This window comes from Paenibacillus allorhizoplanae (assembly GCF_927798215.1).
Classification (GTDB): domain Bacteria; phylum Bacillota; class Bacilli; order Paenibacillales; family NBRC-103111; genus Paenibacillus_E; species Paenibacillus_E allorhizoplanae.
In genome coordinates, this window is record NZ_CAKMMW010000013.1 from 66,215 (window position 1) to 181,557 (window position 115,343).

A 115,343-nucleotide genomic window follows, 5' to 3' on the forward strand; every position below is an offset into this window, starting at 1 on the left:
CAGCTACTTCTCCACCAACAAGCAAAGCGAAAATGATAAATAGCGGATGCATGTGCAGCGTTTTACCTACGATTTGTGGCGATATCACATTCCCCTCGAGAATTTGCACCGTCAAATTGACAAGTGCGACGAACAGCACCATTTTCAACGATACGGTTGAAGCCATAATAATAGCCGGTGTCGCACCCAAAAAAGGCCCCATATACGGGATAATATTGAAGATCGCGACAACGCTGGCGAGCAATAACGGGTACGGCATTCCGATTAACCAGTAGCCCACATAAGCTAGCACACCAATAATCAAGCACACGAGGAGCTGCCCGCGTATATAGTTGCCAAGCGCCGTATCAATGTCCATGAGCAGGGAGACGGTTTTTTTGCGATGCTTCGTCGGTACAATGGCTAGCGCGGTTTTCTCGATAATCTGAAAATCCTTCAAGATATAGAAAGCCAGGAACGGCACAATGAAAGCTATAAACAGCATATTGATCGTCGTCCCAATTTGATTCATGTAATTCGCAACCGCCATGGAAATCTTCGTCTCCAGCTTCCCTATGGAATGATTAAAGCCATTTCGAACACTGTCAGGCAGCAGTTGATTTTGATTAAAGCCATCAACAAGGGACTGTGCTTTCATCGCCATTTGTGGCATATGTTCATTTAATTCAGCCGCTTGCTCCACAAACATTGGTGTCATATTCATAATAATAACCGTCACTGATGTAATAAACACACTATAAATCAATAATACGGCAATTGTTCTCGGCATTTTGCGTTTGTTCAGAATCGTGACAACTGGATTTAAAATATACGAGATGATTATCGCTATAAAAAACGGCATCACGATGGCTTTAATGAATGTGAAAAAGTGAAACAAGATAGGTTTAATCAGCAAAAGCAAATATAACCCGACTAAGATTAATAAGGCATAAATCAACCCCACAAACCATTTATTACTCCAAAATCGTTCCATGCTGCCTCCACCTCTGTCATTTGAATTCAATGTAACGTTCATACAGTATGTGTACTAGCTGTCCAATTTAATCCTGACTTGGCACCTCATGACAAAAAAAGCGTTATTGTTCAAGCGATTCCTCGCCTGACCAATAACGCTTCAACTGTTAACTTTAGTTCACGTGCTCGTGGATATGAGAAACTTCTTCCTCAAAAAACAAATCATCCAGAGAACTTAACGTTCCATCTTCCTCAACTTGATAAACGGACATCTTATCTCCGTTTACGCTGAGTTCAATGAAACAACCCCAACAGTAAAATTGATGGGAACCGATCTTTCCAATATCTTTGGAATTACAGTTTGGACAACGCATCATGCTCACCCTATTCTTCTTTGGATACGAAGAGTTCTTCTACTTCCTGAGCACAATGTCCAGGCACGATGATTGCGTCTTCCCCCATGGTTGCCGATTCTGGCATGGGAAGCCACTTTCGCCCTTCTTTTAAATCAGAAATAAACCCTTCGGACAATTCATAACCTACTATTTGTTTACCCCAATTCTGGTTTAAATAAACATCTTCTACCACGCCTAATTCGTGCCCTCCCACTGTGATGACCGGGAGTCCCTTAATCTTGTCGCTTCCCTCAAGAAAAGCATGGCACTCATTCTTCTGTCCAAATTCACAAATGACACTATCGTTCGGTATGGTTATAGCATCCTCTCCGGCAGCAACGATTCCCTCCCATGAAATGTATCGTAAGGACGAGAACCACGTCTTCGCTTCGAGTATAATGCCGCTTATGTTCCACGTTGGGTCAATCAATAAATCCTTTACTTCACCAACTTGCTTACCCGACTCAACGGTTAACACGGGAAGTCCTATTAATTCATGCGCTCTGCGCAAAGCGTAACGCCTCCTAGAACCACCCAGTACTACTTATTACGCAACCGCTCTATAATGGTTGCAACTTTCTGGGCAGCCGTTTCGATTTGTTCTTTAGAATTCCCCATTCCAAAGCTAAATCGCACAGCGGAGTGTGTCACATTTTCTGGAAGTTTCATGGCCTGTAAGACATGTGAAACTTCAAGTGAGCCAGACGTGCATGCGGAGCCGCTTGCAGCAGCTACCCCTTCTAAATCAAGATTCATTAAAAGTGTTTCTGTAGAAACACCTGGAAAAGAAATGTTTAGAATGTGCGGGACATGCCAAGCCTTATGCCCATTAATCACAAACCCCTCACAGCCCAATTGCTGTTCTAAGATGGAAATCATGTGTTCGCGAAGCCTACTAGCTTGTGTGTAGTTGCGTTCTTGGAGCGGAAGAATGGTTTCAACTGCTTTGGCGAAGCCGGCAATGGCGGGGATATTTTCAGTTCCAGCCCTTCGCTTGCGTTCTTGTGAACCACCGAATACGTGAGGAAGCAGCTTCGTATGCTTGGAAACGTAGAGGGCACCTGCGCCTTTGGGGCCATAAATTTTATGGGCAGACAGGCTCACGAGATCGACCGGCAGTTCGGCAAGATTCAGGGAAATCTTCCCTAAAGCTTGCACCGCATCGACATGAAAGGTAATGCCAAGTTTTTGTGCTAGCCGACCAATTTGCTCAATGGGTTGGATAGTCCCTACTTCATTGTTTACATACATCATAGAAATTAAAGCGGTATCGGGACGAATAGCTGCTTCCACATCTTCTATTTGAATAAGTCCATCTGAACCTACTGGGACGTATGTAACTTCAAATCCAAGGCTTTCCAATCGTTCACAGGGATGAAGCACGGCGTGATGCTCGATCGCACTCGTTACGATATGCTTTCTGCCAGCTTGATCCCCATGCATGATCCCAAAGATCGCCATATTATTGCTTTCAGTTCCGCCGCTTGTAAAGATAAGCTCACCAGGCAAACAGCCTAAGGATTTCGCCATACTATCACGGAAGCGATTCAACGCGGTTCTTGCCGCACGGCCGAAGCTATGCGTACTGGAAGGATTACCATAATTTGTTGTATAGAAAGGCAACATAGCCTCCCATACATCAGCATGTACGGGCGTTGTTGCAGCATGATCAAGATAAATAGGTTCCATATGTCACCTTAAATGTAAAACATGTAATTATCGTTTTTACCTTTATCCTCAAAAGAAATCAGATTCGCCAATGTTGTGGAGTCCAGCACATCTGCAATGCTATCACGAATACGAATCCACAAGTCCCGTTTGGCGGGATCATCTTCTTCCGTAAAATCTACGGGGCTAATCGGTCCTTCAAGTACGCGAATTACTTCACCTGCAGTTACCTGTTCGGCAGATTTAGAAAGAATATAACCGCCGTAAGCTCCGCGGATACTTTTGACTAAACCCGCATTCCGTAAAGGAGCTACAAGCTGCTCAAGATAATGTTCAGAAAGCTGATGTCTCTCAGCAATGCTCTTCAGTGAAGTCGGTCCTTCACCCACTCGGTTGGCCAATTCCATCATGATCGTTAGTCCATAACGACCTTTTGTGGAAATCTTCAAAATTAACACCTCATTCAACATGATATGCCATCAAGGAGTCTGTATATATCGCTAAAACTTGAGATGCTTACCCATTCTGCTACCCCACGCTTTAACACCAGGGTCGTCCCTATCTAGGTAAACAGCGTTTCCATTTTTCGCAAAAACATTCCAAAACATCCGTATATCGTATCTATGTTATCACAAAACCCTTGTATTGTGGGGGAAAAACAATGACATTCTCATGAAATATTTTAAATTTGAGCAATTGGCATGTATAATAGTAGTGTTCAAATTGAACAGCTCAATCAAAGTCAAGCAAGATGGAAAAGAGGTTTACGCTATGCAAACAAAAAAACGTGTCATCTTAGGTATGTCTGGAGGTGTCGATTCTTCGGTTGCCGCGCTGCTGCTCAAAGAGCAAGGTTATGAAGTTATTGGCATTTTCATGAAAAACTGGGACGATACTGACGAATTTGGTCATTGTACCGCAGAAGAAGACGCAGAGGATGTCAGACGGGTCTGTGACCAGCTCGACATTCCTTTCTATACAGTAAATTTTGAGAAGCAGTATTACGACAAAGTTTTCGCCTACTTTTTGGACGAATACACCAAGGGCCGCACGCCAAACCCAGATGTCATGTGTAACCGTGAAATTAAATTCGGGGAATTGCTGCAAAAGGTACTCGATTTAGGCGGCGACTACATCGCGACTGGACATTACGCACAAGTGAAGGAACAGGAAGGCGAATTCGTGTTGCTGCGTGGAAATGATTCGAATAAGGATCAGACTTATTTCCTTAACGTCCTTAATCAAAGTCAGCTTGCCAAAGCGATGTTCCCAATCGGTCACTTGCCCAAGTCCAAGGTACGTGAAATTGCTGAAGCAGCTGGTCTTGCAACGGCGAAGAAGAAAGATAGTACCGGGATTTGTTTCATTGGAGAGCGCGACTTCAAGACGTTCCTCAGCCAATACCTCCCTGCTCGCCCAGGCAATATGGTCGATATTCGCAATGGTGAAATCAAAGGGCGTCATGACGGGTTAATGTATTACACATTAGGCCAAAGACAAGGTCTTGGGATTGGTGGATCCGGCTCTGGTGAGCCATGGTTCGTTGTGGACAAAAATTTGGAGACAAACGAATTGCTCGTCGTGCAAGGGGAACAGCATCCTGGACTTTACTCCAAGGGTCTGACGGCAACTGATGTGAACTGGATCTCTTCGAAAAAGCCAGAAGGTGCCTACACCTGTACAGCCAAATTCCGCTATCGCCAAGCGGATCAAGGTGTCGTAATTACGTTGCAACCCGACGGCAGCTGTGAAGTTGTCTTCGATAAGCCGCAAAAAGCGGTTACGCCGGGCCAATCCGTTGTCTTTTATGATGGAGAGATATGTCTAGGTGGCGGTGTGATTGATAAGGTTCATAAGTAAGAGCATAAAGTAGGGCAAAAGCAAGAAATTAGTTTAAAGATTAGTGTGGAGGAGAATGTGTATGGCTATGAATGAGGTAACGATTAAAGCTGATACGTATGAAGATGTGAAAAGGCTCGTTAAGGAAATTGGCATTCTGCCCCTCTCTTCGTTTATCCCTGAGCATCCTTCTCTTGAATCCTTAACGGTCCATGAGCAATGGCATACTGGACTCGAAACAGATCCATGGTTATGGCGCGATCGCCTTCCGGGTGATGGTCTTGCGGCTTATGGACGTTTTTTCGCCAAGAAACCCTTATTAATTTCTTCTGAGTTATTTCCGTTGATCAAAAACTTACTGGAAGATCCCTACACGGTGGACGAACGTTATTCGGATGGTGAGCTCTCCAAAGCCGCAGTAGATGTGTATCACGCCATTGCTGGGAATGAAGGCATCGATGTGAAAGCTCTACGCGCTGCGACCGATTTGAAATCGAAAGAATCCAAGAATGAATTTGATCGTGCCTTGATTGACTTGCAGAGCAAAGCTGATATCGTAATTGCGGGGATTAGTGAGCGTCTGAACGCCAATGGTACGAAAAACGGCTGGAACAGCACCTGTTATATGACCGCTTCGCATTGGATGGAGCTGCATGGCCTTGCGAAGAATACACTGCCAACACCTGAAGCGAAAGCTCAGCTGCGAACACTGCTGCAAGAAAAGTACAGCGAGGCTGCTGGCAAGTATTTAACGAAAATCTTTAAGCTGTAATGGGGGAGGAGCACTTAGGTGCTCCTTTATTGTTGATTGCACATCCCCTACTATTGCTGTTATTTACCGTTCACGAAGACGCATGCAAGCTCCCACGGTCGCACACGCTATGCTCGAAAGGTGTGAGCGATACTGAGCAAAATCATAGCTATTTTACTCATGTTTGGCTTGAGCTGGGTTGGATCTTCACATGCACTTGCAGTAGACACTAACCAACATGGCAACGGCGGCCATACCGTAAAGGCGCCCATACAGGACCCCTCTTATGCCAAGTGGAGCCGTCTTGCCTTTCAAGAAGCTGGTAAGGTGTATACGTTGCTGGACTACAGATATATCGGAAAATCCAACGTAGCACCAGGTGTCGTACAACAGCAGTTCCGCTTCTGGGTCAAAAAGGATGGCGCTGAATTCCCACTCATCGTCTCCATTCGGTATGATCCTGTTACAGAAAAGGTATTTACCATTCTTATGGAGCAAGAAAATAGAGGGACACTACGGATTCTATGAATCTGTAGGTGTCCCTCTTCTTTTATGCTGATTCAACTTCATCTTCTCTTCTGTGCCTTGATTGGTTGCCGCGAAAATCACTTCATGCTGAATCTCATCCGGCAAGTATTGTTGTCGTACGAAATGCCCTGGATAATTATGCGGATACATATAGCCTTTATGACCAAGTTTCTCTGCACCTTTGTAGTGTGTATCACGCAGATGCAGCGGAACTTCCGCTGATTTCACCCGCTCCATCAACTCCTGTGCACGCATGATGGCTAGTGGAATCGAATTGGACTTCGGACTTTCAACCGCGAATAAAATTGCCTGGGAAATGATGTACTTCGATTCCGGCCAGCCGATCTTATGGTACGCGTCCATCGCCGTAACCGACTGGACCATCGCCTGCGGATTGGCGAGTCCGATATCTTCGCTGCAAGCGACGATCAGACGCCGCAGGAAGGTCATAGGATCCATGCCGAGCTTCTCGACGGCATAGAGGAACCAGAACAGCGCGGCGTCGCTAGAGCCGCGCACGCTCTTGTGAAAGGCGGACAAGACGTCATACTGCGTCGACTCGTCCGCTTTCACGATCGGGCGGCGGATCGACTCCTCCGCCACCTCGCGCGTGATATGAACCGTGCCGTCCGGTTCAGGTGAGGTCGTCAGCGCTGCGAGCTCCAGCGCGTTCAGGGATCGGCGGATGTCGCCATTGGCCATCTGCCCGATGTGCTGCAGCGCCTCCTCGTCCACTTGGAGGCGCATGAAGCCGAGCCCCTTCACGGGATCGGCGATGGCTCTTCGCATGGCGATGAGCGCATGCTCCGCCGTGAGTGGCTCGAGCTGAAACAGCGTCGAGCGCGACAAGAGGGCCCCGTTCACATGGTGAAAGGGGTTCTCGGTGGTCGCCCCGATGAAGATGAGGATGCCCTGCTCCACAGCAGGAAGCAGCGCGTCCTGCCGCGAGGTGTTGAAGCGATGGACTTCGTCCAGAAACAGGGTCGTTTTACGACCGTACATCGCTTTGGTGCTTTTGGCCAGCTCAATGATTTCACGGACGTCCTTCACAGAAGCATCAACTGCGTTGAGCTTCATAAATTCACCTTGGGTCCGGTTCGCAATAATATTCGCTAACGTCGTCTTCCCTGTCCCCGGAGGTCCATAGAGAAGAATCGACGTCACTTGATCAGCCTCAATCGCCCGTCGGAGGAGCTTGCCTTTGCCAACGATTTGTTCTTGGCCGATATATTCATCCAATGTCGTTGGTCGCATTCGGTCGGCAAGCAGCTTGCCCACTGGATCCTGGGATGACGCATATGTAAACAAATCCATGATTAGTTTCCTTTACTTGGTGCTAAAAGTTGGTCTGTCCATTATACCTTGCCTCCACTGACCTGTCATGTCTAGTCAAACAAAAGCTCCTCCAATGCGCTTGGATTACGCATGGAGGAGCTATATTTAATGCGAAACAACAGGCTCACTTTTCGCATCCTGACGAGGTGCTGGGGCTGCGAAACGCAGTGGGCCTGCAATAAAGGCAGCACCTAAACCCACAACACCAAAGGCAATACTTAGAATAAAGCCATGATTAATTGCTGTTCCTAGCGAGTCGCGCAGGAAGTTCAATGTCGCTGGAGACAGCTCAGAACCTGCACGTATCAATTGCTCGGGGTTCCCCAACGTAGCAAGTTTATCAAGCGGCATTTGATGCGCAGCAGCACCATCCTGGATGAGGCTACTATAGTTATTGTTCACGATAGTCGCCATAATCGACGCACCTAGAACCCCGCCAATATTCCGCCAAAACCCAACGATCGAGGAGCTGACACCGATATATTTGCGGTCTACACTTTGCGCAACGGCATTTTGAGCCACACTCATTAAGGGTCCGATCGCACCAACGCCAAGAAGGACCATAAGCACGATCATGTAGAACTTACTTGCTTCATGACTGACTACGCTAAGCAGGTAACTGACAACAATCCCCGCTGTCATACTGAATGCGAACACAGCACGGAAGCTGAAGTAACGCTGCAAGAACCCAAAGCCAACAGCACCAACCATTAAGGAAAACATCATAGGAGTCAGCAAACTATTCGAATTCGCATTTCCCAGAACCGCTGTTGAGAAAATAGGCAAGTACGCAATAGCCGAAAACATAATCGCACCTTGACATAGACAAGCTAAGACAGTGGCCAGAACCATCCGATTTTTGAATAAAGGTAACGGAAGAATGGGTTCATGCGCTCGGCGCTCAACTTGAATAAACAAGAAGCCAATGACAACTGCGACAGCTAACAAACTAATGATTTGCCATGAACCCCAGGCGTAATCCTTACCCCCGAACTCCAGCGCCAGCATAAGTGAAACCGTTGTGATAATGAGAAACAGCGTGCCCAGATAATCGATTTTCGGACGACGATCGGAACGGGATTCTTTTAATGCAAAGAACAAGACAAGGAACGACAATACGCCAAGCGGCAAATTCACGTAGAAACACCAGCGCCAGCCCCATGATTCAGCCAAGAGCGTACCAATTTGCGGGCCAGCAACAGAAGATAGTCCAAATATCCCTGCAAACACGCCTGACAGCTTCGCCGCCTGCTTAGGGTCTGCAAATATCGTGTAAATGATTGTAAAAGAAATCGGGAAGATCGCTCCAGAACCAATACCCTGAATGGCACGGAACACAATAAGTTGATTCATATCTTGTGCCATACCGCATAAGGCCGACCCAATCAGGAAGATTGAAATCCCAATCATGTAAAACAACTTTCTACCGAACATATCCGACAGCTTTCCAAATACAAGCATTGTGCTTGTGGAGGCAAGCATATAGGCGGTGAATACCCAGCTTATTTTATCAAACCCATTAATATCGCTAATGATGTGCGAAATCGCCGCAGATGTCACAGTGTTATCCAGTGCGGACATGAGAAGTCCAAGGGCCATCGCCAAAATAATCAAACCTGTTTTCTTATTCGCCATTTCTGCATCTACCTCACTTCTGTTCTACATTTTTCAAACGTGTTATCCCTTGTGTCAGGGTAAGGATCTGACTTTCTGAATTGTTGATACCGATTTGAATGCAAATTTCCTGTGTAGGCGACATCTCGGGCTGGCAATCTACGTACAGCTGGCGTAACCGCTCCAAATTTACTTTCGTTCGCTTCAGATACTCTTCTAACACACCAACCATGATATCCGCTTCTACAAACTCGCCAAAAAACAACCGCGTCATCGCATCCGATTTGAACTCATTGTCTTCAACTGGACTATACATGTACTTTTTAAATTGATGCTGCCCCTCCTCCGTGATGGAATAGAGATTCTTGTTCGGCCTGCCTTCTTGGATTACACTTTCCTTGGTAATCAAGCCATCCTTCTCCATTTTGCTAAGCGTTGGATAAATCGTGCCGAAGCTCGCGTTATTAAAGTAGGATAGAACCGTCTCCATCTTGTGCTTGATGTCATAGCCAGATAAGCTATGGTGCATTAATAAACCCAAAATCACATCTTGACTATTCATGCTGTGAAGCCTCCATTTGGTGGTAACTGTCTCGATCTAAATTCAATTTATCAGATTACATATATCGAGTCAACATATACTTTTCCGATATATAATAATATAAAAAAAGGACGCCCATTTTCACGGGCATCCCTCATTTCTATGATTACTTCTTCGCACCAATCGCAAGCAGATCCTTCACAGCTGCACTCACCATGATAAGTCCCGCTACAGGAGGTACAAAAGAATTACTCGCAGGCGGCTGCTGCGCCTTACGTCTATCAGGTGCATCCGCAGGTACGATTTGCTCTGTAACGTCTTCCCGTGGCTTCATCGGCTCTTCCATCGAGAATACAACCTTCACGCCCTTCTTGATGCCTTCTTTGCGCAAACGTTGACGAATCACGCGTGCGATTGGGTCCATGCTCGTTTTGGAAATGTCCGCAATTCGGAATTGCGTCGGATCCATTTTATTCGCAGCACCCATGCAAGAAATCATCGGAATTTTGCGTTCGAGACATTGCTTAATTAGATGAATTTTGTAGGAGATCGTATCGCTCGCATCCAACACGTAATCGATTGGGTAAGCGAAGACTTGCTCATACGTTTCCTCTGTGTAGAACATTCGCAGGGAAATGACATCGCACTCCGGATTGATCAACTTGATGCGATCGCGCATCAGATCAGCCTTCGGCTGACCCACCGTTGTCGTAAGGGCATGGATCTGACGGTTGATATTCGTGATATCGACAACATCCTTGTCGATCAGAATTAAGCGTCCAACGCCAGATCTTGCTAAAGCTTCAGCCGCGATGGAGCCGACACCGCCAATACCGAGTACAACAACAGTACTATTTTTCATGATTTCAAGACCCTCAGGGCCTATCGATAATTCTGTTCTCGAAAATTGGTGAAGCATGGGAACACTTCCTCTTCAAAGTTCTTAGGCTTTCGCAGCAGGCTGCTTAAGCGCTAAGCGAATCGATAGTTGTTCTAGTTGTTTATCATCAACAGTTCCCGGAGCGTCCATCAACAAGTCTGTTGCGCTAGCTGTTTTCGGGAATGCGATCGTTTCTCTTAAGTTCGTACGGCCTGTGATTAACATCACCAAGCGGTCAAATCCGAAGGCAAAGCCACCGTGTGGAGGCGTACCGTATTCAAATGCTTCTAGCAAGAAGCCGAATTGTTCATACGCTTCTTCTTTGGAGAAACCTAGCGCTGTGAACATTTTCTCCTGCACATCACGTTGGTAAATCCGCATGGATCCGCCGCCTACTTCATAGCCATTCAAGACTAAATCGTATGCTTGCGCGCGAATTTGACCTGGATCTGTATCGAAGAAATGAATGTCCTCTTCGTTCGGACGAGTGAACGGGTGATGTTCAGCTACATAGCGTTTCGCGTCTTCATCATACCCAAGAAGTGGGAAGTCTACAACCCAAGCGTATTTGAATACGGAATCATCGATAAGACCTAGTTGACGACCGATTTTCAGACGAAGGTTACCTAATACATCCGCAACGACTTTCTTCTTGTCCGCTGAGAACAATAGAAGATCTCCTTCTTCCGCGCCTAAACGCTCTGTCAATGCAGCGATTTCAGCTTCGTTGAAGAATTTCACGATAGGCCCTTTGAATTCGCCGTCTTTCACTTGAATCCAAGCAAGACCTTTCGCGCCATAACGTGCTGCGAATGGAAGAAGATCGTCGATTTCTTTACGACTCCATGTGCCACAGCCTTTGGCATTAAGTGCTTTAACTTGACCACCGCCGTTTACAACGCTAGCAAATACTTGAACGCCTGAAGTGGAAACGATATCGGATACATCCTTCAGCTCAAGGTCAAAACGAAGATCTGGTTTATCTGAGCCGTATTTCGCCATCGCGTCAGCATGTGTAATCCGTTGGAACGGACGAGGAATATCAACATTCGCTGTTTCCTTCATCAGTTTCACAACAAGCTCTTCGAGAATCTCAAGCAGCTGATCCTGGGATAAGAAGGACGTCTCGATGTCGACTTGCGTAAACTCAGGTTGACGGTCTGCACGAAGATCTTCGTCGCGGAAACAACGAGCAATTTGGTAGTAACGCTCAAGACCACTAACCATCAACAATTGCTTAAAGATTTGTGGCGACTGTGGAAGTGCGAAGAACTCACCAGGATGCACGCGGCTTGGTACCAAGTAATCACGTGCGCCTTCTGGTGTACTTTTCGTCAAGATCGGTGTTTCTACATCAATGAAACCTTGGGAATCCAAGAAATTACGGAAAACGTTGGATGCTTTGGAGCGCAGCATCAAGGTACGTTGCATTTCTGGACGACGCAGATCAAGGTAACGATATTTCAAACGAACCGCTTCATCCACTTCCACGCCATCTTCAATGAAGAACGGAGGTGTTTTTGCTGCGTTCATGATTTCGATTTCTGTAACTTGAACCTCGATTTCACCTGTCGGGATGTTTTTGTTCACTGTTTCAGCATCACGTTCTACGACTTTCCCTTTAACTGCAAGCACGTATTCGTTACGTGCACGGTCTGCAATCGCCAATGCGTCGCCAGAGAAATTCGGGCTAAACACCGTTTGTATTAAGCCACTGCGATCACGTAGATCGATGAAAAGAAGGCCGCCAAAGTCACGTCTTACTTGCACCCACCCGTTAAGTATTACTGTTTCGCCTACATGGGCTTTTGTTAGCTGCCCACAATGATGTGTTTTGAGCATCATGATTGTTATTCCTCCTCGTAGTGTCCATATTGGTGTAGTTGTCTATTCGAATAGTGTTTTTGCAGCGTTTGAAGCAAGATCCACTAAACTTAGCGTGATTTGATTTCCTGTTTCCATCTTCTTCAGCGTAATTTCGCCGCGTGCCAACTCATCGTCACCAAGAATCGCCACATAGGTTGCTTGGAAACGATCAGCTGACTTCATTTGAGCCTTCATCTTGCGGCCCTGATAGTCCTTCTCTGCTTTTAAGCCTTGAACTCTAAGCTGGTGCAGAAGTTTTGTAACTTCTTTCTCCGCGGCTTCGCCTAGACCAATCAAGTACACATCAAGCGGCTCAGGTTTCGGAATTTCAACCCCTTGCGCTTGCAGTACAAGCAGAATACGCTCTAGACCAAGACCTAAGCCTACACCTGGTTGATCTGTACCATGGCCACCGATTTGTTCGACTAGACCATTGTAGCGTCCGCCCCCACCAATCGTGTCTATTGCACCGATACCTGCTGCTTTATATTCAAACGCAGTGTGCGTGTAGTAATCCAGACCGCGCACAAGACGAGGGTTAATACGATACGGAATCTCCATCGCTGTTAAGTGCTCTTGCACTTGTGCAAAGTGAGTGCGGCACTCTTCATCCAAGAACTCAAGGATGTCAGGTGCGCCTACACCATACTTTTGATCGATTTTGCAATCGAGAATGCGCATTGGATTACGGTCGTAGCGCGACTGACAATCCTTACATAGTTGATCCTTCACTGGGGCAAAGAAAGCCTGCAGCTGCTCACGATAAGCCGTTCTAACCGCAGGTGTACCTACGGAGTTAACCTCCACAGTTACCTCTTTGAGTCCAATCTCTTTATAGAACGTGTAGCCAAGCGCGATGACTTCGGCATCAATGCTTGGATCCACGGATCCAAATGCTTCAATACCGAACTGATGAAACTGGCGGTATCTCCCCGCTTGCGGCTGTTCATAGCGGAACATAGGTCCCACATAAAACAACTTTGTCAGATCAGGGATACCATAGAGTTTATTTTCCACATACGCTCTAACGACTCCCGCCGTACCTTCAGGGCGAAGCGTCATGCTGCGGTCACCTTTATCAAGAAAGGTATACATTTCTTTTTCAACAATATCTGTCGTTTCTCCAACCCCGCGCGAAAAAAGCTCAGTACTCTCGAAAATTGGCGAACGGATTTCTTTGTAATTAAAACGTTGACACAAGTCTCTCGCTTTGGATTCTAGGTACTGCCATTTCTCCACCTCGCCAGGAAGCAGATCTTGTGTACCTTTCGGCTTCTGAATACTCATCGAAGTAACCTCCCTTTTTCTCTACTTACACGCCTTTCTAAAAGCAAAAAATCCCCCATCCCCGACTTACGTCAGGGACGAGAGATTTGATTAACAAATTCACCCGTGGTACCACCCACATTCAGCATGCTATGTTTCCTGCTTACGCAATCAAACACATCTTGCTCTTTGCGGTTAACGCCCGCTATTCGCACAACTACTACTTAGCACATGAGCTCATGGCTGTTCCCAGTTGGTCCTCGGGGAGGTCTGTTCATTCGCTCATCATGGGAAGCTTGCAGCCTTGGCTTCCTTCTCTGTACATGTGGGGGCAAATTACTGTGTCCCTTCAATGGATCACATTCTTATGGAATTACATTATGGTTATTGTAAACATTGGTAAGGGCAAAGTCAAGAGACAACCATACTTACTATGCATTCTCAACCTATATTTAGTTAAAAGAGTCCGCCCATTTCTGTACTTCATCCATAACTGGCTGAAGTCCCTTCCCTTTAGGCGTTAATTCATACTCAATCCGTACTGGCGTCTCTGGATAAACATGTCGAATAATAATCTCCGCAGCTTCGAGCTCCTTGAATCTTTCCGATAGCATGCGATCACTCATACTTGGGATTAATACAGAGATATCTTTAAACCGCTTAGGCCCAGATAGCAACACATTCACGATAAGTCCTGTCCAACGTTTTCCCAGAAGTTCGAATGCATGCTCGAATTTGGGACATAGTTGATCATTTTCCATCTTAATCATCTCCTTCGAGTTCTTGCCGATTACGGCATCAAACACTTCTGTAAGAACTATTTTATCATAGTCGCTTGACAAAAGTAAGTGCTTCGTAATAATATACTAACATAAAGTAAGTTGTTAAACAAAATATATTAAAAGAGGAGATGTTAGTATGGCATTAGGACTTCTTATTATTCGTTTGGTGATTGGGTTAACGATGGCGGCACATGGTACACAGAAATTGTTTGGTTGGTTTGGTGGTTACGGACCTAAAGGCACAGGCGGATTCTTCGAATCCATCGGTATCAAACCAGGTGTCATGATGGCGGTCGTTGCTGGTTTAATCGAATTAGGTGGCGGTCTGCTCTTCGCCGCTGGATTGTGGACAGAAGTTGGCGCTGCTCTTATTATTATTACAATGATTATGGCTATTATTAAAGTTCATGGCAAAAACGGCTATTGGGTAACTTCCAATGGATTTGAATATAATCTAGCCTTACTAGTCATCGCGCTTGGCGTTGCGTTAATCGGTGCTGGTGACTATTCCATAGATGCCCTTATGTAAGAATTGAATTCGCAAACCGTCCAGCTTAGGCTGTGGCGGTTTTTCTTTGTATACAAAGAAAATAGCCTGCAGCACGTGGCAGCAGGCTTTCAAAAGTTTATATTTTAAAGGGGGTCGACTATTAGTATATCCCTCCTAGATTAAAGGAACATGAAGCTCTTATTACAATTTGATTACACCAAAATCCCGTTAATTTTCAAGCATTTTCATTTCGTTTCATCCGTATATTCATCCTATTTTCACATATACATGTACAACAAGGCGGATGGCCTTGAATATAACATCTGGAGGCTGTAACAATGACACTACAAAACGAGTTTCAAGAGGAACGTCAAGATCTCGTGGTGCTTTTCTCTGAGGAATCCGAAACCGAAGCCGAAACTGCTGACGATCAATCTGCTGACGAAGAAGCAGCCGAAGAAGAGGCCATTGAAGAGTCAGATACGGATGCTGAAGAAACGGAAGAAGAAGCGGCTGATGAGGAAGAAGCAGAAGCTGAGGAATCAGAGGAAGCTGAAAGCGAAGAATCCCCAGACGAGGAGGCAGAAGCTGCCGACGACGAAGAAGCAGAGGAATCCGCTGAAGCAGAAGCGGACGAAGAAGCTGCCGACGAAGACTGAGAAATGTAACCGCAACCATCCTTCTGTCATAGCCAACTACAAACTAAGAGCCTTACAGCCACATCTACTGCGGCAATAAGGCTCTTTATTGATGTATCTAAGGCTTACCTGTCAAACCAATCTTAACGTCACGAATCATCATGTACGTATCTGCATTGGTCAGTTTTTGCTTATCTGCAATGCCATTAATCGTAGCTTCTGTTAGCAGTTTCCCCTCTACGAGCTTCGCTTGCGCTTCAGCAGCCGTGCCCTTAATACCAAGCGCTTGCGTGAAGGTATAGCTTGCTTGCTCAAGAGTCAACGGAATTTTGTCCGCATTGTCCACCTTAGCGATGGCTAGGTTAACGTCTCCTGCAAATGCATCCGGCTTCATCTTCCTTGCGCCACCAACCACATTGACCATTCGTTTCGGATTAGCCGCGTCGTCAAGGCGGAAGTTATTATCATAAGCACCAGATGCTAGTCCGAGCATCATCGCCGTTTTCAAGCCCTCGAATGACTTATGTTCCATAAATGGCTGCGGCTTAATGGTCATCGGCTGAACTTCCATGCCTTGCTTATTCAGCTGAGCCTGCAGCTTCGCAATCATGTCCTTGGATGCTGAAATCTGACGGAACGTCATGTTCTCCGCTTTCGCCAAACTCACCGCAGCTCCAGCTGCCTCACCCTCTGCCATGCCCGTCGGCATAACACGAGCACTCCCATGTGGCAGTGTATCGTAACTTGCCGCTCTGCCTACCACAAGTAACCCATCAATCTTCTGTGGAACGATGCTGCGGAAAGGAATCGCGTATTGTTTCGGCTTACACACGACATTACCTGAGTCTGTAGGTGCTATACGCTGTATATCGACAGGATAAGATCCGAAGCCGATGCGATCCCACTGATCTGCATTTGTACAAACATCGACGATACTCAATCGGTACTCGCCCTGCATATGTCGAGTCTCTCTCACATAAAGCTCTGGTGCTGAACCATCGAGCTCAACGGATGAGAATTCCGGGAACGTTTTCTGCATATAAGCAACAATATTCGGCAGTTCCTTCTTCCCAATATCGAATGCTTCTTGAACCGATTTCGGATCAAAGGTATCTACGCCAAAAATCTGCAAGGCATTAATAAGCACCGTATTGTTATTTTGCCTTCCCATATTGAGGCCTCTCATTTTGGCTCTTTCCTTGTTAAGTGCAGGATAATTGCTCATTTCACTGTATCCAAATACACTCACATCGGTAACACCCGTACCCGAATTGTCATCCCCATTCAATCGATTGGCCATCAATTTCCATACTTCAGGTGTGACATTCTTCAAACGAAACGCCAGCGTGACGGCCATTTTCGATTTTGGATCTCCGATATCCTCATGTCCAATTGTAAAAGGAACCCCTGCTGCTGCTGCGAAGTCACCATCTTGTGTCGCATCAATGACTGAAGCGGCTTTGACAACTTGTGTGCTGCCATTTTCAAGTGTTATCGTCGCACCCTGCACCGCATTTTTATTTTGCGAAAGCAGTGGATCTATCTTCTTCGTTTTCATCAAGACATCGATATTCTTTTCATTCTTTACAGCATCGTAAAAGGCATTGGCCGCTGTATTCACATCGAAGGAATCGCCTTCCGTTTTGGCATACCATTCCGAGAAATACCCTTTATTCCATACATCATCCTTGCCGAGCAAGGTTTTGCTTGTGGAATAATTCATATCCAAGGAATTAATCCAGCCGAGTGTCATTAATCCGCCAAAAATCTCACGATCCCGGCCATCGACTAACAGTGTGCTCAATCCATTTCGAGCTGATGAAACCGCAGCGGCTACGCCCTCCGGGTCTGTTCCAATTACAATGACATCATAGGCTTCTTTCGCCTTTTTTACCGATTTCACTTCTTCAAGGGCTTGTTGCTGATCACTATGTCCTTTGGCGTTCTTATGGTGATTATATTGATAGTACATGGCGGCCGTTGCAGCAACCAGCGTAAGTACAATCAAAACTACCATTAACCATAGCCAACCTCTGGATGTGGATTTGTTGCGATTCGAATTTGCCATTACGACTTTAAGCACCCACCTTATCTCCTGCATGTCTTACAATAATTCCATAGGCTAGTTTACCACAATTTGATGGAGGAGAGAAATTCTGCCTTCGGCACAAATAAAACCACGCAAGGCTGACGAACAGCGCACACGTGGTTTTATGAATTACCGGAACGATTTCTTTGGGATACTCTTCATTTTTTCTTGATCAGAAGTGAATTCTGCACTAATTTCAACATCCGCAAAAGCATTTCCTTGACTCATCCGCTCAGCCATAGAGGAATGGAAAAGTTGCTGTATCGGGGCAGTCATCATCTTTTCTTTTATGGATTGACGCATCTGTAGGCTCCTAACCGCTAATTTATACATGTATAGTATAACCAGTGACTAGGCTGCCTATCCTGAATCCTTCTCCCAAATAGCTTATTTACTATCGATCATCAAGGTAACAGGTCCCCAATTCGTTAGGGAAACATCCATCATTTCACCAAATGCACCCGTTTCAACTTGTAAACCCTGCTCTCTGAGCAACCTGTTGAATTCCTGATACAAAGGTTCTGCTTGTTCAGGCCTTGCTGCTAACATGAAATTTGGCCGCTTGCCTTTGCTGCAATCTCCATAAAGCGTAAATTGTGACACAGACAAGATAGCTCCGCCTGTCTCAAGGACAGACAAATTCATTTTACCTGTTTCATCTTCAAAAATTCGAAGCCCGGCCACTTTATCTGCAAGATACTTCGCATCGTGTTCGGTATCTTCATGGGTTATGCCAACCAATAGCATGAGCCCCTGCTCAATGCGACCGATCGTTTGATTATTGACGGTGACTTCCGCATTCTTACAACGTTGAACAACAACTCTCATCGTTCCTAAATCCCCTTACTAACTAGGTCTGCATAATCCGTTGAACCGAATAAATATCTTTGACGCGTTTTATTTTTTCAACAACGGACTGTAGATGATCGATATTTTTAATCAAAATCGTCATATGAATGGTCGCCATTTTGTTCTTATCGGAACGCCCAGAAACAGCTGAAATCATCGTCTTGCTCTCCGAAACAGCTTGTAGCACTTCGTTTAGGAAGCCGCGGCGATCATGGCCTGTAATCTCAATTTCCACATTAAAATTAGACTCAACAGCCTCTGCCCAATCCACTTCAATAACCCGTTCTTCCTCGCCCATACTCGTTGGAATGTTCGTGCAATCCGAGCGATGGACTGAAACGCCGCGTCCGCGAGTAATATAGCCAATAATGAAATCCCCTGGAACCGGATTACAACAACGAGCAAACCGGACAAGCAGGTTATCTACGCCTTTGACGCGTACACCGTTTGTAGGACGGCTTTTGCGCTCCGTAGATGCAGGTGCTTTAACCTCTTTCACTTCGCTGCTCAGCTTAATAATCTGGGCTTCTTCCGCTTCCTTACGCAGCTTCTCTGTTAGCTTGGTACATATTTGTGCTGCCGTTATGCCACCAAAGCCAACTGCCGAGAGCATGTCTTCAATATCGCTAAAATTAAACTTCTTCGCCGCTTCCAGCATTTTATCATCGCTCATTAAGGTTGGAGGATCGATGGCTAAGCGTTTCAGCTCGCGCTCAATCATATCCTTACCTTTTTCAACGTTCTCTTCACGCTTCTCTTTCTTAAACCACTGCTTAATTTTACTGCGTGCGTGGGAGGATTGCGCGATTTTAATCCAATCTTGACTTGGCCCATAGGAATGCTTAGAAGTTAGGATTTCAATAATATCACCGGTTTTGAGCTTATGATCGAGCGGAACGATCCGTGAATTGACTTTGGCACCAATAGTACGGTTGCCGATTTCTGTATGAATCCGATATGCAAAATCCAACGGAACTGCACCTGCAGGAAGCTCGATGACTTCCCCTTTTGGCGTAAAGACGAACACAAGATCCGAGAAGAAATCCATCTTCATGGATTCCATGAATTCAGACGCATCGTTCGTTTCATGCTGAAGTTCCAGAATTTCGCGGAACCAGCTCATTTTATCCTCGAAGGTACCCGATGGAACAACAGTGCCGCCTTCTTTGTAAGCCCAATGTGCGGCGATCCCGAACTCGGAGGTACGATGCATTTCCCAGGTCCGGATCTGAACCTCTAGCGGCTCACCCTTCGGCCCAATAACCGTCGTGTGCAAGGATTGATACATATTCGGCTTCGGCATCGCAATATAATCCTTGAAGCGGCCAGGCATTGGTTTCCACAACGTATGAATGATACCCAAAGAAGCATAGCAATCTTTAATGCCGTCAACAATGACGCGTAAAGCCATGAGATCGTAGATCTCGTTAAATTGCTTGCCGCGGGAGCTCATTTTTTTGTAAATGCTGTAGAGATGCTTCGGTCTTCCCGAAATATCCCCCTGAATCCCCATCTCATCTAACTTCTCTTTGATGCTGTGAATGACATCTTCAATGTATTGCTCACGCTCTGTCCGTTTCTTCTGCATGAGATTCACAATCCGATAGTATTGCTGCGGATTCAAATAACGGAGGGCAATGTCCTCCATCTCCCATTTGATTGTGGAAATACCGAGTCGATGGGCAATCGGGCAGAAAATCTCCAGCGTTTCTTCCGCAATGCGGCGCTGGCTTTCTTCCGATTGATACTTGAGTGTCCGCATGTTATGCAGACGATCCGCAAGCTTAATCAGAATTACCCGAATATCCTGCGCCATCGCAACGAACATTTTGCGGTAATTCTCATTTTGCTGCTCTTCTTTGGATTTGAACTTAATGCGCTCCAGCTTCGTCAAACCATCAACGAGCATCGCACAGGTTTTCCCGAATTTATCTAAAACAGTTTCGAGTGAAACTGTCGTGTCTTCAACCACATCATGCAGAAGTGCGGCGATCACCGAAGTGACATCCATCTGCATATTCACCAATATATCTGCAACAGCGAGTGGATGCAGAATATAGGGCTCACCCGATTTGCGTACTTGGCCATGATGGGCTTCATCCGCGAATTCATAGGCCTCCCGAATCCTCTGCAAATCATTCTCTTTCAGATAGGTGGCGGCCTTTTCCAGCAGCTGCTCTATACCCATGCATTACCCATTCCCTTTAGTCGATTTTTATTCATTATGCCTGCTAGTCAGGCCCCTCGTCAACTATTCACGTACAGGCTTCGACAAAAAGCATCATAGCTGCCGCAAACACATCACATTTACTCTTTAGAATGCTATGAAAAAGAGAATCGAATAACGAACATTCGATTCTCCAAACCTGTCTTAATATTGAACAAGTGAAACGACATCAAAACCTTCGAATTTGCTGCGGCCATCCAAGTACGTAAGCTCGATTAAGAAAGCAGCTCCGACGATTTCACCACCAAGCTGTTTGATCAAATCAACGGACGTTTGAATCGTTCCGCCTGTTGCAAGCAAGTCATCCGCAATAAGCACTTTCTGTCCAGGCTTAATGGCATCCTTGTGCATAGCCAACTTATCTTTGCCGTACTCAAGCGCATAATCAGCTTCGATCGTTTCGCCGGGCAATTTGCCACTTTTGCGAATTGGAATAAAGCCCACGCCGAGTGCTGTAGCCAGAGGGGCACCAATGACAAATCCACGCGCTTCCGGACCTGCAATTACGTCAATTTCCTTGTCTTGTATGAGTTGTTTTAATTGCTCGATGGCTTCTTTATACACAGGGCCATTCTGCAGCAGCGTCGTAATATCTTTAAAACGAATGCCTGGCTGTGGAAAATCCGGGATAACTCGGATATAATCTTTGAAATTCATATGATTTCCTCCAATGTAAACTCTGTTTATTTTATGTGATCAGCGATCCATTGCTCCAGCTCTTTCGCTGAAGAATACATAACAATGGCTTCAACTTCTTGACGATGCAATCGATGCTGGTACAATCGTGATGTTGTTAAATCTCTTTTGGCAGGTGTGGCACTTAATGTAACCATATTATCATGTTTTACGACAAATTCTAATTCCTCAAAAACAGATAAAATAAAATGAATCATTCCGAGTGATAATCCTGACCGTTTACTGAAAGATGTCATCATCCTGGTATCTTGCAGTTGAAGTGATTTCTCCTTTTGCAAGGTACCATACAGCATCTTGAACATATCCCTTGAAGGCAAAGTATTGCCGCTGTCCTGCCCTAGCTCGGCAAATACAGGGTAGCACCGCATCATCCCTGTCGCCTGCTGAAGTACTGATTTCAAGCTGTCAATACGACGAGGCAACGTGTACAGAATGACATCTTGCAGCTCATCGAACGCAACCCCGTTCGCTGCCTCATTGGCTGGCCTTACTTGGCCAGTATCTTGCACGATCCAATACGGCACTTGATGCCCAACTTGTGCAGCTATTGTTTGATACAACGGTGCATCCGCTTCATCAAACAGCACGATTCCAGGTGAGCGCAGTGGTGCCGCTGGTCCTGCTGAGAGATTGCTCGCAAGCGCTGCAAGCTTCAGGTGTAATTGTCCCGTGCCACGCCAATCAAATACCTGCGTGTGCGGGATTCGCAGATCCTGCATGATGATCTGTGGCTTTCTAACACCATTCCACTCATTAATCGAAAGTTCTCCTAAGATATCTATCTTGGCCGAGGGGGCAATTAATGCTGCTAAACTACCTTTGCCAAAGCCCACGGCTTCTACCGAACAGCTAACTTCATCCTTAGCTTGAGATAGTCCCAGCTTCAAATGCTGTTTTTCTTTGCCCATGGTCCGAATATCTTCAAGACCTAAATCCGTGAACATGAACTTAGGCGATGGATTCCCCATTCCGAAAGGTGCCAGTAATTCTAGCCCCTCAATGCTTGCAATCGGGACATCAGCTAGGTTGCACGCATTATCTACCCGTAATACAGGTACGAAGTCCTGATCCGTTAACGTTGCTGCTGCAAGCTCATTTAGTCGAATTGCGAAAGCTTCCAGATGGCTGCTATCCAAGCTCATCCCTGCCGCTGCTTGATGACCACCGTAGTGGTCCAGCAGGTCCTTACAAGCTGTCAATGCTTTGTGCAAATCAAAGCCTGCAATCGAACGTGCAGAGCCTTTGGCCATGCCCTTCTGCGGATCAATGCTCAACACAAGCGTAGGTCGATAGAATTTCTCCACAATCTTGGAGGCTACAATCCCAACGACACCAACATTCCAGTTCTCTTTAGCTACGACAATGACTTTATCCAAGCCCTTCGCTCGCTGCTCCTCAGCCATCGCAAATGCTTCTTGGACCATATCCTCAACAATTTGTTGACGCTCTTTATTCAGCATATCCAATTCGAAGGCAATTTGCTCCGCTACTTTTTCATCTGTTGTGGTCAACAGCTTGACGGCAATGTCAGCCGCTTCTAAGCGACCACTCGCATTAATTTTCGGAGCGAGCGAGAAACCGATGTGTCCAGCAGTAATCTCTTTCCGTTCAATGCCCGATACACCGATCAGCGAACGAAATCCAACATAGCTGGAATCCTGCATACGTGCGAGGCCCATCTTCACTAGCAACCGATTCTCACCTGTGAGCGGCATAAGGTCGGCAACGGTTCCAAGCGCAGCGAACTCAAGAAGTTCCTCTGGAAATCGCTCTAGCAGCGCATGCGCAAGTTTAAACGCCACACCTACACCTGCTAAAAGCTTGTAGGGATACGGACAGCCAGGCTTCTTAGGATTAATCACAGCTAAGGCGTCAGGCAGCACTTCTGGTGGTTCATGATGATCAGTCACAATCACATCTAAACCAATTTCATGGCAATACGCTATTTCTTCAACAGCACTTATTCCCGTATCCACAGTGATAAGCAACTGGACACCTTGTTCCTTGGCCAAGTCCATTGCAGCACGATTCAATCCATAGCCTTCACGAATCCGATGTGGAATGTAAGTATCGAAATGTGCCCCTAACCCTTTTAACAAATGCGCCATTAAGGATGTACTGCTTACTCCATCTGCATCATAATCACCGTAAATACGAATGAATTCCTTATTGTGTAAGGCTTTGCGAATACGCTCTACAGCCGGGAGCATCCCATCTAACAAATAGGGATCATGGTAATCACCGACGCCACCTTGCATAAATTGTTTGGCCTCAGACACGCTGCGAATATCTCGAAGAACTAGAATACGGGCTACCAAGGGATCCAATTGCAGCTCACGAACAAATTCTTCAACAAGCGCCTCATCCGCATTTCCAATGTTCCATCTTGCCTTCGGTGCTAGCACTTGGTGGCTCCTCCTTGGTGTTTTCCTATGAAAATTTCACGGTACGTAATCTTCGAAAACAATGATTTAGTGTAAAACAGACGGCAGCTCACTTGCTTCCACATCTGCCTGCTTATAAGGGTAACCTGCATCGTAAGGATTTACATGTATGTATACATGCGATACATGATGGTATTGCTTCATCAGCTGTTGTTTAATCTTCTTTGACACCTCATGCCCTTCCCAAACTGAGAGCCTAGGATTCACACTGATCGTCATGTCGATGACAACATAATGCCCGTGTTCTCTCGCGTTCAAATCATCAACCGTAATCACACCATGAATCTTTTGAACAGCTTTAACAAAATCAGCTGCCTCTTCTTGGTGAAGAACTTTTGCTGTTGGTGTAGATATGGTTTTGCTGACTAACGAGAAACCCATTCTACCTATAAAAAGTGCAACGATGAGTCCTGCAAAGGTGTCTACATAAGAAAATGCAGTAAAACCAATTGCTTGAGTCAGCATCGTGTAGAGAACACTAACAGTGACCACAAAAGAAGAGTATATATCGGAACGGCGTCTTCGTGCATTGGCAATAAATTCCTCAGTCCCTAACTGTTTACCAAGCTTACTTAAGAATTGGAACATCGCTTCCTTCGCAAGCAGCGAAATAACGAGAACAGCGAAGGTCATTACGGTAGCATCATATTCGACCTGGTTGATCAACGATTTAACCGTAATAACGCCTAATTCAGCACCAATTACTAAGATCAAGACAATGAATAGGATAGAACTTACTGAAATTTGTGGATCCAATCCACGTAAAGAAGCTCCAGCAAGTTGCACTCTCATCATCCTTACTCTGTTGATGGCAGCAGCAACTACACAAATTCCTGCTCCCGACTGCGCGGCAGCTGCGATCAGAGAATTACTATGTACTTGAAAGCCAACAATCCCTATCAGACAAGCTAACACGGTAAGTACAAGTATTGCTGACCAAAGCGCGTATTCTGTCTTATGAAATCCCTCATCATTCACGTGGACATTCCCCCTGAACGGATACAAAGGCCGCGCAACAATCACGCGGCCGGTTATTATGGTTATTACGCTGCAGCTTTCTTTTTAGAACGTGATAAGGAATTTCTTTTGAACAAATACCATAAGGAACATGCAATGAATACGGAAGAGTAGGCACCGCTCGTTAAACCAATTAACTTGGCCAAAGCGAACAACTTAATGGACTCGCTTCCGAATAGATACAAACAACCTGCTGCGATTAACACGACGAGTACGGTATTGATGTTACGTGCCATCGTTTGCCAGATACTGTCGTTAACGAGCGCAACTAGATCTGCATCAGTCTTCAGTTTAGCGAAACGCAGATTCTCACGAATCCGGTCAAAAATAACGATCTTATCATTAATAGAATAACCGATTGTGGTCAATACAGCCGCAAGGAACGGAAGGTTTACCTCGAAGCGGAAAATGGCAAACATTGCGATAACGATGAAAGCATCGTGCAGAATCGCGATAATCGCAGCCAAGGCAAAACGCCATTCAAAACGGATACTAACGTACAGACAAATCAACACACTTGAAATCGCAACAGCATAGACAGCTTTCATCAATAATTCTTTTGCCAGCTGTGGATCCACAGTATTAACTTCCTTCGAAACTTCTGCGCTATAGGCAGTTGCAAAAGCGGTTTGAATTTTGTTAACCGTCGCATCATCCAGGACATCATCGAAACGGATAGACACACGATCACTGTTATTACCACCAATTGTAGGATCTGCGTATTTCGACTTCACATCACCGCTGGTGTTCAAGCCATGCATGATTTCCTCAACCTTCGCACTATCCATCTGCTTACCGACAACAAGATCGATATTCGTTCCTGCTTTGAAATCGACACCGAAATTCATGCCTGAGGTTAACATAACAACTAACCCGATGATAAGAACTGCAGCCGAAATGATGAAAAATTTATTGCGATTCTTTACAAAATCAAACTTTTGCTTAGAGTCCACGGATGTCTGCCTCCTTCACACCGAAATAACTTGGCTTTTTCAGCAAATTACCCCGGATAATAAGATGTAGCAGCCATCTGGAGAACAACACGTTCGTTAAGATACTGATAATAATACTCATCATCGTAATAACTGCGAATCCGCGAATGGCACCGTTACCTACGTAATAAAGTACGATACCCGCGATTAAATTCGTTACGTTCGCGTCCATAATCGTACGGAAGGAATGCTTCGTCCCTGCTTTCAAGGAGGAAAGGATACTCTTGCCTGCACGGATTTCTTCGCGAATTCTTTCGTATGTGATAATGTTCGCATCAACGGCCATTCCCGCACCTAATACAAGGGCAGCAATACCAGGCAACGTCAACGTGGCATTCATAAAGTCGAAGATCGCGAGTAGAACCCAAACATACGTAATCAAAGTGAATGCCGCTACTAATCCAGGAACACGGTAGTAAATCACCATGAACAAGAAGATTAAGATCGAAGCGATTAACCCTGCTCTTGCTGTCTCGTGCAAGGAAGCTTTACCTAATGTAGCATCAACACGCTGTATGTATTTCTCTGTTAATTTCAGTGGCATAGCACCCAAATTAATCATTTTGGCTACATTCGTTGCCTCAGCAACGCTAGTTTGTGTAATGATGGCTGAGTCACTATCGATTGGAAAATTGACAGATGCCGTCGATTGAACTACATCATCCAAATAAATGGACAACGTGCTGCCAACCAGCTTTGTTGTTACTTCTTTGAATTTCTCTCTGCTCTTCATTTTGATCTCTACGATCGGTTGCTTCGTATTCGGATCATAGCTTAATTTCGCTGCGTTCTCGACGAAGTCAGTTCCATTCATGTACACCGTTCCATCAGGACCTCTGAATGTAAGTACAGAAGGTTTGGACATCAGGGTACGAACTTCTTCTTCGTTCTCTACACCAGCGAGACGGACACGGATACGATCGGATCCTTCTGGGTAAACCTCAGGTTCCGCCACACCAAGTCTGTCGGCACGTTTTGCAAGACTTTCCGCTGCTTCCGAAAGCGTTTGCTTCGTTAGCGGTTGTCCCGCTGTCAAAGGCTCTGCTGTGTACAGAATTTCAAAACCGCCTTTTAAATCCAATCCAAGTTTAATTCGGTCTACAAGACTTGGGCTTGTTACTCCTACTGCCGCAAGAACAATGACAACCGTTAGAAAAAAGAACGAAATTCTTTTCCAATCCAGCATCTGTTGCTAGTCTCCCTTCAATACTCAATATGCCTATTATACTCAGGTCTGAAAAACGAGTCAATTTAAGTCGTTTCACGCAAAAAATAAGCCCATTCTTAGAATTGGGCTCCTCTATACATGCTAATCGTCATCCAGTTCATAAACGCCGTAGATTTGAGGGACAAAATGTCATTTACGATTTGATGGAGAGAGGGCAACCCTGTCTTGCGGTATTTATCGCTTACACAATCCCATATATCCTTGCCAGTAACGTGCTCGTACCCAAGCAGATTAAATTCCTCAACCTTGCTCAAACATAAGCTTTCAATGATTTCATTCAGTTCTTGATCCGACATACCTGGATTCTCTTCTTCACTTCCGTTATCCTGTGCGTCATTCATGGGGGATCCTCCTAAAAGTTTTGCTGGAGCAAAACTAACTTTCGTAAGCATGAGCTAGGGCATTCGTTTTACCTGTATGATATATAGTTCGATAGCCACCTCGGAATTTCCTGCCAAATGCGCACTTGTCCATAAAATCTTAGCATGAGCTTGGACAGCTCGCGCATAGTCATAGGTATGACATTATCGGAAGAGGGTATGGCAGTGACCAAGCAGTCGTTTATTAGAGGTACAATGATCCTGCTCGCCGCAGGCATTTTGAATCGCATACTTGGCTTCATACCCCGAATGACTTTACCGCGCGTGATCGGGGCTGAAGGAATTGGTATTTATCAAATGGGCTGGCCATTCCTGTCCGTTATTTTAACTATCATTACCGGAGGTATTCCCGTTGCCATTGCCAAGCTGATCGCAGAAGCGGAAGCTGAGAAGAATGAGACCCGGATTCGCAGCATATTACGCATATCTCTAGCGATCACGATATCACTTAGCTTTATTTTTACAGTTGTCTGCCTACTAGGAGCTTCATGGATCACATCTCATTTATTGACGGATTCCCGTGTTTACTATACTTTCCTATGTATGAGCCCCATGATACCCATTATTGGCGTTTCTGCTGTTTATCGCGGCTACTTTCAAGGCAGACAAAATATGATTCCTACCGCGACCTCACAAATTATGGAAACATTAATTCGAATTGTCATGGTTCTCGTCTGTTCCTATATGATGGTCCCTTATGGTATCGAATATGCGGCAGCAGGTGCGATGATTGGCGTTTTGGCAGGTGAAATTGGCGGACTAGCCGTATTGGCTATTCATTTTAGATGGGATAAAAAATCTTTAGCTAAACCTCCACTTGCTCAAATAGGAACGAAGAAAACAACGGGTCGACTCTCTAATCTGCGCAGAATCTTACGTATCTCAATCCCGATCACAGGAAGCAAACTCATCGGTGCTAGCTCCTACTTGTTGGAGTCGATCTTAATTGCTCAAAGCTTAGCGATCGCCGGCATTACCACATCACTTGCAACCGCCCAGTACGGAGCCTTACAAGGTATGATCATTCCCATCATCCTTCTACCAAGTGCACTAACCATGTCATTATCCGTTTCTCTGATTCCCTCATTAAGTGAAGCTGCCGCCCGCAAAGACCTCAAGACGATCCACATGCGTTTGCATCAATCGTTAAAACTCGCTTTAGTGACAGGTGCCCCTTTCTCTGTATTGATGTTTGTACTCGCTGAACCGATTTGCAAGTATCTGTACAACCAGCCTGATGTCAGTGTCATGCTTAAAATGATGGCGCCGATCGCGATATTTATTTATTTTCAAGCTCCGCTGCAATCTACCTTACAAGCATTAAACAAGCCTGGAGCTGCTCTAATCAACACGTTAATTGGGTCGACAGTCAAGTTAATCTTAATCTATTGGTTGGCCAGCAAGCCCGAAATGGGCATACACGGCGCTGTATTCGCCATTAATGTGAATATCGTTTTGGTTACACTGCTACACTGGAATAGTGTCGTTCGTCTGCTCAAATTCCGTATGGAAGGCAGTAGTTTCGGGAAAATTGGCGCGGCCATGCTTCTCTCAGGAGTTGTTTGTTATTTCATCATGTACACGCCTTGGGTGTCCGCGACCTGGATACGATTTGTGTCCTCCTTATTGTTAGGGCTCTTTTCCTATATCTTTTTCATCACGGTATTTGGACTCATCAGTCTTAAAGATATCGGTCGACTGCTGAATATGGGCAAAAAAATAATACGTTGAATTCCAGCGACTCACCTCTTGCGATCAAGAAACATTCTGCCGCGATGATCAATTGAACAATAGAAGATTTCTTTAAAATCCCTAGCTCCTTGTTCTTGCAGCTGATTTTTCAACCAAAATCTCGTTTGACCAATTTTCTCTAAGTTTTCGTCTTGTACTTTACCATCCATAATAAGAGGCAGCGGCAAGCCTTCGTAACGAATCTTGTTATTTAATTTCGTTACCTCCGGCCCTGTCTCTTTTTCATTTTTATCTTTCTCTACCACACTTAACTTCCCCGAAGGTTCCAAGATCGCAAATTCTACATCGGCCACGTTCATAATTTTATTTTGTCTCAATTGCAGCATCAGATCATCTAAATTATAACGATGTTTCTTCATTTCGTTTCGATTAATCATTCCTTTATTGATAAGCACACTCGGTTTCCCGTCGAAAAGCACACGAATGGTGCGACTTTTCAACGTAATATAGGCAATGACAACTTGAATAAGCACCAGAGTCCCCATCGGTAAAATACCAGACACAAGAGGCTTCTTCACGTCCTCAAGCACGAACACAGCAATTTCCGCAATCATGATCGAAATGACTAGATCGAAAAGCGAAAGCTTACCAATTTCACGTTTCCCCATAATACGAAGCATGAGAAAAACAACAAAATAGATAAGCACCGTACGCAAAAAAATGGTCAGAATCTCCATCGCAACCTCCCTGATCTAAGCTCTAGCTCGTTCTCGGAGTTCACTGGTATTCTGACCGCGTACGCACCTCATCATGCAGATATTACGTATTCAATTGTTGGCAATTACAACAAGAATAATTTGAAATATAACGTAGAAATCAAGAGCAGCACGAAACAAATCGGGGCAGCAACCACCACATACTCACTTTGTTTTAACTTTACACCATCATGATAGGTAAAAGATGCCGCGTATAAGCTCGCGATTGAGCTCACTAGTGTCACACCGCTTCCGATCCCGCTTCCGACGATCAATGCCCACCACATCGGCTGAGTTGACGTCTCTACAAGCTGCTCCATTTGATCCACAATCGGAATCATAGCAGCAATGAATGGGATATTATCCATCATCGCTGTACCAAAACTATTCAACCATAACAATAGAATGGATAGGAACGGGATGCTCCCTTGGCTTAGCTCTAGCCCTCGATTTGCAATAAATCCTGAAAAACCTGCATACGTTAAGCCCCCAACCATGATGAAAAGTCCCAAGAAAAAGAGCCATTGTGTTTCTCTCAGGTGATGCCATACCGCGCCAAAATCCTTATTTCTAATTACCTCAAAAATATCTTTGTAATTCATAGCTAGTAAAGCAATAGCCCCGGAGGCTGTAATGTAGGCTGGACTCCATGCTAATAAACCATGAAGACATAGGATAACTAGGGTCACTCCTGTAATTATACTGCTTCCCAAGACGAATTCTCTATGGGGAGATAAATAGGAGCTAGGCTTAATGCTTAACAGCTCACGCATGTGTGCTTCAGCCGCTACTAAGCGCTTTCGATAGATCAACCACATAATGAGATAAACAACGGCTAACAGCAAGCAAATCAGAGGAAATAATTTAATGAACATTTCCCCCGCCGAAATATGCCCTGACGCCCCTAGCATTCGGCTAGGTATATTCCCCATAATCGTTGCTGCACCGCCAATATGTACGGATAATAACATCGAGATTAGAAATGGGGCCGGCAGTAACCTCATTTTTCTGGACGCAATTATGATGAAAGGAACGATGACAACAACAGCCATTAAACTATCCAAGAGCGCAGAGATCAGCGCCGCTAGCAGCGAGAGACTAATGATAACGGTAAGTGCCCGCATGCGGTATTTTCGAACAATTGAACTTACGATATACGAAATAATGCCGGTTTTCTGGAAAAGGCTCGATATGATGAAAAGACTCACGAGATAGATTAAAATCGGCCAACTCGCGTAGGTTGTTAGTGCTTTTTGGAGCGGTACAATGCCTAAAATCAGCATCAAACAAGCCCCACCAAGCGCGGTATACATACGATCCCATTTTTCAATCAATATACAAATGTAAGCAGCTGCAAAAATAAGCAGAGCCGCTACAGCTTGCCACATCACCGGTCCATGAGAGAATTCAGTCATAAATAATCACACTCCTTGATCTATAGTTTGTACTAATTCTATGTGCTTGGCCATACAATGATGATAATGAAGCGCTCGAATATAGGAAAGGAATGATGCCTGTGAACCCTATGAAAACGGTCAGTCAGGTTCGAATAACATCGCCATTATTTTCAGGACTTGTCTACTCATTTAGTATGATGACCATTGGAACCATTGTGACCTCCTTGTTTTTGCTTTTAACTAGCACACAAGAAAGCTCCTTACACACATTAACAACCATCATCCACGCGGTCTCCTTATTTATTGGAGGATGGGTTTCAGGTAAACGGGCCGGTAACCGCGGCTGGTATCACGGGGGCATGGTCGGCGTCTTCTATTTCATTCTCATTTTCTTAGTCGGTTTTCTGGCATTCGATGCAGGGTTGAATCTTCAGTCCCTCCAATTGCTTGGCATTTTATTCGCATCTGGGGCGCTCGGTGGCATACTTGGTGTAAATACTCAAAAATAAGTCTTTTCCGTGAAGATTGCACTTCCCCCCCGTTGAATGTGGTATAATGTCATAGTTATTGCCGCACAAAACTTCCAATATATAGGGGGATACAACTTGAGCCCTTTTCAATCTATGACGCATGCGACAGTTTATATTGTACTAACAATTTTCGCTTTTGTAATTATCGCAACGCGAAAGAGCCCATACACGATTGCCAGTAGCTTAGTTCATGAAATATTTACTTCACGCAAGTTCCTTTTTTCATTTCATCGCGTTGCTAATGATCCTCATGTTTAACAAGATGGAGATGGCAATTGAGAAAGGCATGCAATACAAAGCCGATTTCACGAAGTCCATCTATGGCATTGAGGGTGACTTTGTAGCAACGATCCAGAACCTTTTTCATAATGATATCCTTACGATCGTATGTAGTTATTTCTATGTCATTATATTCCCATCGATTATGATTACTTCCATTGCTATTTACACGTATCAGAAGAATCATAAACTTTTCTATGCAGTCTGTTATGCACTCATGTTCAATTATATGATTGCCATCCCTTTTTATCTTTTTTTCCCAGTTAACGAAGTATGGTTTTTCCACCCTAAAGTAGATCTTCTAATCTTAGATGTGTTCCCAACTTTCGAGCAAGATTACAGACCATTATCTGGACTCGATAATTGCTTCCCAAGTTTGCATACATCCATATCCATTTCAATGGCCGTCATTGCGGTAAAAAGCCGAAACACATTTTGGAAAATTTTCGTACCCTGTTCAGCAGCCTTTATTATTTTCACAATCTTCTATCTAGGCATTCATTGGTTATCCGATATGTGTGCTGGAGTCGTACTCGGTGTCGTTGCTGCTCGAATGGGTCTGCGCATTGCCGAAGGTCGTCTTATCCTTGGTGAGCGTGCACTCCTTAAACGCCCTGTAAAGAATAACGAATATTAAATATATGCAAATAAAAAGCGAGAGCCTGTTATAGGACCTCGCTTTTTGTTAACTTATTCCTTAGTAGCAGGGGTTTGTGCAACTGCATTAACGGCAGAGCGATCAAAAGTCATTTTCGTTGCATCGTTGACACGAAGTACGCAAATATCATCTGTGATTTCTACAATCGTGCCATGAAGACCGCCAATCGTAACAACCTTATCCCCTTTTTTCAATCCTCCGAGCATTTGACTACGTGTTTTCTGTCTTTTTTGCTGTGGACGAATAAGTAAGAAGTACAGAACTACGAACATAAGCACTAAAGGCCCGTATGTATACAAATATCCTACTGCACCAGTGGTACCTTCTTCAGCTAGAAACATAGGTATCCTCCTCTCTTAGAATCCTCTTTCATTATCATTCAGCCCGTAAGCGGCAAAGAAGGTATCGCGGAAATCAAGTAATCGATCTTCCTTAATGGCTTCTCTTACTTCACGCATAAGCTGTAGTAGAAAGTGAAGGTTATGAATCGTCGTCAAGCGAATCCCGAATGTTTCATCTGCTTTGATGAGATGTCGAATATAGGCTCGACTGTAATTCGTACATGTATAACAAGAACATTTGGCATCCAGCGGGCCGAAGTCCGTTGCATATTTCGCATTACGAATAACTAGACGACCTGAGCTTGTCATACAAGTCCCGTTTCTAGCAATCCGCGTCGGTAATACACAATCAAACATATCAATGCCTCGGATAGCGCCTTCAATCAATGCGTCCGGCGAGCCAACCCCCATCAAGTAACGGGGCTTATTCGCAGGCATAAGTGGTGTTGTGTAATCTAGCACTTCATACATCAAGTGCTTAGGCTCACCTACACTCAGTCCACCAATAGCATACCCCGGGAAATCCATGGAAGTCAACTGCTCTGCGCTCAGCTTGCGTAGATCCTCATGCATACCACCTTGGATGATTGCAAACAAGCCTTGATCCTGAGGTCTTGCATGGCTTTGCAAGCAGCGCTCCGCCCACCGCGTCGTACGCTCCAGTGATTTCTTCACGTATTCGTATTCCGCTGGAAACGGCGGACACTCGTCGAAGGCCATCATAATGTCAGAACCAAGAGCGTTCTGAATTTCCATCGCCTTCTCTGGAGATAGGAATAACTTATCACCATTCAAATGCGATTTGAATGTGACGCCTTCCTCCGTAATTTTACGCATATTGCTCAAGCTAAAAACTTGAAATCCACCACTGTCCGTCAGGATCGGTCGATCCCAATTCATGAACTTGTGCAACCCGCCAGCTTCTTTCACTATCTCGTGTCCAGGGCGAATGAATAAGTGGTACGTGTTGCTTAAAATAATTTGAGCGTCCATCGTTTTCAATTCTTCCGGACTCATTGTTTTCACAGTTGCCTGTGTACCTACCGGCATGAACGCTGGCGTTTCGATAACACCATGCGGGGTGTGAACGCGGCCTAAACGAGCGCCAGATTGTTTACAGGTTTTAATCGATTCATACGTTACTGCTGCTGTCATGAAATCCACTTCCTATTCTAAGCTTGCTTATTCTTGTTCAATCGGATGAATTAATAAATCAACATGGCATCGCCGAAGCTAAAAAATCGGTACTCTTCCTTCACAGCTTCTTCGTAGGCTCGCATAACATTGGACTTACCAGCCAGTGCACTAATGAGCATAAGCAATGTTGACTTTGGCAGATGAAAATTCGTTAACAACACATCTACGACACCAAACGTGTAGCCAGGATAAATGAAAATGGACGTCCAACCTTGGGAGGCCTGAATGAGTAAAGGTTGGCCTTCTTGGTAACCTGACTGCTCGCGGCTTAATCCAGCTGCTGTCTCCAACGTTCGTGCAGATGTTGTCCCTACCGCAATAACACGTTTCCCCGCTGATTTCGTCTCATTAATTAATGCAGCTGTTTCTTCGGATAAAATGTAATATTCAGCATGCATCTGGTGATCTTCGATCTTATCCACGGACACAGGGCGGAAAGTACCTAGACCTACGTGCAGTGTCACGAAGGCTAGTCGGACACCTTTGTCCTTCAGTCTCTCCAAATAATCTGCCGTAAAGTGCAAGCCTGCCGTTGGCGCGGCAGATGACCCTTCATGCTTCGCATAAACGGTTTGATATCGTTCCCGCTCTGACAGCTGCTCCTTGATATAAGGCGGAAGCGGCATCTCGCCTAATCGATCCAAAATTTCATTGAAAATCCCGGTGTACCGGAATTGCAGAATACGAGCTCCCATGTCGCCAACTTCAACGACTTCTGCAGTAAGTAGTGGCTCGCCACCATCGTCTGCCGCAGTACCGAATACCGCAACAGCGCCAAGCTGCATGCGTTTCCCAGGCTTGACCAGTGCCTCCCAACGATCCTCGCCTAGCGGCTTAAGCAGCAATAACTCCACTTTAGCGCCTGTGTCTTTCTTCATACCAAAAAGCCGTGCTGGAATGACTCGTGTATCATTCATCACGAGTAAATCCCCGGCTTCTAAATAGGATATCAGATCTTCAAACGTGCGATGAGCGGTTTCGCCAGTTTCTTTATTCAGTGTAAGCAGTCTAGACGCCGTGCGTTCTAGCAGCGGCGTCTGGGCAATCAAAGATTCAGGTAATTCAAAATCGAATGCTTGTACTTCCATGTTAGTTATTCATTCCTTCGTTATGTTGACCCCAGTAAAGTACGTCTGAAGTATTTTTTTGTAATCGTAGCCCTTCTCTGCAAAGCCTTTTGCACCCCATTGCGACATGCCCACGCCATGGCCAAAACCTTTTCCACGGAAAATAATTTGATTTCCTTGTAGGGCAGTTGAGCCCTTAGGTGGGATGCTAGATGACACTGTGCCTGTCGACACGGGCTTACTTATGCCCGTACTGCTTAGCGTCATTAAATCCGTTTTCTTCACAGCTGTTGGCTGCGTTTGTTTCCCGGATAGCACATAGACGCTGTCTGATGATGAACTGCTCGAAACCACACCTGAGCCGCTCAAAATCGCAATGCTGGTTCCGCTTGAAACAGATGAGCTAGTATCAGTATAACTGCCTGCTCCTTCTATTTCAAACAGCGTACTCGGTAAACCACCCAGTACACCTCGAATAGCATCCGGATTGTCCACCTTCACGACAACACCGTTAGCCTTCAACTCGATTGCTCGGCCTGACGGGCCTCTCTTGGAAACTTCCAGTGAAGTCAACTCACCGTTGATGGGAATCTTAGCAGCTTCAAGTTTACTCTTGATTTCACTTAAGCTATAAGGACCTCTTATCCAAGAGTAAGCATTCGATTCTCTTTCTTGACCAAGAATGACAACTTTTTCTTTAGTTTCCAGTTTAGCTATGGCAGGATTCGCAACATTATCCACATAAGGTGCTAACCGTACGTTAACATCTGCCTCTGTAGCTTCGTAAATAGCTTTTCCTGCCTTGTCCTTCTGCCCACTATCCTTCACATACATGCTATGTACAAAACCGATTCTGCCGTCTGTCAGCTGAATCTGATACCAAATGGCTTTGCCCTGCTCAGCACCTTCATCCGGGCTAGCAACGCTTCGCAAATAATCAACCGAATTGCCCCAAGCCTCCGTAGAATCTGCTGTGATTCCCCCCGCATTCGAAGCAAATACAGGTGAAATCAAGCCTCGCTTATTCGAAATCACTTCATCCTTCGTTGCATCAACCGCTAGATTGCCAGCAGTAAATTCTTTATCCAAGCCATAGTAAGCCTGTTCAAGAGTTGTATCCGTAACTTGAGCAATCTCATACTTATTTCCTTGAACGATCGCATAAGTACGCGCAGCTACAGCTTGAGCCTTCAGCGCTTCTGCTGGCCATTGTGAATTAAGCTCTGCACCAATAACGCCATATAAATATTGCTCCATAGGAACTTCATTGACCAACGCTAATCGATCGTGATACGTGCTTATCTCCATGTCGCCACGGAAACTGCGGTCCATGCGTTCTTTCACAGCGATGCCCTGTTTCTTAGGATGAATTACTGTTTTCTGCTCACCAACAGCAGTCACATAATGAGCCACAGCAGCTGCGGGATTGCTTGAGGTGGTTACATCCGACCTGCGGATCAAGTAGGCAGCCTTCGTATTCGCTGGTTGGAGAGGCGTATTGGGTGCAGCTTTCAGTGCAGCTTGCTTCACCAGCTCAAGCTTGGCATCCGTTGCCTCGTTTCCTAACCAAACACTATAGCCCACTTTACCGGCCCCATCCGCCTGTAAAACAAGATCAGCTGCAACACCCGCCCCCGTGTACACGGCGATTTGCTGCTGTGCTGCGGCCTCTGATCCATACATCCCCGCACTCCAATGGAGCGGACCACTGACCACAGGTGCAACCGATTTCGTTAAAGTAGCAACCGTAGGGTCCTTCAAAGCTTGGGCTGCTGCATTTTCGGCTTCAGCCTGCGTGGGCAAATTCCCGTAATACACTTGATACACCATTTTACCAAGCTTTGTACGACTTAACACGAAGCTTTCCTCTGCCATTACTGCCAGTTTGCCGTTCAAGGTCCTAGCTGTAGTGAAGTCTGACGTTTCCAGCATCATCATACTATACTGATCTAATGACATTCGAATCGTTGTATCCGAAATGGAAGCCCATGGCTTCGCCTCCGTATTCGCTGAGCTCCGCACGCCAATATCAAATCCACCTGGGGATGAAAGTGAAACTAGCGGTTCTATCTTTTTATATTTGGCAGCATTAATGACAAGGGCAACACGAATCTGATCCAAATGCTTAATCCCATCGGCATTCGCTTCGGATCCTCCGTATAAAGTGGCTGTAAACGTTAGTGCTGCTGCCGTTATGATGGCAATTCGCTTTGGGTTAACTAGCTGATGTCTTCCAAACATAAAGGTATCGTATCCTTTCTTACGCTATCATCTAGTAATGTAGACTCTAGCAAGAGACAGAAGTTTTGTTTATTCGTTGAAAAAAGACAAAAAAAGCTCTTGCCCGCCCTTCTAGCAGCGGCAAAAGCTTACAATTGTCATTTCATGATGGCTGATCTTTAACTAATTTAACGTTGCTCCGGTACAGGTAACCCGAGGTGGTGGTAAGCTTGCGGCGTCACAGTCCGTCCTCTAGGCGTACGCTGCATAAAACCAATTTGAAGCAAATACGGTTCATAGACGTCTTCAATGGTTTGGCTTTCTTCACCGATCGTTGCAGCAATCGTTTCAAGCCCCACAGGCCCCCCTTGGAAGCTCTGAATAATCGCACGCAGCATCTTATGGTCAATTTCATCCAATCCCAGATCATCCACTTGCAGGAGTCTTAGCGACTCCTTAGCAAGCTCCATGGTAATGATGCCGTCGCCTCTCACCTGTGCAAAATCGCGCACCCGCTTCAGTAATCGGTTCGCGATACGCGGAGTCCCGCGCGAACGCATGCCGATCTCGCGCGCAGCATCACCAACGATGCCGACCTGCAAGATGTCGGCTGTCCGACTGACGATGTAGCTGAGCTCATCGACCGTGTAGAACTCCAACCGACTGACGACACCAAATCGGTCGCGTAGAGGCGCAGAGAGCAGCCCAACGCGTGTCGTGGCGCCGATCAAGGTAAATGGCGGCAAGTCGAGACGCACAGAGCGTGCGCTTGGCCCCTTGCCGATGATAATATCAAGGGCAAAATCCTCCATCGCTGGGTACAGCACCTCTTCCACCGTCCGGTGGAGTCGGTGGATCTCATCGATGAAGAGCACATCCCCCTCCTGCAAATTTGTCAGGATGGCAGCAAGATCTCCAGGCCGCTCGATAGCAGGCCCGGAGGTTGTACGAATATTCACGCCAAGTTCATTGGCGATAATGTTGGAGAGCGTTGTTTTACCGAGTCCAGGGGGCCCGTACAGAAGTACATGATCCAGGGCTTCTTTCCTCATTTTCGCAGCTTCAATATAGATCTTGAGGTTCTCCTTCGCCTGTTTCTGGCCGATATATTCAGCCAAAAAACGTGGACGCAGACTATATTCGACCACATTGTCTTCCATCATAAAATTAGCCGATATGATCCGCTCATTGTCCATGGTGCCCCTCCTTTCTTTGCACGTTCAGTTGCTTACATGGTGAATAAAGCTTGCAAAGCAAGCTTCACCAGCACATCAACAGAATCCGATGGCCCAACTTTAGGCTTCACTTGCATCCATGCACGATCAACTTCTGCTTCCGTATAGCCAAGTGTCATCAAGGCTTCCTTCGCTTCACTCCAAGGCAGTCCGCCTTCCGTTAATTGTGCTGATCCGACAACACTTAATGCGACAGCAGCCTCCGGACTAGAGAAGCTCACAGAGCCTAGCTTATCTTTCAAGTCTAGAATAATCCGTTGGGCTGTTTTCTTCCCGATCCCAGGAAGCTTGGTCAGAAACGCCAAATTTTCTTGACTTATCGCTAGTATGACCGCTTCAGGTCTTCCACCTGCTGCTAGAATGCCGAGAGCTACTTTGGGACCAATTCCACTAACATCCAGCAATAAGCGGAATAAGGACTGTTCATCTCGCGTAATAAAGCCAAACAGGAGATGAGCATCTTCCCTTACATGATAATGGATGAACATCGTGACATCTTCATTCTCTTTATGCGAAAGCGCATAAGGGTTCGGGCAAAAAACACGATAGCCCACACCATTCACATCGAGAACCGCATAGTCACTTTCACGCAGAGCTACTTTACCTCGTAAGAAATCTATCATCGTTTGACCTCGTTTATTCTAGATTGAAGTGCGGAGGAATGCGCATGACAAATAGCGATAGCGAGCGCATCAGCGACGTCATCTGGTTTCGGTATTTGGGACAACTTTAACAAAATCTTAACCATCTCCTGCACTTGCTTCTTTTCTGCATTTCCATAACCTACAACGGCTTGCTTGACTTGAAGTGGCGTATATTCAGCAATCGGCAGCCCAGCCTGCACGCCCGCAAGAATCATTACACCTCGCGCCTGGCCTACGGTGAATGCCGTTGTTACATTTCGATTAAAAAATAGTTTCTCAATGGACATCACATCTGGTTTATATTTCTCTATCAATTGTACTGTAGCGTCATAGACATCCTTCAATCGGATACCTGGATCCGTGTGTGCTTCCGTTTGAATCGAACCATATTGTACCGGAACTAGTTTACTGCCGATTTTATCAATAAAGCCAAAGCCTACGATCGCGATCCCTGGATCAATCCCTAGAATACGCAAAGTATTTCTCTCCCATCTTTAAAAAAAGCGAACGTATGTAGTCATTTCCATTATAGCAGATAACAAAAAAAAGAGATAGACTCGGGAGTTACCGAAACTATCTCTTGAGCTTTATCTATGCTATTGTGTGAACTAAGGACGTGACATTGCACCTTCCGTAACTTCTATGGCATAATCGCTGAACGTTGATAATACGCTATTATACTCCTCTATATCCGTTACTCGAATTCCTTTATGAAGTTGTGCCACTGTATCTCTTGGTAAACTGCTTTCTAGCTGCTGAATATTGAGTTGGAAAAAGGTGCGAATGATGTGATTGTTTGCAGGAGTCCCATTGAATAACGACAAATTGCTGCTACCGTCTATTCCGAATACTGCTTTTTCTTTGCAGTCTGGAGATAAGTCTTCAATGTTTTCCGTAAAAACAACCTCGCCTGTCTCTTGAATGCTTAACTGCCAATTAGGGTGTTGTTTCTGCAGTGAGAGTAGTTCTTGTGACGTATGCGAACCCAATTGACTGCGTTCTTCTCCACAAACATAGGACTTGAGCAAATAGCTTTCTCTGCGATCGGAAATGGCTTGCAACAATTTCGTTGCTTCCTGAATACGTACATCTTCTTCTGGTGTTAAATCAGCGATGGTCGCGCGAGTGGCAACTTTCGGGTTGTAGGGGGAATCATCACCAAATACGGACCAGGTAACCATAGCAACCAGAACGAATATCCCTAAGGTCAACCAACTTCGCTTCCAGCGTAATCTCTTTTTCAATTGCTTCAAGAACCGATGTACAATCACGTTATCCCCTTCTTCTTGTTTTTTCGTATTGTTTCCATTTGCAAGAAGCACTATACATCATTTACCATAGAAGAGAATGAAACCAATCAAGACGGATGGTGAATTTACCATGAACGGAAGAAAGCCAATTAAACGCACAACTCTCCTCATTATCGGCGTCGTTATATTGTGGGGAAGTGTAGCTTTATGGAACGAAATCCATAAAATTGGAACAAGCAACTCGAATACGAATACAACCTCTGTCTCGCATTCCAATCCAAGTCCTCGTAGCTAGCAAAGAGACTTTGACTTCGTCAAAGATCCCTATAAATTGTCACGAAACTTACAAGATTTCGGTAACAATTGGTTATAATCGTGCTCTCGCACTCATTTGAATTTGACTGTAGCCACAGAAATGATATAGTCAAAGATAGATAAAAACTCTCATAGGCATACAGGAATGACGATATATATGATATAAGCAAATGAGACTGGTCTAAACCTTTTTCTAAACGACAACTCTAAGGAGGGAAACATCATGAATGTGGCAGAACTTCAATTAATTCAATTATCCAGACGAGGCGATCGCAACGCTTTCGTGGAGTTAGTCGAGCTCTATCGTAGCAAAATACAAAAGCTTGCGTTTAAGATGCTGCATAACCGTCCTGATTCTGAGGATATTGTGCAAGAAACCTTTATCCGCGTCTATTTGAATTTAAACCACTTTGATGAAAGCCAGAATTTCTCAACCTGGATTTATCGGATCGGAAAAAACGTTGCCATCGATTTGCTGCGTAAAAAAAGGCCTGTTCAATACCTCGACGCGGAGCTAAATGATTTTGATGATGATTACAGCTATTACAGTAAGCTTGCCAGCCAAGATCAATCACCAGAACATGCGGTACTTCAAACCGAAATTCAAGAGCATATGCACGCATCCATCAACAAATTAGCGGACAAATATAAAGGTATTATTACGCTGTACTATCTAGAGGAGCTTTCTCTTCAAGAAATTAGTGAGCGTCTGAACCTGCCGATTACGACTGTGAAAACTCGTTTGCATCGGGGACGTGAGCTTCTTCGCAAAAAATGGGGAATGAATTTCGTTATTGGTTTAATGACCTTCTTCACATTAGGCATGATCGCTTAATTTCCCTGCAGAATAGGAATAAGCCACAAACCACGATATCAATCGTGATTTGTGGCTTATTTTTTTGAAACTTAGAAATTCATCCACGGGCCGTTCGGTTTGCTTGGTTCCCGCTTCTCTATGCCCCGTTCTTGCTGCTGTAAGAACGCACTCAACGCTGAGGCTCCAGATAATTTCACTTTTCGTGTTGAGCGACTTCCGCTAGTTTTGGGTTTAACTGATTTCTGCTTGTCGCGAATGTCAATGTCAAGTTCCGCTACCGTATCCGTAACCTGTTTCAGTTCATGGGTATGAACTTGCGGCAACAAAGATGATTCTTCATATGGAGCGTGCTGACCTGCACCCGCATAAGGAATACCATAGGGATCATGTTGGAACGCATATTGTTGCGCCATAAGATGATCATACGGCATCGGAGGCGGATAAAAGGCAGGCATCGCAGTCATCTCCTGTGACGCATTATCCCAAGGGTTCCCCATTGGAACATTCGTGAAATGGGTTGGATAGTTCATCCAAGGCTGCTCATTCAAGGAAGATCCACCACACCCGCAGCCCTCATCGACGACAGTGACTGGAGCGACCATCGACGGAAGCTGCTCACACGGCTCTTCCTGATACGGAGGATACGCCGGAAGCGTCATTGCCTCATGGTGCTGCTCAGGGTAAGCAAAGACTTCTGTGGCTGTAATATGAAATTGCTGGAACGGATGAACCGCTTGCCCATAGGGTTGATGGAGTCCTTGGTCTTCCATGACTGGAGCTGGAATAAACGGCGCCGGCTGCGTTATTTGTGGTACGGCAGGAACCGTTTCCCCCGTAGATAACGGAGGTGCTTCTACGACAGGTTGTTGTGGGCTAGCGATAATTGGCTGTTGATAAGCATCTGTTGGCGGCATTGGCTGAACCATTGGCACGGGAGCAAACGGCTCTGTGCTAAGTTTTGATGTATTGTGGTGCGTGTGGTGCGTTCCATGCTGATTACTTTGCGTATGTCCATGCTGCATTTTGGGGACAAAAACAACATCCCCCGTCATAAGTACATTTGGATTCTTTAGATGTGCATTCGCTTTAATCATCGCTTGCAATGGCACATCCCACGCCTTTCCAAGCTTCCATAAACTGTCACCTTGCTGTACAACATGCTTATAAACAAAATCAGATGCAGGTGGTTCAACAGGTTTAACTGTAGATGGAATCTTCACTTTCATCCCAATCTCAATCTGATTTGGATCAGCTATTTGCGGATTAAGTGCAATTATCTGGTCTAGGGTGGTGTTGTATTTTTTTGCGAGCTCGTACAGGGTATCGCCTTTTTTGACAATATGGATTTTCAAAACCCTACCTCCTTAAAGTTTTCTACAGAAAACTGGCTTGTAAGCATCTCCTTCGCGTTTCTCTTCCAATCGCCATAAACTTGGCCGCGTCAGCATCGCTTATTCACAATAATGATATTACAGTTTATGCACGTTCCTAGGCTTTTGCCCCTGTCGCACAAAAAAAATCCCTCGCGTCATAAACGCAAGGGATTTTCCTTAGGATCCTATATACGGATAGCTTGGATAACAGCCCAAAATTCGAACCTGACATCCAATTGCTTCGATCTCTTGTATAGCTGAAGGCAGAAGAACAGAGTCCAACGTACCCGCAATATCGATATAGAAATAATAATTGCCAAGCTTCTTTTTCGTCGGTTTCGATTCAATCTTGGAAAGATTAATTCTACGCCAAGCAAAAGCCGATAGAACTTGGTGCAATGCACCTGGATAATCCTCGGGAAGAGTAACTAAAATCGTCGTCTTCATATCCTCCGACGGCAACAACTCCGACGCTTCTTTACCTACAAGCAAGAAGCGAGTCATGTTATCCTTGTGATCTTGAATCTCACGTTGCAACATCGGCACACCATAGTTCGCCGAGGCAATGGCTGTCCCAATCGCAGCAACAGTCGGGTCCTGAAGCGTAGACACGATGCGTACTCCCTCAGCCGTAGAGCTTACTTGTTCAAACTCGGCCTCACGCAAATATTGCTTCATAAATTGATTGCATTGTGCAGGTACAACTTGATGAGAGAGTACCTTGCGAATATGACGATAGGGATTCAATGCGTCAACTTCTGCATCGGGATTGGGGTAACCAATCAGATTCATATCGATCGGAAATACCCATTCTGCTCGAATCGGAAGATCAACTTCATGAACGAGCCAATCCACGTGGAGATGTACAGAGCCTTCTAGCGTATTTTCAATGGGTATCACACTTAAATCGGTTTCACCCGATGCCGTTGCGTTGAAAACCTCAGAGATCAGCTTGTACGAGACATACGTAAAATTCTCACCTAGAAAGTGACGTGTAGCTTCTTCCGAGAACGTACTGGGTCCAAGAATCGCAACTCGCTTCATGCCAGCACCTCATTTTCCACCAAGGATAGAAGACTCTCATCTCCACTTTGAAGGGCTGTCGTCGTCACACCTTCTTGGCTCGGTTTCAGCCATAGAAGCTGGGCTTCAATGCCTTCCTTCGCCAACGTATCTTGAAGAAACATCTCTAGCTCCGTCTTCTTCTCACTGCGTGCATCGACCAGTGCTAACATGGTTGGTCCTGCCCCGCTCAATGCAACACCAAGCGCGCCATGATCTTCACATTCATTCAATAGTGTCTTCATGCCAGGGATAAGTGCCGCGCGATAGGGCTGATGCAATCTGTCCTTCATCGCAAGACGAATCATCTCTAGGTTCCCTGTACTTAAAGCAGCAACAAGTAACGAGGAGTGACTAAGATTGAACACCGCATCCTTCATGGTTACATGTTGAGGCATAACACCCCTCGCCTTTTCGGTCGATAACTGGAAGGCAGGTATCGCCACCAGCACCTCCAAATTATGATCAGGCTCAATACGTATCGACTCTGCTCTTACTTCGTCCCAGAAAGCTACGACAATTCCGCCGTATAAGCTTGCGCCCACATTATCAGGGTGCTTCTCCAGACGCGAAGCAATTTGGAAAAGTTCATAGGTTGAGAATCGATTCCCAATAAGTGCGTTAGCACCTGCAAGCGCCCCTACGATAGCCGAAGCACTGCTTCCTAAACCACGCGTAAGTGGAATTTCGCTATACATGGAAATCTCAAGTTCTGGATGCGAAACGCCAGCTTTATCAAACACCATTTGAGCTACTTTATAGATTAAATTCGATTTATCCGTAGGAATCCCGCTCATCTGATCGCCGATCAATTGAATTCTTGTCTGATCAGAGATCGCCATATCAATCCAAGCATATAAGTTCAAGGCCATCCCCAAGGAGTCAAAGCCGGGACCTAGATTCGCAGTGCTTGCCGGTACTTTCACCCTTACCTTTTGTTCTGTCTTGTAGCTCATTTCGAAATTGCGCCTCTCTTCACTTAAAATAAACGTCTAACGCACTCCTCCTAGGATGAGTGCGTTACCGATTTCTAACCTTCTACACGATATACACTCTTAATCGCATGGATAACATCCATGGATTCGAATTGGTTCAATACATTTTTCATGCTCGCTTGATTAGCATCATGTGTAATAATGATGATCTCAGCTTTCGGGTTCGATTTATTCGGATGTTGGAAAACCGATTCCAAGCTAACCTCATGCTCTGCGAAAATTTGTGTGATTTGGGCAAGCACGCCTGCTTTGTCTTCAACATGAAGTAGAATGAAGTTTTTGGAAGCGATTTGTTCGTCCGTTTTAAGCTTCTTCTCTTTGTAAGGAGCTTGTACCGTACGTCCATTAATCCCTAATTTCAAGTTGCGTACAACAGCCACTAGATCAGCTACAACGGATGTTGCTGTAGGAAGTTCACCTGCACCCGCACCGTAGAACATCGTTTCACCAACTGCTTCACCAGTCACATAAACGGCATTGAATACACCATTTACGGAAGCTAGCGGATGCGAGTTTTTGACCATCGTCGGTTGAACGCTTACGGAGATATGGCCATCATGGTTCTCAGCAATACCAAGCAATTTTACTTCATAGCCTAACTTTTTACCGTATTGGATATCTTCCTTCGTTACTTTGGAAATACCTTTCGCTTCCACATCGCTTAAAGCGACATTGGCATGAAAACCAAGCGTCGATAGGATCGTCATTTTGCGAGCCGCATCTAAGCCCTCAACATCCGAAGTAGGGTCCGCTTCTGCATAGCCTAATTCTTGTGCTTCTTTCAACACATCGGCATATGCAGCGCCTTCTTGACTCATTTTAGTTAAAATGTAGTTTGTCGTGCCGTTCACAATCCCCATAATCTTCGTGATGCGATCCGAGGAGAAGCCTTCAACAAGTGCACGAATGATCGGAATCCCGCCCGCAACACTCGCCTCATAAAAAACATCACAATTATTTTCAGCGGCTTTGGCCAAAATTTCAGCACCATGCATCGCCATTAGATCCTTATTCGCTGTAATGATGTGTTTGCCGTTCCCAAGTGCTGTTAGAATGTGGGCTTTCGTCGCTTCAACACCACCCATTACTTCTACAACGATATCGATCTCACTATCCCCAATGACGTCCCAGACGTTCTCTGTAAGCTTATCTACATCAACAGAAATGTTACGAAGTTTGGATTTATCTTGTACAAGAATTTTGGCAATTTCAATAGCTGAACCTGTTTGACGTTGCAAATCTTCTTGATGGCCTTCAACAATACGTACGACACCTGTTCCTACAGTTCCTAATCCTAGTAAACCAACCTTGATGGGTTTCATTTCATTACCTCCTGAATTGTATGCTAATCTTAACTGCCTTGACCGATGACCATGGCACGCTTGACTCCGTCTTGCGCTCCTAAGCGATCCACAATTTCGCGGATCTCCTCGCCCATGGATGAAATTTCTAAGGATATAACGACATTCGCCATACCTTGTAATGGAATCGTTTGGTGGATGGTCAACACATTGCCATCCAAATTGGCGATGAGTGCGAGTACGCGGGACAATATTCCGGACCTATGCTCCAAATCCATTGAAATTGTAATTATTCGTTCGCGCTCTAGCTTGCTAAGTGGATGAATGCCATCTTTATACTTATAGAAGGCGCTTCTGCTCAGCCCAACTTGTTCGACAGCGTCGTGAATCGTCTTCACTTCACCCCGTGCAAGTAACTCCTTGGCCTGTGCTGTCTTCAGAACACCTTCTGGAAGAATGTCCTCACGGACTAAGTAGTACCTCTCAGGTCCGATGTGCTTCATGGTTGGAAGAAACTCTTTGCTCTCCGGCACCTAACTACCGTCCTCTCCAAAAAGACTAATGTTTCCCTATAGAGGACATTATATCGAAACATGCCTCGTGAAGCAATAGGCAAAATGCATCCAAGCATTCGCCTTTGCAGCCCCTTCCTTTTCTATGATAAGCTGAAACGGAACTAACGAAGGGAGGGGATCTCTCCATGATTACATTACGAATGATGTCTACCGCACTTTTATGGAACAAGCATGACGAGCTCCTCATGATGAAACGCGCATTAAACCGCACGCTCTCTCCCGGCTTATGGGCGGCTATTGGCGGTCATCTCGAACCGCATGAAATTAGCCAACCAAGAACGGCTTGCTTTCGTGAGGTTTGGGAAGAAACCGGCATCGAGCAAGACGAAATTCAAGATTTACATCTGCAATATGTCTTACTTCGGCTCAATGGCCAAGAAATACGCCAACAGTTTTTCTATGTCGGTAAAACGGATGTGAATCCACGAATCGTTACATCGGAAGGTGATTTGCATTGGATTCACAAAGCAGAGGTCCTAGATCGCCCGATGCCCTATATTTTTCGCTGCTTACTCGAACATTATTTCAGCGTGGGCCCGACTTCTCATCCATGGATAGGCTCTGCAGGGATTCAATCAGGGACAGACACACCTACAATACATTGGAACCCCTTATTGGACCCGATGCAAATTTAATCCAACCCCTGACTTGGAAAAGAGCAGACAACGATTTCTCGTTGCCTGCTCTTTTTGTAGCATTCTTATAACGCACTGCCTCCGAATAGAAAGCGATATTCCCAATGCCGATTTGCGATGGAATCAATTCGCACACCGCCACTTTCTTTGGAATACGTCGAGAGTATTTGACCATTGCCTAAATAAATAGCCACATGAGTAATCGTTTGTGCAGACTTATTAATTCCTGCATAGTTGGATTGCGCCGTCCCTTTATAAGACATAAAGAACATCAGATCGCCAACCTTGAGGTTATGCCAGTCCGTTACATTGTGTCCGAGCGACTTTACATACGCACCTTGACCTCTTGAATCAGATGGTAATTTCAGTCCAATTCCGTCCAAGAATGCTTGACGTACAAAATCAGAACAATCAAACGTTGAGGTATTATCACGATTGGACCCATATTCATATGGCGTTCCTATGTATTTCTTGCCTGCTGCTATCACCTTTTGAATCTTTTCGCTTGTTGTCCCACCCGTGTTCGTACCAGGAGATGTGCTTACACCTGAGGTTGATATGTAGGTAGGACTTGTGCTTATGTATCCTTCACGACCATCTGATGCTTTGACTTTATACCAGTAAGCATTTACTTTCTCGAGGATTTGAACGGTTTCTCCTGCCTTCAGATAACGGATTCTCGTAGCATTCTCATTAGCCGCTGTACGGAAGCTCACGCTTGCGACGATACGTCCTGTACCCGTTGCAGGTGACGTTGTTTGACCGTTTGCTTTTATGTACTTTGAACTTGTTGAGACATAACCGATTTGACCGTTCGTCACTTGAACTCTATACCAGTAGGCATTCACTTTCTCGATTATAGAGACTGGCTCTCCGGCTTTTAAATAGCGAATACGAGGTGAATTCTCGTCTGGGCTTTGGCGAAAACTCACACTGCTAACGACTTCACCAGTAGTTGCAGCAGAAGCTGCTTTAGGGAATGGGACTGTGACAGCACCAAATAGTAATGATGGGATAAGGGCAAAAGCAAGTAGTTGTTTCTTCATGAAGTAAGCCTCCTAGCGTTTTGTACTTACGAATCCTAATGACACTAGTAAATGGTAACATATCCATTGATTAAGTTTTACCTGTAACATCTACCAATTCGCCTACCCCCACAAAAAAAGCCCTCCATTTTGCTGTCTACTCACAGCTTTTTGGAAGGCCTTTAACCTATTTTCGAAGAAGAATCATCACTGTCGGCAAGATCTTGCAGTTTCAAATACTGACTCTGATCAATCCATCGCTGCATAGTTTTATGCGCTTCTTTCCGCTGTAGTAAAGCGTCGGCAAGCTGAAAGCCCTCTTCATAGCTATCTACCTTATCAAACCATTTCAATCTTAGCCCCGTATTGAAAATGACGTGATCACGTTCACGTTTGACTTCTGTCCCATCCTCGCCTGCAATAATGCGTTTCACCATCGTAATCTGATCTTCTTTGGCCAAATTTGGTAGAGGTGTACTCGTAAAGCCAAATTTCTGCGGTTCAACACTTCGTGACTCATCTCCCCAAGGGGTCACAATCCGAATCGTGCTGTTCTCATAGAGGGGTAAATCCTCAGATCCATCAATGCCGCTGATAATATACGCTTGTTGAAACCCCGAACGCATTGAAATCGGAATCAGGGATTCCATTACTTTGCGCTGTTGCACACCGATAATTAAGTTCGTCGAAAGCACAGGATTCAATACTTTCTCTATCGTATCGATGACTGTTCGTATACCTAATTGTTCCCTGACCTGCTTCAACCGTCCAATTGGCGGACACAACTGCTCTGTAGGTAGAAATCCGATATGCAAATGAAATAACATAGATTGCCAAGCTTTCACAGAAAGATGCAAGGAAACACCTAAGCTTTCTACGATCTCTTTCAGTGCTGTCCCTTGGCGGGCGGGGAGCGCATCACCACCTTGCATCACCTGGGTGAACCCCACTGACGCAAGCAGCAGGCTGACGGGCAACGTAACAGGAAATCGCTTTCTCCCTTCTGTTGGCCCGATTGAATTAAGTGAGTTAGGCTGAGTATGATAATTCAAAGAATAGCCGCGATAGACATCGATAAAGGCCATTAACTCGTCATCTGCTTCCCCTTTCATACATAACGCCATTAAAAAGGCTGCGCATTGCGCATCTGTTGAATCTCCTTTCGCCATTTCACCAGCGGCTTCTACAGCTTCATCGTAGGTTAAATTCCGCATTCGCGTCTGATCCGACCCCATCGCTTGAATCCATCTCTTCATCATACTCCTCCTTTCTTGGGTCCACCTAATGTTATATTAACTCACATAGTTTTCATGTTATATCTAAAATGGTAATGCTTTTAATTACACATGTCAAGTATTATGACATTAAGTGGGCCGAAATGAAAAAAAACACCTATCCCGTTGGGATAAGTGCTCTTGTATTATAAATTATTTTCATCAAACTCGAAGTCAAAGTCACCAATTTGAATAGTTTGTCCATGTACAGCGCCACGTTTACGCAACTCATCATCAATGCCCATGTTACGCAAAATACGAGCAAAACGCGCGATTCCATCTTGTGTCGTAAAATTCGTCCGCTTGATCAATTTCTCAATCGATGGGCTCTCGATAACGAATACATCATTATCACGACGAATCGTGAAGTCATTCTCTTCGCGTTTCTCAAAGCGATATACTTTACGCTCTTCTCTCCCAGCAACTCCCTCGACCTCAGGGGCATTCGGGATGCTTTCCACGATGTCAGAAATCTTATACAGCAACTCTTGAACGCCACCGCGTGTCAATGCCGAAATTGGGTAAACGGCATAATCCTTACCATCAGCAGCCAACTGCTCTTTGAACAAGGCCAAGTTATCTTCCGACTCTGGCATGTCCATTTTGTTGGCTACAACGATTTGAGGACGTTGCTCTAACTTCGCATTATAGAGCTTGATTTCTTCATTGATTTTGATGAAATCCTCATAAGGATCACGTCCGTCCGCAGCCGACATGTCCACGACATGTACAATTACCCGCGTCCGCTCTACGTGACGTAGGAACTCATGACCCAAACCTACACCTTCGTGAGCACCTTCAATTAATCCTGGCAAATCTGCCATCACGAAGCTTCTGCCATCCCCAACATCAACTACGCCTAGGTTAGGGGTTAACGTTGTGAAGTGATACGCTGCAATCTTAGGCTTCGCGGCAGAAACGACAGACAATAAAGTTGATTTACCCACGCTCGGGAAACCTACAAGCCCTACGTCAGCCATTACTTTCATTTCTAAGATAACCCAACGTTCTACGCCTTCTTCACCGTTCTCCGCAATCTCAGGAGCTGTCACGCGAGCAGTTGCAAAGCGCGTATTACCTCTTCCGCCTCTACCACCCTTCGCAACGACGACTTCTTGCCCATGACGCGTTAAGTCAGCGATCACTTCTTGCGTGTCATCATCAATAATGGTCGTCCCAGGGGGAATACGAACGATCATATCCTCTGAGTTTGCTCCATGCATCGATTTGTTGCGGCCTTTCTCACCGCGCTCTGCTTTAAAGTGCTTCTGATAACGGAAATCCATCAATGTCCGTAAGCCTTCGTCTACGCGGAAAACAACATCACCACCGTTGCCACCATCACCACCGGCAGGACCACCTTCCGGTACATACTTCTCCCGACGGAAAGCAACTAAACCGTCACCACCGTCGCCGCCTTTTACAAAAATCTTCGCCTTATCAACAAACATTTCTACACCTCAACTTTATATATGAAACGGCAATCGTAGCGTGACACTTACTTCTTCTTCATGCCAATCATCATTCTCAAGCAAATACTGTGAACCTTTCGATGAAAAACGCGCTAAAACCGATTGCTCAAGTTGTTCCCGATTATAGGGGCCTTGATATACAAAATCAAGCAGTAAGCCATCTTCTTGAACATCAAACTCCAAGCTGAGAGTGCCACTTTCCCCATCTTCGAATGCCGTTTGTTCCTGAATGCATGCCACCATTTGCCGAACCAATCGTTCAATCAATCCGTGCTGGATCGGGAGTTGTCCGAGATTAATTTCTTGCTCAACTTCCACATTCAACTCTAACGTCTTTGACTGCACACGGAATTGAAGCAAGTAAGCAATAAAAGAGGGGAGTCCCAGCTTGGAGAGATTGCTTTCCTGCTGCATAGTCATTTTTATTTTTTCCATATAGGGTCGTAAATTATCAAACTTCTTCATTTGAATGTAACCAAATAAAATCTGGGTATCATTCATCCAATCATGCCGCAAGCGATTTACAACGGCAATCAGCTTCAGATGTTCCTCTTGCTCTTGCTGCTTCAGCGTAGAACGCCACTTTTCTTCCATTCTACTTACTTCTAGTCTCCAAGCTGTATACCCACTTATGAGAATGATTAGTAGAAATGCCACTCGAATAATCCACGGTTCTGTAACCAACAAGCCAGTCAATCCTATGAGCACAAGTGCTAATACATAGACCTGTGCGCTGCCCAATTGCTTCATTATCCGCTCGCCCCGTTCTCTGCTTTGTAACCGTTCATCCAGTATATCATGCTGCCTGGAAAACTTCACCAAACAAACGAGAAAACCCCCGCCCCGGGCCATCCGAAATGAGTGATCACGGTTAGAGGTTTTTCCATACATATTGAGAAAAAATCCCTGGATGAACTCTCGCTCACCAGGGATTCTAATTACGCTTCTAGAGCTGCAGCTACTGGAGCTACATCAACTGGGTATACGCTCACTTTTTTGCGATCGCGGCCCAAACGTTCGAATTTCACTACGCCTTGTACCAAAGCGAAAAGTGTATCATCCGAACCGATGCCTACGTTCGTTCCTGGGTGAATTTTCGTACCGCGTTGACGGTAGAGAATGCTTCCAGCAGTAACAGTTTGACCGTCAGCACGTTTAGCGCCAAGGCGCTTAGAGTGTGAGTCACGACCGTTCTTTGTGGAACCTACCCCTTTTTTGGAAGCGAATAATTGGAGATCCAATTTCAAAAACATGGTGTTATCCTCCTTTGTGATAGATTGTTTCAATCGTTATATAGTCACCGTAAGTTTGTTCAATCGTTTGTAACATAACGACCATCGATTCTATAATTAACTGCACTTGACCCCAAGTCTCAGGCATGGCACGCGCACTATCCGGGATGGTTACATCCAACAGTCCAGGTTCCATTTCGTGAATGGGAATCACACCGGTTAAGGATTCTATCGAGTTACATGTACCAACGGAAATCGCTGATACCGCGGCGCAGACCAAGTCTTTGCCAGGCACGTCATATTCAGCATGGCCTTCCACTACAAAAGAAAGAATTTGAGGCGAATCCGGTGCAAGACGTTCTATGGTCACGTAGATCATAGGGCTTGTCTCTTACGCTTGGATTTTCTCAACTACTACTCTTGTGTACGGTTGACGATGACCTTGCTTTTTGTGATAGTTCTTTTTCGGTTTGTACTTATAAACGATGACTTTTGCGCCTTTGCCGTGTTTCTCCACTTTCGCGGAAACTGAAGCACCTGCAACCAATGGAGCACCTACTACTAGGCCATCTTCTTTGGAAACCAAGAACACACGATCAAAAGAAACAACCTCACCCTCAGCAGCGTTCAATTTCTCGATGTAAAGAACATCGCCCTCTTGAACTTTGTACTGTTTACCACCTGTTTCAATAATTGCGTACATTTTCATTACCTCCTCATGTCTCAGACTCGCCTTGTGCAGGTGACGGAACAGAATTAATTCCATTCGCGTACTTCGACCTGTTTCGTGCGGTTACAGCATGCCTAAACAACACACTCCGAGTATTATATCACAGTTATATTTTCATATGCAAACCTTTTATTTGCGTTTCCGAGTCATTTCCAACAATCCTAACTTGGTCCAACCTACAATTGTCGTCTTAGAACGATCCTTGCGTACAGCTTCCGCCATATTCGCCATGACCTTCGCACGATTGTCTTCTGCATGCATGTCAATAAAATCGACAATAATAATACCTCTCAGATTTCGAAGCCGCAAAAGCCTAGGGATCTCGATAGCTGCTTCCCGATTAATATCTGTAACCGTTTGCTCTAAATCAATTGACCCCGTATATCGTCCCGTATTGACATCAATTACTGTCAGTGCCTCGGTTTGATCGATAATTAGATACCCTCCGCTAGGGAGCCAGATTTTGCGGCGAAAGCTCTGGTTCAGCTCTTCCGTGACGCCGAAATGATCAAACATAGGTGTTCTACGGTCGTAGAAAGCGATGCGGCCACGCCAACCCGGTTGTTGCTTGCGTAATAAGGTTCTCATTTCCTCAAAAACCTTGTTATTGCTCATCCACACTTCTTGAACTTCATCCGATATCACATCTCGCGCTAGTTTGGGCAGTAAATCCAGATCTTGATAAAGCTGTGCGGGAACATGTGTTTCTTCTCGCTTCGCTTGAATGGTACTCCACACATCGCGTAAATTTTGCAAATCATCTCGAATAGCTTCTTCACTTTGACCTATTGCACCTGTTCGAATAATCACGCCTTCACCAGGCATAAGATTACCCTCTGCTAGCTGCTTTAGTCGCTGTCGCTCAGCTTCTAGATCAATTTTACGAGATATGGCAATATAATCCGCATCTGGCATATAAACAATCCAACGGCCCGGAATGGAAACGTGCGTAGTCACTCTTGCCCCTTTGGTCCCCTGTGGATCCTTGCTCACTTGAACCATTAGCATTTGCCCTACTTCAGCAATATCCGTAATGGATGGCTTAATCTTAGGTTGCTTGTCCACATGAACGGGGAGGAGATCGTCTATATAAAGAAAGGCATTCTTCGCAAGTCCAATATCGACGAATGCCGCTTGCATGCCGGGAAGTACGTTTACGATGCGGCCCATGTAGATGCTGCCTGCCCGTTGAGATTCAAGCGGATACTGCGTATCATACTCCACAAGACGTCCATCCTCTAGCAATGCCGCTTGTGTAAGCTCTGGTGCGCAGTGAATTATCAGTTGCTTCATACATGTTCACCTCACCAGTTATTTTACATGAAAAGATCGGAAACTGCACTCCCCGGTTTTTTCCCATCTAAATAACCGCCGACGATTTGCTGTTCGGGCAGCACAGCTTGGATGCGCCCTGCTTCATTCACGACATAAATTAAGTGGTATCGTTCTCGCATAAAAAGCTTCAACGTCTCTGCCATCGTAAGCTGCTTCGTAATTACAATCGGCTGCGCTCTAGTACCCCGGCTCAGCAACTGCCCTACTCGCAATCCGCGCCCCATTAGGAAACGTAGAAAGTGATAGGGAATCTGTCGGTAAGCATACCAATTGGATACAAGTAGAAACAAACCTATCACTAGAATATTAATTGGCAGTTGCCCTTGTAAGAGCTGCACAACCGCCATAACAATGATTGAAAAGCTTATGATCATACTGATCCAAACTGAATACACAATCGTGTTATGAAACGACATGATATAGCCTAACAGGCCTTGCATGATTTTCCCGCCATCGAGCGGCATCACTGGTATCAGATTGAATAATCCGATCATGAGATTTGCTTCAATGAAGTAATCCCACCAGTTACCACTTCCAATATCCAGTGACTTCAGTATCAACGCCAGTCCTATCATCCATATGTGTTGAAGCGGTCCTGCTATGGCGACGATCAACTCCTCACGAGTAGACGTACTCCCAAGCTCATCAACAATTAAGACACCACCAAAGGGAAGTAGCTGCACTTCTTGGACCCTCCAACCGAACCCTTTTGCCGCGGTTAAATGCCCTAGTTCATGGATGAATACGATGCCGAATAACGTGATTGCCTCCAAGAAATACCCCGTTATCGCACAGCCAATCATAATTAAGGTGAATAATGGATGAAATCGATATTTCGTCCCTGCCCATTTAATCAAAGGTGATCACATCCACCGGATTGATCGTTACGCCTTCTTTCATGACTGAGAAATACAGGTTCCCCTTTGTTGGATTTTTGGCAGAAGCTTTACCTATGGGCTCCCCTACCTTCATCCAATCGCCAACAGCTACTGTAACCTCACTTAGTCCACCGTATAAAGATTCAAGTCCACCAGGATGTCGAATCATAATCGTTAATCCCGTATCCGTAGTTGTACCTGCGAAAATAACCTGCCCCGTATCCATCGCATACACCGGAGCAAACTCAGCCGTGTTCAATTTGACTCCCTTATGGTTTGTCCCATCGTAGCTGATCAACACGCTTCCTTTGGCCGGTGCGAACAACGTACGCTTCGAGGTACTTACAATCACAGCTTCATTGCCTGCGCGGTTAAAGCTTGGAATAAAGGAAGGGGCCCCTCCGAACTTATCGGCATACCAAGCGGACAAAGCCGTAAAGTCATAGGACTGCGTTAGTGCTGCCGTTATATATAGCTTCCCTTGAATAGCCCATGGCTTGTCTATTTGAAACATCCCGTAAACAGATGCAAATAGGGCACCACTGATGAGCAGCTTCAAGGCAATTCTCCGCGCAGATGGCGGGGTAAGAATTCCTCTTTCTGCATCATCAATCGCCGTATCCATCATAAGCTTCTGTCTCCAGGCAAACTCGGGGTCCTCCATTCGTCTTCTCCAGTCAGGATCAGCATATAACGGCATTTCCTCTTTTTGTCGTATTGGCATTAGGAAATCAACCGACGGAGAGGATCTGTGTGAGCTTCCATTCCCTAATGTTGATTCTGACGATTCTCGCAAATGGCGAAGTCGCTCTAGTCGGCGTTGCTTTACTTTATCTTTTATAACCATAGAATCCCCTCCTCATAGACTTTCATTAGTACAGCCTATGAGCAGATGGACAAGATTATGTGAAAAGTGCAGCCCTCATTCTGCTTGCAGGAATAGAAAAAGCCCGCGGCCTCGATAAGGTCACGGACTTAACATAGTTATAGCCTTTAAAACAATTCAGGCGCACGCTCTTGATGCAGCTTCACACTCATGACAAGGCCTAGTGAAAGCATATTGATGAGAAGTGAGGTCCCTCCATAACTGACGAAAGGAAGTGTAATACCGGTTAATGGCATAATGCCAATCATCATTCCAACGTTCTCAAAAATTTGGAATACGAACATAGATACAACACCAACAACGATATATGCGCCAGCAAGCTGAGAACTTTGAATAGAGATCAGAATCATACGATAAATAAGTAAGAAATAAATAAGCAGAAGTACGGCAGAACCACGGAAGCCAAACTCTTCCCCTACAACAACGAAGATCGAATCCGAATAGGCGAAGGGAATGAAATTACTGTGCACAGAGGTCCCCTTCAAGAAACCCTCACCTTCCAAACCACCAGAACCAATCGCCCTTACCGCGTTGCGTACCTGATAATTATCATCATCCGACACATCCTGCGGATAAAGGAACGTATCTATCCGATCCATCCAGTGACTGAAGCCGTATCCCTTAAGCATTTCAAACAGACTATCATGAAAATGTTTATATAACGTCAGTGTCAGGAAACCTACTCCGACCACGAGAAGGATACTTATTAACACTTGTGAGTATTTGATATTTCCAATCCATAGCATCCCTATCAAAATAATAACAAAAATAATCGCATTCCCTAGATCAGGCTGTATGAGAACAAGCGCGAATGGGAGAAACACAGCTAACCCTACAGGAATAATATCATTCTTCACCTGAAGCAAGTCCCCGCCGCGTCTGGCAAGGAGAGCTGTAATGCAAATAATCAAGATTAATTTGACGAGCTCTGCTGGTTGAAATGTCAATCCTCCCGGAAGTTCAAACCAGCCGCGGGCACCATGAATTTTTTTACCAAAAAAATAGACGGCAATCAAAGAGACAATTCCAATCCCATACAAATATGGAGCAATTCGTATAAGTACACGATAATCGAATAAACTACAAGCTAGAAATGCGACGAGTCCTACCGCATATAAAATCAGAATTTTCGAAATGCTGATGTTAATGGTCGGGTGATCGACAGATGAGCTGTAGACCATCATTGTACTTATCACCATGAAGGCAAACAGAATGACAACAATTGGAATATCAATGTTTTTCAGTTTGGCAAACACAGAACAATCATCCTATTCCAATAAACTTTTTCATTCGTTTTACCCAACCGGTTTTGTCCTCTAACTGCATAAGCGGCACGGTATCGCCAACAATACGCCTAGCAATATTCCGATACGCAATGGCTGCGCGTGATGATGGGTTCATCACCGTTGGTTCACCTAGATTAGCCGCCTTAATTACGTGCTCATCATCCGGTACAATTCCTAACAAATCTATTGCAAGAACAGAGCAAATTTCATCGATATCCAGCATTTCACCTTTTTTCACCATTTGAGGACGAATACGGTTAATGACAAGCTTCGGTGAAGATATTTTCTCATTTTCCAAAAGGCCAATAATCCGATCCGCATCACGCACAGCGGCGTTTTCCGGAGTCGTCACAACAATCGCTTTATCTGCGCCTGCAACCGCGTTCTTGAAGCCCTGCTCAATCCCCGCTGGACAGTCGATAATGACATATTCGAAATCATTTTTGAGTTCCAAAATAATTGTCCGCACCTGATCCGGAGTTACGGCGTGCTTGTCCTTCGTTTGAGCAGCTGGTAATAAGTACAGCTCATCAAATCGTTTATCCTTAATTAGTGCTTGCGGCAATCGGCAACGACCTTCCGCAACGTCCACAAGATCATAGATAATCCGATTTTCCAATCCCATCACAACATCCAGATTACGTAAACCAATATCCGTATCAACCATGCATACTTTCTTCCCCAGAAGTGCAAGTGCAGTCCCCAGATTAGCGGAAGTCGTCGTTTTACCAACGCCACCTTTACCTGAGGTGACAACGATAGCCTCTCCCATATTCCTCACCCCAGACACAGTTTATATGTTAAAAACATTTATTTAATTGGAGCATCCGGCCAAATCCGATGAAGCTGATGCAGCTTATCGATTTCCATTTTGCCTTCTTTGACATAAGCAAATTCCATGAAAGCCTCCTCGATCCCCCACTCATCTGGAGAACGACTGATGACCCCGGCAATTCGTAATTGTGTAGGCCGCATATGAGACGCAGCAATGATTGCTTTCTCGTCTCCATCTGACCCTGCGTGAGCCATACCGCGAAGTGAACCCATTATGTAAATGTTCCCTGTGGAGGTAATGATTCCGCCTGGGTTAACATCACCTAAATAAAGTAAATCACCTTCGTTGTGAAGGGTTTGTCCTGACCGAATCATTCCTCTTAGCGTTGTCATGGTTACCTTGGGCTCTGGTGGAGCCTCCACCTTAGGCGGTTCACTCTCGATGGATTGAATCAAGAGATTCCCCTTCTGCTTAATCACAGCTCGAATCTCTTCTTTCTGTTCATCGGTGGCCACACGGTTGCCCAGTTTGACATTCACATGAATAATCGGACCCGTTAATATTTGTTGATGCGTTTTCTCAAGCTTATGTTGCAGCTCTTGCAACAGCTCTTGCCAATCGCATGCGTCATTTAGTAAAAAAACTAGGCCATCTTTGACCCCTTTAATCATAACATGGTGCTTCGCTACAGACATAATGGCATGACGACCTCCCAACCTATACATTTCGGCCCTTGTTCTAAATTCTCCTGCTTATCGCCTGGAAAATTAATCTTCCTTCGCTGAAGCTGCAAGTCGTTTGCCTTCAAGCAGTTTGCGGATGGGAACGTAGCAAATCAAGGCCACAAGTAAATTGAATAGAACACTTGGGAGCATGTAATGGGTGAGAGCAAAATTCAAATCAATGGCAATCACTTTGAATAAGCGGTTGATCCCATAGTTGAGAAACTCAAATATTAATAATCCTAAGCTTGTAATAAGCAAGTTGTAAAAAATTAAATTGGGTTGCTTGCGCTGCGCAAGACCTGCCAAATAGCCTACGAGCCCCATGCTGAAAGAGTACACACCCAACATCGATCCATAATAAGTAAAATCATGTAATAATCCGAACAGAAGACCGTAAAGAAGAGCCGCATGACGATGATGAAAAAGTCCAATAAACATAATGAATACCAAAGGTAAGTGAGGTGTTACATAGACGATCGATTGCCAAGAGGCTGGCAGTAACCATACGACTAAACTACCTTGAAGGATAAACAGACCGAACAGGATGAGCCATAACACATGTCTATTCATTTGTTGGCTCACCTCATTTCACTTCCGGAACTTCAACGACAAACACTTCACGGATTCGGTTAAAGGATGCTTTGGGCTTCACCATTACCTTATACGTAATGCCGAATTCCCCAGGTCCAATGGAAGAGATCGTCCCAACTTCTATCCCCTTTGGAAATACCTGCCCTAACCCTGATGTAATAATCGTATCGCCGATTTTCATATCGTCAGCATGTTCAACCTTATTCATCACTAGCTCCCCAAGCTTGGGATCATAGGATTCAATCATCCCGAATGGCTGCGACTCATTCCCTTTGACTGTGACAGCAATGGCTTTGGAGTTGTTGTCGGTATCATTGGTCTCCGACAAGAGCTGCACGTTGGAGTGAAACCCAAATACTTTACTCACTCTTCCCACTAAGCCATCGACAGACATAACCGCCATATTTTCCTTAATCCCATCTTTATCACCCAAATTAATCGTTACAGTGCTGTTGTAGGGGTCGGGATCAATCGTGACGACCTCAGCGATTCTGTACGTATAATTGTTAGCTTCACGCTGACGTTCTGTGAAACCAAGTGATTCCATGAGTCGTTTGTTCTGCGATTCAAGTTCATTCAACCTTTGCGTATCTCGAGCGTATTGTGTGAGCGTCAGCTTCAACGTCTTGTTTTCTTCATAAATGACACGCAGTTGTCTGATGTCTTCGAAGAAGCCCGCTACCTGCGCAGCGGGCTTGTACAAGAGTCCTTGCGTCCATGATATGGAGTCTTTGACGAATTTCTCAGGCCATGTCATCGGCCCTCGATTCCCAAGTGTTAGTCCCATTAAAATAAAGAAACAGACTAAACCGGACATAAGAAAAATAAGTCGTTTATTTCCCATGAATTTAAACAAATTAGCACCTTCTAACGAAAATTAACCCTTATACCTTGAACCAGATCCTGATTTGTTTTTGAATAAGTGAATATTCTCTAATGCACGTCCCGTTCCAATCGCAACGCAATCGAGCGGATTTTCGGCAACCATAACGGGCATACCCGTTTCTTTTGCCAGGAGTCGGTCCAAATTACGAAGCAATCCGCCTCCTCCAGTCAATACAATACCGCGATCCATAATATCCGCCGATAGCTCTGGTGGACATTTCTCAAGCGTGACCTTTACAGCCTCCACAATGGCACTTACCGTGTCAGACAACGATTCCGTAATTTCAACGGACGTTACACTAATCGTTTTCGGTAACCCGCTTACAAGATCACGACCACGAATTTCCAGCGAATCGGCTTTCTCAGTGTTAAGCGCTGAGCCAATCTCAATCTTCAGTGTTTCCGCGGTACGTTCCCCAATCATGAGGTTGTAGGTACGTTTAATATATTGAATAATGGCCTCATCCATTTCATCACCAGCGATACGAATCGATCGACTGGTTACAATACCACCAAGTGAGATAACAGCAACTTCTGTCGTACCTCCGCCAATATCAACAACCATACTACCTGTCGGCTCCCAAACTGGAAGATCAGCTCCAATCGCAGCAGCGAAAGGTTCCTCGATCGTGTAAGCTTCTCTTGCTCCCGCTTGCTTCGTAGCATCTTCAACAGCACGCTTTTCTACAGCGGTAATCCCGGACGGCACACATACCATGACATTCGGATGACGCGGAAACAACCAACGTTGCTTCTGAGCTTGTCGAATAAAATATCGAATCATCGTTGCGGTCGTGTCGAAATCGGCAATAACACCATCTTTCATCGGACGTACTGCACGGATATTCCCTGGTGTACGACCAATCATCTTTTTGGCTGATTCACCGACTGCTTCAATTGTTTTAGTATCTGTACGAAGGGCGACCACCGAAGGCTCCCTAACGATAATTCCTCTGCCTTTCACATAAACCAATGTATTCGCGGTACCTAAATCAATCCCCAGATCTTTCGTAAAACCACCAAACATACAAACGGCTCCTTTCTTGTAGCGTGTTCTATTATATTACATAAAGCCTTGTTCCTTCAAACTTATAAATCTCTGATCTCCAATGATAACATGATCCAACACTTCAATACCAATTATTGCTCCAGCTTCTACTAATCGACCTGTCAGACTAATATCTTCCGGACTTGGGGTAGGATCTCCACTGGGATGGTTATGTACACAAATGATCGAGGCACTGCTTCGTTTAATCGCTGCACGAAAAACTTCCCTAGGATGGACAATCGACGCGTTCAAGCTGCCCATAGATAAAGTCTCTTGCGCAATGACATGATTTTTCGTATTAAGGAACAAGCAAACAAAGTGCTCTTTCTGTAAATAGCGAAGATCCTCGCTCATTAAATTGGCGATATCTTTGGGCGAACGGATCGTTATCCGCTCCTCGTATGAGCTTTTGGCTAGCCTGCGTCCTAGCTCAATACCCGCAAGAATTTGAAGAGCCTTGGCATCGCCAATCCCCTTGATCTGCGTTAATTGATCCTTGCTCATATCGACGAGACTGCGCAGCCCCCCGCTTTCACTTAGAATCCGGCTTGCCAAATGAATGGCTGATTCCGCTACCGTTCCTGTCCGTAATAATATAGCAAGCAGTTCAGCATGACTTAACGCCCCTGCCCCCAGTTGAAGCATTCGCTCCCGCGGTCTCTCTTCGATCGGAACTTCTCTCAGCATCAAGCTTGAGCTTTCCATGTTTTCCCCTCTTCCGTAATGTAGGATATGTTACTTATTGCTATCCCATGCATGTGGGTACAAGCCCTAAAAACAACATAAAACCCCCGGATTGTGAGATCCGAGGGCTTCTAGGATAGAGATTCTGTATTCGATTTCGGACATTCAAATGCCCTTATTTGTTCTAACATACTGCCAATTGTATGACCTTCAAAGTAATTTTCCATTTGCTTCTCAGCATCGTTGAAAACTTTACCCATCAATCTATCCATTTTGGATGATATCATACAAGGCTTGGACTCATCACCAGAGCACCAGCTCGGCTTCAAAGTACCTTGACATGTCAATCTGTAAATCTCCCCGAGTGTGACTTCCTCAGGCTTGCAACTCAGTATAAAACCGCCACCGATGCCTTCCTTCGTTGACACGTACCCTGCTTTACGAAGAAAGCCCATAACTTTACGAATACGGGCAGAATGCGTTGATACATTAGCGGCAATTTCTTCACTAGTTGCCATATGATCAGGTAAGTGAGCTAACAGAACAAGGCTATGGACGGCAATTGTAAATTCGCTGTTCATGGCAGATACCTCCCAGAAGAATGCGAAGTCATGTCGCTTACTGTCATTGTAACCGTTACAGATTGCTCAGTCAATCTTATTACCCTATTTTGGACTAGAATGGATAGAGTTGGAAATGGTACTACAGAACTTGAATATCGAATGTCAGCAGCAAGTCACTCAACAAGGAAAGTGGAAGTCCCACAACGGTGAAATAATCCCCCTCAATCCCGCTGATAATCGTTGCACCTATACCTTGAATTGCGTAAGACCCGGCTTTATCTTTGGGTTCCCCAGTAGCAATATAGCGTAAAATTTGTTCATCCGTCATCGATTTCATCCGTACATGCGTAACGCTATGCGAGATTACTTGTTGACCCGTTGCTGCATCCACACAAGCAACACCACTGTAAACCTGGTGCACATCCCCTTGCAGACCCTTGAGCATTCGGAAAGCATCTTGCTCGTCGACTGGTTTGCCTAGAATTTCCTCGTTATACACAACAACTGTATCAGATCCAATGATAATCCCATGTTGCTCTTGAACCTCTAGCATTTCTCTGACTGTTGAAGCCTTGCGTAAAGAAAGTAACTCAACGAGCTCAGATGGTGTTATTTTTTGTTCGACGGTCTCATCCGCGTCACTCACACGAATAATATAGGGTAGTCCGAAAGATTGGATTAGCTCCTGCCTCCGCGGCGACGATGAAGCAAGAATTAGTCTTTGATGTTCTTTGGTTTGCACGCTCAACAACTCCTAAAATAATAATCCCTCTGCTTTAACGTTCAAAAACTCACTAGAGTTTCCGATATAGGAGATATGCTCCTACTAGTCCAATAATGCTGCATAGGTTTAGCTTCACCAAAAGGTGGAATTCATATTTCACAACTTGTAAATCCGCTTTAGGTTCCCAAGAAATTTGAACTGATTTGGTTAAAAATGCGAGAGCAGGAACGGGCGCCAGCAGCTGGCCGATAATAATCCCAGTAATTAACCCGACGATTAAAAAAATGATCAGTGTAAATGTGCTTTTTTTCATTCCTGTCATCCTCTCCAAGTATGTACAAGCACTATTATACGGGGAATCCCCTCTTTTTTCCATGCAAAATAAGCGGCCGGCAGTTAAATAAACCGATGGTGATTCTTACCTGCTTACAGCCTAGACCAATCCTAGTAAAATAGTCACCGGAGGTAATTTCAACTATGACTCTACTTAAACGACTTATTCTGTTCACTTTATTCCTTACAATTGCATTCCCTTACCAGGCATTCGCTTACAAGGTTGTACTCGATCCCGGGCATGGGGGAAGTGACCCTGGCGCAATTGGTGTTGGTGGACTCCGTGAAACAGATGTCAATTTGGACATCACGTTAAAGGTACGACAAGCTCTTCTTGAACGCGGTTACGAGGTCGTCATGACACGCACCAACGACACTTTCTTATCACTCGCTGAAAGGGTTGCCTTCACGAATGAACAGCAAGCTGACTTATTCGTATCCATTCATGCCAACGCACATTCGAGCAGTAAAGCTAATGGAACCATGGTACTCTACTATGACAATGCATACCCACAAGAAGATTACCCAGCAAGCAGTGCGATGACGCAATTAACGCCTTACAGTAAAGATTTGGCACAGCGTGTGCAGGACGCATTACTCGCGCAATCCGGTACCAAAGACTTAGGGCTGACACCAAGCGCTGTCTACGTGGCCCGAATGGGAACTATTCCGAGTATTCTAGTAGAAACAGCTTTTCTCACGAATGCTAGTGATGCAGCCTTGCTTGCTAGCAGTGCTATGCGTTCTAAGATGGCCATCGGCATCGCCAATGGGATTAGCAGCTATGAACCGCCTCTTTTTACCGACGTGCTTGTACATTGGTCCAGATCATCTGTACTTCGCATGAAGAATAAAGGTATTGTCGAAGGCGTCGGCAACAAATACGAACCAGACCGTGCGCTTACGAGAGCAGAGTTCCTTACACTGATGGATCGCGTATTTACCTTCAGCAAGCTGCCGGCTGTCTGCAGCACGACCGCAAGTGTAACTTCCAGTGTGTATGGCTGCGGGACTGGAGCCTCGAAAAGCTATTCGGATTTATCTGCTTCCCATTGGGCAAGCGGCGTTTTTGCCAAAGCGGCCAAATTAAATTTACTACAAGGGTATGCCGACGGAACGATTCGTCCGAATCAAGCGATTACACGTGGGGAAGTTGCTTATTTATTCAATCAGCTTCTACAAATGACATCACCAACTGCAGAACCCACGTATACAGCCGCATTCGAAGATGTACCGAAGTCCATGTGGAGCGCTTCAGCCATCCTAACTTTGAAGGATAAAGGTATCATTAATGGCATATCGGACACTTCCTTTAAGCCTGATCAAACGATGACAAGGGCTGAGATTGCCGCCCTGCTCGATCGTTACATCACGAAATAACAAAAAGAAAGCCGTGTATCCCGGACTCCGTAGAGTTCAGTGTACCGGCTTTTTCCTTATGCTACGCTAATCGTCTTAAGAAGATTTTTCTGAGCAATAATGTACTGCATCAAGGCTGACTGCGCTTGCCACATCAAGGCCTGAGATGGCGTTTTCTTGTATTCTTCCATCGATTGAACGGCACTATTGATCGCACTTGTCATCTTCGTCATCAACGGCTTAACATCATCGCCCGCCCCGTTAGTCAGTCCCGTACCGAGCGTGATTAGTGCCTGATGCGAAGTACGAATCGACTGTAAAGAGACATCCGTAAGTGCTGTCGGCTTCGTCTCAGCCAAATGGACAAGTGTCAATCCACTCATTGTGGTCACAAGTTTGTCGCCCTCAGCAATAAAATTGGGCAGGGACTCGGCCTTTGAGCCAGACCAACGAATGCCCGTTACCGCTGGGAAATCCACACTTTTCATAAAAACCTCAATCGTTTTATCCGTAGCCTCCACACCTTGTCTCAAGGCAATGGCATCTTCTCTCGTCTTTGCAAAGCCTACAAACACAGTAAGCTTATCGGAATTATCCATCGCGGAAGCAAGACCCTTTTTATTGAGTGAATCTTGAACGGCCTGAGCGCCTTGAAGCGAACTGAACACCCCATTTTGCAAAAATGTATATGATTTAGCGGGAATTTGCACAGCAGTAACAGCTGCTGCTGTAGCTGGGAGAGCTACATCCCCTGTGCCCGTTTGTGTTTTGGTCGTGGAAGCAGCGGATTGCGTATTAGGTGATGGCACCGTAATTTTGGTAGGATTCGATGTCACTATACTCGTGCTCGTATCTCGATCCGAAGAGAACATGGAAAGCACGAAGAAACCGAATGCGATTCCCGTTACCACTGCCCCCGCTACAGATGTTGCTATGCGAATCCACGGCGCACCGGTCGACTTCGCATACCGAGTTCCAGTCCCCGGATCCCGGTAAGGCTCTTTGGATGTCCAATTGGACCATTCCTCTCGATTGTCCGCAGGCACAGGCTCAGGCTCCCGCTCTTGGCGAATAACCGTTGTTGGAATTGGAGAACTCTGCTTTTCACGAGATATTTGGGTTTCTCGAATGATGCGTTCTACACGCTCACCTTCTGATTCAATCTGGCTATGCCAGCTCCCAAAATCAGTAGTGAACGTATTCAACGCATGCGGTTCAAATAATGACTCTACTTGCTCTCTTTCTGCTTGATCATATGGGGTTACTTCTTTCGGGCTGCGATCTATCTTCGGTTCTATAACTTTATACTCTTCTTGATAGAGCGGAATGACGTTCTCTTCTTGTTCTTGCACCCTGGCTGCTCTCCGTGTGGACTCTGCCCCTGCCTTAGGGTCGAAGCGATATGTGATTCTACCTTTGTTCATTCTCTTCCCTCACTCCTCATCATATATATCCCGAAACGGGTACAATGCCGTATTATCTTGTCCCAATCTTCTGTTACTAGAGTATGAGAGAGAGAACCATATTATGATTTATTCAAGAAAAAAGACCGCCTCCAGCCCTTCGGCTCAAGCGATCTTCTCTCTAGGTATGTGATTCGTATTTCTTGCGCAGCGATTTAGCCAACCCATCCGCTGCCTTCCAGATGTCTCCTGCGCCCATTGTGAGAACGAGGTCACCAGGTTGAACATGGTCTACCAAATACGTTAGTACTTCTTCGCGTGTGGCAATGTGCTGAACATTCGGATTGCTGTTGCTGCGTATCAACTCAACTAGCTTAACAGAGTCAACACCTTCAATTCGTTGTTCGCCTGCCGGTGAATAAATATCCGTAATGATCACTTCATCCGCTTCTAAGAAGGAGCGGCTAAACTGCTCGAACAAATAGTAGGTTCGCGTATAGCGTTGCGGCTGGAACACAGCGATGATCCGCTTTCTTGTTGCTTTCGCAGCAGAAATTGTTGCTTGAATTTCTGTCGGGTGATGCGCGTAATCATCAATGACCAAGATGTTCTCAACTTCTCCGAGTACTTGGAATCTACGCTTTGCGCCACGAAACTCCTGAATTGCTTCCGCAATGTTCTCGAATGATAGTCCTGCTTCCAAGCAAGTAATCAGTGTCGCAAGTGCATTGTATACATTATGTTTACCAGGCACTGACAGATTGACTTGGCCAAGTGTTGAACCATTAAACTCAACCGTAAAGGTTACCTTGCGATCACCTAGTAAGATGTCACGTGCAATATAATCCGCTTTCGTCTCAATCCCGTACGTAATCACTTGGCTTTGAATTTCTGGAATCATTTCACGTAGGAATTCATCATCCTGACATACAATCGCCTTTCCGCCAGGTCTAACTTGGCTCAAGAATTGTTTGTATGCTTTCTTCAAGTTTTCGAAATCGCCATTGTAATTCTCCAAATGGTCGGCTTCGATATTGTTCACTAAAGCAAGAGTTGGGTGATATTGCAAGAAGGTGCCATCGCTTTCATCGGCCTCCGCAACAACATACTCTCCTTTGCCAGCTTTGGCATTGCTGCCAACATTCATAATTTCTCCACCGATAATATACGTTGGATCCGTGCCGCAAATCTCCATGACCAAAGCAATCATGGAGGACGTTGTTGTCTTCCCGTGGGCGCCTGCTACAGCAATCCCTTTGCGTTCATTCATCAGCCTTCCCAACATTTGTGAGCGATGAATAATCGGAATGTTCATTTGCTCTGCCGCTTGCATTTCCACATTATCTTTGGCTAATGCTGTCGAGTATACAACCAAATCGGCTCCCGATACGTTCGTTGCCTCATGGCCGATAAAGACTCTAGCACCTTTAGCTTTCAGTTTATCTGTAAGCTCTTGTTGTGCAAGATCTGACCCCGAAATGCGGTATCCCATTTCGAGCATGACTTTGGCAATGGCACTCATGCCGTATCCGCCGATTCCTATAAAATGTACGTGTTCTGCTTGACTCACGCCGTTCTCACCATCCTTTTTCAGAATCGGTTTGATAGGTTATCCAAGAACGAACATCAGAGATTAAATACAGCGTGCCGGATACGACCGCCAGATCATCCTGCTCAGTTCTATTTGTTAATAATGTTAGAGCTTGCTTCCAATCGCGTTCTACAACAACATCTATCTCGAGATTCATCTCTCGAAGCAGACCATTTGCAATTTCAGCGAGAAAGTAAGCATCCCCTTTTTTATGAAAATTCGCCTCTGTAATAATGAGCGTATCCACCAATGGTAGTATATGCCTTAAGTAGCCTGTATGATTCTTCGTAGCTAGCATTCCAATCATCATGTGAAGCTTCTTGTAGCTATACACATTCTGAAGTGCTGCAGCTAGCGTCGCAGCCCCCTCAGGGTTATGAGCCCCGTCTATAAGGATGCGTGGCTCCTGTGAAACCATTTCCAATCTACCTGGCCATTTGGTTCCCACAAGCCCCTTCTGCAAATCTACGTCCTCCACGATGGTGGCGTAATATTGACGAAGAACCTCAAGTGTCATGACTGCTACGGCAGCATTCTTCAATTGATGTTCACCATTCAATGTAATCGACAGATTTGGAATAGGTCGAAATGGTCCGTTAAACTGAAAACTTTGATGATCTAGTTCACTGTTCACTTCGGTCAAGTTAAATTGATCGCCAAGTGAATAAAGTGTCGCTTTCTTCGCCTTCGCCGTTTGTTCGATAACGCTCCAAATCGCCGCAGGCTCCACAGCTGTAATGACGGGTACTCCTGCCTTAATAATCCCCGCTTTTTCAGCTGCTACAAGCTCTAGGGTATCCCCCAGAATATCCATGTGATCATGACCGACATTCGTAATCACGGTAACAATTGGATTCACGATATTCGTGCTATCCAGCCTTCCCCCGAGTCCGGTTTCCCATACGACATAATCGGGATAAGCTACTTTACCAAAGTATAGTATCGCCAATGCCGTTGAAATTTCAAACATCGTTGGCGGGCCTACCTCTGTGACTGCAATCTCATCCACAATTGGCTTCATCTCATTCACTAAACGAAGCAGTACATCATCCTCAATATCGGCGCCATTGACTTGTATACGGTTCGTATACCTCACCAAGTAAGGCGAAGTAAACGTGCCCACATCATAGCCGCACGCTTGAAGCACGGAAGCAAGATAAGCGCATGTTGAGCCCTTTCCATTCGTTCCGGCCACATGAATGAACTTCAGCCTGCGTTCGGGGTTACCCAACTTCTCCATGAGTAGATGCATACGTTGGAGGCCCGGCTTCATGCCGAGCTTCTCCATCCGTCCAACGATCCAATCAATGGCTTCCTGTGCGGATTGGAATTCACCCGCAGTGTTCTTGATTTCATTCATTGTTCTCATCCTCTTTTACTATATGAATCGCCAAGTAGACGAACCTAGGCAATCGTATAATTTACGTTCCTTATGCCTTTAACTCCGCTAATCGAGCAATAACTTTATCCCGTTTGTCTGCATAATCAGCAAGCTTGGCTTTCTCTTCTTCGATGACTTTGGCTGGCGCCTTAGCTACAAAACCTTCATTACCCAGTTTCTTCTCGATGCGCTCAACTTCACCATGTAAGGATTGCAACTCTTTGTCCAAGCGTGCAAGCTCTTGCGTGAAATCGATCAAGCCCGCTAATGGCAAGTAAAGCTCTGCCCCCGTGATAATGGACGTCATTGCTTTGTCAGGTGCTGTCATTGTAAGGTCAATTTCAAGAAGAGACGTGTTACAGAAACGTTTCAGATATTCTTCATTTTTGCTGAGAATGTCCTGTGTCTCTGCACTAGCTGGTTTGATCAAGAGCTCAACTTTCTTACTCATCGGCACATTCACTTCAGCACGGATATTACGAACGGAACGAATCGCTTCCATTAAAAGCTCCATCTCCCGAATCGCATCCGGCGCTTCGAAAGCGACATTCTCAGTGGGCCAAGCCGCGAGTGTAATCGTGTCCCCAACATGCGGCAAGTGCTGCCAAATTTCCTCTGAAATGAATGGCATGAAAGGATGAATCAAACGTTGCGTTTGATCTAATACATAAGCTAGAACCGATTGTGTCTGCTTTTTCGCCGCTGCATCCGTTCCATATAAGCTCAGTTTACTGAACTCAATGTACCAGTCACAGAGATCATCCCAGATGAAGTTATAAAGCAGACGGCCAGTTTCGCCAAACTCATAGCTATCTATTAGACGAGTCACATCACGAACGGTTTCATTCAAACGATGCAATATCCACCGATCCGCTGTCCCTAATGAGCCTGTCAAATCAATATCTGCTGCGTTTACGCCTTCCAAATTCATCAGAGCAAATCGGGATGCGTTCCAAATCTTATTGGCAAAATTACGAGCTTGCTCAACCCGCTCCCAACGGAAGCGCAAATCTTGACCCGGCGTGCTGCTCGTAGAAATCATATAGCGCATCGCATCCGCGCCGTATTTCTCGATCACTTCCAACGGATCAACGCCGTTTCCGAGCGATTTGGACATTTTACGTCCTTCGGAATCACGAACAAGACCATGCATGAGCACATCTTTAAATGGAATTTGATCCGTAAATTCGAGTCCTTGGAAAATCATCCGAGCGACCCAGAAGTAAATGATATCGTAACCAGTAACGAGGACACTCGTCGGATAGAAACGCTTCATATCCTCAGAATCATTCGGCCACCCTAAAGTGGAGAAAGGCCATAGCGCCGAGCTGAACCATGTATCCAGTACATCGTTATCTTGGTTAAGATTCGCACTTTGACAATGGGAGCAAGCAGTAGCATCCTCGCGAGCTACAGTGATTTGACCACAATCCGCACAGTGCCAAGCAGGAATTCGGTGACCCCACCATAGTTGACGGGAAATACACCAGTCACGCACATTTTCAATCCAGTTCAAATACGTTTTCTCAAAGCGATCGGGTACAAAATTAACACCCTTGCCTGATTTTTGTGCTTCAATCGCTTGATCAGCGAGCGGCTGCATTTTCACGAACCATTGGGTAGACAAGTAAGGCTCAATTACGGCACCACTGCGCTCACTATGTCCAACTTGATGAACGTGCTCTTCGATTTTGATTAGAACACCTTGCTCTTTCAAATCGGCAACGATTTGCTTACGGCACTCGAAACGGTCTTGCCCCTGATATGGTCCGGCATTCGCGTTCATCGTTCCCGTTTCGTCCATAACTAGAATTTGCGGCAGATTGTGACGCTTTCCTACTTCGAAATCGTTCGGATCATGCGCAGGCGTAATTTTTACCGCGCCGCTTCCGAATTCTTTTTCAACATAATCGTCTGCAATGATCGGAATTTCACGGTTAACAATCGGTAGCAGCAAGGACTTCCCAATGAGATGCTTATAGCGCTCATCCTTCGGATGAACAGCTACCGCTGTATCCCCCAGCATCGTCTCAGGACGCGTTGTAGCGACAACGATCGAACCTGATCCGTCTGTTGTTTCATATTTCAAATGGTACAGCGCACCTTGAACTTCTTTGTATTCGACTTCAATATCCGAAAGTGCTGTGCGTGCCGCTGGATCCCAGTTAATAATATAGTTGCCGCGATAAATGAGACCCTTTTCAAACAAGCTTACGAAAACTTCACGAACCGCTTGCGAAAGTCCTTCATCCAATGTGAATCGTTCACGTGAATAATCAAGCGAGAAGCCCATTTTGGCCCATTGCTCACGAATCGTATCCGCGTATAATTCTTTCCACTCCCAAACCTTCTCCAAGAATTTCTCACGCCCAAGATCATAACGTGTTTGTCCTTGTTCGCGCAGCTTCTGCTCTACACGTGTTTGTGTAGCAATACCAGCATGGTCAGAACCAGGCAGCCACAACGTGTCAAAGCCCTGCATCCGCTTCGTACGAATAAGAATATCTTGCAGTGTAAAATCTAGTGCATGCCCGATGTGCAGCATCCCTGTTACGTTCGGTGGTGGTATTACAATTGTATAGGTTTCCGCATCAGGACGGTTACCTGCCTTGAAAAATTCATTCTTAATCCAGTAGTCGTACCATTTACGCTCCGCTTCTTTCGGGTCGTACGTGGTAGGCATTTCCGTTTGTAATTTCGTTTCGGTCATAAAAGTACCTCCATATCTGGTTAGTTGTTATAAACACAAAAAAACCTTTCGCCCCAAAAAGGACGAAAGGTATAGCTTCCGTGGTACCACCTTCATTTCATGCGACTTGCCCCAATAGCAAATAACATGACACTTAAACAGATAACGGCTGCGACCGGAAAATGCTAATGCAGGCGAGAAATGAAACTCGGCGATTGCACTCACATTTACTGCTCCAGGGCGACTTCGATCGGATGTATCCTGAGGAACCTCTCAGCGCTGCAGTTCCACTCTCTGAAGGGCGTTCCGACTACTACTCCCTATCTTTGCAATTCCATATGTTGGTTTGAAAATGAGTTACACTATATGATATCGAATTATCGACATATAGTCAATAATTTCGACGCCTATTATAAGGATTATTTTCTAGTATTGGATGAAACGGTGGAATTTATACGAGATCAAACATAAAGAGCCCCCAGCCGCTATCAGCAGCCAGAAGCTCTTGCCTATGTATCATTATTTATTTGGGTAAATAAATAACTTGCCCCACAACAATATCCTGATCGCCTAGACGATTCATCAATTGAAGCTCACGCGTTGTCAGCTGATAGCGCTTTGCGATAGATTCTAAGGTGTCATCCTTCTGAACGATACATAGTTTGAGCTTCCTGAACTCTTGTGACTCCGATCTGCTCTGAAGGAATAATCGCCGCCACTCTACTGCATCTATCCGCGATTCCGCCTCAAGAGCCGCTTGCGCCTCAGCTTCCGCAAGCCGCTTGTCGGAAAGATACGTGCCTGCCTTAGATAATAGCGATTTGATGCCATACGGGTTAACCTCCACGGCGTCCGTTGCCTTCTTGCCAAAGGCAACTTTTAGTTCCTTTTTTTCCTCCGTAACGACGGTACTATCAGCATGAGGGGTCACTTTTAGCTCAATTTGTTCAAATTCCACACCTATCGTATCGTCCCCCGAAAAGGATTCAGGCTGAGAAGCAGCGACGGTTGGTTCTGGTGCAGCTGCAATCAACGTTGGTGTTGGCGTAGGTAAAGGTGTAGGAAGAACAGGTGCTGGTGGTGGTTGAATCACTTGTTGAACTTGTTGAACTGGTTGAACCTGTGGTTCTTGAACAAACGGTTCTGGTGTAGGTTCTGATGCGTAAGGCATGACGGGCTCGGAGCGTGGGTACTCAATTTGATGGACAAAAGTAACCTCTTCTTCCTCTCGCCAGCTTTCTTGCGGCACAGAAACCATTTCTACACCTTGCAAGGAAAGTACACCAGTTACATTTAGACTTCTTGCCGATAAAAGGTCGATATCAAAATTCTCGATCTCCACCTGAATATCTTCTACACGATGAATGCGATTCAAGGGCAGCGTAATTTCAACAGGAATTAAATGCTCAAGCGTGCGAGGGCTGCCGCCTTCTTCACTAAAGTAGTTACCTGTAAGTAGTAGATTCCCCTTTAAAATCGCTTGATCATCCAGCGTTATTACTTGAATATGCGGAAGCAATTCTACCTCATTCAATTCTTGTATAGCTGCCAAATTCTCCTGCAAATGCACACGTTCATAAATATCAAAGCGTAACCCTGGTTGTTGTTCAGACACCGAATGAATCCTCCCTTCCGTTAATTCGAAACATAAAGCAGCTCCGAATTGTTGGGTGATATACTTGATTGTCTCTAAAAGTATATGGGTGGATGAGGCCAGGCATGACTACATTTTTAATTCATTGACATTTGATCCAACAACATCTTGAAATCTAGTGGATACGGTGCTTGTACAACGACCTCATTTTGCGTGATCGGATGCTTAAATAGAAGTCGTTCTCCATGCAGGGCTTGTCGTTGAAACAAACGTGAAGAACCTCCATATAAAGTATCACCTACGAGTGGATGCCCTAAATGGCTGAGATGAACTCGAATTTGATGTGTTCTGCCCGTCTCTAGCTCCACTTCCACGAGTGCCCCTGCTTTCATTTGTTGAACGACACGGTAATGTGTAACTGCTTGATCCCCATTGGGAGCCACTCTTCGCTTTCCTGGCTGATGACGATCCTTGCCGATCGGTTCATCAATCCATCCTTCTTTTTCTTTGAAAATCCCATGAGCTAGCGCAATATAGCGTCTATCGATTTGTTTTTCTCTCATGGCCTCATCTAATAGGACATGCGCCCATTCATTTTTGGCATAAAGTACAACGCCCGTCGTATCTTGATCTAGACGATGTATATGCCGAACGCCGCATGCTTGTCCTGTCGCTTCATAATAGTGAGCTACCGCATTGGCAAGTGTCCCTCCTTGACCAGCTTCAGATGGATGGACAGACTTACCAGCTGGTTTATTCACGACTAGAGTGAACTCATCTTCAAATAAAACGTCTAATGGGTAAGATTCAGGTTTAAACGCCGCCTTTTCCTGAGGAAAAACCTTAAGCTGAATCGTATTATTGTCTATGCGAATAAGTCCCTGGGAAGCTAATCGCAAGAAGAATTTGCGAGGCACCGGCAGATAAGCCGCTAATTCTTCAACAGCGCCCGGTTTAAGCGGCTTCCATTGCTCATACGGAAGCGGTAACTCCAACCATTCTCCATTGCGCGACCAAGTAATCATGATTTTAAACCTTTACGAAATGATAGAAAGATTGCTAGCAGAATGAGTAGAAATACAAAAACAATCGCCATAAGGTCGATTGGGAAATCAAAAAAGTAATAACGTTTCATAATTAGAACGAGCTCCTTAAGAAAGAGGGATTAAGTACACTTTATTTTAACAATTACCATTACCATTTGCATGCAAAAATATGATACTATTATTCTTGTATTGTTTTTTTTCGACATTTTCTATCAATTTATTAATAGAGCAGGAGAGGTTTACCTTGGGTAGTTCAATTGCAAATCACTTTCGAAATTATAGTTGGCTGAAACGGACTTTACTTGTCATAGCAGCGTGTACATTTTTAAGTTCGAGTTTTTTATTTCTAACCCCACCAGGGACATTCATTCGTGAGTATTTGGCCAAAACGGTCATCACAACGCAGCACCGCGACTGGGCCTGGATCTTTGTAGGTGCACAGCGTCGAGATCAAATGGTTCTCGAAATGCAGAATCTAACAGAAGTTAACTCGATCGAGAAGCAAGATATTGAGGCTGTTCAGTTTAATACAAACCGCCCCATTGAGAGTCTCGTCAAAGTAGAAGATATTTCAGGCACCCTGTGGAAGGGTAAACGAATGTATGTATATGATCCACGATCAATCCGTGTTGTTGTTCCTTCCAAACAAGGTGAGGGTGAACGAATTACAGCCATGGTTCAACGCACAGGCGCTGTTGCCGGTGTCAATGGCGGTGGCTTCAATGATCCTGACGGCCTTGGAAACGGATTTGCCCCAATCGGTGCTATTATGTCCGGTGGAGAAATTCTTTATACCGATCAAGAGGGAAGCAACCCGCAACAAATTGTTGGTTTCACAAACGAAGGAACACTCATTATCGGAAAATATACGATTAACGAATTACTGAAACTTGGCGTCTCTGAAGCAGTTTCCTTCTATCCGCGTGTTATTGCGAATGGTAAGCCACTTATTACAAGTGGTGATGGGGGTTGGGGGCGTGCGCCGCGTACAGCTGTTGGACAAAAAGCTGACGGTACGGTTATCTTTATCGTCATTGATGGCCGTCAAACATCAAGTGTTGGTGCTACACTGAAAGAAGTTCAGGATCTTTTCTTAGAAGACGATGTCATCAACGCTGGATTCCTTGATGGCGGAGCATCTTCTGAAATGGTTTATAATAATGCACTCATTACAAAACCATCTAGCCGTTATGGCGAGCGTCGCTTACCTTCAGCTTTCTTAGTATTCGATCATCCTGAGAAAGTCGAAGTGAAAAACATTTGGGCTGGCTTAACGACGATTGATGCAGGCGGTGCTTCAACTCACCCCGAATTCTTGAAAGAACAAGCAGAACTGAAGGCGCAAGGTAAATTACCTACACCAACACCTAAAGCAACACCAACACCATCTGTTAAACCAGAAAACACAGCTGAATCTGGCAAAGCTGGCGGGTCGTCTTCACCTTCAAGTATCGACTCAACGAAGCCGAACTCGACGGATAAGCCGTTAACTGGAACACCGACGAATACAACTAGCCCAACACCAACAAATACAAGCAACCCTACACCGACTCCAACGCCTACACCAACACCAAGTAGTGGGAATAATACAGGTGGAAATAACACGGGTACTACGAAGCCAACGACGACAACAACAACGTCGCCTACGCCGAGCCCCACACCGAAGCCTGCAACGAATGGAACAGAGAATTCACCTAACACATCTACATCTACTACTTCGACAGTTAAACCGAACTAATGATAAAGGGCAGCCCTCACGTAGAACATTCTACGGAGGGCTGCCTCTTTCTTAATTTTATAAACGTTTTATGGCTTCGCGATGAGCCTCAATCGTCGTTTCAATATCCGCATCGGAATGCACCGTAGACACAAACATACCCTCAAATTGCGAAGGTGCAACGGAAACACCTAAATCCAATAGGTTACCGAAATAGGCATTAAATCGGCCAAGATCGGATGTTTTGGCTGTGTCGTAGTTGGTAACTGCTATCTCCGTGAAAAACGGACAAACCATGGAGCCTACACGATTGATCGTGCTGGCAATACCGAATTCAGCAGCATTCGCAGCAAAGCCTGCTTCTAGTCTAGCTGACTTGCGTTCCAGTTCCTCATAAACATTCGGCTCGCCTAGTAAGGACAACGTAGCGAAGCCAGCTGCCATGGCAAGTGGGTTACCCGATAACGTACCTGCTTGGTAAATCGGACCCGCAGGAGCAATCTGCTCCATGATGTCTAAACGGCCGCCATAAGCACCTACAGGAAGCCCGCCGCCGATAACTTTACCTAGACATGTTAAATCAGGTGTTACGCCGTATAAACCTTGTGCACAGTTCTTATGCACGCGGAAACCGGTCATAACCTCATCAAAAATCAACAAGGAGCCATACTGCTTAGTAATATCACGCAGACCTTGCAAGAAGCCATCTGCTGGAGGAACAACCCCCATATTCCCTGCAATGGGTTCAACGATAAGCGCAGCAATTTCTTCTCCAAACTTTTCAAAAACAAGCTTCACGGAATCCAAATCATTATAAGGCACAGTAATGGTATTAGACGCCACGCTGCTTGGTACACCAGGACTATCTGGTAATCCAAGTGTAGCAACCCCAGACCCAGCCTTAATCAACAAAGCATCCGCGTGCCCATGATAGCTTCCTTCGAATTTCACGATCTTGTCGCGCTTCGTGAATCCACGAGCTAGGCGCAACGCACTCATGGTAGCTTCCGTCCCCGAATTGACCATGCGAACCATATCAATGGACGGTACGCGTTCAATAACAAGCTTTGCCATCTCAGTTTCAAGCAACGTTGGAGCACCAAAGCTTGTACCTTTTATAGCTGTAGCCTGAATCGCTTCCAATACTTTCGGATGAGCATGACCCACGATGAGCGGTCCCCATGAACCTACATAATCAATAAACGTATTCCCATCAATATCCGTTACTCGTGAGCCAGATCCACTCTCCATGAATAACGGTGTTAGGCCCACCGATTTAAAAGCACGAACTGGACTGTTGACCCCTCCAGGAATCAACTTTCTTGATTCTTGAAAAGCAGCCGCTGACAGTTTGTCGATTCTGCTCGAATTTACCATTATTTAGCCCCCGATGACGTGATCTTGTGATAAAATGAGGTCATATCCTACCATTAACTACCTATAAAGGCGGTACAACCTATGCTAGAGCTTATCAAGAAAGTTCCTTTATTTGCCCAACTGGGCGAGCATCAATTGAACGCCCTTATTGAGATTTGTACAAGACGTACTTATAAAGCTGGCACGATCCTTTTTCAAGAAAAAGAAATCGGCTCTGTCTTCTATATGGTACTTAGCGGTTCAGTCAAAATCTATACAACAAGCCAAGCAGGTGAGGAAAAAATACTGTCAATCTGCAAAACCAGCGAAAGCTTCGGCGAGCTGTCTCTCATAGATGGTAAACCTCGTTCTGCCTCAGCTCAAACCTTAGAAGAATGCATACTCTTAACGATAACCGGCCAAAGCTTCCTTGATCTGCTTCGTAATCATTTTGACATTAGCCTAGGTATCATGCAAGAGCTCAGTAATCGTCTACGCGATACGAATCAACAAGTCTATGATTTAACCTTCGTAGATGCAAGAACACGCGTCATTAAAAGTTTGATCAAAATGGCGAACTCACACGGTCTGCGTAAAGGCACCACTATCGTGATTAAGCTTGTCCTTAACTTTGATGAAATCTCCCAGCTAGCTGGTGTTCAGAAATCAACACTCATGCAAGTCATACGTGATCTCGAAGAGAAGAAAATCTTGACCATCTCAGCCAGTGAATTCACTTTGGAGTTGACCAAGCTCCGTTAATCCTATTGTGTTTGAACAAGACCAGCAAGCTGATTTGCAGCTTCTTTTCCTTGCCGTATACAATCAGGCAGTCCGACGCCATGAAACCCTGCACCCGTGACCAGTACTCGCGGCATGGCTGCAGTCAGTTCTTTTTTAAAATCCGCGATCGCCTCTAAATGGCCAACAGGGTATTGCGGCATGGAATGCATCAACCTCGTCACTTCAACAAAACCTGGTTCAGCTGTAATCCCAAGCAGATCAGCTATATCATGTCGTGCTTTACTGATTAATTGCTCATCGGACCATGCTGGCCATTCCTGCTCACCAGAACGACCAATATAACAACGAAGCAGCACCTTGCCTTCTGGTGCAGCATGCAGCCACTTCGCTGATGTTAACGTACATGCTGTAATGGTATAGCCCTCATGCTTAGGAACGAGGAAACCGGAGGCATCCAGTTCAAATGGAATATCTTTACGATCGAACGACATAATCACATTAGCTACCGATATATAATCAATCTTCGCTAGCTTGTTTGCAGCTGGGAGCTCCGAAAGCAGCCTCGCCGCTTGATACGTTGGCGTTGTCACGATTACCCCGTCAACGAGCTCACGCTGACCATCCTCAAAGACAACTTCTGTTTGTCCCCCATCAACACTACAAACCGAAACAACGCTAACTCCTGTACGTAAATCAACGGTAGTACGCATGGCATCAACCAAACCTGTCACTAAGGATTCGAGCCCTCGCTTAAACGTTACAAAGACTGAATTGCGAACAGCCGCAGGTAAATGCGCGCTTTCCTCGGTCACATTTTTGCGGCTCGCCATCATCCCAAGAATTAAACTCCGGTTCTTTTGCTCCATGGCCCGAAATTGCGGGAAAGTGGATTTCAGGCTCAGCTTATACGTATCCCCGGCGTAGATCCCTGCAAGCAGCGGCTCAACAATACGCTCAAGCACTTCCTTACCAAGTCGGCGCTCCAGAAAATGTCCAAGCGACTCGTCATCTGTGACATCCCGCTTCGGTTTAATCAAGTCCATCGCAGCGCGAAGCTTGCCGAGTGGTGAAATAAGGCCTGTCTTCATAAATGGTGTCATTTGAGTCGGAATTCCCAGAACCAAGCCTGGAGGCATACGATGCAGCTTTCGCCCGCGAACGATATAAGTCTTCTTCGCTTTCGGATTCGTACCTGTCAGCTCATTTTCCATGCCAAGATCATAAGCCAAATCAATAATGGGACGTTTACGCGCTAGAAAGGAATCTGGCCCCTTTTCAATCACAAATCCGTCACGCTCAATCGTATGAATTTTCCCGCCAAATGACGGTGATTTCTCGACAACAGAAATTCGAAAGGGGGCACCTCCACTGACTTCAGTCTCCGTCATCAGTTTTTCCAAATAAAAAGCAGCACTTAGCCCCGTAATACCCCCGCCAATAATCATATAATGAGGCACGTTGTTACTCATTGTGGACCAACTGCCTCTTGCCATTTCTTGTAGACAACATCACTTAAGGTTTCCATATATAGAGGATCCGTGTTGAGCGACTCTGTACGTTCCAAATGAACGCCTAGCTCTTTCGCCAGCCCTTGCGCTTCAATATCGATATCATAAAGGACTTCTAAATGATCGGAAACGAAACCGATTGGACAGAGGAGTATCTTATCCACGCCTTCTTCTTGCTTAATCGTACGCATGACATCCATAATGTCTGGACCTAACCAAGGCATTGCTGTCTGGCCCGCACTTTGCCAACCAAACTGCCAATTCGTAAGACCAACCCGCTCAGCAAGCGCTTTGGAGGTAGCTAGCAATTGATCTGGGTACGGATCCTTCATTTCCAGAATTTTCTCCGGCAAGCTATGCGCTGTAAAGATGACTCTCACGTTATCCCGATCCGCCTCAGCAAATTTCCCCAAAGCTTTCTCTACGCGTGTTTGTAAAGCATCCAGCAGCTTCCCATGGAGATGATAATCTAGAACGAAAGTCATCTTAAGACCTAACGCTTCCGCCTTATCCTTCGCTCTCTTCACATAACCACCGACACTCATCGTCGAGTAGTGAGGGGCTAGAACGACCCCTACAGCCTCTGTGATACCGTCTTTAACCATCTGCTCAACACCATCTTCTACATACGGCTGAGCGTGCTTTAAGCCTTGGTAGCAGACAAATTCAAGCTCAGGATGCTCCTGACGAAGCGTAGCTTCGAGCCCTTTCACTTGTTTATTCGTATTTTCACGCAGCGGGAAGAAGCCACCGACAATAGCCTCATAACGTGTCGTTAATTCATGCAATTGCTCAGGAGTCGGCGGGTGACCACGACGGATATGCGTATAGTACGCTTCAACTTGATCTAAACTTTCCGGAGTACCGTACGACATCACTAAGACGCCAATGCGTGTTTTGGTCATGTTAAACACCACTCTTTCCAACTTGCTGGGTTAAAACGGAATTCGAATAGGAATGAACAAACATTGTTAATTCCTTCAATTTCTCCAGAGATGCTTCTGGGAATAAGCCATGTCCTAGGTTGAAAATAAAACCTGGCTGCTTCATCCCTTCATCCATAATCGCTTTCGCTTGCGCTTCAATCACACTCATCGGCGCTGTTAGAATGTAGGGATCTAAGTTCCCCTGTACCGCATATCGGTTCTGTAATCTTTCACGACCAACAGAAATTGGTACACGCCAATCCAAACCAATCACATCAGCTTGAATCGTTGTCAGATATGGCAGCAATTCACCTGAACTTACACCAGGGAAATAAATTTTCGGTTCTTTCAAATCCGATAGCTCTTTGAAAATCCGCATCATCGTAGGACGTACGTAGACGTCGAAATCGGCTGGAGAGAGTGCCCCCACCCAGCTATCGAAAACTTGAACAGCTTTCGCCCCATTAGCGATATGTGCACGCAGATACGTGATAACCATATCCCCAAGTTTATCCATCAAGGCGAACCAAACTGCTGGTTCAGAATACATCATTTGCTTCGTACGAATATAGCTTTTGGAGGGTCTGCCCTCAATCAAATAGCTGGCGATCGTAAATGGCGCACCCGCAAACGAAATCAATGGAACCTCTAATTCTTTATCTAAAATACGAATCGTTTGAAGAATGTGGGACAGGTCCTTCTCCACATCTATTGGACGAAGTCGTTCAACATCTTGTGCCGTACGAACCGGCGTATGTATCACAGGACCGATATCTTTCACAATATCAAAATCAACACCCAACGAAGCCACTGGGTTCATAATATCCGAGTACAAAATCGCGGCATCTACGCCAAGCTTTTTGATCGGCATCATCGTTACTTCCGCAGCAAGCTCTGGTTGCTGACAAATTTCTAGCAAGGAGTACTTTTCCTTGATCTTACGGTAGTCCGGGTCGTAGCGACCCGCTTGACGCATATACCACACAGGCAGCGTATCAACCTTTTCTTTCCGGCATGCTTTAATAAAATTATCGTTATAACTCATGAGGCACCTTCCTCTTGTTTCCATCTATTCTCATCCATTATGCCCTAATTATACCCCTCTCACAACCAAGGTAAGCTTACCTATTGCGACAAAAGTATGACAAAAGAACCACCCGAACTCCGTTGTACATCACAGAGGACAAATGGTTCATGATCTCCTTACTTTTGCAAGTAGCGAGCGATATCTTTGGCGAAATAAGTCAGGATAATATCTGCTCCTGCACGCTTGAAGCTTGTCATCGTTTCCATCACAATCGCTTCTTCATTCACCCAACCTTGCTGAGCAGCAGCCTTCACCATGGCGTACTCTGCACTCACATTGTAAGCGACAACTGGCAAGTCGAAGTTATCCTTCAGCATGCGGATAATGTCCATGTAAGCGAGCGCTGGCTTCACCATTAAGAAATCTGCTCCCTCAATGACGTCGCTTGACGCTTCACGAAGGGCTTCACGACCGTTAGCCGGATCCATTTGATACGTTTTCCGATCACCAAATTGCGGTGTGGAATGCGCAGCATCACGGAACGGCCCGTAGTAGGCCGAAGCATATTTAACTGAGTACGCCATGATCGGTGTGTTCTCATAACCAGCTTCATCAAGTCCAGCGCGAATGGCTTGCACATAACCATCCATCATATTGGAAGGAGCAATAATATCAGCACCTGCTTTGGCTTGTGAGACTGCTGTACGAACGAGTAGTTCCAGAGAAGGATCATTCGCAACATCCGCTTGCCCTGTAATCGGATGGTGATGAATAACGCCACAATGACCTGTATCGGTAAATTGACATAAACACGTATCTGCGATAATCAGCAAGTTAGGGTTAAGCTCTTTAATAAAGCGAGTTGCTTGCTGTACGATACCGTCATCCATAAATGCGGATGTTCCGGTTGCATCTTTATAATCAGGTACACCGAACAAGAGAATCGCTTGGATACCTAATTGCGTGATTTCATCGATTTCCTCTTTCACACGATCGAGTGAGAAATGATACACACCAGGCATCGAGGCAATTTCTGACTTTACATTTGTACCATGAGTAACAAAGATCGGTTGAACGACATCGTTCACTGTCACTTGATTCTCACGAACAAGATTACGAATGGCTGCATTTCCGCGTAAGCGGCGGTTACGAACGATTGGAAAACTCATGATGGATTTCCGCCTCCTTGAATCATGCTTTGTACCAAAGAAGCCACTGTTGCTTCTTCAGCCGTATATGTAATCGACAGTCCTGCTTGTAAGACAGTATCTGCCGTTTTGGGACCAATAACTGCAATTTCCACGCCTTGCAACAACGATAACGGATCTTCCATACCCAGTTGCTTTAGCGCTTCAAGTAAATTCGTAACGGTAGATGAGCTTGTAAAAGTAATGATATGAATGCTTTGATTCTGCAAAAGATGAATAATCTCTTCTCCGTCATCGGTGGTCAGTACATTCTCATACACATCCACTTCGGTAACTTCGAGGCCGAGCTCCTTCAATTTAGACGGTAAATAATCACGCGCTAAGTCTGCTGTCGGCAGCAACACTTTCTGACCTGCGTTCAAATCCCCTTGAATGGCATCTAGGATACCTTCCCCATGATACTTAGCCGGCAGGACGTCTGCGATGATACCACGCTCAGCGAGCGCCTCAGCGGTCTTAGGACCTACTGCAGCAATTCGTGCGTTCCCCATTCTGCGAACATCAATACCTAATTCACGCAGTCTGCGGAAAAAAAATTCAACACCATTTGCACTCGTTAGTACAATCCAGTCAAACTCCTGAAGTCTCTCAAGTGCGAGATCCAATGCTTGCCTAGCTTCTTGGCGACTTGGCGGCTGTAAACGAATGACTGGGAATTCGACGGGTTCTCCACCCAAATCATCGATCAGATCCACAAGTTCACTCGCTTGACTCCGAGCTCTCGTGACAAGTACTCGCTTGCCAAACAGCGGCTTCTTCTCCATCCAAGCCAGCTTCTCACGTAGCTTAACTACCTCACCCACGATAATGACGGCTGGAGATTTGAAGTTCGCTTCTCTTACTTTTTCTGTGATATCTGCAAGTGTACCTGTAATCGTCGCTTGATCCGCCCAAGTTCCCCATCGCACTAAGGCAACAGGCATTTCTGGCGGCTTCCCACAACGAATTAACTCACGGCATATTTGCTCTAAATTAGCAACGCCCATCAAGAACACCATCGTGCCAATCGCTTTGGCCAGATGCTCCCAGTTTAAGCTGGAATACGTTTTATTCGGATACTCATGGCCCGTTACAATCGCAACAGACGACGTGAAATCGCGATGTGTGACAGGAATACCCGCATAAGCTGGAACAGCAATCGAGGAGGTGATTCCTGGGATAATGTCATACGTTATCCCGTTATCTGCTAACAGCTCGGCTTCTTCACCAACGCGACCGAATACACTCGGATCTCCGCCTTTAAGACGTGTTACGATCTTCCCTTGTAAAGCCAAATCCACAAGCAACTGATTGATTTCTTCTTGCTTTAATATATGTTTATCTGGCAGCTTGCCAACAAAGATGAGTTCTGCTTCTGGTCTACGATGTTTCAATAAGCGTGGATTCGCCAGTCGATCATATACGATGACATCTGCTCTTTGGATCGCTTCCATCCCGCGTACCGAGATGAGTTTAGGATCACCAGGACCCGCTCCAACAAGAAAAACTCTTCCTTTGTTCACAGCCATCACTCCCTCACCTCAGCTAGAATCTTCTCGGCTCCTTGTGCGATGAGCTTCTCTGCGACTAACGCGCCCAACGCTTCCGGATCGTTCCCGGAAGCCGTCTCCTTAAGCATGGTCACGCCATCCGGCGTCCCGACCATGCCAGTCAGGGTCAACAGCGGGGCGTCTTCCCCGCTGCTGTTCTCGACGCTCGCGTATGCGCCGAGCGGCACCTGGCAGCCTCCGTTGAGTCTGCCGAGGAAAGCACGCTCCGCTCGCACCGCGAGCGCCGTTGGCTCATGCTGGAACTTGCCCAGCAAGTCCAGCACGAAAGCGTCGTTGCCGCGGCACTCGATGCACAGCGCTCCCTGCCCTACGGCAGGGAGGCAGAGCTCGGGCGGCAAGTAGGCACTGATGCGATCTTGCCAGCCGATCCGGTGAAGACCGGCGGCGGCAAGCATAATCGCATCGAAGTTCTCTTCTTCGAGCTTGCGCAGCCTCGAATCAATATTGCCCCGGATCGACTCGATCCGGAGGTCTGGGCGGTGATGCTGCAGCTGGCTTGCACGGCGCAGCGAGCTTGTGCCGACGAGCGCGCCCTGCGGCAGCTCGTCGAGGGATTTGCCGCCGCGCGTGATCAACGCATCGCGCGGATCCTCGCGCTTGGGGATCGCGCCTACCACGAGACCTTCGGGCAGCTCGAAAGGCATGTCCTTCATGCTATGAACGGCGATATCAATCTCGCCGTCCGTCAGCGCTTGTTCGATTTCCTTTACGAACAAGCCCTTGCCTCCAACCTTGGATAACGTGACGTCCAGAATCCGATCGCCCTTCGTAACAATTTTCTTGATTTCAAATTGACATTCGATACCATGTTCGGCAGCAAGCTGCTTCAAAAGTTCAACAGCTTGTCCTGTTTGAGTCAGTGCCAAAGCACTTTGTCTTGTCCCTACAATTATCGTTTTCATTCGTCTCCGCCCCCTATACGTGCTGCCCAATCTCATTGATGAAAGACCAAGAAGGCCGTCCACTCTCTACTTGCTCTTGCTCTTGTGATTGCATCCAAGTTTCGCCTTGTAAGGCAAGGTTGAACTTCTCTTTCCACTCTTCAAACTTGCCTTCTCGGATCAAAGGCATGAGATCCCACGCCAGCATGTCTTTAAATAGACCCTGCCTTGCTTTTTTATCCTTCACGCGTTCTTGAATGAACAAGCGAGTTTCACTGAGAAATTCCAAATAAATTTCATACTCATCGCCATAGGTCTTGTCGATCTCTTTGGCAATCTTACGCGCTGCTGATGGACTAGCTCCACCAGTGGAGACTGTAATGACCAACTTGCCACGACGAACAACGGAAGGTAGGATAAACGAGCTTAGTTCTGGTTTATCTACAATATTGACGAGCACATCATGCGCATTCGCATCCTTTGCGATCTGTCTATTGACTTGTGCATCGTTCGTCGCCGCAATGACTAAGGCGAATCGTGCCTCGCCATGAGTTATCCATATCGATTCATCATAGGACTGTCTCTTCACGATCAGATTCGGTTGATGCCCTAGCTCTAGAATTCCAACCGTGAACGCTGGACTGACAATCGTCACCTCGGCTTCAGCCGCAAGCAACGATCGTAATTTTCGTTCTGCTATCGGACCTCCGCCAACAATCAAGCACCGGCGTCTTGCTAAATTCATCATAACGGGAAAAGGATGCTGCCAACCATTTAGCTCCATATCCACCCGTGAAAATCAGAAACAAGGTTAGAAACAACGAAATTCAACACGACGATACAGAAAGCTGCCAAATTCCAAACAGCTAGCTTATTCCCCGAAATCCGCATGGATTTATGTTGAAATAAGTAAAAGGCATAGGCTGCCAAAACGAAGAAAGAATTGATTACTTTGGGATCATAGAGAAGATTGCGATTGCCTTCAAGCACAACCCATACCACACCAAGACTTAAAGCCATTAGAAGCAACGGCCCCCCGATAATGACCGATAAATACGTATAATGCTCAATTTTCTCAAGAGATGGCAATCGCATGACAGCCTGAGAGAAGTTTTTACTCTTCAACCTTGCATGTAAAAATATGTACATCCCTGAAAAAATAGCGGCAATTGAAAAGGCGGCATAGCTGCCAATCGCTAACGAAATATGAATGAATAATAGCTCATCATTAATGTCCCAATCGGATTTGATCGGCACGACATACGGATTTCCAAATATATTCAGTGCAAGAATCGCAAAGCCAAGTACATTCACAAAAAAAACGAACAATTCAATTCGAAAAAAACGGTTGACGATCAATGAAATCGTTACAATCAGCCACGAAAACATAAAGAGTACGTCAGATCGTACGAAAGCCCATTCCGTCAAATGACCATATAAACTGATAGCCAAGTAAGCGGTTTGCAAAACCCATACAAACAAAAGCAGCCCCGTCCCCATCCGTTTCGCGCTCCGGCTCGCATTCGCGAAATCCGAAAAGTAAAACAGTAGGCTCAGGGCATACATATAAATCATCGCATCAAACAACCAGCTACGTGTAACCATGGCACCTCTCCTAGGCGGTTAGCGCCTTTTTATCAAGATGGAGCTAGAACATCCGCGTTTTGCAAACTACGAACGGACAGCTTCTCATCCAACGTTTGTTTACTTTCCACTTTGTTAAAGCCTGACTCCAACTCTTGTGCTATTTGATCTGCCTGTTCTTGTTGTTTAAGCGTATCTTCTAATGCGAAAAGCTTCGTGAAAATTTCGAGAGCATCGTCGCCATGGCGCTCTCCCGCCATTTCTTTGATCCTTAGAATCGGATCACGCAATACTTGATTCACAATACTCTTCGTTAATTTACGAATCACTTTAATTTCACGTTCATCCAGATCAGTCAGCTTATTCAGCATGTTCTCCATGGTTTCTTCGTGAATCTGATTCGCTTTCGTTTGCAAAGCACTAATCAGTGGGCTCACGCCAAGTGTCTTCGTCCATTGGTCAAAGGCAGCGATTTCGGACGTGATCATGATTTCAATCTTAGCCGCTTCTTTCTTCCTCTCCTGTAAATGCTTATCCACAATATGCTCCAAATCATCAATATCGTAGAGGAACACATTAGGCAAGCCGCTAATCTCAGGATCTAGATCCCGCGGAACCGCGATATCCATCATGAAGAGCGGACGTGATTTTCTTTTTTGCACATAAGTTTGAATATCCTTCTTCGTCAGAACGTATCCAGGTGCTCCAGTCGAGCTAATAATAATATCAACCTCAGGTAAATATTTCAGCATTTCCTCTAGTGTGCAAGCCACACCGCTAAATTTGCCGGCTAAATCCATAGCTCTTTCCAACGTACGATTCACAACGATAACTTTGTTTGCACCATTTGCATACAAATGCTTCACGGTCAACTCGCTCATCTTACCCGCACCAATAATCATAATGGTTTTGTTCATGTAGCTTCCGAAGATCCGCTTACCGAGTTCTACAGCCGCATAGCTGATGGAGACAGGATTATTACTGATACCCGTCTCTGAATGTGCTTTCTTCGCAAGTGTTATCGCTTGTTTAAACAGTGTGTTGAAATAAGAGCCCGTTGCTTTCAATTGTTGAGATGCTAAAAAAGCATCCCTCACTTGACCTAGAATCTGAGTTTCCCCAATGACCATCGAATCAAGCCCCGTTGTTACACGGAACAAATGCTCATTTGCTTTGTCATTCTCATACATATATAAATGCTTCTGGAACTCATCCTTCTTCACATGAAACCAACGCTCAAGGAAGTGAGTTAAGTAATGACTACACAATTGAGGTCGATCCACGACAGCATAAATTTCGGTGCGATTGCAGGTGGCAACAATAACACATTCTAGAATACTTTTCGTCTCTTTCAACTCAGCGATTGCTTTGGGTAAATCTTGATCTGAGAACGCAAACTTTTCACGAATTTCTACCGGGGCTGTCCGATAATTCAAACCAACTGCGATAATATGCAATGTTACCACCTGCCTTTCGTTTTATTTAGAATCATTATAGCACAGCAATACCGACATTCCGACAAAATATTTGAATAAATTATGAATGCTTTGGTACTGTTCGTTAGTTTTAACAGCTCCGTGCTCCTCTATACCTCGTCCATACAGAATCCCCTATTGCAAGCCTTTTTTTCTTAAAAAGGACGTCATTTCACGATCTAGTTTCGATAACTCCGTATTCTGGGATGAAATGATATCGCCGTTCGAAGCCATCATTTTCTCATAGACCTCATACATGTGCCCAAATTGCTTTTGGGCTTCCTTCAATGTTAATGTCTCATCCGCTTTCAGCGCTCTCACTCCACCGAGCTGCAACCTCTGTATGTACTGGCTTAGTTGGTTCATGAAGCTAAGTGAACTTAACTCCTCTTTCCCCCCTGCTGCCAAAATCAATCGCTCATGCGTGTATTCCGCTGAGTACAGTGCTCGTCTCACTGGATCGAGCTCATTCGTACTTTTACTCTGAGAGGCTTCTTCTAGACTGCTCTTCAATATTTCCATTTGAAATAAGGATACTTGGAACAGTAAATGTGTGGCATCGTGATCTTCCTTTTGATGACCTAACATTTGGACGAGTTGATAAATTGGCCAAATGATGAGAAAGAGAACAACGACATACAGCACCAATTTCCTAATGATTTTATGCTTCAAGCTTTTTCCCCCACCTCAAGTGATCTGGACATGTATCGCCAATATCATTGTATGGGTATCTGAACAAACAAATAACCACGGATTTCTCCGTGGTTACCGTTATCTTTTGCAGAATTTTATTTAACAAGCTCTGCTTGCTTTATTTCAGGAGTTTCTACTTGTAGTTCACCCATTCCGCGAACAAGTTTCTTCGCATAGAACGTTTCTGGTTTTAGTACGGACACCATAAAGTCGATGGCTAATTGAGGGTCGACTGTCTCACCGCATGTATAACAATCAAGTGCGGCAAAACCTCTCTCAGGATAAGTATGAATGGAGAGATGACTCTCGGACAACATAACAAGAACTGTTGCACCTTGTGGTTCAAATTGCTTGGATTGTACAGATAGAACAGTTGCTCCACATACCTCGGCAGCTTCAACCATCTGAGCTTGCAGCCATTCTGCATTGTTCAGAAGTTCAAAATCTACCCCCCAAGTATCAACAGCAACGTGTCTTCCGAAAGTTGAGTATTCTGTTTCCATCTTTCGGTTCCCCCTTCCTAGGAATAAAATGTGTGAAAAAAATTTCATCCGCTAGGACCTACGTCATTCACTTCCCGAGGGTATAATCTCTCGCAACATTCAATGTCCTGAGTGAATCCTGGTTCCTATATTGTTTCAACGAGAATAAAAATAACATCTATCGACGATAAATGCAATAGTTTTTTTTGTTAAAGGCTAACTGTCACATCGGCGCCATATCTAAATTATGTCGTAATGCCTTTGCATGTGCCTGAAAACAAAGAGAGACCCAAAAATGGGTCTCCATAAATATAGCATGTATGGGTGATTATGCCTCCAAAACAAACAAACGATGTGTAAGCTCATTGAGGCGAATGTCGATCTGTTGGTGTTCATCCCTAGCCTGCAGCATGTTACGCATATCAAGAAGGTGATTGATTTGATCGTAAATCATTTCAATTTCTTGCTCAACTTCTCTCTTCTGGAACATCATCTGCATGAGGCCAATGGTATCTTTGTGCTCATAGACAATTGTTAACAGTTGACCTTTGATTTCCTCGATCTTCACAACGGTTCCGCGTTCATAATAATAAACCATCGTGTAGCTTGGGTAAATCCGATTCACTTTAGCGCTGCCTTTGAATTCCGATACTGCTTTACGCATTAAATTTGCTAATAAGGTATTACTTAATCTGCAGGATCCTGTGCATTCATATAGGCCCGATTTCTTTTCAAATGAGAGGACGATTTCTTGACCTTCGCCATCTTGAAAAACAACTTCTTGATTCCCGTTTTCCAAAACTTTGACTTGCAGTGTCACTTGATGGTCCACAAACATTTGAAAAAACTTCAACATATCGGCTTCTGTTAACTGGAGGCAGGTTTTGACATATTCAGTCGCTAACCTTTGTGCCATAAAAATCCCTCGATTCTTTGTTTTCAAGCCATTAACTATTACCTTGCTTATTATTATACTACAAGAGACACGAATATTCCTGCCGGCAAATCATGATAATCAGCCAAATATTCTGAAAAATGCTTGATAAACTGGAATGCCATCAAATTTCCCCCAGTTTACCTCGCTTTCCCGTATGCTTCTTTTTGATTTCCTCTATCTTTGATCGTTATCCTTTACAATACGCAAAAAACCGCCCTGTGATTAGGACGGTTGCGGATCGTTTACGGCGCTAGTTAGTACTTCTTCGGTTTGAGGCTCCGGTTCGCCATAAGCAATCGCTTGCTCTAGAATTCCCCACAGTTCGTCTTTGCCAAGCCCAAGCTCAGAAGAGAACATCAGCGGTTGAACCCCTTTATCCATCCCTAATGTTTCACGTACAATCTTCAAATGTTTAGCCCATCTGCTCTTAGGAATCTTGTCCGCTTTGGTCGCAACAACAAGAACAGGCACGTCCATGTGGCGAAGCCATTCGTACATCGCCTGATCATCTTTGGAAGGCGGATGTCTTAGGTCAACTAACTGCATCACAAGGCGCAAAGGCTCACGATTCAATAAATAGCTTTCAATGAATTTGCCCCATTGCTCGCGCTTGGTTTTGGATACCTTTGCGTAGCCATAGCCGGGGAGATCAACGAAATATAAGTCCTGATTAATTTTATAATAGTTAAGAGTTTGCGTCTTGCCCGGTTGTGAACTGGTTCTAGCTAAGTTTTTACGAGAAATCAAACAGTTAATGAGTGACGATTTCCCAACATTAGAACGCCCTGCCAGCGCTATCTCTGGCAAGGCATCCTCTGGATATTGGCTAGGTCCAACCGCGCTGATAATAAATTCAGCTTGATTGACTTTCATGAATATTCAACTACTTTCTAAGTCGATCCGACGTTCGCCGTCGGCTTATTTTTGATAAGCGCGTGTTCCAGCACTTGATCCATGTGACTGACAGGTATGAACGTCATCTCTGTGCGGACACTTTCTGGAATTTCGATAATGTCTTTCTCGTTGTCTTGCGGTAAAAGGATTGTACGTATCCCCGCACGATGTGCCGCAAGTGCCTTTTCCTTCAAGCCCCCGATTGGAAGTACCCGGCCGCGAAGCGTGACCTCTCCAGTCATCGCCACTAAGCGTGAAACGGGAATGTTCGTCAAAGCAGAGATTAATGCGGTAGCCATTGTAATCCCCGCTGATGGACCATCCTTCGGAATAGCACCTTCAGGAATATGAATGTGTACATCATTCTTCTCATGGAAATCTGGGGCAATGCCCAGGACATCAGCTCGCGAACGCGTATAACTGAAAGCTGCTTGCGCAGATTCCTTCATGACATCACCAAGTTTACCCGTTAAGGTTAACTTGCCAGTACCAGGCAGTACAGATACCTCGATGACGAGTGTATCTCCCCCAACTTCCGTCCAAGCTAGCCCTGTAACAGCCCCGATCTGATCCTTCTCTTCTGCAACATTATATTTGAACTTAACAGGACCTAAATAGTCACTTAAGTTATCTACAGTTACATGAACAGGTGTCTCAGGGTTTGATACGATCTTCTTAGCTGCTTTGCGATTCATACCTGCAACTTGTTGCTCTAGATTACGCACGCCTGCTTCTCGCGTATATTCGCGCACAATCTTCATCAAAGCAGCCTCATCAACGACAAGTTGCTCTTCTTCAAGACCATGATCACGTTTCTGCTTAGGAAGTAAATATTTCTTGGCAATTTGGAGCTTCTCAATCTCCGTATAACCTGGAATATATAGAACCTCCATCCGATCTAGCAGAGGACGAGGAATATTATGCACAGCATTCGCCGTAGTCACAAACATCACGTTGGATAAATCAAAAGGAACTTCAATGAAATGATCACTAAAAGTGCTGTTTTGTTCAGGATCCAATACTTCAAGCAAGGCTGAGGCAGGATCTCCACGGAAATCCATCGCCATCTTGTCAATTTCATCTAATAAGAAAACGGGATTATTCGCGCCTGCATTCTTCATGCCTTGAATGATTCGTCCAGGCATGGCGCCAACGTACGTACGACGATGACCGCGAATTTCAGCTTCATCCCTCACGCCGCCTAGCGATATACGGATGAACTGTCTTCCCATGGATCTAGCAATTGAACGAGCAATCGACGTTTTACCAACCCCAGGAGGGCCAACTAAACAAAGAATCGGACCTTTGAGCTTCTTGACTAGCTTCTGTACGGCTAAGTACTCCAGCACTCGCTCTTTTGGCTTCTCGAGACCAAAATGATCCTCATTCAATATCTCTTCTGCTTTATCTAGGTCCAAATCGTCATCGGTCGATTTGTGCCAAGGAAGGCCTAGCAACCAATCAATATAATTACGAATGATGCCGCCTTCTGCTGAAGTAGCAGGCATTTTCTCCAATCGATCAATCTCTTTCTCAACCTTCTCACGAACCTTATCAGGAAGCTCGGCTTCAGCTAGCTGGTTACGTAACTCATCAACTTCACCTGCACGACCTTCTTTATCCCCAAGCTCTTTCTGAATCGCCTTCATCTGCTCACGGAGGTAGTATTCCTTCTGTGTTTTCTCCATTTGCTTCTTGACACGTTGACTGATTTTGCGTTCGAGCTCAAGCACTTCCCGCTCATTGTTCAAAATATTAAGCATTTTCTCGAGCCGTTCACGTACGTCAACGGTCTCGAGAATATCTTGTTTATCTTTGATTTTAAGCGATAAATGACTACAAATCACATCTGCTAAACGGCCTGGCTCATCAATATCAGATACCGCGGCAAGCGTTTCAGGCGTGACTTTCTTGGAAAGATTGATGTAATGCTCGAATTGACTTAGCACACTTCTCATCAAAGCATCAATTTCAGGATCTGAAATTTCTTGCTCTGGCAACTCTTTTACGGTTACTTCGTAATACTCGTCATTCGTCAAGTACTCTACGATTTCAGCACGTAAAACACCCTCTACTAAAACGCGAATCGTACCATTCGGTAATTTGAGCATTTGCCGCACTTTCGCGATGGTTCCGATGCGATAAATATCCTCTTTGGTTGGTTCTTCTATGTTGATCTCTGATTGAGAGCAGAGGAGAATCATGCTGTCATCCACCATCGCCCGCTCGAGTGCTTTCACCGATTTTTCTCGCCCTACATCCAGGTGTAGAACCATGCTCGGATAGACCAGCAGTCCCCTAAGTGGCAATAACGGTAATCTGCGCACCTTCATTTTTCCAGGCCCCATCCTCTGCACCTCCAATAATAGGGATCCTTGAACCTTCGTTCAAAGTCTCACCTTGAAATAAAGTAATAGTAGGTTTCACAATGATAAATCGGCTTTATTATAGATAAACGCACTCGTCCAGAGGACGGTGTAGCCGTTTATTTTATCTATGTGGGATTTTCTCCCTACGTTGCCCTTTACATTTTAACAAAACTCTAAACAAAACACCAATTGAGGGCTGACGCGCCATGTAAGGTCACGAAAACCTCTCTTTAAGAGTCAATTGTATGCTGTGAATTGGCATGTAGAATGGGTAAAGTTGTAGCTGGAATCGTTCTCTCCATAGAAAAAGGTAATGGAATCACATTATCATGAAGCTCAATCCCGAGTGCAGCTGCAAGTACTTCTTCAATTGTTTCTGCTGCGACAACTTCAACACCAGGTAAATCAGCAAACAAAGCTTGCCAATTTTCCTTTGGAATAATAACACGGGTAGCTCCCGCTTGGAATGCCGCCTCTACTTTGGCTACTACACCGCCAACAGGCTTCACTTTCCCATGAATGCTCATTTCTCCCGTCATGGCTAATTTGTTATCTACAGGTATTTTATGTATGGCTGAAGCGATCGCTGTAGCCATCGAAATACCTGCGGATGGTCCATCAATCGGCACCCCGCCAGGGAAATTAATATGCAGATCATAATCCGACGTATTAAAACCTAGTTTACGAAGAACAGTCAGCACATTTTCCACAGAGCCTCTGGCCATGCTTTTACGACGAATGGTTCGGGAACCCCCGCCCATTTCTTCTTCATCAACAACACCTGTGATATTGAATTTCCCTGTACCTGCAACCGCAATTGGGATCGCTGTAACTTCAATCTCCAGTAGAGTGCCCAAATTGGGACCATAAACAGCTAAGCCATTAACAAACCCTATTTGAGGCTGTGCAGGCACCTTCCGCTCTGGTCTAGGTGGTATTTGTGAAGAATTCACGACCCATTCAATGTCAGCTGCTGTGATCGAATCCCGCTTATCGGTTAGAGCAATCCCTGCGGCTAATTGAATCACATTGACTGCCTCGCGGCCATTTGTTGCATATTTCGTTACAACTTCAATGGCATCTTCACATTTCTTGAAACCAATTTTATCAAGCGCTTTTCTTGCAATTTCTCCTACTTCACCAGGCAAAAGTGGTCGGAAGAAAATTTCCAAACAGCGTGAACGGATGGCAGGAGGAATTTCACTCGGTGTGCGGGTCGTCGCACCAACCAAACGAAAGTCTGCCGGTAGCCCATTTTGAAATATATCATGAATATAGCCTGGAATATTCGCATCCTCAGAGCTGTAATAAGCACTCTCTAAGAACACTTTACGATCTTCAAGCACCTTTAATAATTTGTTCATTTGCGTCGCGTGTAATTCACCAATTTCGTCAATAAACAAAATTCCCCCATGCGCCTTAGTCACAGCACCTGGTTTCGGTTGCGGTATTCCAGCAACACCCATCGCGCCTGCTCCTTGATAAATAGGATCATGTACGGATCCAATCAGCGGATCAGCAATACCACGCTCGTCAAAACGAGCAGTCGTAGCATCTATTTCTGTAAACTTAGAGTCAGGTCGAAAAGGAGATTCTTGATTTTTCTTCGCTTCTTCTAATATGACGCGCGCTGCAGCAGTTTTTCCAACGCCGGGAGGGCCGTAAATAAGCACATGTTGAGGATTCGGACCACATAGTGCTGCTTTCAGAGCCTTCAATCCTTCGATTTGGCCAACGATATCCTGCACAGAAGAAGGTCTCGTTTTCTCAGACAGAGGCTTGGTAAGCGAAATGGATCGCAACTTGCGCAATTTCTCTAGTTCTTTCCTAGACTCTCTATCCACTGCAGACTTGTTCGTCTGTTGATTTCGCAGTAAATTCCAGAAATACAACCCGATTACAACTGCAAAAAACACTTGAATGACCATTAGAATGATACTTAAACTCATGTGTTGAACCTCCTTAAACACGTCATCTTCGATTAGGTACGTTTAAATGTGTTGCCTATCTGCTTTTGTTAATTTCCATTATTCCCGTGTAAAAGAAGGTTAATCCAATTCAAGCAAACTTTTGCATCACGTATGATAGCCCCCTTGCTGTAGAAGGATAAGGGTAGTTATTCTTGCAAAAGGATGTGGCGGGATTTGAAGAAATACTTGTTGATTATCCTACTTACGCTATTTCTTTGCGTGCCTAATTGGCAGTTAGTTTCAGCTGCTCGTAATGATCCCCTTCTTCCATCCGCGGACATTATTCTCGACGTAGGACATGGTGGAATCGATAGCGGAACCATGGTGGGCAAATATGAAGAAAAAGATATGAATCTAGCTATCGCTAAAAAGACGTATAAAGCACTAGTTAAAAGAGGTTATCGTGTTATCATAAATCGCACCGAAGATTACGCATTAAGTGATGATAATAGATGGTCATTTGGAGGCAGACACAGAAAAGATCTCGCACAACGCTCTGGTCTAGCCAATACCATTAAACCGAAAATCATGCTCAGCTTGCATATCAATTGGTCCAAAAAATCAAACACACGCGGTCCCCTTGTCATTTATCAAAATCAATCTGACAGTATTTTATTGGCAAGCTTGCTGCAAGACACATTAAATAACGTTTATGGGATGGAAGAACTCCCTGTGCTCGGCAAAAAGTATTTTGTACTCCGGTTTACAAAATGCCCTTCCGTCATTGTTGAACTTGGGTTTTTATCCAATAAAACGGATCGCAAGCTGTTAAACGATAGTCATCATCAAGCAAAGCTTGCCAAAGCGATTACACATGCTGTCGATCAATATTTCTCTATGACGCAACCGAAGTCGTAAATCTGACCATTATTTGACCATTTGTGAAATAGGAACAAAGGTTGCTTCCTTCTGAATACTTGGAATAGCTTCATGGATGACATGAGCTGTTTTCTTCCCAGGAGGCCCAACATGACCAATAGCAATAACTTCATCTTTTTCATGGATGAGTTTCTTCAGTCTGACCATTTGCTTATTAATATGACTATACGTATACAAATCGTCGAAGAAAAGTTGATTGTCCGCATGCGGTACGCCGCGTGAATCTGCAATCTTTCCAATTAAGCTCTTAGGTGTGGTCCGGCTGTCCAGTAAGATTAGATTTCGATCTTTGCAAATCTCGATGAGGATCTTCATGACTCTTTCGTCCGCGGTCGCTTTGGAACCCATATGATTATTAATTCCTATGGCATAAGGAACATCGTCGATTGCCGCAACGATCCGTTTATGTATTTCTTCGCTGGACAAGTCCGTGGTGATTGCGCCTGGACCCAGCCAGCTCTTCTTCCCTCTTACAGGCTCCATTGGAAGGTGCAGTATGACCTCGAGTCCTCTGTCATGAGCTAACTGTGCGTCCTGCTTCGTTGAGGGCAAGAAAGGCATAACAGCCACTGTAAATGGAATGGGCAGCTTCAGCATTTCCGCTGTCCCCTCCATGTTATTGCCAAAATCGTCAATGACGATGGCTACTTTCTTCGTAATCGCTCCCGTCGGCTGTTGCGGGATTACATCAGGTTCGGCATGTGTAAAACTTGGATTCGCGATCAAGACAGTCCCTATGATTAGGGTAAGCGCTACCTGTCGATATAATGCAAACGTTGGAAATAACTTCATCCTCTTCTCCTCCTAAAGTTTCCTCAGAAAGTCTAACTACCCATTGAGCATGCTTTCCAGTTTTACTCATTATGCTTCACTTCCTATTCAAATATGCGCTACGACATAGGCATGCAAAAAAACCGTTAAAGACTCATCGTTGAGTTCTTAACGGTTTGTTATTTCTATCTACTTAGTGCTGCTTGCGCCCAGGGATGACCCCAGTCTGTTCGTAGGAAGCCACAATAATATCAATTTCTTTTTTCAATTCAGCAAGCAGTTCAGCCTCAGGCACTTTACGAATCATTTCTCCATAACGGAACAACATACCTTCTCCACGAGCCCCTGCGATGCCAATATCCGCTTCTCTCGCTTCACCAGGCCCGTTCACGGCACAACCCAGTACAGAAACCTTAATCGGCACTTTGATTTTGGCAATATAATCTTCCACTTCATTAGCGATCGAGAATAAGTCAATATCCAGACGACCACATGTCGGACAAGAAACTAATGTAGCGGCGTTCGTAATTAAACCGAATGTTTTGAGAAGTTCTCTTGCAACTTTAATTTCTTCAACAGGGTCAGCACTCAGAGAAATACGAAGCGTGTTACCAATACCCATATTAAGCAAAGTTCCAATCCCCGCGGCGCTTTTTACAGCACCAGTAAAGAGAGTCCCTGCCTCTGTAATACCAAGATGAAGCGGATAATTAAACGCCTTCGCAGCCTGCGAATACGCCGCAATGGCCATAGGGACATCAGAAGCCTTCAAGGATACGATGATATCATGGAAATCGAGTTCTTCCAAAATGTTGATATGGAACAGGGCGCTTTCTACCATCGCTTCAGGCGTAGGATAGCCGTACTTTTCAAGAAGATGATTCTCAAGGGAGCCCGCATTAACGCCGATACGAATCGGGATGCCACGCTCTTTACATGCCTTCACAACCGCCTCAACCTTCTCACGGCGACCGATATTACCTGGATTAATACGGACTTTGTCAATGCCGTTCTCAATCGCTGCAAGAGCCAAACGATGATCGAAGTGAATATCAGAGACCAACGGAATATGAATTTGTTTCTTAATTTCCTTGATAGCTTCTGCAGCTTCCTTATTGTTGACCGTCACACGCACAAGCTGACAACCTGCTTCTTCTAAGCGAAGAATCTCTGCAACTGTCGCTTTGACATCAGCGGTTTTAGTTGTGCACATGCTCTGCATGATTACTTCGTTGCTGCCACCGATCGTTAAATCACCTACCCGAACGGCTCTGGTATCTCGTCTATGGAACATTTTGGTTTCTCTCCCCATGACACCAAACATCCTCCGCTCCAATTCCCAGAAATGGAAATCGGATTGGAGGCTGTGTGTTCATTTATAAAATTATAGGTTAAGCACTTTCTTCCTTCTTCTTACCAGATGGCTGTGCGCCTTCCTTGGTAGTCAGAACAGGCGTAATCTTGTTTTGAACCGTTTCTTTGGAAACGACACAAGAAGATACATCCGTTCTTGAAGGAACTTCGAACATCACATCAAGCATAATGCTTTCAATGATGGCCCTTAGACCACGAGCACCGGTGTTCCGTTTAATCGCTTCTTTGGCAATCGCATCAAGTGCTTCTGCATCAAATTCAAGCGAAACATTATCCATCTCGAGCATCTTCTGGTACTGCTTCACGAGCGCGTTCTTAGGCTCGGAAAGAATACGCACAAGCGCTGCTTCATCAAGCGGCTCTAGTGTTGAGATAACCGGTAAACGACCTACGAACTCCGGAATCAAACCGAATCTCAATAGATCCTCAGGAAGGACCATTGATAGGTATTCACCTGGTTTCAAATCAACCTTCATGCCATCTGTGCTAAAGCCAATTACTTTTTTACCGATTCTGCGTTTGATAATCTGCTCTAAACCATCAAATGCTCCACCACAAATAAAGAGAATATTCGTCGTGTCGATTTGAATGAATTCTTGATGCGGATGCTTACGTCCACCTTGTGGAGGTACGGAAGCAACTGTGCCTTCAAGAATTTTGAGAAGAGCTTGTTGTACACCTTCACCGGAAACATCGCGTGTAATGGATGGGTTCTCCGATTTACGTGCAACTTTATCAATCTCATCGATATAGATAATGCCGCGCTCTGCTTTTTCAACATCGTAATCAGCTGCTTGGATCAGTTTCAGCAAGATGTTTTCGACATCTTCCCCTACGTATCCAGCTTCTGTTAACGAAGTTGCATCAGCAATTGCAAATGGCACATTCAAAATTTTCGCAAGTGTTTGCGCAAGAAGTGTTTTACCACTACCTGTTGGTCCTAGAAGGACGATATTACTTTTTTGAAGCTCAACATCTTCAAGCTTGTTCTGCGAGTTGATCCGTTTGTAGTGGTTATACACGGCAACAGCCAAGGATTTCTTCGCTTGTTCTTGACCAATAACGTATTGATCCAAGATATTACGAATTTCCTTTGGTTTCGGAACATCTTTCAGATCCAATTCTTCTTCATGCCCTAATTCTTCTTCCACAATCTCCGTACAAAGCTCTATACATTCATCACAAATGTAAACTCCCGGTCCGGCAACAAGTTTACGAACTTGGTCCTGGGATTTTCCACAAAAGGAACATTTGAGTTGGCCTTTTTCATCGTTAAATTTAAACATGGGATCACTCCTTTATTTCAAGTCGTTTCGAGTGATAACCTCGTCGATTAACCCGTATGCCTTCGCTTCTTCAGCGCTCATAAAGTTATCCCGGTCGGTGTCTCTTTCGATCTTTTCAAGCGGCTGTCCCGTTCGGTCCACGTAAATCTGGTTGAGTTTATTCTTGGTCTTGATAATCCAATCCGCATGGATTTTGATATCGGTTGCTTGACCTCTAACACCGCCGAGCGGTTGGTGAATCATTACTTCTGCATTCGGCAGCGCGTATCGCTTACCTTTGGCTCCTGCTGTTAACAGCAAAGAACCCATACTTGCAGCCATACCTACACAAATCGTAGATACATCCGGTTTAATAAACTGCATGGTATCAAAGATACCCATTCCAGCCGTAACAGACCCACCAGGTGAGTTGATATATAAGTGAATATCTTTTTCAGGGTCCTGGGCGGATAAAAAGAGCAGCTGGGCAATGACCAAATTAGCCACATCGTCATCAATAGCGGTCCCGATGAAGATTATGCGGTCCTTAAGTAAACGCGAGTAGATATCGTAGGAACGCTCCCCACGAGCCTCTTGTTCTACAACCATAGGAATAAGACTCATTGTACCAACTCCTTTTGCGGCAAGCGCCATGTTCTCTCACTTGAGATTTCAATTACAGTTTAACACGATTGGGCAACAATGTCATTTTTCTGAAATCACCTATGTAAGCGGTAATGCTTATGTACTAAGGCGTTTAGACGTAAATTAGGGTAAAAGAAAGGCACGTTGCTTGCGTACGTGCCTTTACTTACCTTATTTACACGGCTGCGGAAACATGCTTGCTATTTTGAAGCAAGAAATCAACCGTTTTTCTGATTACTAGATCATTGCTAAGACCTTCAAGAGATCCGTTGGAAGCAAACAGCTCACGAAGTTCAGCTGTTGATTTTTGGTATGATGGTGCATATTTCTCAAGTTCCGCGTCAACTTCTTCGTCGGAAACTGTGATTTTTTCTACAGCTGCGATAGCTTCAAGAACAAGGTTGTTACGAACACGCTTCTCAGCATCTTCTTTCATTTGTTCTTTCAATGCGCTCTCATTTTGACCGGAGAACTGGTAGTAAATCTCAAGCGTCATGCCTTGGGAGCGAAGACGTCTTTCGAATTCTTTTACCATGATATCAAGCTCAGCTTCAACCATCGAACCTGGAATTTCAACATCTGCGTTAGCAGCAGCTTTCTCAACAACTGCAGTTTCAAGTGCAGCTTCGGAATCTTTCTCTTTGCGCTCTTGCATACGTTTTTGAAGCTCTTCTTTGTACTCAACAAGTGTATCGAACTCACTTACGTCTTTTGCGAACTCATCATCAAGCTCAGGCAGGTTTTTGCGTTTAATATCGTGAAGTTTCACTTTAAACACAGCTGCTTTGCCTTTCAGATCTTCGGAATGGTAGTTTTCAGGGAAGCTAACGTTAACTTCTTTCTCTTCGTCCTTACCAAGACCAACAAGTTGCTCTTCGAATCCTGGGATGAATGAGTTGGATCCAAGCTCAAGGGAATACTTCTCCGCTTTACCGCCTTCGAATGCTACTTCATCAACGAATCCTTCGAAATCAATGATAACGACATCGCCGTTAGCAGCTTGTCCTTCTTCAAGAACAACCAATTCAGCATGACGTTGTTGCAAACGTGCAAGCTCTTCATTCAATTCTTCTTCAGACACAGTAGCGTTAACCGCTTCTACTTCGATACCTTTGTAGTCACCAAGCGCTACTTCAGGCTTAACTGTTACTTTAGCTTTGAATTTCAAGACTTGACCTTTACCAAATTGCTCAACATCTACTTCTGGACGATCTACAGGCTCAATTTTAACCTCTTCAATCGCTTCAACGTAAACTTCTGGCAAAATGATATCTAAAGCATCTTGATACAAGCTTTCAACACCGAATTTAGCTTCAAAGATTGAACGTGGCACTTTCCCTTTACGGAATCCTGGAACATTTACTTTCGCTGATACCTTTTTAAATGCTTTATCCAAAGCATCTGCTACACGTTCTGCCCCAACTTCAACTTCAAGAACGCCAACGTTCTTCTCTATTTTTTCCCAACTTGCTTTCATTTTATGCCTTCCCCTCCAAAAATGTACCATGACATATATTTTTCACGTTAAGCTCATTATAACCATTCTATTATACCATATAACATTTTCATTTCAAGCGAGCTTTGTTCTTAGCCAGGATCCGGGCTAAATTGCTTTACAAAAGCGGTCAGCACGTTGTGCGCGCGCTTCCACTGAAGTGTCATCGCATCCACGATTCCATAAGTCTCTAACAGCTCATCCCGATCAACCGTACCAAACAATTTGTCTTGCAAAATCGCATGCAGTGCTGAGGCCCACACATCTACCGCGCTTTCTTCTGCCCTTAGCAGCTCCGTGTAAATCGAGGTGCCATATGCATAGGCAAGAAACTCCTGCCAAGTCTGAGTCGCAAAGTAAACAAAGTCAGGTTGGCTTATTTCACTAATGTCCCCGACTCTGCGAATCATATCACGAATTCGTAATGGAAAATCCTCCGGTGTAAGCGGCGTCTCATCGATTTCGACGAGAACTGTTCGGCCATTCTTAGGAAACTCAATTAAGCCGTGCTCTCCCATTTGCTTAAGCGTCTGTAACGCTTTGAATTGAAGATGCGGATGTCTAGGCCTTTCACAAAGCCATGTCTTCACATATTGGCTAACCTCAGGTTGCTCAATAAAAGCAAGCTGCTCCAATGCGCTTACTTGCCCCTCCAGCGAACCTTCTTGCAGCATGGTTTGAAGCTTCAACACAAAAGCACCATCATCCGAAGCTGATTTATCCTGGATATACTGGCGCAATAAGGCGGATTCTTCTTCCGAATCCTCTTCTTCTGTCACGGATGATGAGAACATCGTTTCCGGAAACATGGTGAGCAGCCAGTGGCGCAGGGCTTCCCATTGATCAGACTTGCTCGCATCGACATTAGGAAATTGCAACAAAAAAGTGAGCATCTCCAGTGCTTCTTTATACTGCTCCGAGCGCAACAGCTTCATTAGCTCGTCTTCATAGAACTGCTCTGTTTTAGGAAAAAGGATGACATTATTGGTCGTAGGATCTGATATAGGGATCACCTCTGTTCGTGGTCTCGCTTGTGCCAGTTTACTCCATCATCCAAATGATTGCAAAAAATTTATAAAATGAAGTTGACTCGCATTATACGTTATGATATATTAACTCTTGCTTCGCCAAACGGATCTCGTCCAGGCGGTAAGAAGTGTCATAGGTCTCAGTAGCTCAGCTGGATAGAGCACACGCCTTCTAAGCGTGCGGTCGGGGGTTCGAATCCCTCCTGGGACGTCAAAGTAAGAGGAAGAGCGCGAGAAATCGCGGTCTTTTTTTTATTCCAAAAAAAAGCACCCCGCTGCATTTGCAAGCAAGGTGCTGATATGACTGATAGATTCCTTCGCCTACACGGATGGCCTATTTGGCTGATGATGACCCGGCTCCGTTGAATCGAGATTCGACTGAATACGGGATGATTGCTTCGAGTGATCGATCGCACTTTGTGTTTTCTGCATCATACTTTTCTTTTTACCCATGGTAAGCAACTCCTTCTATTTATAGAATGAACGCCACCTTAGTATGGAGGGTTTCCGTACAGACTATGCTGGTTATCGTTTCCTTCTCTCTAGCATCAGTCAGGAAAGCATATACTGGAGAGTAACAAAGAGCCTGTAGGGATATCCCTACAGGCTCTTGCTCATGCCAAACGACGTTAGTGCATCTTGTGAGGCAAATTCTTGCCTGTATGACCGTCACCTTGTGTCCTTTTATTCTTCTCGGCTTTCCTCTGCTTCTCATGCAGCTTGCTAATGAAATGACTATCCATGAGCACTCGCCTCCTGAATAAAGAATGGCATTACCCTAATAGAATGTCACGCAAGGTCCGTATTTAATCGCATTGCCAAATTTATTATTGCGCCTCTAAATTCAACATCGGTTAATGCTTTCTCGTACAAAGATTCAAAAGTTGCTCGATTTTGGATAAATTCAGGCTCGGATTTAATGGCTGTTTGCGTCCAGTTAATCAATACATTCTCAGCTTGTATGAGTTCGTTATAAGCGCGATGCAAGCCAACCTTTTCAATAATTTCTTCCATTTCAGCTTGACCCAATTCTACGCCATCTTGTTTTGCATTTTCAATTCGAATATCCGCTTGCGCGCTAATTTGCAAAAAGTGCTCTTTCGATGCTAAATAATCAACTTGAGCTCTTGAGTATTTTATTCCCATTGTCATCACCTTCGTTTATATAATGGCAGTACTTGGATTGATTGTAACAGTCTTGTCAACAAAACACAAAAAGCACGGGCTCATCTTCCTTTTGTCATGTTCTGGACAGACATTTAATACCTTCCATTCGCATACCCTTTATCATTATGCTCTCTTCAAAAGAAAGGAAGGAACGTCTATGTGCGGAATAACGGGTTGGATAGATTGGCGGAAAGACTTGACCGGGTACCCGTCCATTCTAGAAAATATGACGGAAACGCTCCAACTGCGCGGACCTGATGCCTCTGGTACCTGGATCTCACAGCATTGTGCCCTCGGACATCGACGTCTAAGTGTTATGGATCCTGAGAATGGCGCTCAGCCCATGGTCCGTAAACAAGGCGACTATACGTATACCATCGTATATAATGGCGAACTCTATAATGCCCCAGAGTTAAAGAAAGAGCTCGAGCTTCGCGGCCATCAATTTCGCACAACGTGTGATACCGAAGTGCTGCTCGTTGCTTTTATGGAGTGGGGGAAAGCTTGCGTAGATCGTCTGAACGGCATCTTTGCTTTCGCAGCTTGGAATGACCAAGAGCAGTCACTGACCCTGGTACGGGACAGACTCGGTGTTAAGCCTCTTTTTTATTCCCATCAGGATAGTGTATTATTATTCGGCTCAGAACCAAAAGCCATTCTAGCTCACCCTGATTTTAAAGCTGAGGTTGGCGCCGAAGGCTTTGCAGAAATATTCGCTGTCGGACCGGCTAGAACGCCTGGACATGGGATTTATCGCAACATGTCAGAGCTGAAGCCAGGTCAATTTGCCATTTTTGATCGGAATGGCTTATCCATTCGAACGTACTGGAAGCTCGAAAGCCATCAGCATCCTGATGATATCGCAGGTACAGCTGCGCAGGTTGGGCAATTGCTTAATGATACAGCAGAGCGCCAATTAGTTTCAGACGTCCCCATCTGTACACTTCTCTCTGGAGGACTTGATTCTAGTGCCCTCACCGCGCTGGCTGCGACGCATTACAAAAATAGCGGGCAAGGACCGCTTCATACCTTCTCCGTGGACTACAAGGATAACGATAAGCACTTCAAAGCGAACCTGTTCCAACCGAACTCAGACGCACCTTGGATAAAAAGGATGACTGAGCATTTAGGAACGGAGCATCATTACATTGAGTTCGATACGCCGGAGCTTGTGGAATCTCTGAAGACAGCCGTGATCGCCCGCGATACACCGGGCATGGCCGATGTCGACGGGTCCCTCTATTTATTTTGCCGAGAAATCAAAAAAGAAGCTACGGTTGCAATCTCTGGAGAAGCGGCTGACGAAATATTCGGTGGATACCCTTGGTTCCACAATACAGAAGCACTAGAAGCGAACACGTTCCCCTGGTCACTCAAGCTAGCGAATCGGGTCGACCTGCTCGCCTCAGACTTCGTCGACTGGATTAAACCTGTCGAATATGTCAGCAATCGATACCAGCAAGCCTTAAGCGAGGTACCTCGTTTAGCTGGGGAAACCAAGCAGCAGAATCGGATGCGAGAAATGTCCTATTTGAATATCACGCGTTTCATGCCTACGTTGCTTGATCGTAAAGATCGCATGAGTATGGCCGTTGGCCTCGAGGTACGCGTCCCCTTCTGTGATCACCGTCTAGTTGAATACGTGTGGAACATTCCGTGGGAAATTAAAACATCCGGAGACAGAGAAAAAGGCATATTACGTCAAGCATTAAGAGGTGTATTGCCTGAAGATGTGCTGACGAGGAAGAAAAGTCCATATCCGAAAACACACAACCCGAATTATTTAACCGCGGTAAGAAAATGGGTTTTGGAAATTCTGGATGATCCCTCTTCCCCTATCTTGCCTTTTATTGATGTCAAAAAGATTCGCGCACTCGCCAGCTCCGAGTCCAACGATTTCGACCTCCCTTGGTTCGGTCAGTTGATGACAGGTCCTCAGCTATTCGCTTATTTAGCTCAAGTGGATATGTGGCTAAGAACTTATAAAATCTCGATACGATAAATGAGATTGCAGTGAAAATAGAAAAGACCTGCGTCCACGCATTCACGTGGTTGCAGGTCTTTCTGTGTTTTAGTTCGTTTGATCAGGAAGCTGATCCAAAAACATACGCAAGGCTTTGGCGCGATGACTCATTTCATTCTTCTCTTCCATCGTCAACTCAGCCATCGTTCGGCCCAGTGATGGAATATAGAATAATGGATCGTAACCAAATCCACTTTCACCGCGCTCCTCATGAATAATAAAGCCTTGGCAGACATCCTCCGCTTCGATCACTTCATTCGCAACGGGATCAATTAAAGTGAGTGCACAAACGAAGGATGCCTCACTAAGTAATGGAGGGTGGCCATCCCCTGCGCTCAGCTCGATCCGATCTTCCAATTCATGCAAAGCTTGAAGTAGTCTGGCATTATTGTCAGCATCCGTTGCGTTTTCTCCCGCGTAGCGAGCCGAATATACACCTGGATCACCACCAAGTGCCGTAACGCACAAACCGGAATCATCAGCAAGTACAGGTACATGAAGATGCGCAGAGATGATTTGCGCCTTGATCCGCGCATTCTCAGCAAAGGTCTTCCCACTCTCAACGATTTCTGGTAAATCCGAGTAATCCGCTAAGCTTCGAACCTTATATCCTTTAGCTCCGAAAAGCTTGGCGAACTCTTTCACTTTACCTTCGTTCCGCGTTGCAATGACGACAAAATTACTTTGTAGCCGCATGCCCAGCACCTCGAATACGATCTGCGATCGGCCCTAGCACACCGGATTGTACTTCGATCATCGTGTTAATCCCCGATTCCGCTAGCGCCAGCAATTCATCAAGCTCTTTACGGGAAAAAGGAGCATCCTCGCCCGTTCCTTGAACCTCAACGAATTGACCTCGCCCCGTCATCACGACGTTCATATCCACTTTCGCTTTGGAATCCTCTTCGTAATTAAGATCCAGCTTCGGAATATCCCCAATAACGCCAACACTGACAGCAGCGAGGAAGTCGTTGATTGGGAATTTGGCTAGGTTCTTATCATTAGCAAGCTTGTTGATTGCAAAAGCCATCGCTACGAAAGCACCCGTGATAGACGCTGTACGCGTACCGCCATCTGCTTGAATCACATCGCAATCCAGCGTAATGGATCTTTCACCTAGCGCTTCTAAACTGACAACGGAACGTAATGCTCGACCGATTAGACGTTGAATTTCCATCGTGCGTCCACCGAGCTTACCTTTTGCCGCTTCACGCTGATTACGAACTTGTGTTGCCCGCGGCAGCATCGAATACTCCGCTGTAACCCAGCCTTTCCCTTGCCCTTTCATAAAAGGAGGAACACGATCTTCTACCGTTGCTGTACAAATGACTTTCGTATCCCCGACCTCAATGAGGACCGAGCCTTCTGCGTGTTTTATATAATGAGGGGTTATTTGCATAGGTCGCAGTTCTTGATCCGTTCTTCCACCAATTCTCATAAATGTCTTTCTCCTCCTGTAGCTACATGTAAGGCTCTAATCCTTACGCCCCATTGTAACAAACTCATCAAGGAAAAGCATCCTACCACTAGTCAATATGAAAAAAACCGAAAAAACACCAGGGACTCCACCGTTAAGAACGTTGGAATCACCTGGTGGAACGTTGGGTATCAATACGATTAAAGCTTGATCGCAGGATTAATATGCGCGGGCCTCAGGACAGGCTTACTGTAGTTTTGATTATCTGTAGACGTAATTTTCACAGCGCCATCCACCTTAATTTGTACCTGTTTAAATGTTGTGTTCTCAGTTAAAGACAAGATGACGGATTGCAACGCATCCGCTGAAGCTTTCTGATCCGTTCCCAGCAGCTTGTTGGAGAAGTCCACGGTGATGAGACCCTCGCTTGGCTTAATGCTCTTCAACTCTGTCGTTGCATTGAGGACAGCAGCAAGTCCTTTCTTCTGATCTGGCCCTTTAATTAACTGCTCGACAACAGCTTTCGCAACATCGTCCGTTCTCTTTATAAGTCGAGTCACAGGGACATAATATTTGTAATTTTGATCATTTTGATTTAGGAAATAGAGTGTAACCGGAGTAGCTTGACCAAATTCGGTATCCTCTGCTTTCTCCAGATTGATCCCCATCGTGCGCGCCAATGGTGCATCAAGTGGTGTTCGGCCCTTTGGCATCTCTTTCAGGTCCTTGCCATCTACACGCAGTTGAACCTTATCGATCGTAGGGAAGTTCGTCAAGTTCCACGTGATAGCCTCAAGGAGCTTGCGCTCATCCTTCACATCGTAGTTGAGAAATTCTTTGGAGAAATCAACCGTAGCACTTTTGTCTGATTTTACATTTAAACTAATAACCTTAGTCCCCTTCGGTAGAAGCGCTTGGAAACCTGAAGGCAGCTGACTCGTTTCTGGTCCGCCGTCCACCATGTACTCTAATGTCGTCTTAGCAACAGAAACTGTCTTCGGCAACGCTAGACTTAACGGTGTCACGAAGCCTTTGGCATCTTTGACATACACCGTCATTTGTGACGTAATATCTTCAGACATGTCGACTGTAACCGCAGCTGAAGTCGTCTTCACATCTACGTCTGTACCCGCCCCAGGAGGTGCATCGATGTCACTCTTCTTTCCACTGCCCAAAATCGAACATCCCGTGGTCAGTAGAACAATCACCCCCGCTAAAGCGGCTGAACGAATCCAATGTTGATGTTTCATTTGCTTATTTCCTCCTTCGATTTTTGCTATTCGCATGGCCTGTACGATGCTTTTCGTATTACTATGTATACGGGGCTTTGTCCGATTTATAACTACTTTTTGTCCACCTTTTTATGAATCACAAAAAAACACAATGACGAAATGAATGATTACCAATTTTCGTCAATTCGAACTCATATGCTATACTGAATACCAGCGTGAAACTGAAATAAAAGACCAATATCAAGTGCAATAACTACTTTCTGATATTGGATGAAGGAGGTCTTGTTATGAGAACATTTCTAAAGGAAAAGACCCTCATTTTCAATGAATTTCGAGAAGAGGTTTTCAGTCATTATCCACAAGCTGTCATTGAGGAAGCTGTTGCTAGATTGCTTGTTGAAATAAAAGGCATCAAGAAAATCCCCACCGATTTAATCACAACCACGCTGCTCGGGGTATTAAGTAAAACAGAAACATTCAACGTCATGTCTACACTCATGGAGCTTCAAAAAAAGGTGAAACATGATGCAGAACTGCTAGCTAGCATGAAAGACCCTGCCTATAATGTTCATCGCACAATTGCGATGTCCATTTGCGGATTATACGGGAGCGGTGCGATCTCACTATTCGGTTTCATCGACTGCAAATTCCGCTTCTTTTTCCCGACGAAAAGACCTAAATCTTTCATCTCCAAGGGGATCTGTGCGATTGTCGCATCAACCGCAAGTGTCATTATTTCGGATAGCGTGAAGATGGATTACTCCAAACGCAATCTGCAAATGCTTGAGGCACGCGGTGTTCTCCTGGATGATATGGTCGAGATCCTTGACCAGTTGCAACGTCCTTACAATCCAGATATGCCACGCAGTCTCTGTGAAGAGCATATTCTGGCGGTACTTCGCAAACAGCAAACCTTTCATGCGCTCCAACTCGCGATCAAGATTGATACCGCTGTCGAAGCCAAGGAATTCAACCCTCAATACAATCATATTGTAGGGATGGACGAAGGACTTTTCGGCGTCGATGAAAGTATCGCAACTGCCGTTCCTCTCATGTACGGAACCATTGCGCTCACGAATTTCGGCTATCTCGATAAAGCCAAAATCGGCATTATCGAAGAGCTCGATAGTGATCACGCAGATGGTAAATGCAATACGTTTATCGATGATATGGTCTGTGGGATTGTTGCGGCAGCTTGTGGTCGGTTAGCGCATAACCATACGCCAACGTATAGTAAGCCGTTGAAGTAAGCGGATGAGCGGCGGTTGAGTGGGCACCACTTCCACTCCGACAGGGCTAAAATTGCAGTCTCCGAAGTGCATCGGCACCCATATCCGCTCCGAGGCGTCAATAATTGCTATCTCAGCCAGTTCCCTGCTGACTAATTTCATAAACATGAAACAAAAATCCCCCTTCAACCAATAACGGTGAAGGGGGATTTATCTTATTTAGATATCGCGACGTAGGTCACGCGATCTGCTTGCGGATCCACCTGCTGGATGCGGCCCTCGGCCTCCAGCAGGATCAAGTGCGCGATCGTCTCCGACAGCGCGAATCTCAGCTGGTGCACGCTCAGTCTGTCGCCGAACGTCGCCCGGCACACCTCATAAGCGCTCTGCGGCGCGCTTAACTGCCCTTCCATGAGCGCAAGCCGCTCATGGTGATGGCGCACGAGCTCCTCTGCGCGCGCGCCAAAGCCCTGCCATGGCTCCCGGTGCCCCGGGTAAGCCATCACAACCGGCAGCCTGCTGATCTCCTGCAGGCTGCTCAGGTATGCGCCGAGCGGGTTTTCTTCCACCTGCGGGAGGAAGGAAACGTTCGGCGATATTTGCGGCAGGACGTGGTCGCCGCAAAACATCACCTGCGCCTCAGCGTCGTAGAAGACGAGATGCCCCGCGGCATGGCCGGGGGTCTCGATGGCTTCATAGACGCGGTCGCCGAGGCGCACAGGCCCTTCACGCAGCAGGGTAACCTGCGGCTGCGGGGAGACCAGATCGACGAAGCTCACCATGTGCTTCGTCATCTCTTCCAGCCCGGCTTCAGGGAAGCCATGCCGGGCGAAAAGCTCGAGGAGCAGCGGAGACATCAGCTGCTCCAGGCCCCACAGGAGCTGCACCTGCGCGTATCCGGTCTCCGATAGGAGTACCGGCGCGCCCGTGCGCTCCTGGAACCAACCAGCCATCCCGTAGTGGTCGGGATGGTGGTGGGTGAGCACGATTTGTTCCACGTGCTCATACCCGATCCCTTGCTCTTTGAGCACTTGCTCCCAGAGCGCTTCCGCTTCCGGGGTATGCAGTCCTGGATCAATCACAGTGTAACCGTTACTGCCACGAATTAGGTAAGCATTCACCCAACGCAAAGGAAATGGCAACGGCACCTTCACTTGTGTAATTTCATCTGTATGTACGGTCACGACGTTCATATCCCAGTAGTCATCCTTCCTTATGTCCAACAAAAATCATCCGACTCGAAGTTTCTGGCGAATAAGCCTGACCTTCATAGTCACCATAGACATGATCAATATGTAATCCAGCTTTGACCAACATCGCCTCAAACACCGGACGCTCGTACAATTTCACCTGCTCCAAATAATGCCGATCTGGTGCACCCGCTTGCGAAATCATAATCCGTTTGCGCACACAACCGTCTTCGATTGTTCTCGACTCACGAATGGTCAAATCCTCTTCCTTCCGTTCGGACTGCGCGACCAAGTTCGCTTTCACATAAACCGGATTCAGAAAATCAATAATGAATCGACCTTCTTTTTTTAAAAGCCGATACACCTCATGAAGCACTTTCTCATTCTGCTCATCTTCATCAAAATAGCCAAAAGACGTAAACAAATTCACTACCGCATCGAACGGCTCACTTAGCGGCACCTCCCGCATATCACCGTGAACCCATGTCACTTGCTCTTCTCCACCCTGCTTGACGGCTTCCTGTAACAGTACTTTCGACAAATCAACGCCAGTTACGGTATAACCAAGCTCCGAAAGCGCCAACGAATGCCGTCCCATTCCACAACAGAGATCCAAAAGACGAGCCCCTTGCTCCAAGTCCAACCAATTCACCATTTTCTTCACTTCATGGTAAGCACCCTGCATATCTCTATGTTTATACACAAGTAAATAATCATCGCCAAAACTTTCTTGGTACCACGCCATCTTTTCAACACCTTCAGCTTTGTGATTAAATTTCTACGATAAAATGTTATAAGAGCAGCCGTTTTTTCATAATCCGCAAACCCTCTAGCACTTCTTCCTTGCTAAAATTCCCAGCCTTCAACTGCTCGTCCTCAACCTGAAGCAGCTTTTCGTAAAAAATCAGACCTTGCTTTGGCAGTTCTGACTTCTCCGGGTGATCCTCCATATAATGAAACAAAACATCTTCAACCTTCGCATAATTGCTTTGTTTCTCATAATGTAAAAAAAGCTGCCTCTTCATCCCCTCTGGGATCTCCCAGCCTTGAAGATGATTCAAGCTCGTAACCAACCGAGAGGCAATCTCATTATTAACCTCATCCGCGGACTCAACTTCTTCCGACAAAGACAAATGCAAAAGTAAATCTAAGGACTTCAGGTGCGCCCAATAGGCCTCCCCATCTTCCTCATGCTGCTTCAACAGCTCACCTTGCCCCACAAACATATCGCTAATGACTAACGCCTTCGCTGTATCTATGCTCCCTTGGTAGGATAGCAATTCCAGAATATCCTTACTGGACAAAGACTGGAGGGAACGGATATTCAAACCCAATAAATGACGACTTGCTTCATCTAACTGTCTCTGCGCATCTTCAATCGGGATATGTTCCTTGTTAAAAAGAATCCGATGCAGCACCACCGTCAATTGTTCAATCTGCCGCATCAAATAATCACGCCTGAACATCCGAAGCAGCTCCTCTCGGTTTCAAATACACCTCAATTCAGCTTACCACGCCTCGCGCTGAAACTCAAAAATACATTCCGCCTATTTTTCACATATACCGCACCATTGACATCAGCCCTTCATAAACTAATTTTGACTGTATCCCTTAACCTTGTAATTCCCAATACCCGAGCAAGGAGGGGTGACACACATCCATGGGCATAATTCATAAATCCCTTGTATTCCTCCACTTTCCTATGCAGTATCTTAAAGCCTTGTCCAATAACCCTTTGGTGAGTGGTAAAAGTGGATCACTCTTTCATGTGAGTTCATCTATTCTTAATGTTTCCCACCACGTTTTGCATCAAAAGTTGCATCAAAAACAAAAAAAGCTGGATAAGGGATTTCACTCCCTTTCCAGCTTTGACTCATGATATTTTCTGCCCTTCAAACCACGCGGTAAATGCTTTCTTTGGTATCTTATAAGTGCGACCTATTTTAACCACATGGAACACCTTTGAATTAACTAACTCATAAGCTGCTGATTTACTGATACCAAGGAATGCTTTGATGTCAGCCACTTCTAATACTTCTGGGAGCTCTTCGATTGTTTTCACATCCCATCACCTCTATTATTGTTTATTCCTGAAATCCTTTGTCCTATTCGTTCAATTTTGGTGAGTTACTCTTTTCCACATCAATCCTCAAATTCAACGCCAACTTGTATAAAGCGGTCTTGCGGATCTTGGTGTACTGGTCTTTACCAATCGCTGGATTAAACACGAAGTTGTAAACTTGGTAATCTTTGATAGGTTCACCGTTTTTATCATAAGGCTTGAGGTAGCGCTCCTCGATAAGTAGCCTTTCTTTTGGTGCCAGGTGCCTCACTGCTCGCTCCACTCTTTCACAGAATGCCTTACGCCTCGCTTTTTCGTCTACATTATATATAGCGATATTTGAAGTCTGGTCGCTCGTTACATTAGTGGGTCCGCTAGGACGATCCTCATAACTAGCCGTTAACGTTGCTTCCCTCTCGACGAATTCCATGTACTTACACAGGTGATAGTGTTCGAATACACCCATAAGTGCTTTCTTGGTCTCTCCACCGTCCAAGTCAGGGAAAATATCATCTCCAAAACTTAACTGCACCTAGAATCACTCCTTTAGGTAAGATAGGTTCTCGCTTCGCCTTGTGGCATGTTTCCGATAACGGATATCTTCCCAGGTAGTGCAGCCATGTATATATCGAACATTTGCTTTTGCTCTATCGTCATTCCTACGGGATATAGAATCCCTTCTTTAATGTAGAATAAGGCAAGTCCATCAGGTATTTTACTCATTCGATCCCTTCCCACTCCTTAGGGAGCTATTCTCCGTTACATTTACTTACGGTTATGTTATTTTTGGTTACCTTGCGGGCATAGCGATATTATCAACTACGCCCACAGCAGCTGTTATACGTCCTGGCTAATGTTTGAGGCAGGCGTGGATGTAGTACTCGGTTACTGTTCCGCTTCTGCCGGCTAATGCACCTTTAAGAATCGAG

General features: G+C 45.3%; 114 protein-coding genes, 1 tRNA gene and 1 other annotated feature (1 of these 116 cut by a window edge). Of the genes, 18 read left to right on the forward strand and 97 right to left on the reverse strand.

All coding sequences use genetic code 11. From position 1 onward, the window contains the following. The 5 genes from L6I86_RS20455 to cymR form a co-directional block, all read right to left on the reverse strand. On the reverse strand, positions 1–973 hold the 5' portion of the coding sequence (locus L6I86_RS20455; protein ID WP_236290084.1) for an AI-2E family transporter. 98 nt of this gene lie to the left of the window's left edge; only the first 973 of its 1,071 coding nucleotides appear in the window; it begins with the start codon at positions 971–973; its stop codon lies off the left edge, out of view. 154 nt (positions 974–1,127) lie between these two features. After that, the gene (locus tag L6I86_RS20460; protein ID WP_028555750.1) at positions 1,128–1,331 is read right to left on the reverse strand and encodes a hypothetical protein; all 204 of its coding nucleotides are present in this window, start codon (positions 1,329–1,331) and stop codon (positions 1,128–1,130) included. 7 nt (positions 1,332–1,338) lie between these two features. After that, positions 1,339–1,860: a PRC-barrel domain-containing protein gene (locus L6I86_RS20465; protein WP_056610460.1), complete on the reverse strand. Its 522-nt coding sequence runs from the start codon at positions 1,858–1,860 to the stop codon at positions 1,339–1,341. Between the two features lie 29 nt (positions 1,861–1,889). Beyond that, complete coding sequence (locus tag L6I86_RS20470; protein WP_236290086.1) at positions 1,890–3,038, reverse strand: cysteine desulfurase family protein; 1,149 nt, start codon at positions 3,036–3,038, stop codon at positions 1,890–1,892. Positions 3,039–3,046: 8 nt separating this feature from the next. After that, entirely contained in the window at positions 3,047–3,466 is a 420-nt protein-coding gene (gene cymR, locus L6I86_RS20475) for a cysteine metabolism transcriptional regulator CymR (protein WP_056610615.1), read from the reverse strand. Positions 3,467–3,788: 322 nt separating this feature from the next. Between cymR and mnmA the strand changes: the two genes are divergently transcribed. The 3 genes from mnmA to L6I86_RS20490 all read left to right on the forward strand — a co-directional run bounded on the left by mnmA (position 3,789) and on the right by L6I86_RS20490 (position 6,135). Further along, positions 3,789–4,877 (forward strand): tRNA 2-thiouridine(34) synthase MnmA, encoded by a 1,089-nt coding sequence (gene mnmA, locus L6I86_RS20480; protein WP_236290088.1) that lies wholly within the window; start codon positions 3,789–3,791, stop codon positions 4,875–4,877. Positions 4,878–4,938: 61 nt separating this feature from the next. After that, positions 4,939–5,628, forward strand: coding sequence for an AlkZ-related protein (locus tag L6I86_RS20485; protein ID WP_236290090.1), 690 nt, complete (start codon positions 4,939–4,941; stop codon positions 5,626–5,628). A 159-nt stretch (positions 5,629–5,787) separates the two neighbouring features. Continuing rightward, complete coding sequence (locus L6I86_RS20490) at positions 5,788–6,135, forward strand: DUF3889 domain-containing protein (RefSeq protein WP_236290092.1); 348 nt, start codon at positions 5,788–5,790, stop codon at positions 6,133–6,135. Here the strand turns inward: L6I86_RS20490 and L6I86_RS20495 are convergent. The 7 genes from L6I86_RS20495 to L6I86_RS20525 form a co-directional block, all read right to left on the reverse strand. Further along, positions 6,130–7,449 carry a replication-associated recombination protein A gene (locus tag L6I86_RS20495; RefSeq protein ID WP_056610452.1) on the reverse strand — a complete coding sequence of 440 codons (1,320 nt, stop codon included), beginning with the start codon at positions 7,447–7,449 and terminating at the stop codon, positions 6,130–6,132. The two genes, L6I86_RS20490 and L6I86_RS20495, sit on opposite strands and share 6 nt — an antisense overlap. A 126-nt stretch (positions 7,450–7,575) precedes the next feature. Then, a complete protein-coding gene (locus tag L6I86_RS20500; protein ID WP_236290094.1) occupies positions 7,576–9,105 on the reverse strand; it encodes an MFS transporter in 1,530 nt (509 codons plus the stop codon). Between the two features lie 13 nt (positions 9,106–9,118). Continuing rightward, positions 9,119–9,646, reverse strand: a complete 528-nt coding sequence (locus L6I86_RS20505; RefSeq protein ID WP_236290096.1) for a PadR family transcriptional regulator — start codon at positions 9,644–9,646, stop codon at positions 9,119–9,121. A 145-nt stretch (positions 9,647–9,791) separates the two neighbouring features. Continuing rightward, the gene (locus L6I86_RS20510) at positions 9,792–10,544 is read right to left on the reverse strand and encodes a tRNA threonylcarbamoyladenosine dehydratase (protein ID WP_236290098.1); all 753 of its coding nucleotides are present in this window, start codon (positions 10,542–10,544) and stop codon (positions 9,792–9,794) included. A 24-nt stretch (positions 10,545–10,568) separates the two neighbouring features. After that, complete coding sequence (aspS, locus tag L6I86_RS20515) at positions 10,569–12,347, reverse strand: aspartate--tRNA ligase (protein ID WP_236290302.1); 1,779 nt, start codon at positions 12,345–12,347, stop codon at positions 10,569–10,571. 45 nt (positions 12,348–12,392) lie between these two features. Next, positions 12,393–13,658, reverse strand: coding sequence for a histidine--tRNA ligase (hisS, locus tag L6I86_RS20520; protein WP_236290100.1), 1,266 nt, complete (start codon positions 13,656–13,658; stop codon positions 12,393–12,395). Between the two features lie 431 nt (positions 13,659–14,089). Beyond that, positions 14,090–14,398 (reverse strand): winged helix-turn-helix transcriptional regulator, encoded by a 309-nt coding sequence (locus L6I86_RS20525; RefSeq protein ID WP_236290102.1) that lies wholly within the window; start codon positions 14,396–14,398, stop codon positions 14,090–14,092. A 157-nt stretch (positions 14,399–14,555) separates the two neighbouring features. On the opposite strand from L6I86_RS20525, the gene L6I86_RS20530 reads away from it, so the two are divergent. Then, on the forward strand, positions 14,556–14,948 hold the full coding sequence (locus L6I86_RS20530; RefSeq protein ID WP_056610438.1) for a DoxX family protein: 393 nt from the start codon (positions 14,556–14,558) through the stop codon (positions 14,946–14,948). Between the two features lie 299 nt (positions 14,949–15,247). Further along, on the forward strand, positions 15,248–15,568 hold the full coding sequence (locus L6I86_RS20535) for a hypothetical protein (protein WP_236290104.1): 321 nt from the start codon (positions 15,248–15,250) through the stop codon (positions 15,566–15,568). A 97-nt stretch (positions 15,569–15,665) separates the two neighbouring features. Here the strand turns inward: L6I86_RS20535 and L6I86_RS20540 are convergent, their stop codons facing one another. From L6I86_RS20540 to L6I86_RS20585, 10 genes are all read right to left on the reverse strand, one after another. Then, positions 15,666–17,630, reverse strand: coding sequence for an FAD-dependent oxidoreductase (locus L6I86_RS20540; protein WP_236290106.1), 1,965 nt, complete (start codon positions 17,628–17,630; stop codon positions 15,666–15,668). A gap of 135 nt (positions 17,631–17,765) precedes the next feature. Further along, positions 17,766–17,939, reverse strand: a complete 174-nt coding sequence (locus L6I86_RS20545; protein WP_157256822.1) for a hypothetical protein — start codon at positions 17,937–17,939, stop codon at positions 17,766–17,768. Positions 17,940–18,023: 84 nt separating this feature from the next. After that, a complete protein-coding gene (gene dtd / locus L6I86_RS20550; RefSeq protein ID WP_236290107.1) occupies positions 18,024–18,464 on the reverse strand; it encodes a D-aminoacyl-tRNA deacylase in 441 nt (146 codons plus the stop codon). 22 nt (positions 18,465–18,486) lie between these two features. Further along, positions 18,487–20,673 (reverse strand): RelA/SpoT family protein, encoded by a 2,187-nt coding sequence (locus tag L6I86_RS20555; RefSeq protein ID WP_173115428.1) that lies wholly within the window; start codon positions 20,671–20,673, stop codon positions 18,487–18,489. A 183-nt stretch (positions 20,674–20,856) separates the two neighbouring features. Then, on the reverse strand, positions 20,857–21,369 hold the full coding sequence (locus L6I86_RS20560; RefSeq protein ID WP_057311658.1) for an adenine phosphoribosyltransferase: 513 nt from the start codon (positions 21,367–21,369) through the stop codon (positions 20,857–20,859). Positions 21,370–21,395: 26 nt separating this feature from the next. Continuing rightward, positions 21,396–23,813, reverse strand: coding sequence for a single-stranded-DNA-specific exonuclease RecJ (gene recJ, locus L6I86_RS20565; protein ID WP_236290109.1), 2,418 nt, complete (start codon positions 23,811–23,813; stop codon positions 21,396–21,398). A gap of 66 nt (positions 23,814–23,879) precedes the next feature. Then, on the reverse strand, positions 23,880–24,830 hold the full coding sequence (locus tag L6I86_RS20570; RefSeq protein WP_236290112.1) for a cation diffusion facilitator family transporter: 951 nt from the start codon (positions 24,828–24,830) through the stop codon (positions 23,880–23,882). A gap of 65 nt (positions 24,831–24,895) precedes the next feature. After that, positions 24,896–25,822 (reverse strand): protein translocase subunit SecF, encoded by a 927-nt coding sequence (gene secF / locus L6I86_RS20575; RefSeq protein WP_236290115.1) that lies wholly within the window; start codon positions 25,820–25,822, stop codon positions 24,896–24,898. Further along, positions 25,812–27,047 (reverse strand): protein translocase subunit SecD, encoded by a 1,236-nt coding sequence (gene secD, locus L6I86_RS20580; protein WP_338113426.1) that lies wholly within the window; start codon positions 27,045–27,047, stop codon positions 25,812–25,814. Before secD ends, secF begins: the two co-directional genes overlap by 11 nt. Before the next feature lie 98 nt (positions 27,048–27,145). Beyond that, positions 27,146–27,430 carry a post-transcriptional regulator gene (locus L6I86_RS20585; protein ID WP_236290117.1) on the reverse strand — a complete coding sequence of 95 codons (285 nt, stop codon included), beginning with the start codon at positions 27,428–27,430 and terminating at the stop codon, positions 27,146–27,148. Between the two features lie 204 nt (positions 27,431–27,634). Between L6I86_RS20585 and spoVB the strand changes: the two genes are divergently transcribed. After that, entirely contained in the window at positions 27,635–29,200 is a 1,566-nt protein-coding gene (spoVB, locus tag L6I86_RS20590; protein ID WP_236290119.1) for a stage V sporulation protein B, read from the forward strand. Positions 29,201–29,211: 11 nt separating this feature from the next. On the opposite strand, the gene L6I86_RS20595 is transcribed toward spoVB, so the two are convergent. Both L6I86_RS20595 and L6I86_RS20600 read right to left on the reverse strand, forming a co-directional pair. After that, positions 29,212–29,898: a DUF421 domain-containing protein gene (locus L6I86_RS20595; protein WP_236290121.1), complete on the reverse strand. Its 687-nt coding sequence runs from the start codon at positions 29,896–29,898 to the stop codon at positions 29,212–29,214. 104 nt (positions 29,899–30,002) lie between these two features. Continuing rightward, on the reverse strand, positions 30,003–31,331 hold the full coding sequence (locus L6I86_RS20600) for an ArsB/NhaD family transporter (RefSeq protein WP_236290123.1): 1,329 nt from the start codon (positions 31,329–31,331) through the stop codon (positions 30,003–30,005). 110 nt (positions 31,332–31,441) lie between these two features. Between L6I86_RS20600 and L6I86_RS20605 the strand changes: the two genes are divergently transcribed. Both L6I86_RS20605 and L6I86_RS20610 read left to right on the forward strand, forming a co-directional pair. Beyond that, on the forward strand, positions 31,442–31,822 hold the full coding sequence (locus L6I86_RS20605) for a TIGR04086 family membrane protein (RefSeq protein ID WP_235549783.1): 381 nt from the start codon (positions 31,442–31,444) through the stop codon (positions 31,820–31,822). A gap of 211 nt (positions 31,823–32,033) precedes the next feature. Continuing rightward, complete coding sequence (locus L6I86_RS20610) at positions 32,034–32,759, forward strand: phosphatase PAP2 family protein (protein ID WP_236290125.1); 726 nt, start codon at positions 32,034–32,036, stop codon at positions 32,757–32,759. 53 nt (positions 32,760–32,812) lie between these two features. Here the strand turns inward: L6I86_RS20610 and yajC are convergent, their stop codons facing one another. The 8 genes from yajC to L6I86_RS20650 form a co-directional block, all read right to left on the reverse strand. Further along, entirely contained in the window at positions 32,813–33,121 is a 309-nt protein-coding gene (gene yajC / locus L6I86_RS20615) for a preprotein translocase subunit YajC (RefSeq protein ID WP_056610408.1), read from the reverse strand. A 15-nt stretch (positions 33,122–33,136) separates the two neighbouring features. Beyond that, on the reverse strand, positions 33,137–34,276 hold the full coding sequence (tgt, locus tag L6I86_RS20620) for a tRNA guanosine(34) transglycosylase Tgt (protein ID WP_173115401.1): 1,140 nt from the start codon (positions 34,274–34,276) through the stop codon (positions 33,137–33,139). Between the two features lie 50 nt (positions 34,277–34,326). Further along, positions 34,327–35,406 (reverse strand): tRNA preQ1(34) S-adenosylmethionine ribosyltransferase-isomerase QueA, encoded by a 1,080-nt coding sequence (queA, locus tag L6I86_RS20625; protein ID WP_236290127.1) that lies wholly within the window; start codon positions 35,404–35,406, stop codon positions 34,327–34,329. 9 nt (positions 35,407–35,415) lie between these two features. Then, a complete protein-coding gene (locus L6I86_RS20630) occupies positions 35,416–37,626 on the reverse strand; it encodes a SpoIID/LytB domain-containing protein (protein ID WP_236290129.1) in 2,211 nt (736 codons plus the stop codon). A 167-nt stretch (positions 37,627–37,793) separates the two neighbouring features. Then, the gene (gene ruvB, locus L6I86_RS20635) at positions 37,794–38,801 is read right to left on the reverse strand and encodes a Holliday junction branch migration DNA helicase RuvB (RefSeq protein ID WP_056610400.1); all 1,008 of its coding nucleotides are present in this window, start codon (positions 38,799–38,801) and stop codon (positions 37,794–37,796) included. A 32-nt stretch (positions 38,802–38,833) separates the two neighbouring features. Beyond that, positions 38,834–39,463 (reverse strand): Holliday junction branch migration protein RuvA, encoded by a 630-nt coding sequence (ruvA, locus tag L6I86_RS20640; protein ID WP_236290131.1) that lies wholly within the window; start codon positions 39,461–39,463, stop codon positions 38,834–38,836. Next, positions 39,460–39,960: a crossover junction endodeoxyribonuclease RuvC gene (ruvC, locus tag L6I86_RS20645; RefSeq protein WP_056610396.1), complete on the reverse strand. Its 501-nt coding sequence runs from the start codon at positions 39,958–39,960 to the stop codon at positions 39,460–39,462. The genes ruvA and ruvC overlap by 4 nt, the downstream gene beginning before the upstream one ends. Positions 39,961–40,092: 132 nt before the next feature. Continuing rightward, positions 40,093–40,755 (reverse strand): BofC C-terminal domain-containing protein, encoded by a 663-nt coding sequence (locus L6I86_RS20650; RefSeq protein WP_236290133.1) that lies wholly within the window; start codon positions 40,753–40,755, stop codon positions 40,093–40,095. Between the two features lie 109 nt (positions 40,756–40,864). On the opposite strand from L6I86_RS20650, the gene L6I86_RS20655 reads away from it, so the two are divergent. Further along, positions 40,865–41,029 carry a hypothetical protein gene (locus L6I86_RS20655; RefSeq protein WP_236290135.1) on the forward strand — a complete coding sequence of 55 codons (165 nt, stop codon included), beginning with the start codon at positions 40,865–40,867 and terminating at the stop codon, positions 41,027–41,029. 243 nt (positions 41,030–41,272) lie between these two features. Continuing rightward, positions 41,273–41,884 (forward strand): RNA polymerase sigma factor SigW, encoded by a 612-nt coding sequence (gene sigW / locus L6I86_RS20660; RefSeq protein ID WP_236290137.1) that lies wholly within the window; start codon positions 41,273–41,275, stop codon positions 41,882–41,884. Between the two features lie 71 nt (positions 41,885–41,955). Here the strand turns inward: sigW and L6I86_RS20665 are convergent, their stop codons facing one another. The 5 genes from L6I86_RS20665 to L6I86_RS20685 form a co-directional block, all read right to left on the reverse strand. Then, positions 41,956–43,218 (reverse strand): LysM peptidoglycan-binding domain-containing protein, encoded by a 1,263-nt coding sequence (locus L6I86_RS20665; RefSeq protein WP_236290138.1) that lies wholly within the window; start codon positions 43,216–43,218, stop codon positions 41,956–41,958. 198 nt (positions 43,219–43,416) lie between these two features. Then, on the reverse strand, positions 43,417–44,283 hold the full coding sequence (gene pheA / locus L6I86_RS20670; RefSeq protein ID WP_236290141.1) for a prephenate dehydratase: 867 nt from the start codon (positions 44,281–44,283) through the stop codon (positions 43,417–43,419). Beyond that, complete coding sequence (thrB, locus tag L6I86_RS20675) at positions 44,280–45,257, reverse strand: homoserine kinase (protein ID WP_236290143.1); 978 nt, start codon at positions 45,255–45,257, stop codon at positions 44,280–44,282. Before thrB ends, pheA begins: the two co-directional genes overlap by 4 nt. 74 nt (positions 45,258–45,331) lie before the next feature. Then, a complete protein-coding gene (locus L6I86_RS20680) occupies positions 45,332–46,618 on the reverse strand; it encodes a homoserine dehydrogenase (protein WP_236290144.1) in 1,287 nt (428 codons plus the stop codon). Between the two features lie 29 nt (positions 46,619–46,647). Next, a complete protein-coding gene (locus tag L6I86_RS20685) occupies positions 46,648–47,100 on the reverse strand; it encodes an ACT domain-containing protein (RefSeq protein WP_056610603.1) in 453 nt (150 codons plus the stop codon). 197 nt (positions 47,101–47,297) lie between these two features. Here L6I86_RS20685 and L6I86_RS20690 point away from each other — a divergent pair, with 197 nt between their 5' ends. Then, positions 47,298–47,807 (forward strand): NUDIX domain-containing protein, encoded by a 510-nt coding sequence (locus L6I86_RS20690; protein WP_236290147.1) that lies wholly within the window; start codon positions 47,298–47,300, stop codon positions 47,805–47,807. 65 nt (positions 47,808–47,872) lie between these two features. On the opposite strand, the gene L6I86_RS20695 is transcribed toward L6I86_RS20690, so the two are convergent. The 20 genes from L6I86_RS20695 to L6I86_RS20790 all read right to left on the reverse strand — a co-directional run bounded on the left by L6I86_RS20695 (position 47,873) and on the right by L6I86_RS20790 (position 64,233). Further along, the gene (locus L6I86_RS20695; protein WP_236290149.1) at positions 47,873–48,853 is read right to left on the reverse strand and encodes a C40 family peptidase; all 981 of its coding nucleotides are present in this window, start codon (positions 48,851–48,853) and stop codon (positions 47,873–47,875) included. A 161-nt stretch (positions 48,854–49,014) separates the two neighbouring features. Further along, the gene (locus L6I86_RS20700; protein ID WP_236290151.1) at positions 49,015–50,088 is read right to left on the reverse strand and encodes an anthranilate phosphoribosyltransferase; all 1,074 of its coding nucleotides are present in this window, start codon (positions 50,086–50,088) and stop codon (positions 49,015–49,017) included. A gap of 164 nt (positions 50,089–50,252) precedes the next feature. Continuing rightward, positions 50,253–51,557 (reverse strand): GTPase ObgE, encoded by a 1,305-nt coding sequence (gene obgE / locus L6I86_RS20705; protein WP_236290153.1) that lies wholly within the window; start codon positions 51,555–51,557, stop codon positions 50,253–50,255. A 15-nt stretch (positions 51,558–51,572) separates the two neighbouring features. Continuing rightward, complete coding sequence (locus tag L6I86_RS20710; RefSeq protein WP_236290155.1) at positions 51,573–52,328, reverse strand: Spo0B domain-containing protein; 756 nt, start codon at positions 52,326–52,328, stop codon at positions 51,573–51,575. Positions 52,329–52,516: 188 nt separating this feature from the next. Continuing rightward, positions 52,517–52,831 (reverse strand): 50S ribosomal protein L27, encoded by a 315-nt coding sequence (gene rpmA / locus L6I86_RS20715; protein ID WP_036742986.1) that lies wholly within the window; start codon positions 52,829–52,831, stop codon positions 52,517–52,519. Between the two features lie 4 nt (positions 52,832–52,835). Beyond that, on the reverse strand, positions 52,836–53,189 hold the full coding sequence (locus tag L6I86_RS20720) for a ribosomal-processing cysteine protease Prp (RefSeq protein WP_056610370.1): 354 nt from the start codon (positions 53,187–53,189) through the stop codon (positions 52,836–52,838). 12 nt (positions 53,190–53,201) lie between these two features. Then, positions 53,202–53,513, reverse strand: coding sequence for a 50S ribosomal protein L21 (rplU, locus tag L6I86_RS20725; RefSeq protein ID WP_028555793.1), 312 nt, complete (start codon positions 53,511–53,513; stop codon positions 53,202–53,204). A 156-nt stretch (positions 53,514–53,669) separates the two neighbouring features. Beyond that, complete coding sequence (locus L6I86_RS20730) at positions 53,670–54,833, reverse strand: Rne/Rng family ribonuclease (RefSeq protein ID WP_236290157.1); 1,164 nt, start codon at positions 54,831–54,833, stop codon at positions 53,670–53,672. Between the two features lie 23 nt (positions 54,834–54,856). Further along, positions 54,857–55,732, reverse strand: a complete 876-nt coding sequence (locus tag L6I86_RS20735) for a M50 family metallopeptidase (protein WP_236290159.1) — start codon at positions 55,730–55,732, stop codon at positions 54,857–54,859. Further along, a complete protein-coding gene (locus L6I86_RS20740; RefSeq protein WP_236290161.1) occupies positions 55,725–56,600 on the reverse strand; it encodes a M23 family metallopeptidase in 876 nt (291 codons plus the stop codon). The genes L6I86_RS20735 and L6I86_RS20740 overlap by 8 nt, the downstream gene beginning before the upstream one ends. Positions 56,601–56,746: 146 nt before the next feature. Then, positions 56,747–57,895, reverse strand: coding sequence for an FtsW/RodA/SpoVE family cell cycle protein (locus L6I86_RS20745; protein ID WP_236290163.1), 1,149 nt, complete (start codon positions 57,893–57,895; stop codon positions 56,747–56,749). A 7-nt stretch (positions 57,896–57,902) separates the two neighbouring features. Then, positions 57,903–58,697: a septum site-determining protein MinD gene (gene minD / locus L6I86_RS20750; protein ID WP_236290165.1), complete on the reverse strand. Its 795-nt coding sequence runs from the start codon at positions 58,695–58,697 to the stop codon at positions 57,903–57,905. A gap of 38 nt (positions 58,698–58,735) precedes the next feature. Beyond that, entirely contained in the window at positions 58,736–59,395 is a 660-nt protein-coding gene (minC, locus tag L6I86_RS20755; protein ID WP_236290167.1) for a septum site-determining protein MinC, read from the reverse strand. 72 nt (positions 59,396–59,467) lie between these two features. Next, positions 59,468–59,995, reverse strand: coding sequence for a rod shape-determining protein MreD (gene mreD / locus L6I86_RS20760; RefSeq protein WP_056610359.1), 528 nt, complete (start codon positions 59,993–59,995; stop codon positions 59,468–59,470). A 13-nt stretch (positions 59,996–60,008) separates the two neighbouring features. After that, a complete protein-coding gene (gene mreC / locus L6I86_RS20765) occupies positions 60,009–60,872 on the reverse strand; it encodes a rod shape-determining protein MreC (protein ID WP_235550376.1) in 864 nt (287 codons plus the stop codon). A gap of 21 nt (positions 60,873–60,893) precedes the next feature. Then, the gene (locus L6I86_RS20770; RefSeq protein ID WP_236290169.1) at positions 60,894–61,928 is read right to left on the reverse strand and encodes a rod shape-determining protein; all 1,035 of its coding nucleotides are present in this window, start codon (positions 61,926–61,928) and stop codon (positions 60,894–60,896) included. 36 nt (positions 61,929–61,964) lie between these two features. Then, on the reverse strand, positions 61,965–62,654 hold the full coding sequence (gene radC, locus L6I86_RS20775; RefSeq protein ID WP_171630390.1) for a RadC family protein: 690 nt from the start codon (positions 62,652–62,654) through the stop codon (positions 61,965–61,967). A gap of 110 nt (positions 62,655–62,764) precedes the next feature. Then, positions 62,765–63,214, reverse strand: a complete 450-nt coding sequence (locus tag L6I86_RS20780) for an RrF2 family transcriptional regulator (RefSeq protein WP_056610353.1) — start codon at positions 63,212–63,214, stop codon at positions 62,765–62,767. Between the two features lie 121 nt (positions 63,215–63,335). Next, positions 63,336–63,938: a Maf family protein gene (locus L6I86_RS20785; protein WP_236290171.1), complete on the reverse strand. Its 603-nt coding sequence runs from the start codon at positions 63,936–63,938 to the stop codon at positions 63,336–63,338. Between the two features lie 52 nt (positions 63,939–63,990). Further along, positions 63,991–64,233 carry a DUF4321 domain-containing protein gene (locus tag L6I86_RS20790; protein ID WP_056610348.1) on the reverse strand — a complete coding sequence of 81 codons (243 nt, stop codon included), beginning with the start codon at positions 64,231–64,233 and terminating at the stop codon, positions 63,991–63,993. A 164-nt stretch (positions 64,234–64,397) separates the two neighbouring features. Here L6I86_RS20790 and L6I86_RS20795 point away from each other — a divergent pair, with 164 nt between their 5' ends. Next, on the forward strand, positions 64,398–65,633 hold the full coding sequence (locus L6I86_RS20795) for an N-acetylmuramoyl-L-alanine amidase (RefSeq protein ID WP_236290173.1): 1,236 nt from the start codon (positions 64,398–64,400) through the stop codon (positions 65,631–65,633). Positions 65,634–65,689: 56 nt separating this feature from the next. Here L6I86_RS20795 and L6I86_RS20800 read toward each other — a convergent pair whose 3' ends face one another. The 6 genes from L6I86_RS20800 to L6I86_RS20825 form a co-directional block, all read right to left on the reverse strand. Beyond that, positions 65,690–67,036, reverse strand: a complete 1,347-nt coding sequence (locus L6I86_RS20800; RefSeq protein WP_236290175.1) for a hypothetical protein — start codon at positions 67,034–67,036, stop codon at positions 65,690–65,692. A gap of 160 nt (positions 67,037–67,196) precedes the next feature. Next, on the reverse strand, positions 67,197–68,537 hold the full coding sequence (murC, locus tag L6I86_RS20805; RefSeq protein ID WP_420851914.1) for a UDP-N-acetylmuramate--L-alanine ligase: 1,341 nt from the start codon (positions 68,535–68,537) through the stop codon (positions 67,197–67,199). A 55-nt stretch (positions 68,538–68,592) separates the two neighbouring features. Further along, complete coding sequence (locus L6I86_RS20810; protein ID WP_236290178.1) at positions 68,593–69,966, reverse strand: bifunctional folylpolyglutamate synthase/dihydrofolate synthase; 1,374 nt, start codon at positions 69,964–69,966, stop codon at positions 68,593–68,595. Between the two features lie 70 nt (positions 69,967–70,036). Then, on the reverse strand, positions 70,037–72,697 hold the full coding sequence (locus L6I86_RS20815) for a valine--tRNA ligase (protein ID WP_236290180.1): 2,661 nt from the start codon (positions 72,695–72,697) through the stop codon (positions 70,037–70,039). Between the two features lie 55 nt (positions 72,698–72,752). Then, positions 72,753–73,012 (reverse strand) — a binding site (T-box leader). Between the two features lie 187 nt (positions 73,013–73,199). Then, entirely contained in the window at positions 73,200–74,291 is a 1,092-nt protein-coding gene (locus L6I86_RS20820) for a LysM peptidoglycan-binding domain-containing protein (RefSeq protein ID WP_236290182.1), read from the reverse strand. Positions 74,292–74,407: 116 nt separating this feature from the next. Further along, on the reverse strand, positions 74,408–75,295 hold the full coding sequence (locus L6I86_RS20825; RefSeq protein ID WP_236290184.1) for an RluA family pseudouridine synthase: 888 nt from the start codon (positions 75,293–75,295) through the stop codon (positions 74,408–74,410). Between the two features lie 265 nt (positions 75,296–75,560). Here L6I86_RS20825 and L6I86_RS20830 point away from each other — a divergent pair, with 265 nt between their 5' ends. After that, on the forward strand, positions 75,561–77,054 hold the full coding sequence (locus L6I86_RS20830; protein WP_236290186.1) for a phosphodiester glycosidase family protein: 1,494 nt from the start codon (positions 75,561–75,563) through the stop codon (positions 77,052–77,054). 57 nt (positions 77,055–77,111) lie between these two features. On the opposite strand, the gene hemL is transcribed toward L6I86_RS20830, so the two are convergent. Next, a complete protein-coding gene (hemL, locus tag L6I86_RS20835; RefSeq protein ID WP_236290188.1) occupies positions 77,112–78,410 on the reverse strand; it encodes a glutamate-1-semialdehyde 2,1-aminomutase in 1,299 nt (432 codons plus the stop codon). 81 nt (positions 78,411–78,491) lie between these two features. Between hemL and L6I86_RS20840 the strand changes: the two genes are divergently transcribed. Further along, positions 78,492–79,151: a Crp/Fnr family transcriptional regulator gene (locus L6I86_RS20840; RefSeq protein WP_236290190.1), complete on the forward strand. Its 660-nt coding sequence runs from the start codon at positions 78,492–78,494 to the stop codon at positions 79,149–79,151. Positions 79,152–79,153: 2 nt separating this feature from the next. Here L6I86_RS20840 and hemG read toward each other — a convergent pair whose 3' ends face one another. The 15 genes from hemG to lonB form a co-directional block, all read right to left on the reverse strand. Next, on the reverse strand, positions 79,154–80,602 hold the full coding sequence (gene hemG / locus L6I86_RS20845; RefSeq protein WP_236290191.1) for a protoporphyrinogen oxidase: 1,449 nt from the start codon (positions 80,600–80,602) through the stop codon (positions 79,154–79,156). Then, positions 80,599–81,546: a ferrochelatase gene (hemH, locus tag L6I86_RS20850; RefSeq protein WP_236290193.1), complete on the reverse strand. Its 948-nt coding sequence runs from the start codon at positions 81,544–81,546 to the stop codon at positions 80,599–80,601. Before hemH ends, hemG begins: the two co-directional genes overlap by 4 nt. 1 nt (position 81,547) lies before the next feature. Further along, complete coding sequence (gene hemE / locus L6I86_RS20855) at positions 81,548–82,612, reverse strand: uroporphyrinogen decarboxylase (RefSeq protein ID WP_236290195.1); 1,065 nt, start codon at positions 82,610–82,612, stop codon at positions 81,548–81,550. A 158-nt stretch (positions 82,613–82,770) separates the two neighbouring features. Continuing rightward, entirely contained in the window at positions 82,771–83,763 is a 993-nt protein-coding gene (hemB, locus tag L6I86_RS20860; protein ID WP_171630405.1) for a porphobilinogen synthase, read from the reverse strand. Next, positions 83,760–85,310 carry a uroporphyrinogen-III C-methyltransferase gene (gene cobA, locus L6I86_RS20865; RefSeq protein WP_420851911.1) on the reverse strand — a complete coding sequence of 517 codons (1,551 nt, stop codon included), beginning with the start codon at positions 85,308–85,310 and terminating at the stop codon, positions 83,760–83,762. The genes hemB and cobA overlap by 4 nt, the downstream gene beginning before the upstream one ends. Then, positions 85,310–86,254, reverse strand: coding sequence for a hydroxymethylbilane synthase (gene hemC / locus L6I86_RS20870; protein WP_056610319.1), 945 nt, complete (start codon positions 86,252–86,254; stop codon positions 85,310–85,312). Before hemC ends, cobA begins: the two co-directional genes overlap by 1 nt. A gap of 13 nt (positions 86,255–86,267) precedes the next feature. After that, positions 86,268–86,978, reverse strand: coding sequence for a precorrin-2 dehydrogenase/sirohydrochlorin ferrochelatase family protein (locus L6I86_RS20875; RefSeq protein ID WP_236290199.1), 711 nt, complete (start codon positions 86,976–86,978; stop codon positions 86,268–86,270). 29 nt (positions 86,979–87,007) lie between these two features. Further along, positions 87,008–87,838: a cytochrome C assembly family protein gene (locus L6I86_RS20880; RefSeq protein ID WP_236290201.1), complete on the reverse strand. Its 831-nt coding sequence runs from the start codon at positions 87,836–87,838 to the stop codon at positions 87,008–87,010. 32 nt (positions 87,839–87,870) lie between these two features. Beyond that, positions 87,871–89,274 (reverse strand): glutamyl-tRNA reductase, encoded by a 1,404-nt coding sequence (hemA, locus tag L6I86_RS20885; RefSeq protein ID WP_236290306.1) that lies wholly within the window; start codon positions 89,272–89,274, stop codon positions 87,871–87,873. Between the two features lie 153 nt (positions 89,275–89,427). After that, on the reverse strand, positions 89,428–89,964 hold the full coding sequence (locus tag L6I86_RS20890; RefSeq protein ID WP_236290203.1) for a hypothetical protein: 537 nt from the start codon (positions 89,962–89,964) through the stop codon (positions 89,428–89,430). Between the two features lie 116 nt (positions 89,965–90,080). Further along, a complete protein-coding gene (speD, locus tag L6I86_RS20895) occupies positions 90,081–90,488 on the reverse strand; it encodes an adenosylmethionine decarboxylase (protein ID WP_056610310.1) in 408 nt (135 codons plus the stop codon). Positions 90,489–90,795: 307 nt separating this feature from the next. Beyond that, complete coding sequence (locus tag L6I86_RS20900) at positions 90,796–91,383, reverse strand: hypothetical protein (RefSeq protein WP_056610308.1); 588 nt, start codon at positions 91,381–91,383, stop codon at positions 90,796–90,798. A 243-nt stretch (positions 91,384–91,626) separates the two neighbouring features. After that, a complete protein-coding gene (yihA, locus tag L6I86_RS20905; protein ID WP_056610306.1) occupies positions 91,627–92,277 on the reverse strand; it encodes a ribosome biogenesis GTP-binding protein YihA/YsxC in 651 nt (216 codons plus the stop codon). Positions 92,278–92,294: 17 nt separating this feature from the next. Next, complete coding sequence (gene lon, locus L6I86_RS20910; RefSeq protein WP_236290204.1) at positions 92,295–94,646, reverse strand: endopeptidase La; 2,352 nt, start codon at positions 94,644–94,646, stop codon at positions 92,295–92,297. Positions 94,647–94,897: 251 nt separating this feature from the next. Beyond that, on the reverse strand, positions 94,898–96,616 hold the full coding sequence (gene lonB, locus L6I86_RS20915) for an ATP-dependent protease LonB (protein WP_056610302.1): 1,719 nt from the start codon (positions 96,614–96,616) through the stop codon (positions 94,898–94,900). A gap of 195 nt (positions 96,617–96,811) precedes the next feature. On the opposite strand from lonB, the gene L6I86_RS20920 reads away from it, so the two are divergent. Continuing rightward, entirely contained in the window at positions 96,812–97,495 is a 684-nt protein-coding gene (locus tag L6I86_RS20920) for an N-acetylmuramoyl-L-alanine amidase family protein (RefSeq protein ID WP_236290206.1), read from the forward strand. Between the two features lie 9 nt (positions 97,496–97,504). On the opposite strand, the gene L6I86_RS20925 is transcribed toward L6I86_RS20920, so the two are convergent. The 6 genes from L6I86_RS20925 to L6I86_RS20950 all read right to left on the reverse strand — a co-directional run bounded on the left by L6I86_RS20925 (position 97,505) and on the right by L6I86_RS20950 (position 104,079). Further along, a complete protein-coding gene (locus L6I86_RS20925; RefSeq protein ID WP_236290208.1) occupies positions 97,505–98,308 on the reverse strand; it encodes a divergent polysaccharide deacetylase family protein in 804 nt (267 codons plus the stop codon). Between the two features lie 172 nt (positions 98,309–98,480). Next, positions 98,481–99,581: a flavodoxin-dependent (E)-4-hydroxy-3-methylbut-2-enyl-diphosphate synthase gene (ispG, locus tag L6I86_RS20930; RefSeq protein WP_056610296.1), complete on the reverse strand. Its 1,101-nt coding sequence runs from the start codon at positions 99,579–99,581 to the stop codon at positions 98,481–98,483. Between the two features lie 97 nt (positions 99,582–99,678). Then, positions 99,679–100,947: an ATP-dependent protease ATP-binding subunit ClpX gene (clpX, locus tag L6I86_RS20935; RefSeq protein WP_056610294.1), complete on the reverse strand. Its 1,269-nt coding sequence runs from the start codon at positions 100,945–100,947 to the stop codon at positions 99,679–99,681. A gap of 12 nt (positions 100,948–100,959) precedes the next feature. Further along, positions 100,960–101,550: an ATP-dependent Clp endopeptidase proteolytic subunit ClpP gene (gene clpP, locus L6I86_RS20940; protein WP_056610292.1), complete on the reverse strand. Its 591-nt coding sequence runs from the start codon at positions 101,548–101,550 to the stop codon at positions 100,960–100,962. A gap of 196 nt (positions 101,551–101,746) precedes the next feature. Continuing rightward, positions 101,747–103,048 (reverse strand): trigger factor, encoded by a 1,302-nt coding sequence (tig, locus tag L6I86_RS20945; RefSeq protein ID WP_236290209.1) that lies wholly within the window; start codon positions 103,046–103,048, stop codon positions 101,747–101,749. 110 nt (positions 103,049–103,158) lie between these two features. Further along, positions 103,159–104,079, reverse strand: coding sequence for a hypothetical protein (locus L6I86_RS20950; RefSeq protein ID WP_236290211.1), 921 nt, complete (start codon positions 104,077–104,079; stop codon positions 103,159–103,161). Between the two features lie 152 nt (positions 104,080–104,231). On the opposite strand from L6I86_RS20950, the gene L6I86_RS20955 reads away from it, so the two are divergent. Further along, positions 104,232–104,305 (forward strand) — tRNA-Arg (locus tag L6I86_RS20955). 110 nt (positions 104,306–104,415) lie between these two features. Here L6I86_RS20955 and L6I86_RS35695 read toward each other — a convergent pair. The 3 genes from L6I86_RS35695 to L6I86_RS20965 form a co-directional block, all read right to left on the reverse strand. Next, positions 104,416–104,547 (reverse strand): hypothetical protein, encoded by a 132-nt coding sequence (locus L6I86_RS35695; protein ID WP_268796183.1) that lies wholly within the window; start codon positions 104,545–104,547, stop codon positions 104,416–104,418. 176 nt (positions 104,548–104,723) lie between these two features. After that, complete coding sequence (locus L6I86_RS20960; RefSeq protein ID WP_082595252.1) at positions 104,724–104,837, reverse strand: DUF4023 family protein; 114 nt, start codon at positions 104,835–104,837, stop codon at positions 104,724–104,726. 46 nt (positions 104,838–104,883) lie between these two features. Continuing rightward, positions 104,884–105,249: a hypothetical protein gene (locus L6I86_RS20965; RefSeq protein WP_420851912.1), complete on the reverse strand. Its 366-nt coding sequence runs from the start codon at positions 105,247–105,249 to the stop codon at positions 104,884–104,886. A gap of 169 nt (positions 105,250–105,418) precedes the next feature. Here L6I86_RS20965 and asnB point away from each other — a divergent pair, with 169 nt between their 5' ends. Next, positions 105,419–107,263 carry an asparagine synthase (glutamine-hydrolyzing) gene (gene asnB, locus L6I86_RS20970; protein WP_056610283.1) on the forward strand — a complete coding sequence of 615 codons (1,845 nt, stop codon included), beginning with the start codon at positions 105,419–105,421 and terminating at the stop codon, positions 107,261–107,263. A gap of 69 nt (positions 107,264–107,332) precedes the next feature. Here asnB and L6I86_RS20975 read toward each other — a convergent pair whose 3' ends face one another. From L6I86_RS20975 to L6I86_RS20985, 3 genes are all read right to left on the reverse strand, one after another. Beyond that, entirely contained in the window at positions 107,333–107,980 is a 648-nt protein-coding gene (locus L6I86_RS20975) for an XTP/dITP diphosphatase (RefSeq protein ID WP_236290213.1), read from the reverse strand. Continuing rightward, positions 107,964–108,722 carry a ribonuclease PH gene (rph, locus tag L6I86_RS20980; protein ID WP_236290215.1) on the reverse strand — a complete coding sequence of 253 codons (759 nt, stop codon included), beginning with the start codon at positions 108,720–108,722 and terminating at the stop codon, positions 107,964–107,966. Before rph ends, L6I86_RS20975 begins: the two co-directional genes overlap by 17 nt. Positions 108,723–108,901: 179 nt before the next feature. Beyond that, positions 108,902–109,951 (reverse strand): GerMN domain-containing protein, encoded by a 1,050-nt coding sequence (locus tag L6I86_RS20985; protein WP_236290217.1) that lies wholly within the window; start codon positions 109,949–109,951, stop codon positions 108,902–108,904. 269 nt (positions 109,952–110,220) lie between these two features. On the opposite strand from L6I86_RS20985, the gene L6I86_RS20990 reads away from it, so the two are divergent. After that, positions 110,221–111,183 (forward strand): phosphatidylglycerophosphatase A family protein, encoded by a 963-nt coding sequence (locus tag L6I86_RS20990; protein WP_056610274.1) that lies wholly within the window; start codon positions 110,221–110,223, stop codon positions 111,181–111,183. 194 nt (positions 111,184–111,377) lie between these two features. On the opposite strand, the gene L6I86_RS20995 is transcribed toward L6I86_RS20990, so the two are convergent. The 6 genes from L6I86_RS20995 to L6I86_RS21020 form a co-directional block, all read right to left on the reverse strand. Continuing rightward, positions 111,378–112,355: an MBL fold metallo-hydrolase gene (locus L6I86_RS20995; protein ID WP_236290219.1), complete on the reverse strand. Its 978-nt coding sequence runs from the start codon at positions 112,353–112,355 to the stop codon at positions 111,378–111,380. 10 nt (positions 112,356–112,365) lie between these two features. Continuing rightward, positions 112,366–113,097 (reverse strand): class I SAM-dependent methyltransferase, encoded by a 732-nt coding sequence (locus tag L6I86_RS21000; RefSeq protein WP_236290221.1) that lies wholly within the window; start codon positions 113,095–113,097, stop codon positions 112,366–112,368. Positions 113,098–113,143: 46 nt separating this feature from the next. Beyond that, the gene (locus L6I86_RS21005) at positions 113,144–113,818 is read right to left on the reverse strand and encodes a DUF6483 family protein (protein WP_236290223.1); all 675 of its coding nucleotides are present in this window, start codon (positions 113,816–113,818) and stop codon (positions 113,144–113,146) included. Between the two features lie 407 nt (positions 113,819–114,225). Then, complete coding sequence (locus L6I86_RS21010; RefSeq protein WP_236290225.1) at positions 114,226–114,414, reverse strand: helix-turn-helix domain-containing protein; 189 nt, start codon at positions 114,412–114,414, stop codon at positions 114,226–114,228. A 43-nt stretch (positions 114,415–114,457) separates the two neighbouring features. Further along, a complete protein-coding gene (locus L6I86_RS21015; RefSeq protein ID WP_236290227.1) occupies positions 114,458–114,946 on the reverse strand; it encodes an ArpU family phage packaging/lysis transcriptional regulator in 489 nt (162 codons plus the stop codon). A gap of 14 nt (positions 114,947–114,960) precedes the next feature. After that, positions 114,961–115,137 (reverse strand): hypothetical protein, encoded by a 177-nt coding sequence (locus tag L6I86_RS21020; RefSeq protein WP_236290228.1) that lies wholly within the window; start codon positions 115,135–115,137, stop codon positions 114,961–114,963. Positions 115,138–115,343 lie beyond the last annotated feature (206 nt).

Coding starts and splice junctions, on each gene's coding strand:
- L6I86_RS20485 (WP_236290090.1), top strand. CDS start 4,939: ATGGCTATGAATGAGGTAACGATTAAAGCTGATACGTATGAAGATGTG.
- L6I86_RS20680 (WP_236290144.1), bottom strand. CDS start 46,618: ATGAAACCCATCAAGGTTGGTTTACTAGGATTAGGAACTGTAGGAACA.
- clpP (WP_056610292.1), bottom strand. CDS start 101,550: ATGAGTCTTATTCCTATGGTTGTAGAACAAGAGGCTCGTGGGGAGCGT.
- L6I86_RS20925 (WP_236290208.1), bottom strand. CDS start 98,308: ATGAAGTTATTTCCAACGTTTGCATTATATCGACAGGTAGCGCTTACC.
- L6I86_RS20560 (WP_057311658.1), bottom strand. CDS start 21,369: ATGAATTTCAAAGATTATATCCGAGTTATCCCGGATTTTCCACAGCCA.
- L6I86_RS20840 (WP_236290190.1), top strand. CDS start 78,492: ATGCTAGAGCTTATCAAGAAAGTTCCTTTATTTGCCCAACTGGGCGAG.
- speD (WP_056610310.1), bottom strand. CDS start 90,488: ATGGAAACAGAATACTCAACTTTCGGAAGACACGTTGCTGTTGATACT.
- L6I86_RS21005 (WP_236290223.1), bottom strand. CDS start 113,818: ATGTTCAGGCGTGATTATTTGATGCGGCAGATTGAACAATTGACGGTG.
- L6I86_RS20700 (WP_236290151.1), bottom strand. CDS start 50,088: ATGAAGAGATGGATTCAAGCGATGGGGTCGGATCAGACGCGAATGCGG.
- L6I86_RS20630 (WP_236290129.1), bottom strand. CDS start 37,626: ATGTTTGGAAGACATCAGCTAGTTAACCCAAAGCGAATTGCCATCATA.
- L6I86_RS20460 (WP_028555750.1), bottom strand. CDS start 1,331: ATGATGCGTTGTCCAAACTGTAATTCCAAAGATATTGGAAAGATCGGT.
- mreD (WP_056610359.1), bottom strand. CDS start 59,995: ATGAATAGACATGTGTTATGGCTCATCCTGTTCGGTCTGTTTATCCTT.
- tgt (WP_173115401.1), bottom strand. CDS start 34,276: ATGACAGCAGCAGTAACGTATGAATCGATTAAAACCTGTAAACAATCT.
- L6I86_RS20770 (WP_236290169.1), bottom strand. CDS start 61,928: ATGTTTGGTGGTTTTACGAAAGATCTGGGGATTGATTTAGGTACCGCG.
- L6I86_RS20790 (WP_056610348.1), bottom strand. CDS start 64,233: ATGAAAAAAAGCACATTTACACTGATCATTTTTTTAATCGTCGGGTTA.
- ispG (WP_056610296.1), bottom strand. CDS start 99,581: ATGTTCCATAGACGAGATACCAGAGCCGTTCGGGTAGGTGATTTAACG.
- L6I86_RS20545 (WP_157256822.1), bottom strand. CDS start 17,939: ATGCGTCAATCCATAAAAGAAAAGATGATGACTGCCCCGATACAGCAA.
- L6I86_RS20610 (WP_236290125.1), top strand. CDS start 32,034: ATGAAATATTTACTTCACGCAAGTTCCTTTTTTCATTTCATCGCGTTG.
- ruvB (WP_056610400.1), bottom strand. CDS start 38,801: ATGGACAATGAGCGGATCATATCGGCTAATTTTATGATGGAAGACAAT.
- L6I86_RS20685 (WP_056610603.1), bottom strand. CDS start 47,100: ATGAAGCACATCGGACCTGAGAGGTACTACTTAGTCCGTGAGGACATT.
- thrB (WP_236290143.1), bottom strand. CDS start 45,257: ATGAGCTACAAGACAGAACAAAAGGTAAGGGTGAAAGTACCGGCAAGC.
- L6I86_RS20510 (WP_236290098.1), bottom strand. CDS start 10,544: ATGCTTCACCAATTTTCGAGAACAGAATTATCGATAGGCCCTGAGGGT.
- L6I86_RS20730 (WP_236290157.1), bottom strand. CDS start 54,833: ATGAAGCAACTGATAATTCACTGCGCACCAGAGCTTACACAAGCGGCA.
- L6I86_RS20740 (WP_236290161.1), bottom strand. CDS start 56,600: ATGGTTATAAAAGATAAAGTAAAGCAACGCCGACTAGAGCGACTTCGC.
- yihA (WP_056610306.1), bottom strand. CDS start 92,277: ATGAAAGTCAATCAAGCTGAATTTATTATCAGCGCGGTTGGACCTAGC.
- L6I86_RS21020 (WP_236290228.1), bottom strand. CDS start 115,137: ATGAGTAAAATACCTGATGGACTTGCCTTATTCTACATTAAAGAAGGG.
- L6I86_RS20990 (WP_056610274.1), top strand. CDS start 110,221: ATGAGAACATTTCTAAAGGAAAAGACCCTCATTTTCAATGAATTTCGA.
- L6I86_RS20880 (WP_236290201.1), bottom strand. CDS start 87,838: ATGGTTACACGTAGCTGGTTGTTTGATGCGATGATTTATATGTATGCC.
- yajC (WP_056610408.1), bottom strand. CDS start 33,121: ATGTTTCTAGCTGAAGAAGGTACCACTGGTGCAGTAGGATATTTGTAT.
- clpX (WP_056610294.1), bottom strand. CDS start 100,947: ATGTTTAAATTTAACGATGAAAAAGGCCAACTCAAATGTTCCTTTTGT.
- hemG (WP_236290191.1), bottom strand. CDS start 80,602: ATGAGTAACAACGTGCCTCATTATATGATTATTGGCGGGGGTATTACG.
- pheA (WP_236290141.1), bottom strand. CDS start 44,283: ATGAAGCGAGTTGCGATTCTTGGACCCAGTACGTTCTCGGAAGAAGCT.
- L6I86_RS20815 (WP_236290180.1), bottom strand. CDS start 72,697: ATGACCGAAACGAAATTACAAACGGAAATGCCTACCACGTACGACCCG.
- L6I86_RS20690 (WP_236290147.1), top strand. CDS start 47,298: ATGATTACATTACGAATGATGTCTACCGCACTTTTATGGAACAAGCAT.
- hemC (WP_056610319.1), bottom strand. CDS start 86,254: ATGAAAACGATAATTGTAGGGACAAGACAAAGTGCTTTGGCACTGACT.
- L6I86_RS21000 (WP_236290221.1), bottom strand. CDS start 113,097: ATGGCGTGGTACCAAGAAAGTTTTGGCGATGATTATTTACTTGTGTAT.
- L6I86_RS20720 (WP_056610370.1), bottom strand. CDS start 53,189: ATGATCTACGTGACCATAGAACGTCTTGCACCGGATTCGCCTCAAATT.
- L6I86_RS20600 (WP_236290123.1), bottom strand. CDS start 31,331: ATGACTGAATTCTCTCATGGACCGGTGATGTGGCAAGCTGTAGCGGCT.
- L6I86_RS20795 (WP_236290173.1), top strand. CDS start 64,398: ATGACTCTACTTAAACGACTTATTCTGTTCACTTTATTCCTTACAATT.
- cobA (WP_420851911.1), bottom strand. CDS start 85,310: ATGGCTGTGAACAAAGGAAGAGTTTTTCTTGTTGGAGCGGGTCCTGGT.
- hemB (WP_171630405.1), bottom strand. CDS start 83,763: ATGAGTTTTCCAATCGTTCGTAACCGCCGCTTACGCGGAAATGCAGCC.
- L6I86_RS20655 (WP_236290135.1), top strand. CDS start 40,865: ATGAACGGAAGAAAGCCAATTAAACGCACAACTCTCCTCATTATCGGC.
- L6I86_RS20595 (WP_236290121.1), bottom strand. CDS start 29,898: ATGGAGATTCTGACCATTTTTTTGCGTACGGTGCTTATCTATTTTGTT.
- L6I86_RS20695 (WP_236290149.1), bottom strand. CDS start 48,853: ATGAAGAAACAACTACTTGCTTTTGCCCTTATCCCATCATTACTATTT.
- L6I86_RS20960 (WP_082595252.1), bottom strand. CDS start 104,837: ATGGATAGTCATTTCATTAGCAAGCTGCATGAGAAGCAGAGGAAAGCC.
- L6I86_RS20495 (WP_056610452.1), bottom strand. CDS start 7,449: ATGGATTTGTTTACATATGCGTCATCCCAGGATCCAGTGGGCAAGCTG.
- L6I86_RS20535 (WP_236290104.1), top strand. CDS start 15,248: ATGACACTACAAAACGAGTTTCAAGAGGAACGTCAAGATCTCGTGGTG.
- tig (WP_236290209.1), bottom strand. CDS start 103,048: ATGAAAGCAAGTTGGGAAAAAATAGAGAAGAACGTTGGCGTTCTTGAA.
- L6I86_RS35695 (WP_268796183.1), bottom strand. CDS start 104,547: ATGGGTAAAAAGAAAAGTATGATGCAGAAAACACAAAGTGCGATCGAT.
- L6I86_RS20605 (WP_235549783.1), top strand. CDS start 31,442: ATGAAAACGGTCAGTCAGGTTCGAATAACATCGCCATTATTTTCAGGA.
- hisS (WP_236290100.1), bottom strand. CDS start 13,658: ATGAGTATTCAGAAGCCGAAAGGTACACAAGATCTGCTTCCTGGCGAG.
- L6I86_RS20780 (WP_056610353.1), bottom strand. CDS start 63,214: ATGAACAGCGAATTTACAATTGCCGTCCATAGCCTTGTTCTGTTAGCT.
- L6I86_RS20875 (WP_236290199.1), bottom strand. CDS start 86,978: ATGAATTTAGCAAGACGCCGGTGCTTGATTGTTGGCGGAGGTCCGATA.
- L6I86_RS20825 (WP_236290184.1), bottom strand. CDS start 75,295: ATGATTACTTGGTCGCGCAATGGAGAATGGTTGGAGTTACCGCTTCCG.
- L6I86_RS20490 (WP_236290092.1), top strand. CDS start 5,788: ATGTTTGGCTTGAGCTGGGTTGGATCTTCACATGCACTTGCAGTAGAC.
- L6I86_RS20710 (WP_236290155.1), bottom strand. CDS start 52,328: ATGAAGCAATTGGGCAGCGCACAGGTCTATGTATTAGCACTTGTGCTC.
- L6I86_RS20505 (WP_236290096.1), bottom strand. CDS start 9,646: ATGAATAGTCAAGATGTGATTTTGGGTTTATTAATGCACCATAGCTTA.
- hemL (WP_236290188.1), bottom strand. CDS start 78,410: ATGGTAAATTCGAGCAGAATCGACAAACTGTCAGCGGCTGCTTTTCAA.
- hemE (WP_236290195.1), bottom strand. CDS start 82,612: ATGAGTTATAACGATAATTTTATTAAAGCATGCCGGAAAGAAAAGGTT.
- lon (WP_236290204.1), bottom strand. CDS start 94,646: ATGGGGCCTGGAAAAATGAAGGTGCGCAGATTACCGTTATTGCCACTT.
- L6I86_RS20555 (WP_173115428.1), bottom strand. CDS start 20,673: ATGGGTATAGAGCAGCTGCTGGAAAAGGCCGCCACCTATCTGAAAGAG.
- L6I86_RS20985 (WP_236290217.1), bottom strand. CDS start 109,951: ATGAAACATCAACATTGGATTCGTTCAGCCGCTTTAGCGGGGGTGATT.
- L6I86_RS20900 (WP_056610308.1), bottom strand. CDS start 91,383: ATGGCACAAAGGTTAGCGACTGAATATGTCAAAACCTGCCTCCAGTTA.
- mnmA (WP_236290088.1), top strand. CDS start 3,789: ATGCAAACAAAAAAACGTGTCATCTTAGGTATGTCTGGAGGTGTCGAT.
- rplU (WP_028555793.1), bottom strand. CDS start 53,513: ATGTACGCAATTATTGAAACAGGTGGTAAACAGTACAAAGTTCAAGAG.
- L6I86_RS20810 (WP_236290178.1), bottom strand. CDS start 69,966: ATGAATGAAATCAAGAACACTGCGGGTGAATTCCAATCCGCACAGGAA.
- L6I86_RS20995 (WP_236290219.1), bottom strand. CDS start 112,355: ATGAACGTCGTGACCGTACATACAGATGAAATTACACAAGTGAAGGTG.
- dtd (WP_236290107.1), bottom strand. CDS start 18,464: ATGAGAGTTGTTGTTCAACGTTGTAAGAATGCGGAAGTCACCGTCAAT.
- rph (WP_236290215.1), bottom strand. CDS start 108,722: ATGAGAATTGGTGGAAGAACGGATCAAGAACTGCGACCTATGCAAATA.
- murC (WP_420851914.1), bottom strand. CDS start 68,537: ATGAGTGCCATTGCCAAAGTCATGCTCGAAATGGGATACCGCATTTCG.
- L6I86_RS20500 (WP_236290094.1), bottom strand. CDS start 9,105: ATGGCGAATAAGAAAACAGGTTTGATTATTTTGGCGATGGCCCTTGGA.
- L6I86_RS20585 (WP_236290117.1), bottom strand. CDS start 27,430: ATGAATGACGCACAGGATAACGGAAGTGAAGAAGAGAATCCAGGTATG.
- L6I86_RS20525 (WP_236290102.1), bottom strand. CDS start 14,398: ATGGAAAATGATCAACTATGTCCCAAATTCGAGCATGCATTCGAACTT.
- obgE (WP_236290153.1), bottom strand. CDS start 51,557: ATGTTTGTTGATAAGGCGAAGATTTTTGTAAAAGGCGGCGACGGTGGT.
- rpmA (WP_036742986.1), bottom strand. CDS start 52,831: ATGTTTTTGAAATTGGATCTCCAATTATTCGCTTCCAAAAAAGGGGTA.
- asnB (WP_056610283.1), top strand. CDS start 105,419: ATGTGCGGAATAACGGGTTGGATAGATTGGCGGAAAGACTTGACCGGG.
- minC (WP_236290167.1), bottom strand. CDS start 59,395: ATGTCTGTAGCGAAGCACCATGTTATGATTAAAGGGGTCAAAGATGGC.
- L6I86_RS20800 (WP_236290175.1), bottom strand. CDS start 67,036: ATGAACAAAGGTAGAATCACATATCGCTTCGACCCTAAGGCAGGGGCA.
- hemH (WP_236290193.1), bottom strand. CDS start 81,546: ATGACCAAAACACGCATTGGCGTCTTAGTGATGTCGTACGGTACTCCG.
- radC (WP_171630390.1), bottom strand. CDS start 62,654: ATGGAAAGCTCAAGCTTGATGCTGAGAGAAGTTCCGATCGAAGAGAGA.
- lonB (WP_056610302.1), bottom strand. CDS start 96,616: ATGAGTTTAAGTATCATTCTAATGGTCATTCAAGTGTTTTTTGCAGTT.
- L6I86_RS20470 (WP_236290086.1), bottom strand. CDS start 3,038: ATGGAACCTATTTATCTTGATCATGCTGCAACAACGCCCGTACATGCT.
- L6I86_RS20975 (WP_236290213.1), bottom strand. CDS start 107,980: ATGCGGCTACAAAGTAATTTTGTCGTCATTGCAACGCGGAACGAAGGT.
- ruvA (WP_236290131.1), bottom strand. CDS start 39,463: ATGATAGATTTCTTACGAGGTAAAGTAGCTCTGCGTGAAAGTGACTAT.
- minD (WP_236290165.1), bottom strand. CDS start 58,697: ATGGGAGAGGCTATCGTTGTCACCTCAGGTAAAGGTGGCGTTGGTAAA.
- aspS (WP_236290302.1), bottom strand. CDS start 12,347: ATGCTCAAAACACATCATTGTGGGCAGCTAACAAAAGCCCATGTAGGC.
- queA (WP_236290127.1), bottom strand. CDS start 35,406: ATGGAAGTACAAGCATTCGATTTTGAATTACCTGAATCTTTGATTGCC.
- sigW (WP_236290137.1), top strand. CDS start 41,273: ATGAATGTGGCAGAACTTCAATTAATTCAATTATCCAGACGAGGCGAT.
- L6I86_RS20530 (WP_056610438.1), top strand. CDS start 14,556: ATGGCATTAGGACTTCTTATTATTCGTTTGGTGATTGGGTTAACGATG.
- secD (WP_338113426.1), bottom strand. CDS start 27,047: ATGCTGGATTGGAAAAGAATTTCGTTCTTTTTTCTAACGGTTGTCATT.